General features: G+C 56.1%; 100 protein-coding genes and 2 tRNA genes. 68 read left to right on the top strand and 34 right to left on the bottom strand.

The genetic code is table 11. The features are described 5' to 3' along the window. Nucleotides 1-281: 281 nt before the first annotated feature. Together mltA and tcdA are read left to right on the top strand one after the other, a co-directional pair. On the top strand, nt 282-1379 hold the full coding sequence (mltA, locus tag AB6731_RS20110; RefSeq protein WP_025203349.1) for a murein transglycosylase A: 1098 nt from the start codon (nt 282-284) through the stop codon (nt 1377-1379). Between the two features lie 76 nt (nt 1380-1455). Beyond that, the gene (gene tcdA / locus AB6731_RS20105) at nt 1456-2262 is read left to right on the top strand and encodes a tRNA cyclic N6-threonylcarbamoyladenosine(37) synthase TcdA (protein WP_032678882.1); all 807 of its coding nucleotides are present in this window, start codon (nt 1456-1458) and stop codon (nt 2260-2262) included. On the opposite strand, the gene csdE is transcribed toward tcdA, so the two are convergent. Next, entirely contained in the window at nt 2253-2699 is a 447-nt protein-coding gene (csdE, locus tag AB6731_RS20100; protein WP_371006721.1) for a cysteine desulfurase sulfur acceptor subunit CsdE, read from the bottom strand. The genes tcdA and csdE overlap by 10 nt on opposite strands. After that, nucleotides 2699-3904 (bottom strand): cysteine desulfurase CsdA, encoded by a 1206-nt coding sequence (gene csdA / locus AB6731_RS20095; RefSeq protein ID WP_371006719.1) that lies wholly within the window; start codon nt 3902-3904, stop codon nt 2699-2701. Before csdA ends, csdE begins: the two co-directional genes overlap by 1 nt. A 202-nt stretch (nt 3905-4106) precedes the next feature. Between csdA and AB6731_RS20090 the strand changes: the two genes are divergently transcribed. From AB6731_RS20090 to rlmM, 4 genes are all read left to right on the top strand, one after another. Beyond that, a complete protein-coding gene (locus AB6731_RS20090) occupies nt 4107-4334 on the top strand; it encodes a YgdI/YgdR family lipoprotein (protein WP_003862759.1) in 228 nt (75 codons plus the stop codon). A 349-nt stretch (nt 4335-4683) separates the two neighbouring features. After that, nucleotides 4684-5601: a glycine cleavage system transcriptional regulator GcvA gene (gene gcvA, locus AB6731_RS20085; protein ID WP_014171433.1), complete on the top strand. Its 918-nt coding sequence runs from the start codon at nt 4684-4686 to the stop codon at nt 5599-5601. 39 nt (nt 5602-5640) lie between these two features. Continuing rightward, the gene (locus AB6731_RS20080; RefSeq protein WP_008499646.1) at nt 5641-6036 is read left to right on the top strand and encodes a DUF423 domain-containing protein; all 396 of its coding nucleotides are present in this window, start codon (nt 5641-5643) and stop codon (nt 6034-6036) included. After that, the gene (rlmM, locus tag AB6731_RS20075) at nt 6029-7129 is read left to right on the top strand and encodes a 23S rRNA (cytidine(2498)-2'-O)-methyltransferase RlmM (RefSeq protein ID WP_025203351.1); all 1101 of its coding nucleotides are present in this window, start codon (nt 6029-6031) and stop codon (nt 7127-7129) included. Before AB6731_RS20080 ends, rlmM begins: the two co-directional genes overlap by 8 nt. A 57-nt stretch (nt 7130-7186) precedes the next feature. Here the strand turns inward: rlmM and xni are convergent, their stop codons facing one another. The 5 genes from xni to queF all read right to left on the bottom strand — a co-directional run bounded on the left by xni (nt 7187) and on the right by queF (nt 13621). Beyond that, nucleotides 7187-7942, bottom strand: a complete 756-nt coding sequence (gene xni / locus AB6731_RS20070) for a flap endonuclease Xni (protein ID WP_014171431.1) — start codon at nt 7940-7942, stop codon at nt 7187-7189. Nucleotides 7943-8054: 112 nt separating this feature from the next. Then, nucleotides 8055-9422, bottom strand: coding sequence for an L-serine ammonia-lyase (locus AB6731_RS20065; protein ID WP_020883793.1), 1368 nt, complete (start codon nt 9420-9422; stop codon nt 8055-8057). A gap of 65 nt (nt 9423-9487) precedes the next feature. Beyond that, a complete protein-coding gene (locus tag AB6731_RS20060; protein WP_025203352.1) occupies nt 9488-10783 on the bottom strand; it encodes an HAAAP family serine/threonine permease in 1296 nt (431 codons plus the stop codon). A 514-nt stretch (nt 10784-11297) separates the two neighbouring features. After that, nucleotides 11298-12662, bottom strand: a complete 1365-nt coding sequence (ppnN, locus tag AB6731_RS20055) for a nucleotide 5'-monophosphate nucleosidase PpnN (protein WP_371006716.1) — start codon at nt 12660-12662, stop codon at nt 11298-11300. 116 nt (nt 12663-12778) lie between these two features. After that, nucleotides 12779-13621: an NADPH-dependent 7-cyano-7-deazaguanine reductase QueF gene (queF, locus tag AB6731_RS20050; protein WP_371006714.1), complete on the bottom strand. Its 843-nt coding sequence runs from the start codon at nt 13619-13621 to the stop codon at nt 12779-12781. 69 nt (nt 13622-13690) lie between these two features. Here queF and syd point away from each other — a divergent pair, with 69 nt between their 5' ends. From syd to AB6731_RS20010, 8 genes are all read left to right on the top strand, one after another. After that, nucleotides 13691-14236 (top strand): SecY-interacting protein, encoded by a 546-nt coding sequence (gene syd, locus AB6731_RS20045; RefSeq protein WP_040018897.1) that lies wholly within the window; start codon nt 13691-13693, stop codon nt 14234-14236. Between the two features lie 630 nt (nt 14237-14866). After that, entirely contained in the window at nt 14867-15196 is a 330-nt protein-coding gene (locus AB6731_RS20040) for a YqcC family protein (protein WP_032678877.1), read from the top strand. Then, entirely contained in the window at nt 15193-15978 is a 786-nt protein-coding gene (gene truC, locus AB6731_RS20035) for a tRNA pseudouridine(65) synthase TruC (RefSeq protein ID WP_040018898.1), read from the top strand. Before AB6731_RS20040 ends, truC begins: the two co-directional genes overlap by 4 nt. Nucleotides 15979-15993: 15 nt before the next feature. Continuing rightward, nucleotides 15994-16443, top strand: coding sequence for a flavodoxin (locus tag AB6731_RS20030; protein WP_014171421.1), 450 nt, complete (start codon nt 15994-15996; stop codon nt 16441-16443). A gap of 372 nt (nt 16444-16815) precedes the next feature. Next, nucleotides 16816-18171: an MFS transporter gene (locus tag AB6731_RS20025; RefSeq protein ID WP_040018899.1), complete on the top strand. Its 1356-nt coding sequence runs from the start codon at nt 16816-16818 to the stop codon at nt 18169-18171. Further along, nucleotides 18171-19511, top strand: a complete 1341-nt coding sequence (locus AB6731_RS20020) for an enolase C-terminal domain-like protein (protein WP_284942714.1) — start codon at nt 18171-18173, stop codon at nt 19509-19511. Before AB6731_RS20025 ends, AB6731_RS20020 begins: the two co-directional genes overlap by 1 nt. A 15-nt stretch (nt 19512-19526) precedes the next feature. After that, nucleotides 19527-20864, top strand: coding sequence for a glucarate dehydratase (gene gudD, locus AB6731_RS20015; RefSeq protein WP_371006711.1), 1338 nt, complete (start codon nt 19527-19529; stop codon nt 20862-20864). Nucleotides 20865-20941: 77 nt separating this feature from the next. Continuing rightward, nucleotides 20942-22087, top strand: coding sequence for a glycerate kinase (locus AB6731_RS20010; protein ID WP_025203356.1), 1146 nt, complete (start codon nt 20942-20944; stop codon nt 22085-22087). Nucleotides 22088-22133: 46 nt separating this feature from the next. On the opposite strand, the gene barA is transcribed toward AB6731_RS20010, so the two are convergent. After that, complete coding sequence (gene barA, locus AB6731_RS20005) at nt 22134-24893, bottom strand: two-component sensor histidine kinase BarA (protein ID WP_032678874.1); 2760 nt, start codon at nt 24891-24893, stop codon at nt 22134-22136. 57 nt (nt 24894-24950) lie between these two features. Here barA and rlmD point away from each other — a divergent pair, with 57 nt between their 5' ends. The 5 genes from rlmD (at nt 24951) to eno (ending at nt 32635) form a co-directional block, all read left to right on the top strand. Beyond that, complete coding sequence (rlmD, locus tag AB6731_RS20000) at nt 24951-26249, top strand: 23S rRNA (uracil(1939)-C(5))-methyltransferase RlmD (protein WP_121339782.1); 1299 nt, start codon at nt 24951-24953, stop codon at nt 26247-26249. A 51-nt stretch (nt 26250-26300) separates the two neighbouring features. Then, nucleotides 26301-28532 (top strand): GTP diphosphokinase, encoded by a 2232-nt coding sequence (gene relA / locus AB6731_RS19995; protein WP_014171414.1) that lies wholly within the window; start codon nt 26301-26303, stop codon nt 28530-28532. Between the two features lie 69 nt (nt 28533-28601). Then, on the top strand, nt 28602-29393 hold the full coding sequence (gene mazG, locus AB6731_RS19990) for a nucleoside triphosphate pyrophosphohydrolase (RefSeq protein WP_032680388.1): 792 nt from the start codon (nt 28602-28604) through the stop codon (nt 29391-29393). Between the two features lie 223 nt (nt 29394-29616). Beyond that, nucleotides 29617-31254, top strand: a complete 1638-nt coding sequence (gene pyrG, locus AB6731_RS19985) for a glutamine hydrolyzing CTP synthase (protein ID WP_014171412.1) — start codon at nt 29617-29619, stop codon at nt 31252-31254. A gap of 82 nt (nt 31255-31336) precedes the next feature. Continuing rightward, on the top strand, nt 31337-32635 hold the full coding sequence (gene eno / locus AB6731_RS19980) for a phosphopyruvate hydratase (RefSeq protein WP_014885045.1): 1299 nt from the start codon (nt 31337-31339) through the stop codon (nt 32633-32635). Between the two features lie 52 nt (nt 32636-32687). Here eno and AB6731_RS19975 read toward each other — a convergent pair whose 3' ends face one another. Together AB6731_RS19975 and AB6731_RS19970 are read right to left on the bottom strand one after the other, a co-directional pair. After that, nucleotides 32688-33797 (bottom strand): SDR family oxidoreductase, encoded by a 1110-nt coding sequence (locus tag AB6731_RS19975; protein WP_044857973.1) that lies wholly within the window; start codon nt 33795-33797, stop codon nt 32688-32690. Between the two features lie 359 nt (nt 33798-34156). After that, entirely contained in the window at nt 34157-34981 is an 825-nt protein-coding gene (locus AB6731_RS19970) for a MurR/RpiR family transcriptional regulator (RefSeq protein ID WP_371006709.1), read from the bottom strand. A 166-nt stretch (nt 34982-35147) separates the two neighbouring features. Here AB6731_RS19970 and AB6731_RS19965 point away from each other — a divergent pair, with 166 nt between their 5' ends. From AB6731_RS19965 to queE, 3 genes are read left to right on the top strand one after another with little or no spacing between them, the layout of a single operon-like run. Beyond that, nucleotides 35148-36707 carry a maltose/glucose-specific PTS transporter subunit IIC gene (locus AB6731_RS19965; RefSeq protein ID WP_371006707.1) on the top strand — a complete coding sequence of 520 codons (1560 nt, stop codon included), beginning with the start codon at nt 35148-35150 and terminating at the stop codon, nt 36705-36707. Beyond that, a complete protein-coding gene (locus AB6731_RS19960; RefSeq protein ID WP_047956033.1) occupies nt 36707-37414 on the top strand; it encodes an N-acetylmannosamine-6-phosphate 2-epimerase in 708 nt (235 codons plus the stop codon). Before AB6731_RS19965 ends, AB6731_RS19960 begins: the two co-directional genes overlap by 1 nt. Before the next feature lie 54 nt (nt 37415-37468). Further along, nucleotides 37469-38140: a 7-carboxy-7-deazaguanine synthase QueE gene (queE, locus tag AB6731_RS19955; protein WP_020883810.1), complete on the top strand. Its 672-nt coding sequence runs from the start codon at nt 37469-37471 to the stop codon at nt 38138-38140. A 28-nt stretch (nt 38141-38168) separates the two neighbouring features. On the opposite strand, the gene queD is transcribed toward queE, so the two are convergent. Next, on the bottom strand, nt 38169-38531 hold the full coding sequence (queD, locus tag AB6731_RS19950) for a 6-carboxytetrahydropterin synthase QueD (RefSeq protein WP_014171404.1): 363 nt from the start codon (nt 38529-38531) through the stop codon (nt 38169-38171). Between the two features lie 306 nt (nt 38532-38837). Between queD and cysJ the strand changes: the two genes are divergently transcribed. The 3 genes from cysJ to cysH are packed head-to-tail and all read left to right on the top strand — an operon-like array spanning nt 38838 to nt 43105. Then, nucleotides 38838-40643 (top strand): NADPH-dependent assimilatory sulfite reductase flavoprotein subunit, encoded by a 1806-nt coding sequence (gene cysJ / locus AB6731_RS19945; protein WP_371006705.1) that lies wholly within the window; start codon nt 38838-38840, stop codon nt 40641-40643. Continuing rightward, the gene (gene cysI, locus AB6731_RS19940) at nt 40643-42355 is read left to right on the top strand and encodes an assimilatory sulfite reductase (NADPH) hemoprotein subunit (protein WP_014171402.1); all 1713 of its coding nucleotides are present in this window, start codon (nt 40643-40645) and stop codon (nt 42353-42355) included. The genes cysJ and cysI overlap by 1 nt, the downstream gene beginning before the upstream one ends. Before the next feature lie 15 nt (nt 42356-42370). Continuing rightward, on the top strand, nt 42371-43105 hold the full coding sequence (cysH, locus tag AB6731_RS19935; protein ID WP_014171401.1) for a phosphoadenosine phosphosulfate reductase: 735 nt from the start codon (nt 42371-42373) through the stop codon (nt 43103-43105). 54 nt (nt 43106-43159) lie between these two features. Here the strand turns inward: cysH and AB6731_RS19930 are convergent, their stop codons facing one another. After that, nucleotides 43160-44203, bottom strand: a complete 1044-nt coding sequence (locus tag AB6731_RS19930; RefSeq protein ID WP_020883813.1) for an aminopeptidase — start codon at nt 44201-44203, stop codon at nt 43160-43162. 246 nt (nt 44204-44449) lie between these two features. Between AB6731_RS19930 and cysG the strand changes: the two genes are divergently transcribed. The 13 genes from cysG (at nt 44450) to rpoS (ending at nt 55529) form a co-directional block, all read left to right on the top strand. Then, the gene (gene cysG / locus AB6731_RS19925) at nt 44450-45799 is read left to right on the top strand and encodes a siroheme synthase CysG (RefSeq protein ID WP_371006724.1); all 1350 of its coding nucleotides are present in this window, start codon (nt 44450-44452) and stop codon (nt 45797-45799) included. A 9-nt stretch (nt 45800-45808) separates the two neighbouring features. Then, nucleotides 45809-46717 carry a sulfate adenylyltransferase subunit CysD gene (gene cysD, locus AB6731_RS19920; protein ID WP_006811770.1) on the top strand — a complete coding sequence of 303 codons (909 nt, stop codon included), beginning with the start codon at nt 45809-45811 and terminating at the stop codon, nt 46715-46717. Nucleotides 46718-46726: 9 nt separating this feature from the next. Next, on the top strand, nt 46727-48151 hold the full coding sequence (gene cysN, locus AB6731_RS19915) for a sulfate adenylyltransferase subunit CysN (protein WP_371006703.1): 1425 nt from the start codon (nt 46727-46729) through the stop codon (nt 48149-48151). Next, nucleotides 48151-48756, top strand: a complete 606-nt coding sequence (gene cysC / locus AB6731_RS19910; protein WP_014171397.1) for an adenylyl-sulfate kinase — start codon at nt 48151-48153, stop codon at nt 48754-48756. Before cysN ends, cysC begins: the two co-directional genes overlap by 1 nt. A 58-nt stretch (nt 48757-48814) precedes the next feature. Next, nucleotides 48815-49141, top strand: a complete 327-nt coding sequence (locus AB6731_RS19905) for a DUF3561 family protein (protein ID WP_014171396.1) — start codon at nt 48815-48817, stop codon at nt 49139-49141. A gap of 166 nt (nt 49142-49307) precedes the next feature. Continuing rightward, nucleotides 49308-49619 carry a cell division protein FtsB gene (gene ftsB, locus AB6731_RS19900; protein ID WP_008499609.1) on the top strand — a complete coding sequence of 104 codons (312 nt, stop codon included), beginning with the start codon at nt 49308-49310 and terminating at the stop codon, nt 49617-49619. 19 nt (nt 49620-49638) lie between these two features. Beyond that, entirely contained in the window at nt 49639-50349 is a 711-nt protein-coding gene (gene ispD, locus AB6731_RS19895) for a 2-C-methyl-D-erythritol 4-phosphate cytidylyltransferase (RefSeq protein WP_371006702.1), read from the top strand. Further along, a complete protein-coding gene (gene ispF / locus AB6731_RS19890; RefSeq protein WP_014171394.1) occupies nt 50349-50828 on the top strand; it encodes a 2-C-methyl-D-erythritol 2,4-cyclodiphosphate synthase in 480 nt (159 codons plus the stop codon). Before ispD ends, ispF begins: the two co-directional genes overlap by 1 nt. After that, a complete protein-coding gene (truD, locus tag AB6731_RS19885) occupies nt 50825-51874 on the top strand; it encodes a tRNA pseudouridine(13) synthase TruD (RefSeq protein WP_371006701.1) in 1050 nt (349 codons plus the stop codon). The genes ispF and truD overlap by 4 nt, the downstream gene beginning before the upstream one ends. Next, a complete protein-coding gene (surE, locus tag AB6731_RS19880) occupies nt 51855-52616 on the top strand; it encodes a 5'/3'-nucleotidase SurE (RefSeq protein ID WP_020883819.1) in 762 nt (253 codons plus the stop codon). The genes truD and surE overlap by 20 nt, the downstream gene beginning before the upstream one ends. Then, nucleotides 52610-53236 (top strand): protein-L-isoaspartate(D-aspartate) O-methyltransferase, encoded by a 627-nt coding sequence (locus AB6731_RS19875; RefSeq protein WP_020883820.1) that lies wholly within the window; start codon nt 52610-52612, stop codon nt 53234-53236. Before surE ends, AB6731_RS19875 begins: the two co-directional genes overlap by 7 nt. Before the next feature lie 116 nt (nt 53237-53352). Next, nucleotides 53353-54477: a murein hydrolase activator NlpD gene (nlpD, locus tag AB6731_RS19870; RefSeq protein ID WP_113657017.1), complete on the top strand. Its 1125-nt coding sequence runs from the start codon at nt 53353-53355 to the stop codon at nt 54475-54477. 59 nt (nt 54478-54536) lie between these two features. Then, on the top strand, nt 54537-55529 hold the full coding sequence (rpoS, locus tag AB6731_RS19865) for an RNA polymerase sigma factor RpoS (RefSeq protein ID WP_013098493.1): 993 nt from the start codon (nt 54537-54539) through the stop codon (nt 55527-55529). A gap of 52 nt (nt 55530-55581) precedes the next feature. On the opposite strand, the gene AB6731_RS19860 is transcribed toward rpoS, so the two are convergent. Together AB6731_RS19860 and AB6731_RS19855 are read right to left on the bottom strand one after the other, a co-directional pair. After that, a complete protein-coding gene (locus AB6731_RS19860; protein WP_014171387.1) occupies nt 55582-55959 on the bottom strand; it encodes a DUF4440 domain-containing protein in 378 nt (125 codons plus the stop codon). After that, nucleotides 55956-57164 (bottom strand): MFS transporter, encoded by a 1209-nt coding sequence (locus AB6731_RS19855; RefSeq protein WP_371006700.1) that lies wholly within the window; start codon nt 57162-57164, stop codon nt 55956-55958. The genes AB6731_RS19860 and AB6731_RS19855 overlap by 4 nt, the downstream gene beginning before the upstream one ends. Before the next feature lie 107 nt (nt 57165-57271). On the opposite strand from AB6731_RS19855, the gene AB6731_RS19850 reads away from it, so the two are divergent. Then, the gene (locus AB6731_RS19850) at nt 57272-58159 is read left to right on the top strand and encodes a LysR family transcriptional regulator (RefSeq protein WP_032680395.1); all 888 of its coding nucleotides are present in this window, start codon (nt 57272-57274) and stop codon (nt 58157-58159) included. Here the strand turns inward: AB6731_RS19850 and AB6731_RS19845 are convergent. Then, nucleotides 58156-58563 (bottom strand): MarR family winged helix-turn-helix transcriptional regulator, encoded by a 408-nt coding sequence (locus tag AB6731_RS19845; protein ID WP_020883824.1) that lies wholly within the window; start codon nt 58561-58563, stop codon nt 58156-58158. The two genes, AB6731_RS19850 and AB6731_RS19845, sit on opposite strands and share 4 nt — an antisense overlap. A 171-nt stretch (nt 58564-58734) precedes the next feature. Between AB6731_RS19845 and AB6731_RS19840 the strand changes: the two genes are divergently transcribed. The 3 genes from AB6731_RS19840 to AB6731_RS19830 are packed head-to-tail and all read left to right on the top strand — an operon-like array spanning nt 58735 to nt 61001. Continuing rightward, the gene (locus tag AB6731_RS19840; RefSeq protein ID WP_014171383.1) at nt 58735-59337 is read left to right on the top strand and encodes a non-oxidative hydroxyarylic acid decarboxylases subunit B; all 603 of its coding nucleotides are present in this window, start codon (nt 58735-58737) and stop codon (nt 59335-59337) included. Continuing rightward, nucleotides 59327-60754, top strand: coding sequence for a non-oxidative hydroxyarylic acid decarboxylases subunit C (locus AB6731_RS19835; RefSeq protein ID WP_371006699.1), 1428 nt, complete (start codon nt 59327-59329; stop codon nt 60752-60754). The genes AB6731_RS19840 and AB6731_RS19835 overlap by 11 nt, the downstream gene beginning before the upstream one ends. A 10-nt stretch (nt 60755-60764) precedes the next feature. Then, nucleotides 60765-61001 (top strand): non-oxidative hydroxyarylic acid decarboxylases subunit D, encoded by a 237-nt coding sequence (locus tag AB6731_RS19830; protein WP_014171381.1) that lies wholly within the window; start codon nt 60765-60767, stop codon nt 60999-61001. A 97-nt stretch (nt 61002-61098) separates the two neighbouring features. On the opposite strand, the gene mutS is transcribed toward AB6731_RS19830, so the two are convergent. Both mutS and AB6731_RS19820 read right to left on the bottom strand, forming a co-directional pair. Next, entirely contained in the window at nt 61099-63660 is a 2562-nt protein-coding gene (gene mutS, locus AB6731_RS19825; RefSeq protein WP_121339778.1) for a DNA mismatch repair protein MutS, read from the bottom strand. 113 nt (nt 63661-63773) lie between these two features. Continuing rightward, nucleotides 63774-64004: a SymE family type I addiction module toxin gene (locus tag AB6731_RS19820; protein ID WP_020883826.1), complete on the bottom strand. Its 231-nt coding sequence runs from the start codon at nt 64002-64004 to the stop codon at nt 63774-63776. Nucleotides 64005-64178: 174 nt separating this feature from the next. Between AB6731_RS19820 and AB6731_RS19815 the strand changes: the two genes are divergently transcribed. Then, on the top strand, nt 64179-64523 hold the full coding sequence (locus tag AB6731_RS19815; RefSeq protein WP_371006697.1) for a nitrous oxide-stimulated promoter family protein: 345 nt from the start codon (nt 64179-64181) through the stop codon (nt 64521-64523). Between the two features lie 66 nt (nt 64524-64589). On the opposite strand, the gene flhA is transcribed toward AB6731_RS19815, so the two are convergent. The 6 genes from flhA to hypA form a co-directional block, all read right to left on the bottom strand. Further along, nucleotides 64590-66662: a formate hydrogenlyase transcriptional activator FlhA gene (gene flhA, locus AB6731_RS19810; protein WP_020883827.1), complete on the bottom strand. Its 2073-nt coding sequence runs from the start codon at nt 66660-66662 to the stop codon at nt 64590-64592. A gap of 63 nt (nt 66663-66725) precedes the next feature. After that, nucleotides 66726-67736 carry a hydrogenase expression/formation protein HypE gene (hypE, locus tag AB6731_RS19805; RefSeq protein WP_044865615.1) on the bottom strand — a complete coding sequence of 337 codons (1011 nt, stop codon included), beginning with the start codon at nt 67734-67736 and terminating at the stop codon, nt 66726-66728. Further along, a complete protein-coding gene (gene hypD, locus AB6731_RS19800; RefSeq protein ID WP_063213987.1) occupies nt 67733-68854 on the bottom strand; it encodes a hydrogenase formation protein HypD in 1122 nt (373 codons plus the stop codon). Before hypD ends, hypE begins: the two co-directional genes overlap by 4 nt. A gap of 3 nt (nt 68855-68857) precedes the next feature. Continuing rightward, on the bottom strand, nt 68858-69130 hold the full coding sequence (locus AB6731_RS19795; RefSeq protein ID WP_014171373.1) for a HypC/HybG/HupF family hydrogenase formation chaperone: 273 nt from the start codon (nt 69128-69130) through the stop codon (nt 68858-68860). Then, nucleotides 69121-69984 (bottom strand): hydrogenase nickel incorporation protein HypB, encoded by an 864-nt coding sequence (gene hypB, locus AB6731_RS19790; RefSeq protein ID WP_279257793.1) that lies wholly within the window; start codon nt 69982-69984, stop codon nt 69121-69123. Before hypB ends, AB6731_RS19795 begins: the two co-directional genes overlap by 10 nt. 3 nt (nt 69985-69987) lie before the next feature. Next, nucleotides 69988-70338, bottom strand: coding sequence for a hydrogenase maturation nickel metallochaperone HypA (hypA, locus tag AB6731_RS19785; RefSeq protein WP_014171370.1), 351 nt, complete (start codon nt 70336-70338; stop codon nt 69988-69990). 210 nt (nt 70339-70548) lie between these two features. Between hypA and hycA the strand changes: the two genes are divergently transcribed. The 9 genes from hycA (at nt 70549) to hycI (ending at nt 78410) form a co-directional block, all read left to right on the top strand. Further along, a complete protein-coding gene (gene hycA / locus AB6731_RS19780; RefSeq protein ID WP_371006695.1) occupies nt 70549-71013 on the top strand; it encodes a formate hydrogenlyase regulator HycA in 465 nt (154 codons plus the stop codon). A 70-nt stretch (nt 71014-71083) separates the two neighbouring features. Next, complete coding sequence (locus AB6731_RS19775) at nt 71084-71692, top strand: 4Fe-4S dicluster domain-containing protein (protein WP_014171368.1); 609 nt, start codon at nt 71084-71086, stop codon at nt 71690-71692. Then, the gene (gene hycC, locus AB6731_RS19770) at nt 71689-73503 is read left to right on the top strand and encodes a formate hydrogenlyase subunit 3 (protein ID WP_371006694.1); all 1815 of its coding nucleotides are present in this window, start codon (nt 71689-71691) and stop codon (nt 73501-73503) included. Before AB6731_RS19775 ends, hycC begins: the two co-directional genes overlap by 4 nt. A 1-nt stretch (nt 73504) precedes the next feature. Continuing rightward, complete coding sequence (locus AB6731_RS19765) at nt 73505-74428, top strand: respiratory chain complex I subunit 1 family protein (RefSeq protein ID WP_371006693.1); 924 nt, start codon at nt 73505-73507, stop codon at nt 74426-74428. Between the two features lie 15 nt (nt 74429-74443). Beyond that, nucleotides 74444-76153 (top strand): formate hydrogenlyase subunit HycE, encoded by a 1710-nt coding sequence (hycE, locus tag AB6731_RS19760; protein ID WP_020883834.1) that lies wholly within the window; start codon nt 74444-74446, stop codon nt 76151-76153. 92 nt (nt 76154-76245) lie between these two features. Beyond that, entirely contained in the window at nt 76246-76788 is a 543-nt protein-coding gene (locus tag AB6731_RS19755) for a formate hydrogenlyase complex iron-sulfur subunit (RefSeq protein ID WP_014171363.1), read from the top strand. After that, complete coding sequence (locus AB6731_RS19750; RefSeq protein ID WP_014171362.1) at nt 76788-77555, top strand: NADH-quinone oxidoreductase subunit B family protein; 768 nt, start codon at nt 76788-76790, stop codon at nt 77553-77555. Before AB6731_RS19755 ends, AB6731_RS19750 begins: the two co-directional genes overlap by 1 nt. Next, nucleotides 77552-77962 carry a formate hydrogenlyase maturation HycH family protein gene (locus AB6731_RS19745; protein ID WP_047956020.1) on the top strand — a complete coding sequence of 137 codons (411 nt, stop codon included), beginning with the start codon at nt 77552-77554 and terminating at the stop codon, nt 77960-77962. Before AB6731_RS19750 ends, AB6731_RS19745 begins: the two co-directional genes overlap by 4 nt. After that, entirely contained in the window at nt 77955-78410 is a 456-nt protein-coding gene (gene hycI / locus AB6731_RS19740) for a hydrogenase maturation peptidase HycI (protein ID WP_014171360.1), read from the top strand. The genes AB6731_RS19745 and hycI overlap by 8 nt, the downstream gene beginning before the upstream one ends. A 93-nt stretch (nt 78411-78503) precedes the next feature. Here the strand turns inward: hycI and AB6731_RS19735 are convergent, their stop codons facing one another. Continuing rightward, nucleotides 78504-79928 carry a 6-phospho-beta-glucosidase gene (locus AB6731_RS19735; protein WP_020883838.1) on the bottom strand — a complete coding sequence of 475 codons (1425 nt, stop codon included), beginning with the start codon at nt 79926-79928 and terminating at the stop codon, nt 78504-78506. An 18-nt stretch (nt 79929-79946) separates the two neighbouring features. Continuing rightward, nucleotides 79947-81398: a PTS cellobiose/arbutin/salicin transporter subunit IIBC gene (gene ascF / locus AB6731_RS19730; RefSeq protein ID WP_032680409.1), complete on the bottom strand. Its 1452-nt coding sequence runs from the start codon at nt 81396-81398 to the stop codon at nt 79947-79949. Between the two features lie 214 nt (nt 81399-81612). Between ascF and AB6731_RS19725 the strand changes: the two genes are divergently transcribed. The 4 genes from AB6731_RS19725 to AB6731_RS19710 all read left to right on the top strand — a co-directional run bounded on the left by AB6731_RS19725 (nt 81613) and on the right by AB6731_RS19710 (nt 86559). After that, nucleotides 81613-82626: a LacI family DNA-binding transcriptional regulator gene (locus AB6731_RS19725; protein ID WP_047956018.1), complete on the top strand. Its 1014-nt coding sequence runs from the start codon at nt 81613-81615 to the stop codon at nt 82624-82626. A 134-nt stretch (nt 82627-82760) separates the two neighbouring features. Next, the gene (gene hydN, locus AB6731_RS19720; protein WP_023308960.1) at nt 82761-83306 is read left to right on the top strand and encodes an electron transport protein HydN; all 546 of its coding nucleotides are present in this window, start codon (nt 82761-82763) and stop codon (nt 83304-83306) included. A gap of 6 nt (nt 83307-83312) precedes the next feature. Next, nucleotides 83313-85535, top strand: coding sequence for a carbamoyltransferase HypF (gene hypF / locus AB6731_RS19715; RefSeq protein ID WP_371006692.1), 2223 nt, complete (start codon nt 83313-83315; stop codon nt 85533-85535). Between the two features lies 1 nt (nt 85536). After that, the gene (locus AB6731_RS19710) at nt 85537-86559 is read left to right on the top strand and encodes a HoxN/HupN/NixA family nickel/cobalt transporter (protein ID WP_371006691.1); all 1023 of its coding nucleotides are present in this window, start codon (nt 85537-85539) and stop codon (nt 86557-86559) included. 121 nt (nt 86560-86680) lie between these two features. Here AB6731_RS19710 and norW read toward each other — a convergent pair whose 3' ends face one another. Together norW and norV are read right to left on the bottom strand one after the other, a co-directional pair. After that, nucleotides 86681-87814: an NADH:flavorubredoxin reductase NorW gene (gene norW, locus AB6731_RS19705; protein ID WP_032680414.1), complete on the bottom strand. Its 1134-nt coding sequence runs from the start codon at nt 87812-87814 to the stop codon at nt 86681-86683. Then, nucleotides 87811-89238: an anaerobic nitric oxide reductase flavorubredoxin gene (norV, locus tag AB6731_RS19700; RefSeq protein ID WP_063925524.1), complete on the bottom strand. Its 1428-nt coding sequence runs from the start codon at nt 89236-89238 to the stop codon at nt 87811-87813. The genes norW and norV overlap by 4 nt, the downstream gene beginning before the upstream one ends. Nucleotides 89239-89425: 187 nt before the next feature. Between norV and norR the strand changes: the two genes are divergently transcribed. Next, nucleotides 89426-90940: a nitric oxide reductase transcriptional regulator NorR gene (gene norR / locus AB6731_RS19695; protein ID WP_333061475.1), complete on the top strand. Its 1515-nt coding sequence runs from the start codon at nt 89426-89428 to the stop codon at nt 90938-90940. Here the strand turns inward: norR and gutQ are convergent. From gutQ to srlA, 7 genes are all read right to left on the bottom strand, one after another. Continuing rightward, nucleotides 90937-91902 (bottom strand): arabinose-5-phosphate isomerase GutQ, encoded by a 966-nt coding sequence (gene gutQ, locus AB6731_RS19690; protein ID WP_020883846.1) that lies wholly within the window; start codon nt 91900-91902, stop codon nt 90937-90939. The two genes, norR and gutQ, sit on opposite strands and share 4 nt — an antisense overlap. Next, complete coding sequence (locus AB6731_RS19685; RefSeq protein ID WP_014171348.1) at nt 91895-92668, bottom strand: DNA-binding transcriptional repressor; 774 nt, start codon at nt 92666-92668, stop codon at nt 91895-91897. Before AB6731_RS19685 ends, gutQ begins: the two co-directional genes overlap by 8 nt. Nucleotides 92669-92731: 63 nt before the next feature. Beyond that, the gene (gene gutM, locus AB6731_RS19680) at nt 92732-93091 is read right to left on the bottom strand and encodes a transcriptional regulator GutM (protein WP_020883847.1); all 360 of its coding nucleotides are present in this window, start codon (nt 93089-93091) and stop codon (nt 92732-92734) included. A gap of 61 nt (nt 93092-93152) precedes the next feature. Then, complete coding sequence (gene srlD / locus AB6731_RS19675) at nt 93153-93932, bottom strand: sorbitol-6-phosphate dehydrogenase (RefSeq protein ID WP_014171346.1); 780 nt, start codon at nt 93930-93932, stop codon at nt 93153-93155. Nucleotides 93933-93947: 15 nt separating this feature from the next. Next, nucleotides 93948-94310, bottom strand: coding sequence for a PTS glucitol/sorbitol transporter subunit IIA (srlB, locus tag AB6731_RS19670; protein ID WP_020883848.1), 363 nt, complete (start codon nt 94308-94310; stop codon nt 93948-93950). A 12-nt stretch (nt 94311-94322) separates the two neighbouring features. Continuing rightward, nucleotides 94323-95282 (bottom strand): PTS glucitol/sorbitol transporter subunit IIB, encoded by a 960-nt coding sequence (locus AB6731_RS19665; protein WP_014171344.1) that lies wholly within the window; start codon nt 95280-95282, stop codon nt 94323-94325. Next, nucleotides 95279-95842, bottom strand: coding sequence for a PTS glucitol/sorbitol transporter subunit IIC (gene srlA, locus AB6731_RS19660; protein WP_014171343.1), 564 nt, complete (start codon nt 95840-95842; stop codon nt 95279-95281). The genes AB6731_RS19665 and srlA overlap by 4 nt, the downstream gene beginning before the upstream one ends. Before the next feature lie 274 nt (nt 95843-96116). Here srlA and mltB point away from each other — a divergent pair, with 274 nt between their 5' ends. From mltB to AB6731_RS19605, 11 genes are all read left to right on the top strand, one after another. Beyond that, nucleotides 96117-97217, top strand: coding sequence for a lytic murein transglycosylase B (mltB, locus tag AB6731_RS19655; RefSeq protein ID WP_025203388.1), 1101 nt, complete (start codon nt 96117-96119; stop codon nt 97215-97217). 248 nt (nt 97218-97465) lie between these two features. Then, nucleotides 97466-98119, top strand: a complete 654-nt coding sequence (locus AB6731_RS19650) for a metal ABC transporter ATP-binding protein (RefSeq protein ID WP_371006690.1) — start codon at nt 97466-97468, stop codon at nt 98117-98119. Further along, complete coding sequence (locus AB6731_RS19645) at nt 98116-98976, top strand: metal ABC transporter permease (RefSeq protein ID WP_371006689.1); 861 nt, start codon at nt 98116-98118, stop codon at nt 98974-98976. The genes AB6731_RS19650 and AB6731_RS19645 overlap by 4 nt, the downstream gene beginning before the upstream one ends. Before the next feature lie 14 nt (nt 98977-98990). Beyond that, a complete protein-coding gene (locus AB6731_RS19640) occupies nt 98991-99869 on the top strand; it encodes a metal ABC transporter substrate-binding protein (RefSeq protein ID WP_040018929.1) in 879 nt (292 codons plus the stop codon). 130 nt (nt 99870-99999) lie between these two features. Beyond that, a complete protein-coding gene (pncC, locus tag AB6731_RS19635; protein ID WP_020883854.1) occupies nt 100000-100497 on the top strand; it encodes a nicotinamide-nucleotide amidase in 498 nt (165 codons plus the stop codon). 89 nt (nt 100498-100586) lie between these two features. Continuing rightward, nucleotides 100587-101645 carry a recombinase RecA gene (recA, locus tag AB6731_RS19630; RefSeq protein WP_020883855.1) on the top strand — a complete coding sequence of 353 codons (1059 nt, stop codon included), beginning with the start codon at nt 100587-100589 and terminating at the stop codon, nt 101643-101645. Nucleotides 101646-101713: 68 nt separating this feature from the next. Further along, a complete protein-coding gene (gene recX, locus AB6731_RS19625; RefSeq protein ID WP_014171334.1) occupies nt 101714-102214 on the top strand; it encodes a recombination regulator RecX in 501 nt (166 codons plus the stop codon). A gap of 131 nt (nt 102215-102345) precedes the next feature. Beyond that, nucleotides 102346-104973, top strand: a complete 2628-nt coding sequence (gene alaS / locus AB6731_RS19620; protein WP_025203392.1) for an alanine--tRNA ligase — start codon at nt 102346-102348, stop codon at nt 104971-104973. A 241-nt stretch (nt 104974-105214) separates the two neighbouring features. Beyond that, nucleotides 105215-105400: a carbon storage regulator CsrA gene (csrA, locus tag AB6731_RS19615; protein WP_000906486.1), complete on the top strand. Its 186-nt coding sequence runs from the start codon at nt 105215-105217 to the stop codon at nt 105398-105400. 343 nt (nt 105401-105743) lie between these two features. After that, a tRNA-Ser gene (locus AB6731_RS19610) sits at nt 105744-105836 on the top strand. A 4-nt stretch (nt 105837-105840) separates the two neighbouring features. Next, nucleotides 105841-105917, top strand: a tRNA-Arg gene (locus tag AB6731_RS19605). The last annotated feature ends 1 nt before the right edge of the window (nt 105918 follow it).

The following is a 105918-nucleotide window of genomic DNA, read 5'->3' as shown; positions in this document are numbered from 1 at the left end:
GCGGGGGCCGGATTTGAACCGACGACCTTCGGGTTATGAGCCCGACGAGCTACCAGGCTGCTCCACCCCGCGTCCGTGGAAGCGCACTATACTCGGTTAGGTTTGTGATGCAACCCCTTTTTCACATAAATCATTAACTTTGTATGTAAATTGAACGGCGTTGCGATATTTGGACTATTTTTTGCTCAGAATTTGCCAAAGGGCATGTGATTCCGTTTCTTTAGAACAGTGGGTTTGTTATCTTCATCACGCGGTAATGGGCAACTTTAAGACGAGATATAATGAAAGGACGTTGGGCGAAGTATCTAATGACAGGGGCAATGGTAGCCATTCTTGCGGCCTGCTCTTCTAAACCGACCGATCGCGGTCAACAGTATAAAGACGGGAAGCTATCCCAGCCTTTCTCTTTAGTTAATCAACCTGATGCCGTTGGCGCACCGATCAACGCCGGAGACTTTTCCGAGCAGGTTTACCAGATCCGCAACGCGTCGCCACGTCTGTATGGCTCACAGAGCAGCGTTTATAACGCGGTACAGGACTGGCTACGCGCGGGCGGTGATACGCGCAATATGCGCCAGTTTGGTATCGACGCCTGGCAGATGGAAGGGGCGGATAACTATGGTAACGTCCAGTTTACCGGTTACTACACCCCGGTTATCCAGGCGCGACACACGCGTCAGGGCGAGTTCCAGTATCCCATTTACCGAATGCCGCCTAAACGCGGTCGTCTGCCGTCCCGCGCTGAGATCTACTCCGGTGCGCTGAGCGAAAACTACGTTCTGGCCTACAGCAACTCGCTGATGGACAACTTCATCATGGATGTTCAGGGCAGCGGCTATATCGACTTTGGCGATGGCTCCCCCCTGAACTTCTTTAGTTATTCCGGTAAAAACGGTCATGCCTATCGCAGCATTGGTAAAGTGCTGATCGACAGAGGCGAAGTGAAAAAAGAAGACATGTCGATGCAGGCGATCCGCGAGTGGGGTGAAAAACACAGCGAAGCCGAAGTGCGTGAGCTGCTGGAACAGAACCCGTCGTTTGTCTTCTTTAAACCGCAAAACTTTGCGCCAGTGAAAGGGGCGAGTGCCGTTCCACTGATTGGCCGCGCCTCGGTAGCTTCGGATCGTTCTATTATTCCTGCGGGCACCACGCTGCTGGCGGAAGTGCCTCTGCTGGATAACAACGGCAAATTTAACGGTCAGTACGAGCTACGTCTGATGGTCGCGCTGGATGTCGGCGGTGCGATTAAAGGTCAGCACTTCGATATTTATCAGGGCATTGGCCCGGATGCGGGGCACCGTGCAGGCTGGTATAACCACTATGGGCGCGTATGGGTGCTCAAGGCAGCCCCTGGCAGCGGTAACGTATTCAGCGGCTGATTGTGGTATTCTGAGTCGTACTGAATTAACAGAGAAGGGTGAGGAATAACCTCACCCTTTTGACATCTGAGGTTTTATGTCTGTAGTAATCAGCGATGCCTGGCGTCAGCGTTTTGGCGGCACGGCACGTCTATATGGTGAAAAAGCCCTGCAGCTGTTTGCGGATGCGCATGTCTGCGTCGTGGGGATTGGCGGTGTTGGCTCCTGGGCGGCGGAAGCGCTGGCGAGAACCGGCATTGGCGCGATCACGCTGATTGATATGGATGACGTTTGCGTCACCAACACCAACCGTCAAATCCATGCCCTGCGCGATAACGTCGGGCTGGCGAAATCTGAGGTGATGGCGGAGCGTATTCGCCTGATTAACCCGGAATGCCGCGTGACGGTGATCGATGACTTTGTGACGGCAGATAACGTCGCCGAATACATGAGTAAAGGCTACAGCTATGTCATCGACGCTATCGACAGCGTGCGTCCAAAAGCGGCGTTGATTGCCTACTGTCGACGTTACAAGGTTCCTCTGGTTACCACCGGGGGGGCTGGCGGGCAAATCGATCCCACGCAGATTCAGGTGGCCGATTTGGCAAAGACGATTCAGGACCCGCTGGCGGCCAAGCTGCGCGAGCGCTTAAAAAGCGATTTTAACGTCGTGAAAAACAGCAAAGGCAAGCTGGGCATTGACTGCGTCTTTTCGACGGAAGCCCTGGTCTACCCGCAGGCTGACGGTTCGGTGTGTGCGATGAAAAGCACGGCGGAAGGGCCAAAAAGGATGGATTGTGCCTCAGGCTTTGGCGCGGCCACCATGGTGACCGCCTCTTTCGGCTTTGTAGCCGTCTCTCACGCCCTGAAGAAAATGATGGCGAAGGCGGAACGTCAGGCCTGAGCCTGACGCGCGGCATCCTGTACCGCCTCACTGAGTGCGACCAGGCCCTGACCGCGCGAGGCGCTGAGCTGCGCCCGTAGCCCCAGTTCATCGAACAATGCCAGCGGCGAGTGCGTCAGCAGCTCCGCCGCGCTTTTCCCTTCCACGGCGGTTAACAGTACCGCCAGCAGCCCGCGAACGATACGTCCTTCGCTGTCGCCAAAGAAATGCAGTTTTTCACCGGATACCGTGCATCCCAGCCAGACGCGGTTCTCGCAGCCGGAAATCTCTTTCGCCTGCGCTTTGCGTTCGTCTGACAGCGCCGGCAACTGCTTGCCGAGCAGGATCAGCTGGCGATATTTGTCTTCCCATTGCAATAGCGGGGCGAAAGTCTGTTTTAAGGTCTCTTCTATGATAACCGTGCCAAACGGATGTTCGGCTAACGCTGAACTCGTCATTAATCCACCAGTATTTCAAGGGCGCGGTCAACGGCATCAACCAGCGCATCCACATCGCTTTGCGTATTATACGGCGCAAACGATGCACGCAGCGTACCGCTAACACCCAGTGCGGCCAGTAATGGTTGCGCGCAGTGCTGGCCGGCACGCAGGGCAATGCCATACCCGGCAAGCAGCGTAACCATATCGCTATGATGAACGCCGGCAAAATCAAAGGCCAGCAGGCTTGAGTCCTGCACGCGGAACGATCGAAAACCCGGACGTTTCTGCAGCGCTTCTTCTGCAAGCGTCGCCAGACCCCGGCTCCAGCGTTCTGCCTGAGCGATATCCGTTTCAGCCAGCCATTCAAGCGCGGCACTCAGGCCGATGACGCCTGCGACGTTCGGCGTTCCGGCTTCCAGACGGTAAGGGACATCCTGAGTTTTAAAGCCCTCAAAGGTCACCTCGGTGATCATTTTGCCTCCCCCAAGCCACGGCGTCATTTGCGCCAGCAGGGTCGGTTTTCCGTACAGCACCCCGATCCCGGTTGGGCTATACAGCTTATGTCCTGAGAAGGCATAAAAATCAATATCCAGCTTTTGTACATCAGCGGGGAAATGCACCACGCCCTGGGCACCGTCGACCATCACCACCATGTCGTTAGCGTGGGCCACGTCGATGGCCAGAGCCAGATCCGGGCAACCCCCTGTGACGTTCGACATTTGTCCAAGTGCCAGAATGCGGCTGCGGGGGGTAATGAACTCAGATAAGCGTGCTACGTCTGGCAGAAGATCTGCACCCAGCGGCAGTTTCACAATGCGCGCGCCCGTTTGCTCAGCCACCATCAGCCATGGAACCAGGTTGGCGTGATGTTCTGCCTCGCTGACAATAATTTCATCGCCGGGCTTTAGCCGCGGGCGCGCATAGCACTGGGCCACCATGTTAATGGCTTCAGTTGTGCCTCGCGTCCAGACGATGTTTTTCCCGCTTTCGGCGTTGATCAGGCGTGCGACCTGATCGCGTGCGGCTTCATAGCGCGCGGTTAATCGCTGTGCTTCGGCAAACTGGCTACGGTGCACGTTCCCGGCGCTCAGGCTGTAGAACTGCTGCGTCGCTTCAATGACTGCCTGAGGCTTAAGGGCGGTGGCAGCGCTATCAAGGTAAATACCGGCATCGGCCAGCGCCGGGAACTGTGCGCGAAACTGCGCGGGACTGAAAGCGTTCATGGAATTCCTCATCTCAATAGTGAGATCGTCGCGCAATTTCATCGGCAGGGCAAGGAGGTTGATATCTATCAGATTTGTCTGCTAATCCTTACTTATCCTGGCGACTCTGAAAAAGCAGGTTATGCTAAATAAGGTTAGGTGAATGTTTAAGCCTGTTATAAATCGATGTTTGAATAGCATTAATTGCTAAAGGAGAATAAGCATGAAAAAGACAGCCGCCATTATCTCTGCCTGTGCGTTGACCTTTGCCCTGAGCGCCTGTTCCGGTAACAACTACGTAATGCATACTAACGATGGCCGTTCTATCGTCTCTGAAGGGAAACCGACAACCGATAACGACACCGGTATGATTTCGTATAAAGATGCGAACGGGAATAAGCAGCAGATTAATCGCACTGACGTGAAGGAAATGAAAGAAATCGAGCATTAATCGATCGCAGGCGAAAAAAAAGCACCGCAAATTGGCGGTGCTACATTAATCACTATGGACAGACAGGGTAAATGTACAGGAAGTGAAAAATTGGTAGCGTTGCTACCGTGGTCTGAATCGCAGACCAATTGCAAACACAACAACACAACATCACAACCGTAAGCCAAAAGCCCTTCAGAACACGCATTCCGAAAAAAGCTCTTCGTTCCGGCTCAGGAAGTGCCGCCACTATAGGTATTTGCTGGTAGTTCCTCAACGGACAAATTATAATGGCTCAGATAAAAAAAACTAATAGGTTAAACATTGTTTCCTGTTTGTTAAATCTCGTTAACATCTAAGCCAGATAACCATGTCGAAGCGATTGCCACCCCTAAATGCATTACGTGTTTTTGATGCAGCAGCACGTCACCTGAGTTTCACGCGCGCAGCCGATGAGCTTTTTGTGACACAGGCCGCAGTAAGTCACCAAATCAAGTCTCTGGAGGATTTCCTGGGCCTTAAGCTGTTCCGTCGGCGCAACCGTTCATTACTGTTGACCGAAGAGGGGCAGAGCTATTTTCAGGATATTAAAGAGATTTTTTCCCAGCTCACGGAAGCCACGCGCAAGCTGCAGGCCCGCAGTGCAAAAGGCGCGCTGACGGTAAGTTTATTACCCAGTTTTGCCATTCAGTGGCTGGTGCCAAGACTCACAAGCTTTAACTCAGCTTATCCGGGAATCGACGTTCGAATCCAGGCGGTGGACCGTCAGGAAGACAAGCTGGCCGATGATGTGGACGTCGCCATTTTTTATGGCCGCGGTAACTGGCCAGGCTTGCGTGTGGAAAAATTATACGCAGAATATCTGCTGCCGGTCTGTTCACCGCTGCTCTTAACGGGCGAAAAGGCGCTGAAGACCCCCGCTGACCTGGCGCGACATACGCTTTTACATGATGCTTCTCGCCGTGACTGGCAAACTTATACCCGTCAATTAGGTCTTAATCATATAAACGTGCAGCAGGGCCCCATTTTTAGCCACAGCGCAATGGTGTTACAGGCTGCCATTCACGGGCAAGGCGTGGCGTTGGCGAATAACGTCATGGCGCAGTCCGAAATTGAGGCAGGCCGTCTGGTTTGTCCATTTAATGATGTGCTGGTCAGCAAGAACGCGTTTTATCTGGTTTGTCATGACAGTCAGGCAGAACTGGGTAAAATAGCCGCTTTCCGACAGTGGATTCTGGCGAAAGCGGCGAGTGAGCAAGAAAAATTCCGCTTCAGGTATGAACAGTAACTTTTGTGTGCCGGGCACGCATCACTTTAGGATTTAAACATGACCAGCCGATTCATGCTGATTTTTGCCGCGGTGAGTGGCTTTATTTTTGTTGCACTGGGCGCCTTTGGCGCACATGTATTAAGCAAGTCGTTGGGGGCGGTAGAAATGGGCTGGATCCAGACCGGCCTTGAATACCAGGCATTCCACACGCTGGCGATTTTTGGGCTGGCGGTGGCAATGCAGCGCCGCATCAGCATCTGGTTTTACTGGAGCAGCGTATTCCTGGCGTTAGGCACCGTGTTGTTCAGCGGTAGTCTGTACTGCCTGGCGCTTTCGCATTTACGCCTGTGGGCGTTTGTTACACCTGTCGGCGGCGTCAGCTTCCTGGCAGGTTGGGTATTAATGTTTATCGGAGCTATCCGTCTGAAACGCAAGGGCGTTGTTCATGAATAAGGTTGTTTTATATTGTCGCCCGGGGTTTGAGAAAGAGTGCGCCGCGGAAATTACTGATAAAGCGGCGAAGCGCGAAGTCTTTGGCTTTGCACGCGTTAAAGATAATGCCGGCTACGTCGTATTCGAGTGCTATCAGCCTGAGGATGCGGATAAACTCGCGCGTGAGTTGCCGTTCAGCTCACTGATCTTCGCTCGCCAGATGTTTGTCGCCGGTGAACTGTTAAAAGATCTTCCGCCGGAAGACCGCATCACGCCGGTTGTGGGTATGCTGCAGGGCGTCGTGGAAAAGGGTGGCGAGCTGCGTGTTGAAGTCGCGGACACCAACGAAAGCAAAGAGCTGATGAAGTTCTGCCGTAAGTTCACCGTACCGCTGCGCGCTGCACTGCGTGACGCAGGCGTGCTGACAAACTACGAAACGCCAAAACGTCCGGTGGTGCATATATTCTTTATCGCCCCCGGCTGCTGTTACACGGGTTACTCCTACACCAATAACAACTCTCCCTTCTTCATGGGCATTCCGCGGCTGAAATTCCCTTCAGATGCGCCAAGCCGTTCGACCCTGAAGCTGGAAGAGGCGTTCCACGTGTTTATCCCGGCGGATGAGTGGGATGAGCGTCTGGCGAACGGCATGTACGCGGTCGATCTCGGCGCGTGTCCGGGCGGCTGGACCTATCAACTGGTGAAACGCAACATGTGGGTCTCTTCGGTTGATAACGGCCCGATGGCCCAGAGCCTGATGGATACCGGACAGGTCACCTGGCTGCGTGAAGATGGTTTCCGCTATCGTCCCACCCGCAACAACATCTCCTGGATGGTGTGCGATATGGTTGAGAAGCCAGCAAAAGTGGCCGCGCTGATGGCCTCCTGGCTGGTGAACGGCTGGTGCCGTGAGACTATCTTTAACCTCAAGCTACCGATGAAAAAGCGCTATGAGGAAGTCTCGCAAAACCTGGCCTATATCCAGGCGCAAATGGATGAGCACGGCATTAACGTGGAGATTCAGGCGCGCCAGCTGTATCACGACCGCGAAGAAGTGACGGTGCACATTCGTCGCTGGTGGGCTGCTGTTGGCGGACGTCGCGACGAGCGATAATACGCGTTACATTGCCCGGTGGCGTTTTGCTTGCCGGGCGATTCATCTGAAAACGATTTAACGTTCTAAGCGCAACTGCTGCAAGTTCCCGTCCAGCTGTAAATCCGTCTGTAACGTCGCCACATCCCGGCAGATAAAGGCCATCTCTTTATGCGCCTCCAGCTTCTTGCGCCATTTTTCCGGGACCTCGTCCAGCCTGGCGTAAATCCCTTCCAGACTCTGAAAATCCGTCAGCAGTTGGGCGGCACTCTTCGGCCCGATGCCTGCCACTCCCGGAACCTTCGAGCTGCTTATTCCGGCCAGTCCCCAGTAGTCAGGAAGTTGTTCCGGCGAGACGCCAAACTCACTGGCGATAAAAGGGGCATCAAGCCAGCGCTTCTGGAAGTAATCGCGGATGCGGACGGTGGGTGAAAGCAGCTGGCAGTAGCCTTTATCGGTTGAGACGATGGTGGCCTGATGTCCGGCGCTCGCGACCTTGACGGCTAACGTGGCGGCCAGATCATCGGCTTCATTGCCATGGGCTCCCCAGCAGGGAACGCCGCGCTGTTCAAAGGCGGCGCGAATGGCCGGCATTTCGGCATGCAGATCGTCAGGCATTGGTGCGCGCCCGGCCTTATAGTCGGGAAGGCGCTGGTGTCGCCAGCCGCTGTTACGCGCTTCGTCATCAAAAACGGCAACCACATGGGTCGGTTCGCTATGGCGGATAAGTTGCTCCAGCGCGTGCAGACACGTGTCCTTACAGGGCGTACCTTGCACCGCATGGATCCGGCGAATGAGGTTGAGCGCATCGACGATAAGCAAATGAACAGCCACAGATAATCTCCCTTCTGTTTAATGGGGGAAGGGTAACATTGTCAGCGGTGGGAAACTATGTGCGGTGGGGAAAACAGGAAGAAGCCTCGCAAAACGAGGCTTCCTGAAAGGCTTAATCGCAGGTCACGATCTTCATCGCCAGGCCGCCGCGAGATGTTTCGCGGTATTTGGCGTTCATATCTTTACCTGTTTCGTACATGGTTTCGATAACTTTATCGAGGCAAACGCGCGGTTCACTGGTCCGACGCAGCGCCATACGTGCGGCGTTGACCGCCTTCACGGAGGCGATGGCGTTACGCTCGATGCAAGGCACCTGTACCTGTCCGGCAACCGGGTCGCAGGTCAGTCCCAGGTTATGTTCCATGCCGATTTCAGCCGCAATACAGACCTGTGTCGGGCTTGCGCCCAGCAGTTCTGCCAGACCCGCCGCAGCCATGGAGCAGGCGACCCCAACTTCACCCTGACAGCCTACTTCTGCACCGGAAATGGAGGCGTTCATCTTGTACAGTGAACCAATCGCACTGGCGACCAGCAGGTAGCGTGCCAGCGAGTTCGCGTTCACTTCGCGGATAAACTTGTCGTAGTACGCCAGTACCGCCGGAACGATACCGCAGGCGCCGTTAGTCGGTGCTGTCACCACGCGGCCACCCGCAGCGTTCTCTTCGTTTACCGCCAGCGCGAACATATTGATCCAGTCAACGACCGCCATAGGGTCCGTGGTCGTTTTGTCGGTGCTCACGAGCATCCGACGCAGCGCTGCCGCACGGCGTGGTACGCGAAGCTTACCGGGCAGAACGCCTTCGGTAGTGATCCCGCGTTCGATACCGCCGCGCATGACTTCCCAGACGCTGGTGAAGTGCTGCTCCAGTTCCGCTTTGCTGTGCAGGGCCAGCTCGTTTTTCATCATCAGGCCGGAAAGGGAGAGACCCGTTTCCTGGCAGTGACGCTGAAGATCCGCCGCGGTTTTGTACGGATAAGGCACGTCAACTGAAGATGTGCTGGTTTCACCAAAGTGGTCTTCGTCGACGATAAACCCGCCGCCGATAGAGTAGTAAGTCTGGCTGTATACCGCTTTGTCGCCTGCCAGTGCGGTAATACGCATTCCGTTTTCGTGCAGTGACAGGTTGTCTGCATGGAAATTCATGCAATGATCAACCGGGAATTCCACTTCATGTTCGCCATTTGCCAGCAGCAGGCGACCGTGGGTATTGACGTCCTGGATGAAACCAGGGATCGCATCAATATCAACGGTATCCGGCAGGTTTCCTGCCAGGCCCATGATAATGGCGATATCGGTATGGTGGCCCTTACCTGTCAGGGAGAGAGAGCCGTACACATCGACAACCACGCGGGTTACGTCGTGCAAAATGCCGCGCGCAATCAAGTCATCCGTGAACTGCTTACCGGCTTTCATTGGTCCGACGGTGTGAGAGCTGGAAGGACCAATACCGATTTTGAAAATATCGAATACGCTAATCATGATGCGTCCATTGCTTTCAGTCAGAGGGGGAGGAGTGCGCCGTCCTGAGACGGCGCGGGTGATAATCAGAACATGGTGTACAGGGAGTAGAAGATTGCGGAGATAGCGATAAGCCCCATGATAACCACGAAGATATTGCTCATCTGACCGCTGTACTTGCGCATGGCAGGTACTTTCTGAATCGCGTACATCGGCATCAGGAACAGAATCATCGCGATAACCGGGCCGCCCAGGGTTTCAATCATGCCCAGGATGCTTGGGTTCAGCGTGGCAACTGCCCAGGTGGTGACCAGCATGAACAGCGCGGTCATCTTGTTCAGTTTGTTGACTTCAATGCTCTTGCCTTTACCGCGCAGAGATTTAATCACCATACCGTTGAAGCCTTCACGTGCGCCCAGGTAGTGGCCGAGGAAGGATTTGGTAATGGCGATGATCGCGATGATAGGTGCCATCCACGCGATGACCGGTGCGTTAAAGTGGTTCGCCAGGTAAGACAGAATGGTGATGTTCTGCTCTTTCGCTGCCGCCAGATCCGCCGGGGAGAGGCTCAGTACACAGCTGAAGACGAAGAACATAACGGTCAGCACCATCATGATGTGCGCACGCGCCAGGATGCTGGAGCACTTCTTCTCTGCACCGTCGCCGTACTCTTCACGCTTCGCCACGGCGAAGGAGGAGATGATCGGTGAGTGGTTAAAGGAGAATACCATCACCGGGATCGCCAGCCACAGGGTCATCAGCAGGCCGTTACCGGTCGCAGATGCGCTGCTCAGGGAGAGCGTTTCCAGCGCGGCACCGTGCCACTGTGGAATCAGATACAGCGCCAGTACCATCAGTGCAGCCACAAACGGGAACACCAGGATGCTCATCGCTTTCACGATCATCTGCTCACCGAAACGGACAATGGTCATCATGCCCACAATCAGGATCAGAGACAGAATGGCACGCGGTGGTGGCGTCATGTGCAGCTGGTGCAGCATGAAGCTTTCAACGGTGTTAGTGATTGCAACGCTGTAAACCAGCAAAATAGGGTAAATCGCGAAGAAGTAGAGCAGGGTAATCAGTTTACCTGCGCCCACGCCGAAATGTTCTTCAACGACTTCAGTAATGTCTTCGCCAGGATTTTTACCGGACAGCACGAAGCGGGTCAGGCCGCGGTGCGCAAAGTAGGTCATCGGGAAGGCAATGATAGCCATGATGATCAGCGGAATCAGACCGCCGACGCCTGCGTTAATAGGAAGGAACAATACACCAGCGCCGATAGCTGTGCCGTAAAGGCCAAGCATCCACATGGTATCTGATTTGCGCCAACCACTTCGGGATTCAATCGAAGCAACGGTGCTGGTTTGAGTGGTTTCCATCTGTATCTCCTGGAGGAAGCAAATTGTCAGGTTTGTAGTCAAATCCGATGAAAAAGTGCCTGACGGTAATATGAAATTCGTTCAGTGACGGTTTTTTAATAATTTTCGCCCGTAACTATTGGCGGGCGGAAAGATACATTCTCGTTATGAATCTATCAGTGATCCCGATCCCAATTGCAATAATCCACTTTTGATGTGGGCATCTTTAGACCATTTATCTATTAAAAAAACATCGAATAGGATTTACGGGCGCGAAGGCTACCATCAACAACATGTGAGCTAAAAGAGCACCCGCGAAGATAGGTGTCTTACGCTGTAAAGAAATGGGTTTTTAGGATTTTCTGGCAGGTAATTTAGTTTAAAGCTGATAATTTACGGTTGTAAAAACGAGGTAATCGTTTGCGTGGCGTCAGAGTTTGTAAAAGGTATAAGCAATATCTATGAGTTGTTTCGGTAATAAAAAAGCCGGGCCCCACAGCATCGTGGCCCGACTTTTATCAGGAGAGTGAAAATGTTACGTGGAGATTTCGTAGCAAGGAATGTACGCTGACCCGGGTAGCTTCATGCGGTGCTGGGCAACAAAGCCCTGCAGCATGTCATCCATGCGGCGCATCATTTCGCGATCGCCATGAATCTTATACGGACCATACTTCTCGATAGCTCGGATGCCCATCTCTTTCACGTTACCCGCCACGATGCCGGAGAAGGCGCGTCGCAGGTCGGCAGCCAGGACTTCTACCGGCTGGTCCGGGTACAGTTTCAGGTTGGCCATGTTTTCGTGCGAGGGTTCGAACGGGATCTGCAGGTCCGGCGCGATGCGGATTGACCAGTTAAAGCTGTAGGCATCTCCGGTGTCGCGACGGTTCTCTTTAACCAGCGGCATCGCTTTTTTCATCTGACGCGCCACTTCTGCCGCATCGTCAATGATGATGCGATAGTGACGACGCGCGGTTTCCCCCAGCGTATGCACGATAAACTCGTCCAGTACGCGGAAGTAGTCAGCGCTCTCTTTCGGCCCGGTCAGGATCAACGGCAGAACCTGATCTTTGTTAGCCGGGTTCATCAGAATACCCAGCAGGTAGAGCAGCTCTTCTGCGGTTCCCACGCCGCCCGGGAAGATGATTATCCCGTGGGCGATACGGACAAACGCCTCAAGGCGTTTCTCGATATCCGGCATAATAATCAGTTCGTTAACCAGCGGGTTAGGTGGCTCAGCGGCGATGATCGACGGCTCGGTCATGCCGATAAAGCGCCCTTCCTTATAACGCTGCTGAGCGTGTCCCACTGCCGCGCCTTTCATTGGCGCTTCCATCGCCCCGGGACCACAGCCGGTACAGATATTCAGCTCACGCAGGCCGAGCTGGTTTCCTACCCGACGGGCATAGAGATATTCGGTTTCGTTAATCGAGTGACCACCCCAGCAGACGACCATATTAGGGGCTTCGCCCACGTGCAGGGCGCGTGCGTTACGTAAAATGGAGAACACCAGATTGGTGATATGTACCGAGCTTTCCAGGTCGAGATGCTGGAAGCGGCCTGCGTTGTGGATCTGCCCGTTAACAAACAGGATGTCACGCAGCACGGCAAACAGGTTGGCCTGAAGGGAGCGAATGATGCGCCCGTCCACAAAGGCCTCTTCCGGCGGGTTGATCACTTCAAGTTTCACGCCACGCTCGCGGCGCAGCACGTTGATATCAAAGCTTTCGAAGCGGGACAGCAGCTCTTTACTGTTGTCGGTCAGGCTTCCGGAGTTCAGTACGGCAAGTGAACAGTTACGAAACAATTGATAAAGATCGCTGCTGGCCGTGCGTTTAAGCATGTCCACTTCCAGCTGCGACAACATATCCATTGAGCCAAGAGGGCTAATATGTGTAATCAAGTGAGCTCCTTACGGGACGATTATCGTCTTTCCCTGCTGATTACAATAGCCCTGGCTTACGACGTTTCACAACCTAAAGCGCGGAATAGACCGCGCATATTGCGAAAATATTTAGGTTACTGGCGTACAAGACGGCCGGTGGCAGGCACAAAGTCCGTGTTGGTGCGCCATGGATTGATATCCAGACCACCACGGCGGGTGTAGCGCGCATAAACGCTTAACGTTTCGGGATGACAGAAACGCTGAATATCATTAAAGATGCGCTCCACGCACTGCTCGTGGAATTCGTTGTGATGGCGGAACGACACCAGGTAGCGCAGCAGTTTTTCCCGGTCAATCTTCGGACCGCGATACTGGATCTGCACGGAGCCCCAGTCCGGCTGATGGGTGATCAGGCAGTTGGATTTCAGTAAATGACTTACCAGCGTCTCTTCAACGGTCTTTCCGCTTGCCGCATTTTCGAGGTAATCGGTACTGAATTCGTAATTATCCACTGCGATATCCTGATCGTCGATGCAGGTGCCGTTGAAGTGGACAACCGGCTGCCCTTCCAGCTCATTCAGACGATAGAGTGACACGCTCACCTTGCCCTGTGCACAGGCGCTTAAATCCCGCTCCAGGGTATGCTGAACCTCTTCCTGACTGTCGAATTTGGTCTGGTTAAAGCTGTTGAGATAGAGCTTAAAGCTTTTGGATTCCACCAGGTTCTGGCTGGCATAATCCAGTTCAACATGGCCCACTGCGACCTGCGGCAGACCGCGGGCGTTGAGCCAGGAAAGCTCGTAGAGCGTCCAGATATCACCGCCAACAAACGGCAGCGCGTCAGCGCGCAGGCCCAGAGGATCGCGATTCAGACTGCGCGGTACGCCCTGCAGCAGGCTTGCATCGTAGGTGTCGCGGTAATCGGTCGATTTACCCAGCGTTAAGCCCGTTAACGCCTGATGATTTTCGTAAGACATGTTTCATAGCCACTTTACAGGTACACTTATGGGCTGAGTTTATCCTGTCTTACAAGAAGAGAGAAATCGGTGGACATCGAAACTGCAAATGCCCTCACTGCCTTCACGACCCGCTATTGCGATGCATGGCATGAAACGCACGGCACATGGCCGCAAAGCACTGACTTATATGGTGTACCTTCGCCGTGTATTATCTCTTCTCCGGATGATTACGTTATCTGGCAACCGCAATCCCCGACGGGTGAGCAAAATGTAAATGCGGTTGAACGGGCAATGGACATTGTGGTACAACCAGCGGTTCACGCGTTTTATACCACGCAATTTGCAGGGGATATGCCTGCGCGATTTGCTGATATCACGCTGACGCTGTTGCAGACCTGGAGTGAAGACGATCTGCAGCGTGTTCAGGAAAACCTGATTGGTCATCTGGTCACGCAAAAACGCCTTAAGCTTTCTCCGACGCTCTTTATTGCCACGCTGGACAGTGAACTGGACGTTATCTCAGTCTGCAACCTGTCTGGTGAAGTGGTTAAAGAGACCATCGGTACCCGCAATCGCGAGACTCTCGCCCCCTCACTTGCGGAATTCCTCACCCGACTTGAGCCACTTCTGTAATCCACGATGCTATCGCACGTGTGAGAGATCTCTTACAGAGTTGTGAGAGATCGCTGGATCATTCAGTATTGCCTTATTTAATTAAGATTAACATTACTCTATTTTTCAATATGTTAATGAGGTGTCGCCGCGTCCAGGGGGGCACGGGACGGCTTACAGCGCTGCCAGCATGGGTTGTAAGACGAAGCAGAATAGCGGATTCTAGTTGTGTCGACAGGATGCCGACACGAGAAACGAACATCAGGATGATGGCGTTTCTCACCAGGAACACGTCAGGATGACGCTGCAGGAAGGCTTCAGGATGAAGCAAAAGGATCGCGCAGGATGCGTAAGGGACACCTCCAGGAAGGGAGAATGAGAGCCGGTCAGGATGGTCGGTGGGTCAGGATGGCCAGGACGTTTCAGGATGAAACAAACACATCAGGACGATGTGAGCAGGATGCATAAGGTGAAGGATGACCAGGCCTTCGGGCTTCAGGAAAAGTTGTCACGGATGAGCAGGGAGCACGAATTGTAGCTGGATTGCTGCGGAACGAACCGGGAGCACTGTTTTTACAGTGCTCCCTTTTTTTATTTCTGCCTCCTGCAATGCTATGCTTCGCGCCGTTCACTTTTTCAGTTGAGGTTACTATGACGCAACACGATAGCGTTCGTGCCCGGTTGCACGCCATCGAGGCATTATTGCGCCAACATCAGCTGTGGCAGGAGACCGCGCCGCAGCCAGAAGCCTTCGCAAGCACTCAGCCGTTCTGTCTGGATACGCTGGCACCGTTCGAATGGCTCCAGTGGGTATTAATTCCGCGCATGCACGCGCTGCTCGACGGCGGCCACCCGCTGCCGCAGGCGTTCGCTGTTGCGCCTTATTATGAAATGGCGCTGGACGCGACCCACCCTGCGCGCGATGTCATGCTGATTGAGCTGGAAAAGCTGGATGCTGTGTTTGCCGGTGAAGATGCATGACGCTTGAGATCCTCTATCAGGATGAGTGGCTGGTCGCGGTAAACAAACCGTCTGGCTGGCTGGTGCACCGAAGCTGGCTGGACCGCGATGAAAAAGTGGTGGTGATGCAAACCGTGCGCGACCAGATTGGTCAGCACGTCTTTACGGCTCATCGTCTCGACAGGCCAACCTCCGGTGTGTTGCTGATGGGGCTTTCCAGCGAAGCGGGCCGCCTGCTGTCGCAGCAGTTTGAACAGCACCAGATCCAGAAACGCTACCACGCGATCGTTCGTGGCTGGCTGACGGAGAGCGCCACGCTCGATTATCCGCTGGTGGAAGAGCTGGACAAGATTGCCGATAAATTTGCCCGCGATGACAAAGGCCCGCAGCCTGCCGTGACGGATTACCGCGGCATGGCGACCACGGAAATGCCGGTGGCAACCAGCAAGTTTCCGACCACCCGCTACAGTCTGGTTGAGCTGTTGCCCAAAACCGGGCGCAAACACCAGCTCCGCCGTCACCTGAAACACCTGCGTCATCCGATTATCGGTGACAGCAAGCACGGCGATTTGCGCCAGAACCGCAGTGCTGCCGAACATTTTGGCTGCGACCGCCTGATGCTGCATGCCAGTGAACTGAGCCTGACGCACCCGTTTACCGGCGAACCGCTGACTCTCCATGCGGGGCTGGACAACGTCTGGATGCAGGCGCTGTCACAGTTTGGCTGGCTGGGGCAACTCCCCGAAAATGAAAGGGTTGAGTTTGTATCGGGCAACGTTCAGGATGAACAGCACGCGCAATAATCAAGGAAATACATCATGGCTGAAGTGGGCATTTTTGTCGGCACAATGTACGGCAACTCGCTGCTGGTAGCAGAAGAGGCTGAGGCGATACTCGCAGGTCAGGGCCATAAAGCCACGGTCTATGAAGACCCGGAACTGGCAGACTGGGAAAAGTACAAAGATAAATACATTCTGGTGGTTACCTCCACTACCGGGCAGGGCGATCTGCCGGACAGCATCGTGCCGCTTTTCCAGGCAATCAAGGATCAGCTTGGCTATCAGCCGGATGTTCACTACGGCATCATTGCTCTGGGCGACAGTTCTTACGCCAATTTCTGCGGCGGTGGTAAGCAGTTCGATGCGCTTTTGCAGGAACAGAGCGCGCAACGCGTCGGTGAGATGCTGCTGATTGATGCCGGTGAACACCCTGAGCCAGAGAGTGAATCGAACCCGTGGGTTGAACACTGGGCAACGCTGCTTAAATAACCCTCTGGCCGGGCAGCCCTTCGCATACCCGGGCCCCCGCGCCCACGTGGCGCGAGCGCAAACACAAAACGGTAACGTCGGTTACCGTTTTGCTTTTCTCCCGCCTTCCGGCGAATTCCGTGAACTACCTTCCACTGCTTTGGGCTTATGCCCCAAACAACTTCTCATTGACCCCTCAATGTTGTGTTCATGCACGGTGAGGGACAGAGGCACTTCTCCCTATACTTTTCCGGTCAGTCATCAAAAAGGCAGTGCGCACTATAAAACGGCATCAAGCCGTACCAAAACTGCCAAATACTAACCCTCATTCTGGTTACCCTACCGGTGCTGTACAGAATGAACTGGCGAGAGCCTGGATTCAGGAGTGCAACAATGAGTACATTAAGCCACGCGGCGAGCAGCGCTGAGAAGCGCACAAATGCGCGCTACTGGATAGTGGTGATGCTGTTTATCGTCACATCCTTTAACTATGGTGACCGTGCCACGCTGTCGATTGCCGGTTCTGAAATGGCAAAAGACATCGGTCTTGATCCGGTTGGCATGGGCTACGTTTTCTCCGCATTTTCATGGGCCTACGTTATCGGCCAAATTCCTGGCGGCTGGCTGCTTGATCGTTTTGGCTCCAAACGCGTCTATTTCTGGTCCATCTTCATCTGGTCGGCATTTACCCTGTTGCAGGGCTTCGTCGATGTGTTCAACGGATTTGGCATCATTGTTGCGCTCTTCACCCTGCGCTTCCTGGTGGGCTTAGCCGAAGCACCTTCCTTCCCCGGTAACAGCCGTATTGTGGCTGCGTGGTTCCCGGCGCAGGAGAGGGGAACGGCGGTAGCAATTTTTAACTCTGCGCAATACTTTGCGACGGTGATCTTTGCCCCCATTATGGGCTGGCTGACGCATGAAGTGGGCTGGTCACATGTCTTCTTCTTTATGGGTGGTCTTGGGATCATCATTAGCTTCGTCTGGCTGAAAGTGATCCACGAACCGAACCAGCATCCCGGCGTGAATAAAAAAGAGCTGGAGTACATTGCTGAAGGCGGGGCGCTGATCAACATGGATCTGAAATCGGCAAAAGCAAAAGTGCCGTTCAGTCAGAAATGGGCGCAGATCAAACAGCTCGTCGGCTCGCGCATGATGATCGGCATCTATCTGGGCCAGTATTGCATTAACGCCTTAACCTACTTCTTCATCACCTGGTTCCCGGTTTACCTGGTGCAGGCGCGCGGGATGTCGATCCTGAAAGCGGGCTTTGTGGCGTCAGTCCCGGCTATCTGCGGTTTTGTAGGAGGCGTGCTGGGGGGCGTGATTTCCGACTGGCTGATGCGTCGTACAGGCTCTTTGAATATCGCGCGTAAAACGCCGATTGTGCTCGGCATGCTGCTCTCCATGACCATGGTGTTCTGTAACTACGTCAGCGCTGAGTGGATGATTATTGGCTTTATGGCGATGGCCTTCTTCGGTAAAGGGATCGGTGCCCTCGGCTGGGCGGTCATGGCGGATACCGCACCGAAAGAGATCAGCGGCCTGAGCGGTGGACTGTTCAACATGTTTGGCAACATCTCCGGGATTGTGACCCCCATTGCCATCGGCTACATCGTGGGAACCACCGGCTCCTTCAACGGCGCGCTGATTTACGTTGGCGTACACGCGCTGGTGGCGGTCCTGAGCTACCTGGTTCTGGTGGGTGATATCAAGCGCGTGGAACTTAAACCTGTAGTGGAGCGCGGCTGATGACGACTCAATCAAGCCCGGTGATTACCGACATGAAGGTCATACCGGTGGCCGGACAGGACAGTATGCTGCTCAACATCGGTGGCGCACATAACGCCTGGTTTACCCGTAATATCGTGGTGCTGACGGACTCCGCGGGCCACACCGGCGTTGGGGAAGCGCCGGGTGGCGAGGTTATCCACCAGACGCTGGTAGACGCCATTCCGCTGGTCGTCGGGAAGGAGGTCGCTCGCCTCAATAACGTGGTGCAGCGGGTGCATAAGGGCAATCAGTCGGCAGACTTTGACACGTTCGGTAAAGGCGCCTGGACGTTCGAACTGCGCGTCAACGCTGTCGCCGCGCTGGAGGCTGCGCTGCTTGATTTACTGGGTAAGGCGCTGAAGGTCCCGGTCTGCGAACTGCTGGGGCCAGGAAAACAGCGCGACGCGGTGACGGTGCTCGGTTATCTGTTTTACGTTGGCGATCGCAACAAAACCGACCTGCCTTATCTGGCGCATTCCCCTGGCGACCACGAGTGGTATCACCTGCGTCACCAGGAGGCGCTTTCCGGTGAGGCGGTGGTTCGGCTGGCGGAAGCCGCGCAGGATCGCTACGGATTTAAAGATTTCAAGCTGAAAGGCGGCGTATTGCCCGGCGAGCAGGAGATTGAAACTGCCCGCGTGCTCAAAAAACGCTTCCCGGATGCGCGCATCACGGTGGATCCGAACGGTGCATGGCTACTGGATGAGGCCATTGCCTTATGCAAAGGGCTGGACGACGTGTTGACCTACGCGGAGGACCCATGCGGGGCCGAGCAGGGCTTCTCCGGTCGTGAAGTGATGGCGGAATTCCGGCGTGCCACCGGTCTACCGGTAGCCACCAATATGATCGCCACCAACTGGCGTGAAATGGGCCACGCGGTGATGCTGAACGCGGTCGATATTCCGCTGGCGGACCCGCATTTCTGGACACTCTCAGGTGCCGTTCGCGTCGCACAGCTCTGCGACGACTGGGGACTGACCTGGGGTTGTCACTCCAACAACCATTTCGACATTTCGCTGGCGATGTTTACGCACGTTGGCGCGGCGGCTCCGGGCAACCCGACCGCCATTGATACCCACTGGATTTGGCAGGAGGGAGAAGCCCGCCTGACGAAAGAACCGCTGGTAATCAAAAATGGCAAGATTGCCGTACCAGATGCACCGGGGCTGGGCGTTGAGCTTGACTGGGATCAGGTTCATCACGCACATGAGGCGTATAAAAAACTGCCAGGCGGCGCGCGTAACGACGCGGGGCCGATGCAGTACCTGATCCCCGGCTGGACATTTGATCGTAAGCGCCCTGTTTTTGGACGTCACTGATAAAAGGATTGAACGATGAGTACTTTTACTACCCCTGTAGTCACTTCCATGCAGATCATTCCGGTCGCCGGCCATGACAGCATGTTGATGAACTTGAGCGGAGCGCATGCGCCGTTTTTCACCCGCAATATTGTCATTATCAACGATAACTCCGGGCATACCGGCGTGGGTGAAATCCCCGGTGGTGAGAAGATCCGCAAAACGCTGGAAGAGGCCGCTCCGCTGGTGGTGGGAAAAACGCTGGGCGAATATAAAAATATCCTCAATACCGTGAGAAGCACCTTCGCTGACCGTGATGCCGGCGGTCGTGGCCTGCAAACCTTCGACCTGCGAACCACCATTCACGTGGTCACCGGTATCGAAGCCGCGATGCTGGATCTGCTGGGCCAACACCTGGGCGTTAACGTTGCGTCGCTGCTGGGCGAAGGCCAGCAGCACAGTGAAGTGGAAATGCTGGGCTATCTGTTCTTCGTTGGCGACCGCACGCTGACGCCGCTGCCGTACCAGAACCAGGCGGATGAAAAATGTGACTGGTACCGACTCCGCCACGAAGACGCGATGACCCCGGATGCGGTGGTGCGCCTGGCGGAAGCCGCGTACGAAAAATATGGCTTTAACGATTTCAAACTGAAGGGCGGCGTGCTTGCGGGTGAACAGGAGGCGGAAGCCATTACCGCACTGGCAAAACGTTTCCCGCAGGCGCGCGTCACGCTCGACCCGAACGGTGCCTGGTCTCTGGATGAAGCTATCCGCATTGGTAAACAACTGAAAGGCGTGCTGGCGTACGCGGAAGATCCGTGCGGGGCTGAGCAGGGCTTCTCGGGCCGTGAAGTGATGGCGGAATTCCGTCGCGCCACCGGTTTACCCACCGCGACCAATATGATTGCCACCGACTGGCGTCAGATGGGGCACACCCTGTCGTTACAGTCTGTCGATATTCCGCTGGCAGACCCCCACTTCTGGACGATGCAGGGGTCGGTGCGTGTGGCACAGATGTGTCATGAATTTGGCCTGACCTGGGGCTCGCACTCCAATAACCACTTTGATGTCTCGCTGGCGATGTTCACCCACGTGGCCGCTGCCGCACCGGGCACGATCACCGCTATCGATACCCACTGGATCTGGCAGGAAGGAAATCAGCGTCTGACCAGAGAGCCGTTTGAGATCAAAGGAGGCATGGTGCAGGTGCCAACCACGCCGGGTCTGGGCATTGAGCTGGATATGGATCAGGTGATGAAAGCCCACGAGCTGTATCAAAAACATGGTCTGGGGGCACGCGACGATGCGATGGCCATGCAATATTTGATACCTGACTGGAAATTCGACAATAAACGTCCGTGCATGGTACGATAAACGCATTGGGACCGCTCCCATGAGCGGTCGTTTACGTGGTGTATGCTTAACGTAATGACTATGCGTAAGGATGGCTTATGAAGATTGTTATCGCACCGGATTCGTATAAGGAAAGCCTGAGTGCCCTTGAGGTAGCCACCGCGATTGAGCAGGGTTTTCGCGAGATTTTCCCCGCGGCTGACTTTGTGAAATTGCCGGTCGCCGATGGTGGAGAAGGTACCGTAGAAGCTATGGTGGCGGCGACGCAGGGGCGCATTGTCCATGCCTCTGTCTCAGGCCCGCTGGGTGAGCCTGTGGACGGGTTCTATGGCATCTCCGGTGACGAACAGAGCGCGTTTATTGAAATGGCGGCGGCAAGCGGTCTGGAGCTGGTCGCGCCTTCGCAACGCAATCCCCTTCTTACCACCTCCTGGGGGACCGGCGAGCTTATCCGGCACGCGCTGGATGCGGGCGTTAAGCATATTATTATTGGTATTGGCGGCAGTGCCACCAATGACGGCGGTGCCGGCATGGTGCAGGCGCTGGGGGTAAAGCTGCTGGATACCAACGAGCAGCCCCTTGGACAGGGGGGCGGCGAGCTGGCAAAACTGGCCCGTATCGACCTGAGCGGGCTGGATAACCGTCTGGCGGAGTGCCGGATTGAAGTCGCCTGTGACGTCACTAATCCGCTCACCGGCGACGAAGGGGCATCCGCGGTCTTTGGCCCGCAAAAAGGCGCCACGCCGGAGATGATTGTGACCCTGGATAATGCCCTGGCGCATTACGCGCAGGTCATTGCCCGGGATCTGGATATCGACGTCATCAACCTTGCCGGCGGCGGTGCGGCGGGTGGGATGGGGGCGGCACTCTACGCTTTCTGCGGTGCGCAGCTTCGTCAGGGGATTGAGATTGTCACCGATGCGCTGCATCTGGCAGAACAGGTGGCTAACGCCGATCTGGTGATTACGGGAGAAGGGCGCATCGACAGTCAGACGATCCACGGCAAAGTGCCGGTGGGCGTCGCGAAGGTGGCTAAACGCTTTAATAAACCGGTCATCGGTATTGCGGGTAGCCTGACGGCGGATGTCGGGGTGGTACATAATCACGGCATCGACGCGGTATTCAGCGTGATTTATACCATCTGTTCGCTGGAGGACGCGCTGGAAAATGCCAGCGACAATGTGCGGATGGCCGCACGCAATATCGCTGCAGTGCTGAAAGTGGGGCAGGCGTTCAGGCTCTGAACGGCGGGCAATCCTGTTTGCCCTCTCCCGGCGGGAGAGGGCAACGCTAGTTACCTAACACCTTCATGGCTTCCCGCGTCACATTATCCATCTCGTCCAGCAGCTCCAGAAATTCCGGTTCAAGATCTGTTTCCGGCGTGCCCGCGCGAAGCTGTTGCTCAAGCAGCTGGCAGAGATTCTTCAGCCGCGGCACACCGCTGTAGCCGCAGCTACCGTGCAGCTTATGAATGGCTTCCAGCAGATCTTCCGGGTTTTCACCCACCAGCTGCTCTTCGACCTTATTACGAATTTCCGGCAGAAACGCGACCAGCATTTGCAGCATGTCGCGGGCCAAATCAGGCTTACCCGCCGCCTGGCGCAGCGCAAGCTGCCAGTCAAAGGTGGCGTTTTGATTGACGCTGATTTCCACCGGTTCGGACGATACCGTGTACGTTCCGCCGATATGCCCCGGCTTATAGCGTAACAGCAGGCTATGCAGCTTCTCTTCGTCGATAGGTTTGGCCAGATAATCATTCATTCCGGCGCTCAGCAGCTTCTCTTTCTGACCGGCCATCGCGTGGGCGGTGACCGCAATCACTGGCGTTTGCTGCTGATGCGGGAGCTGACGGATCAGCTCGCAGGCACGAATGCCATCCATGCCGGGCATCTGAATATCCATCAGAATTAAATCGAACTGCATCTGTTTCGCATGCTCAACCGCCTGCGCACCGCTGGTACACAGCTCTACGTGCTGAACCTGATCTTCAAGCAACACGCCAATCAGCTTCAGGTTGGCCGGATTATCATCCACCGCCATTACGCTCATCGGCAATTTTTGTTCATCGTCAATCAGCGGCAGGGCGTGCTGGCTCAGACGACAGTATTCCGTCAGTGCTGGCAGCAGGCGGGTCGCGGTAAGTGGCTTAAGCAGGCAGGCGGCGGCCCCGTCATTTTTTAACTCTTCTGCATTGATCTGGGCATGACACGGCAGGGCCAGCAGCAGGTAGTCGGTCATCGATGCGGCTTTCGCCAGCCGTTCCTGTTGCATGGTGAGCTCGCCGGTAAAGGTGACCGGGACCCCCAACAGCAGGATGTCGTAATGCTCCACGGCAAGCGCTGAGAAGGTAGGGCTGTAGATCACCTCCAGCGGCGTGGTGCTTAAGATATCAAGCGTACACTGCGCCGCTGCGGCGTTCGGCTCAACGTAGGCAAGGCGCATTCCTTTCAGGCAATTGGTTACCGGACCGTCGGTCAACACGTTCGGGTTAAGGTCCAGATTGATATGGAACCAGAACGTGGAGCCCCGGTTTGGCTGGCTGTGGAAAGAGATATCTCCCCCCATCTCCTTAACCAGTTTCTGTGTGATAACCAGACCCAGCCCCGTGCCGCCATGACGTCTGGAAATACTTGCATCGGCCTGACGAAACGCCTGGAACAGACGGGACTGATCCCGCTCCGGAATACCGATGCCGGTATCGCGGATCTGAACTTCAATCTGAACCTTGTTATTACTGATGGAGCGCTTTTCCACCAGAATATCAATGTTGCCGCTTTCGGTGAATTTGATGGCGTTACCGACAAGGTTTGTAATCACCTGCTGCAGGCGCAGCGGGTCGCCAATGACGTTATCCGGCACGTCATTTTTAATGTTGAGCGTCAGCTCCAGGCCTTTATCGTGCGACGAGTGTGCGAGCAGCGTCACCACTTCATCGAGCGTGCTGCGCAGCGGGAATGGGATGCTCTCCAGGATCAGCTTACCGGCCTCCAGCTTGGAGAAGTCCAGCACGTCGTTAATGATCGCCAGCAGGTTGTTGGCCGAGCGCTCAATGGTGTGCAGATGATCGCGCTGGGTTGGGTTCAGCTCGCTTTTTAGCGTCAGACGGGTAAAGCCAATCACGCCATTGAGCGGCGTACGCAGCTCGTGGGACATATTCGCGAGGAACTCGGATTTGATACGTGCGGCTTCTTGCGCGCGTTTTTTCGCCAGATCCAGCTCAACGTTCTGAATCTCCATCTGCTCCAGGGTTTCGCGCAGGTCAGAGGTCGCCTGGTCGACGTTGTGCTGCATCTCTTCGTGATACGCTGCCAGCGACATCGCCATCGAGTTAATGCCGTTTTTGAGCATATCGAGCTCGCCCAGCATAAACCCTTCCACCCGGCTGTCGAGCTGGCCCCGGCGAATGCGGTCGACGGTGTTAACCATGTTGCGAATGGGCCCCGTCACGTCACGCATCAGGCGCCAGCCGAAGATAAGTGCAATCCCGATACAGAACAGCATCATAACGCCGGAGATGAAAATTTCTTTGTACTGCTGCAGACGCACCGACTTGAGATCCAGCTCCAGCGCCACATATCCGAGCATATTGTCGCTGGATTTGGCGTCAGACTGGGCGGATTCATCGGGTGAATAGCTTTCCGAAATAATCGGGGTGCGCAGGATCATGATATCGCCGCGTCGCAGCACGGTGAGGTGGCGCGGGAAGGGCGTACCGTCAGGAATTTTCAGGGCCGCTGGATCCAGATGAAAATTCGAGGTGACAAAGAGGCGGTTATGCTCGTCGTAAACGGAGATGGCACGCACGATATCCGAATGACGGCGGTGCAGCACGCTGATTAACTGACCTATCGATTCGCGGTTTTGCAGGTTCATCCCATACTCACTGGAGACGGCCAGCGGTTCGATAATGCTGGCACCGGCATCTTCCAGTTGCCGCTGCAAATCGTTATAGCGGTGCACCACAAAAAAGATACTCAGCAGCAAACCGATGAGAACGGTGGGGGCGAGGATCAAAATCATCATGCGCGCGCGCAGGCTGTAGTTGGTCATGGCGTTCCGTTATGGGACAATTAGGATAATTATGTTTATGTGAGAAAAATCTCGGCGATGGCGCAATTCTACTCTGCAAAGCGACGCGTGACGACGCGTCAGATCATAACTGTTGAAGCCACTGACCTCGATCCCTTTGGCCAGGGGGTTGCGCGTCATAATGGTAAGACACTGTTTATAACAGGTTTACTGCCAACAGAACGAGCAGAAATTACGCTGACGGAAGATAAACGCCAGTTTGCACGCGGGCAGGTTAAGCAGCGTCATAACGATAGCCCGGACCGCGTGAAGCCTCGCTGCCCGCATTTTGGCGTCTGCGGTGGCTGCCAGCAACAGCATGTCAGCACAGAATTACAGCAAAAAAGTAAAAGCAGCGCCCTGGCCCGCCTGCTTAAGCACGACGTCAACGAGATCATCGCCGACCAGCCCTGGGGCTATCGTCGTCGCGCGCGTTTGAGCCTGAACTATCAGCCAAAAACTGAGCGGCTGGAGATGGGGTTTCGCAAAGCCAGCTCCAGCGATATCGTCGATATCAGGCAGTGCCCCATTTTGGTGCCCCGTCTTGAAGCATTGCTTCCTGACGTGCACGCCTGCCTCTGCGGACTGGACGGCGTTCGTCACCTCGGGCACGTCGAACTGGTCATGGCCAACAATGGCCCGCTGATGGTGCTGCGCCACACCGCGCCGCTGTCGACAAAAGATCGCGAAAAACTGGAACGCTTTTCGCATTCCCACGAGCTGGCGCTTTTCCTTGCCCCCCAAAGCGAGATACTTGAGCAACTGACAGGCGAAGCGCCCTGGTATGCGTCAAACGGGCTACGCTTAACGTTCAGCCCGCGCGATTTCATTCAGGTAAATGATGGCGTCAATCAGCAAATGATTGAGAAAGCGCTGATATGGCTGGATGTGCAGAAGAGCGATCGGGTACTTGACCTGTTCTGCGGAATGGGCAATTTCACGCTGCCTTTGGCCCGGCAGGCGGCAAGCGTTGTGGGTGTCGAAGGCGTTGAGGCGCTGGTGGCTAAAGGGCAGGAGAACGCACGACAGAACGGCTTGCAAAATGTGACATTCTTTCACCAAAATCTTGAGGAAGATGTGACACAGCAGCCGTGGGCGACGCAGGGGTTTGACAAAATTCTTCTCGACCCGGCGCGCGCAGGTGCGCCGGGTGTAATGCAACATATAATTAAACTCGCGCCCAGGCGCGTGGTCTATGTTTCCTGTAACCCGGCAACGCTTGCCCGAGACAGTGAGGCATTAATCCGTGCGGGTTACCAGATTCAGCGTCTGGCAATGCTGGACATGTTCCCGCACACTGGGCATCTGGAATCGATGGTGTTGTTTGAGCACATCTAATTAGTTTGGCTTGTCGACTTCGACAGGCCCTGGTCCCTAAAGGAGAGGACAATGGTTGCGGTAAGAAGTGCACATCTTAATAAAGCTGGGGAGTTTGACCCACAAAAATGGATAGCAAGTCTGGGGATTTCCAGCCAGCAGTCGTGTGAACGCTTAACCGAAACCTGGGCCTACTGTCAGCGCACCACTCTGGGGCATCCTGACGCCGAACTGTTATTGTGGCGCGGCGTGGAGATGGTTGAAATCTTATCCATGCTGAACATGGATATCGAAACGCTGCAGGCCGCGCTTTTGTTCCCTCTTGCCGATGCGGATGTCGTCACTGAAGACGTGCTGCGCGACAGCGTCGGGCAATCCGTCGTGGCGTTGATCCACGGCGTACGGGATATGGCGGCAATCCGCCAGCTCAAAGCCGCACATACCGATTCCGTTTCCTCTGAGCAAGTTGATAACGTTCGCCGGATGCTGCTGGCCATGGTGGACGATTTCCGCTGCGTGGTCATCAAGCTCGCTGAACGCGTTGCCCACCTGCGCGAAGTAAAAGATGCGCCGGAAGACGAGCGCGTACTGGCCGCGAAAGAGTGTACGAACATCTATGCACCGCTGGCGAACCGCTTAGGGATTGGTCAACTGAAATGGGAGCTGGAGGATTACTGCTTCCGTTACCTGCACCCGGCAGAATATAAGCGGATTGCAAAACTCCTGCACGAGCGCCGCATTGACCGCGAGCACTATATTGAGGAGTTCGTCAGCGGATTGCGCCAGTCGATGAAAGAAGAGAATGTGCGGGCCGAAGTCTATGGTCGACCTAAGCACATCTACAGCATCTGGCGCAAAATGCAGAAGAAACATCTCGCCTTTGATGAGCTGTTTGACGTGCGCGCCGTGCGCATCGTTGCGGAGCGTCTGCAGGATTGCTACGCCGCGTTAGGGATAGTACATACTCACTTCCGCCATCTTCCGGATGAATTCGATGACTATGTCGCGAACCCGAAACCTAACGGCTATCAGTCTATTCATACCGTGGTGCTGGGGCCTGGCGGCAAAACGGTCGAGATTCAAATTCGTACCAAACAGATGCACGAGGACGCTGAGCTTGGCGTCGCGGCGCACTGGAAATACAAAGAGGGGACGTCAGGTGGCGTGCGCTCTGGTCATGAAGACCGCATTGCCTGGCTGCGTAAGCTGATTGCGTGGCAGGAAGAGATGGCGGATTCCGGCGAAATGCTGGATGAAGTGCGAAGCCAGGTCTTTGACGACCGGGTCTACGTCTTTACGCCGAAAGGTGACGTGGTCGACCTGCCAGCAGGCTCCACGCCGCTGGACTTTGCCTATCACATCCACAGTGATGTGGGGCACCGCTGTATCGGGGCGAAAATCGGCGGGCGTATCGTACCGTTTACCTATCAGCTGCAGATGGGCGACCAGATTGAAATCATCACGCAGAAGCAGCCTAACCCGAGCCGTGACTGGCTTAACCCGAACCTGGGTTATGTCACCACCAGCCGCGGGCGCTCAAAAATTCACGCCTGGTTCCGTAAGCAGGATCGTGACAAGAACATTCTTGCCGGTCGCCAGATCCTCGACGACGAGCTGGAACATATCGGCATAAGCCTGAAAGAGGCCGAGAAATTCCTGCTGCCGCGCTACAACTTCAACGAGCTGGATGAACTGCTGGCGGCGATTGGCGGCGGTGATATCCGTCTTAATCAGATGGTGAACTTCCTGCAGGCGCAGTTCAACAAGCCAAGCGCGGCGGAGCAGGATGCGGCGGCGCTGAAGCAGCTGCAGCAGAAAACCTATGCGCCACAGCAGCGCAGCAAAGACAATGGCCGCGTTGTGGTGGAAGGGGTGGGTAATCTGATGCATCACATTGCCCGCTGCTGCCAGCCAATCCCGGGTGATGATATCGTTGGCTTTATCACTCAGGGACGCGGGATTTCCATTCACCGTTCAGACTGCGACCAGCTTGCCGAGCTGCAGTCGCATGCACCGGAACGTATTGTGGAAGCGGTCTGGGGCGAGAGCTACTCGGCGGGGTACTCGCTGGTGGTTCGCGTCACCGCAAACGACCGCAGCGGCCTGCTGCGTGATATTACGACCATTCTCGCGAACGAGAAGGTTAACGTGCTGGGCGTGGCCAGCCGCAGCGATACGCGCGAGCAGCTTGCCACCATCGATATGACCATCGAAATCTACAACCTGCAGGTGCTGGGCCGCGTGCTTGGCAAACTGAACCAGGTCCCGGATGTGATTGACGCACGTCGTCTGCACGGCGGGTAAGCCCACCTTTCTGTAAGCCGGGTAAGGCGTAGCCTTTACCCGGCATTTATTTTTAATCAGGACAGAATTATGACCCAAATTGACCGCCTGCTTGGCATCATGAAACGCCTGCGCGATCCGGAAAACGGCTGCCCGTGGGACAAAGAGCAGACTTTCGCCACCATCGCCCCGTACACCCTCGAAGAGACCTATGAAGTGCTGGACGCCATTTCACGCGAGGATTTTGACGACCTGCGTGGTGAGCTGGGTGACCTGCTGTTCCAGGTGGTGTTCTATGCGCAAATGGCGCAGGAAGAGGGGCGTTTTAACTTCGACGACATCTGCGCTGCCATCAGCGACAAACTGGAACGCCGTCATCCGCATATCTTTAGCGATGCCACCGCAGGCGATAGCGCGGAAGTGCTGGCGCGCTGGGAACAGATTAAAAGCGCCGAGCGCGCGGAGAAATCCCAGCACTCGGCACTGGATGACATTCCCCTGAACCTGCCTGCGCTGATGCGGGCGCATAAAATTCAGAAACGCTGCTCCGCGGTTGGCTTTGACTGGACGTCTCTTGGCCCGGTGCTGGAAAAAGTGCATGAAGAGATCGACGAAGTGATGCACGAAGCGCAACAGGCTGTGGTAGATGAAGCAAAGCTTGAAGAAGAAATGGGCGATTTGCTGTTCGCGACCGTCAACCTTTCTCGCCATCTGGGTGTAAAAGCGGAAACCGCCCTGCAAAAAGCCAACATTAAGTTCGAACGACGCTTTCGCGAAGTTGAGCGGATTGTGGCCTCGCGCGGCCTGGAAATGAGCGGAATTGACCTCGATGCGATGGAAGAAGTCTGGCAAGAAGTAAAACGCCAGGAAACTGATCTCTAACGAAATTTTGCGATCAAGCGCAATTTGTGTGATTTTTTAAATGACAAGCGCTTGATTTGCGTCAAAAACATTTACCCAAAAGGGGCTATTTTCTCACTCCTTATGTTTGTCATTGGCTGGACAGGAGACGGAGAATGAAAGTTTGTGGCGCTCGCCGTGTTCGGGTATACTACTTTCCCGTCCTGGTTATTCCATCGTTTCACCCTAACTTCTCAGGTTCAGCATGACAACGAACTATATTTTTGTGACCGGCGGGGTCGTATCCTCTCTGGGTAAAGGCATTGCCGCAGCCTCCCTCGCAGCCATTCTTGAAGCCCGTGGCCTCAATGTGACCATGATGAAACTGGATCCGTACATCAACGTCGATCCGGGTACCATGAGTCCAATCCAACACGGGGAAGTGTTCGTTACTGAAGACGGCGCTGAAACCGATCTGGATCTTGGCCACTACGAGCGTTTCATCCGCACTAAAATGACCCGTCGTAACAACTTCACGACAGGCCGTATCTACTCCGACGTTCTGCGTAAAGAGCGCCGTGGTGATTATCTTGGTGCTACCGTTCAGGTTATCCCACACATCACTAACGCTATCAAAGAACGCATTATTGCGGGCGGCGAAGGCCACGACGTGGTGCTGGTTGAAATCGGCGGTACCGTGGGTGATATCGAATCCCTGCCATTCCTGGAAGCGATTCGTCAGCTGGCGGTTGATATTGGCCGTGAAAACGCGCTGTTCATGCACCTGACGCTGGTGCCTTATATGGCAGCCGCAGGTGAAGTGAAAACCAAACCTACTCAGCACTCCGTTAAAGAGTTGCTCTCCATCGGTATTCAGCCAGACATCCTGGTTTGCCGTTCCGATCGCGCGGTTCCGGCGAACGAACGCGCGAAAATTGCATTGTTCTGTAACGTGCCGGAAAAAGCCGTTATTTCAATGAAAGATGTCGATTCCATTTATAAAATCCCGGGCCTGTTGAAATCACAGGGCCTGGACGATTATATTTGTAAACGATTCAGCTTGAACTGTCCGGAAGCTAACCTGTCTGAATGGGAACAGGTTATTTACGAAGAAGCGAATCCGGCTGGCGAAGTGACTATCGGCATGGTTGGCAAGTACATTGAACTGCCAGATGCCTATAAGTCAGTTATCGAAGCGCTGAAACACGGTGGTCTGAAGAACCGCGTCTCCGTTAACATCAAGCTGATTGATTCGCAGGATGTTGAAACGCGTGGCGTTGAAATTCTGAAAGATCTGGATGCAATCCTTATCCCTGGCGGCTTCGGCTACCGTGGTGTAGAAGGCAAGATCGCCACCGCACGCTATGCGCGTGAAAACAATATTCCATACCTCGGTATCTGCCTGGGTATGCAGGTTGCGCTGATCGAATTTGCGCGCAACGTAGCGGGAATGGAAAACGCGAACTCTACGGAATTTGTGCCAGACTGTAAGTACCCTGTCGTGGCGCTTATCACTGAATGGCGCGACGAAGAAGGTAACGTCGAAGTCCGTACCGAGAAGAGCGACCTGGGTGGCACGATGCGTCTTGGCGCACAGGCCTGCCAGCTGTCTGACGATAGCGTCGTTCGCAAGCTGTATGGCGAGCCGGTTATCACCGAACGTCATCGTCACCGCTATGAAGTCAACAACATGTTGTTGAAACAAATTGAAGCTGCGGGTCTGCGTGTTGCGGGCCGCTCCGGGGATGATCAGTTAGTCGAGATCATCGAAGTGCCAAACCATCCGTGGTTTGTCGCCTGCCAGTTCCACCCGGAATTTACTTCAACGCCACGTGACGGGCATCCGCTGTTTGCAGGCTTTGTGAAAGCCGCCAGCGATTACCAGAAGCGTCAGGCGAAGTAAAAAAAGTTAGAACGGCAACGCGTACCCCTGGTACGCGTTGTTTGTCTGGAGTTTTAGTTTAACTTGTACTGAGGAAAATCTAATGTCCAAAATCGTTAAAGTCATCGGTCGTGAAATCATCGACTCCCGTGGTAACCCGACCGTTGAAGCCGAAGTTCACCTGGAAGGTGGTTTCGTCGGTATGGCAGCTGCTCCGTCAGGTGCTTCTACTGGTTCCCGCGAAGCGCTGGAACTGCGCGATGGCGACAAATCCCGTTTCATGGGCAAAGGCGTACTGAAAGCTGTTGGCGCCGTAAACGGCCCTATTGCTCAGGCAATCATTGGCAAAGACGCTAAAGACCAGGCTGGCATCGACAAGATCATGATCGATCTGGACGGTACTGAAAACAAATCTAACTTCGGTGCTAACGCAATCCTGGCCGTTTCCCTGGCGAACGCCAAAGCTGCAGCGGCTGCTAAAGGTATGCCACTGTTCGAACACATCGCTGAACTGAACGGCACTCCAGGCAAATACTCCATGCCTGTACCGATGATGAACATCATCAACGGTGGTGAGCACGCAGACAACAACGTTGATATTCAGGAATTTATGATTCAGCCAGTTGGCGCGAAATCCCTGAAAGAAGCAGTACGTATGGGTTCTGAAGTGTTCCACAACCTGGCTAAAGTTCTGAAAGCTAAAGGTATGAACACGGCTGTTGGTGACGAAGGTGGCTATGCGCCAAACCTGGGTTCTAACGCAGAAGCACTGGCTGTTATCGCTGAAGCGGTTAAAGCAGCAGGCTACGAGCTGGGCAAAGACATCACTCTGGCGATGGACTGTGCAGCGTCTGAATTCTACAAAGACGGTAAATACGTTCTGGCTGGCGAAGGCAACAAAGCGTTCACCTCTGAAGAGTTCACTCACTTCCTGGAAGACCTGACCAAACAGTACCCAATCGTTTCTATCGAAGACGGTCTGGACGAGTCTGACTGGGATGGCTTCGCATACCAGACTAAAGTACTGGGCGACAAAATCCAGCTGGTGGGTGACGACCTGTTCGTAACCAACACCAAGATCCTGAAAGAAGGCATCGAGAAAGGCATCGTTAACTCCATCCTGATCAAATTCAACCAGATCGGTTCTCTGACCGAAACGCTGGCTGCGATCAAAATGGCGAAAGACGCTGGCTACACCGCTGTTATCTCTCACCGTTCTGGCGAAACTGAAGACGCTACCATCGCTGACCTGGCTGTTGGTACCGCGGCTGGCCAGATCAAGACCGGTTCTATGAGCCGTTCTGACCGTGTTGCTAAATACAACCAGCTGATTCGTATCGAAGAAGCACTGGGCGAAAAAGCACCATACAACGGTCGTAAAGAGATCAAAGGCCAGGCATAATCGCTAAGCCTTAAAATGAAAATGCCAGTCGTAAGACTGGCATTTTTTTTGGCTATTTAAAATCGACCGCCATTTGTTCCGGAATGGTCAGCCCCTGAGTGGTTTGCACGCAGCGGGCAATATAGTCCGTAAAGCGGGGTGGCTTAGGCATGCCCATGCTAAGCAGCTTATCATTGCTGAAGCGCACGTTGAGTGTGGCAAAAGCACCGTATAAACGCATTGCTTTCAGCATCAGGCGCTCGTTGCACGGCCCAAAAATATCCTTCAGTTCGCGGCGCATTCTGACCAGCGTTTCGTAACTTACCTGAGCGTATCGATCTCCGACAGGGGCTTTCTCCAGCGCCTGCGCCATTGCCTTATCAATATCAGCAAAGCGAACGCTGTTCTCTTCCCCGGCAGAAATATGTACCACTTCCCCTGAACGTGCATCACTGGTAAGCAGCATTAACAGCGCGTCGGCACAATAGTCCACCGGAACGACATCGATTTTGTCTTCCATCGAACACATGAATTTTTGCAGCATTAACCCCATGCTAAAGACCCAGAAAATACTGCTTGAAGGTGTGCAGCCGTGACGGGTATGGCCGACGACGATAGACGGGCGGGCGATGAGCAGCGGCAGGTCAGGACAGTGCTGGCGCATCAGCTGTTCAATGGTGGATTTCGAATAGGTATATTCCACCAGATGCTCGGCGTTCTCTCTGAATTCTGCACTTTCGGCGACCAGCGAATCCTGCTCCGGCGTGCAGGACATCGCCGTGCCAACGTGCAGGAAGCGCTGTAGGGTCGACACCCGTTCCATGCGGCGCGCCAGCGCCAGGGTTCCCTCGACGTTCACCTTCCAGATAAGCGGATTGTTACCAAATGACGCGACGGCCGCGCAGTTAACGACATGCGTCACCTGTTCAAGACGCGGATCGTTCAGGAAGGCTTCCGGCTGGCTGAGATCGCCAATGAGGATATTCTCCACGCTCAGCGAGGCCAGTGCATGCTCAGGCACGTTGAACTTACGCATATTCTCCTGCACTCGCGCCAGCCCACCTTGCGGGTCGCTGGCGCGCGCAAGCAGAAGTAAATTTACGGCGCTCTCGCCGGTCAGGATTTTTTCAAGTACTGCACCACCCAGAAATCCGGTCACGCCTGTAATCAGTAAGGTTTTCATTGATACCGTCTCATTATGATTGATGAGGCGGATTGTAGGCGGGCGAAAGTAAACGGCGTTTAAATAAAAAAATGGCCAGCCTAACCGTTTCTTAAGCTTATTTTAAGGTAAGGAATTCAGGGGATGAGATTGGACATTGCAGGAGGGAAGAAAATTCAATTTATCAAGATATTTATTTTAAATTGCTGATTTATATATTATAAATGTGCTTCCTATGTCGTGGAAATATTAAGTCAAAATGTAATAATAAAAATACTTTGTAACATCATTCATTGATGCGGTAAATAATTTAACGGATGCTTAAGTACACTTAAAATAACGAACTCGCAGGCTATTGATATATAGCCTGCGAAGGTTTTTTACAGCAACAGCGGAAGCGTTGCGCTGGCGGTTTGTTGGCTGACCTCGCCGTAATGACCGTCTATTGCAATAAGGGAGTGGGTAAGCAACTCGACCAGCAGCATAACGCCCACTTTGGCATTGAGTGCGCCTGCGCTAAGCGGCCCCTCGGGTTTGGCTGCAACCAGTAGCATATCGCTAAGGGACGCCAGCGGGCTACGCGGCGTATTGCTGAGCGCCAGCACGGGGACGCCACGTTTGCGCGCAAGTTTTACGACGTGAAGTAAATCCCGCGTTGAGCCTGAACTGGAGATGGCTACCACCAGCGACGCTTTAGAGAGGGTGGTCGCATTCATGGCTGCACGGTGCATATCGCTGAAGAGCTGCACAGGTTTGCCCAGGCGCAACAGCTTATAATGCAGATACTCGCCGAGGATCGCACTGGCAGCGACCCCATAAATCTGGACTGACTGCGCCTGATGCAGCGCCTGCGCCGCCGTTTCCAGCAGCGCTCTGTCGAGCAGTCTGGCGGTATCCTGCATAGCCTGTACAGACTCTTCCACTACGCTATCAATTTCATCCCCGGCCTGACGCTCTGGCTGACCCTGCTGAATGTCCAGCGCAAGCGCCATTTTGAATTCCGTGTACCCCTTACAGCCCAGCGTGCGGCAAAGACGCGTCACGCTGGCCTCGCTGGTATGACTTTCGCGCGCCAGCTCAGTGATCGTCAGGTAAAGCACCCGGGCAGGATCGTTGAGGACAAACTCACCCAGTTTTCGTTGCGTTGGGCTGTATCCGGAAGCCTCCTGGCGTAGCTTCAGCAGCAGGTTTTCATGGTCTGACATGCGAGATCCTTAATGCATTCTTCTGTCGACTAGTGTGGCGGAAAGCGGGGGAAAGATGCCAGTCATTTCGAAAAAGTATGATCGTCATCCTGGTTATTGATGATAATTTTCACTATTAATAATTAATGTGGTAAAAATTTTCATCTATACACGAGGGGATGAAAAAATGATGCAAATGTTCAGTGGGGCTTCTTCTGGCGGATGGTTTGAGAAAGCGCAGCGCTTTGGCAAATCATTTATGTTGCCCATCGCCGTCTTGCCCGCGGCGGGTTTGTTGCTGGGGATTGGAGGCGCGTTATCAAATCCCAATACCCTCACGGCCTACCCGTTTTTAGATGTTGCGTGGCTGCAGGCCATCTTTACCATTATGAGCAGTGCCGGTTCGATTGTGTTCGCCAACCTCTCGGTGCTGTTTGCTGTCGGGGTCGCCGTCGGGCTGGCAAAAAATGATAAAGGAACCGCGGGGCTGGCGGCATTGCTCGCTTTTCTGGTGATGAATGCCACCATCAATGCGCTGCTGATCCTGACCGGAAAACTGGCGCTTGAGAACCCGGGTGCCGTAGGGCAGGGAATGACGCTGGGGATCCAGACGCTGGAAACCGGCGTATTTGGTGGGGTCGTCATCGGGCTTGTGACCTGTGCGCTACATCATCGGTTCAATAAGCTCGCGCTTCCGCAGTTCCTGGGTTTCTTTGGCGGCTCACGTTTTGTACCGATCGTCAGCTCGCTGGCGGCAATACTTGTCGGGGCATTAATGACCGTCATCTGGCCGCATTTCCAGAAGCTGATCTTCGGTCTGGGCGGGCTTGTGGATGCCACCGGTTATCTGGGAACGATGCTGTACGGTTTCATTTTGCGCATGCTCGGGCCGTTTGGTTTACACCACATCTTCTATCTTCCCTTCTGGACGACCGCGCTTGGCGGCAGCGAGATCGTTAACGGTCAGCTGGTAGAAGGTACGCAGCGGATCTTCTTCGCCCAGCTTGCTGACCCGACAACACGCCAGTTTTATGAAGGCACGTCGCGTTTCATGTCCGGACGCTTCATCACGATGATGTTTGGTCTGCTGGGTGCCTGCCTCGCGATGTACCACACGGCAAAGCCGGAGAACAAAAAACGCGTCGCGGGGCTGTTACTTTCGGCGGCATTGACCTCGTTCCTGACGGGGATTACTGAACCTATTGAGTTCTCATTCCTTTTTGTTGCTCCAGTGCTGTACGTCATTCACGCCCTGTTTGACGGGCTGGCGTTTATGCTCGCCCATATTTTACACATCACTATCGGGCAAACCTTCTCAGGCGGTTTTATCGACTTCGTGCTGTTCGGCATTCTCCAGGGCGAGGCCAAAACCCACTGGATGTTCGTACCGCTGGTAGGGGTGCCGTGGTTCTTCCTTTATTACTTTACGTTCCGTTATCTGATTAATCGCTTTGATTTTGCCACGCCGGGGCGTGAGAAAGAGGCGATGGCGGATGAAGTGACCTTTTCGCAGAGCGAGCGTGCCGTTGCGGTTATCGCCGGGTTAGGTGGCAAAGACAATCTCGAAGAGGTGGACTGCTGCGCGACGCGTCTTCGCGTCACGGTGAAGGATGGCAGCAAAGTGAATGAATCGGCGCTGAAAGCGACCGGCGCGCGCGGCGTTATCGTCCGCGGCAACGGTGTTCAGGTCATTTATGGGCCGCATGTCACGATTATTAAAAACGAAGTGGAAGAGATCTTATCGTAATGAAAACTGTACTGGATAACCTGAAGGGAAAACTGGTCGTCTCCTGCCAGGCGCTGGAGAATGAGCCTCTGCATAGCGCGTTTATTATGTCACGAATGGCGCTGGCCGCCGCGCAGGGTGGGGCGGCAGCGATCCGTGCCAATAGCGTGGTGGACATCGAAGCCATCAAGCAGCAGGTGGCTCTGCCGGTTATCGGCATCATCAAACGCGATTATCCGGATAGTGAGGTGTTTATCACCGCCACGATGAAAGAGGTGGATGAGCTGATGACGGTTTCTCCGGAAATCATTGCCCTGGATGCGACTGCGCGACAGCGCCCTGGCGGCGAAGACCTGGCGACGCTGGTCGCGCATATCCGCACGCGGTATCCGTCGGTATGCCTGATGGCGGATATTTCCACAACAGAAGAGGCCGTGACGGCGCAGGCGCTGGGTTTTGATTGTGTGGGGACCACGCTTTACGGTTATACGGCAGAAACCGCAGGCCATGCGCTACCGGACAATGACTGCGCATTTCTGAAAGAGGTACTGGCTGCCGTCGACATTCCCGTGGTGGCCGAAGGCAACGTTGATACACCTGAACGGGCGGCGAGGTGTCTGGAACTTGGTGCCTTTATGGTCGTTGTCGGCGGGGCCATCACCCGTCCACAGCAAATTACTGCGCGGTTTATGGCAGCGATTGGCGCTCAAAGCACCGATGGAGCATGACCATCTGACGGGGATCTGCGATACTTATCGTTTATCCCCTTAACTGAGATGACTATGCAGTACCCGATTAACGAGATGTTCCAGACCCTGCAAGGCGAGGGTTACTTTACCGGCGTTCCCGCCATCTTTATTCGATTACAGGGATGCCCGGTTGGCTGTGCCTGGTGTGATACCAAACATACGTGGGATAAACTCGCAGATCGGGAAGTGTCGCTGTTTAGCATTCTGGCTAAAACCAAAGAGAGCGATAAGTGGGGCGCGGGAAGTGCAGAAGATCTGCTGGCGATCATTGGCCGTCAGGGCTGGACGGCGCGCCACGTGGTGATTACCGGGGGTGAACCCTGCATCCACGACCTGACGCCGCTGACCGAGCTGCTCGAAAAGAACGGCTACAGCTGTCAGATTGAAACCAGCGGCACGCATGAAGTGCGCTGTTCTCACACCACCTGGGTGACGGTTTCGCCGAAAGTTAACATGCGCGGCGGCTACGATGTTCTCTCTCAGGCGCTGGAGCGTGCTGATGAGATCAAACACCCGGTTGGCCGCGTGCGTGATATCGAAGCGCTGGATGAACTGCTCGCCACGCTGACGGATGAAAAGCAGCGGATCATCGCGCTGCAGCCTATCAGCCAGAAAGAGGATGCCACGCGCCTGTGTATTGAAACCTGTATTGCCCGCAACTGGCGGCTGTCGATGCAGACGCACAAGTACCTGAACATCGCCTAAAAAAAAGCCCGGATATTCCGGGCTTTTTTTACTCACCGCGATAGATACAGCCCGCGGTGCAGGTCTCTTTGATCATCACCGCGCTCAGCAGAGGCACCTGCGGTTTCATCTGATCCCAAATCCATTTAGCCAGCACTTCACTGGTCGGGTTTTCAAGGCCCGGGATATCATTCAGATAGTAGTGATCCAGACGATCGTAGGTCGGCTTGAATGCCGCCTTCAGCTCGGCAAAGTCCATGATCCAACCGGTATGCGGATCGACGTCACCGGTTATCTCAAGACGCACCATAAACGAGTGCCCGTGCAGACGGCCACATTTATGCCCTTCAGGAACATGCGGAAGGTGGTGGGCGGCTTCGAAGGTGAAATCTTTAAACAGTGTGGTGGACATTATTGCTCTCAGTAATGCGGAAAAAACCGCCGCATAGTACCGGAAAGCACAATTTTTATCATTAACTAAAACGGCTCTGTTGCCGCAACGTAGTGCATACGAGAAAGGACTACTGTTTTATGATTAAATTTCAATGGGTTAGTTAATCGTTTTTATCGCTAAGAACGATAACTAAAACAGGTTAGTCCATTTGGTTATTTATTATTTCCATCCCTTCTTTAATTGTTATTATCCTCGCCGTTAACCTTATCTTCAGTTTGGATTTATTCGCTTAAAGTCCGCTTGGCTACTGGAACATAACGACGCATGACAACACAGGCCCCACCTTCAAATTTGCTTCCCCTGAACCCGGAGCAACTGGCGCGCCTTCAGGCTGCCACTTCTGATTTTTCTCCCACCCAGCTTGCCTGGGTCTCCGGCTATTTCTGGGGAATGCTTAACCAGCAACCGGGCGCTGTGGCTGCTGCACCTGCAACTGCGGTAGAAATTCCGGCGATTACGCTGATTTCTGCCTCGCAGACGGGCAATGCTCGCCGTGTGGCCGAAGCGCTGCGCGACGACCTGCTGGCCGCCAAACTGAACGTGAACCTGGTGAACGCCGGGGACTATAAATTCAAACAGATCGCGTCCGAAAAACTGCTGGTGGTGGTTGCCTCAACCCAGGGTGAGGGTGAGCCGGCTGAAGAAGCGGTGGCCCTGCATAAGTTCCTGTTCTCGAAAAAAGCCCCAAAACTGAACGGGACGGCGTTCGCCGTGTTTGGCCTGGGCGACACCTCCTACGAATTTTTCTGCCAGTCCGGTAAAGATTTCGACAGCAAACTGGCGGAACTGGGCGCTGAGCGCCTGCTGGACCGCGTTGATGCGGATGTGGAATACCAGACTGCAGCCGCTGAATGGCGTGCGCGCATCGTTGACGTGCTGAAAGCGCGCGTGCCGAAAGAGACCCCAACGCAGGCTGCCGTCACCGCGGCGGGTGCAGTCAATGATATTCACACCAGCCCGTATACCAAAGAGGCACCGCTGGCAGCGAGCCTGGCGGTTAATCAGAAAATTACCGGTCGCGCCTCTGAGAAAGACGTGCGGCATATTGAAATCGATCTCGGTGATTCCGGTCTGCGTTACCAGCCGGGCGATGCACTTGGGATCTGGTACCAGAACGATCCGGCGCTGGTTAAAGAGCTGGTCGAACTGCTGTGGCTGAAAGGCGATGAGCCTGTCACCGTCGACGGTAACACGCAGCCGCTTTCTGAGGCGCTGCAGTGGCATTTCGAGCTGACGGTCAACACGCCAAACATCGTTGAAAATTACGCCACTTTAACGCGCAGTGAATCGCTGCTGCCCCTGGTGGGGGATAAGGCGAAGCTGCAGCATTACGCCGCGACGACGCCGATTGTCGATATGGTGCGTTTCTCTCCGGCACAGCTGGATGCGGATGCGCTAATCGGCCTGCTGCGTCCGCTGACGCCGCGCCTCTACTCCATTGCCTCTTCCCAGGCCGAAGTGGAGAGCGAAGTGCATATCACCGTGGGCGTGGTGCGTTATGACATCGAAGGCCGTGCCCGTGCGGGCGGGGCATCAAGCTTCCTGGCCGATCGCGTGGAGGAAGACGGTGAAGTGCGCGTGTTTATCGAGCACAACGACAACTTCCGTCTGCCTGCGAACCCGGAAACACCGGTCATCATGATTGGGCCGGGTACCGGTATTGCGCCATTCCGCGCCTTTATGCAGCAGCGCGCTGCAGATGAGGCGCCGGGTAAAAACTGGTTGTTCTTCGGCAACCCGCACTTTACGGAAGATTTCCTCTACCAGGTTGAGTGGCAGCGTTACGTCAAAGAAGGCGTCCTGACGCGCATCGACCTGGCCTGGTCCCGCGATCAGCAAGAAAAAGTATACGTACAAGACAAACTGCGCGAACAGGGCGCAGAGCTGTGGCGCTGGATCAATGACGGTGCCCACATTTATGTCTGCGGCGACGCCAATCGCATGGCGAAAGACGTTGAGCAGGCATTGCTGGAAGTGATTGCCGAATTCGGCGGTATGGATGCCGAAACGGCGGATGAATTTTTAAGTGAGCTGCGCGTTGAGCGCCGTTATCAGCGAGATGTCTACTAATGAGCGAAAAACATCCAGGGCCACTGGTGGTCGAAGGTAAACTGACAGACGCCGAGCGCATGAAGCTGGAAAGCAACTATCTGCGCGGCACCATTGCTGAAGATCTGAATGACGGTCTCACCGGCGGCTTTAAAGGCGACAACTTTCTGCTGATCCGTTTCCACGGTATGTATCAGCAGGACGACCGTGATATCCGCGCCGAACGTGCAGAACAGAAGCTGGAGCCGCGTCATGCGATGCTGCTGCGCTGCCGTCTTCCGGGCGGGGTGATCACCACGAAACAATGGCAGGCGATCGATAAGTTTGCGGGTGAAAATACCCTTTATGGCAGCATCCGTCTGACCAACCGTCAGACCTTCCAGTTCCACGGCATTCTGAAGAAGAACGTGAAGCCGGTACACCAGATGCTGCACTCTGTCGGGCTGGACGCGCTGGCCACGGCCAACGACATGAACCGTAACGTGCTCTGCACCTCGAACCCGTATGAGTCCGAGCTGCACGCCGAAGCCTATGAGTGGGCGAAGAAGATCTCTGAGCACCTGCTGCCACGCACTCGTGCCTATGCGGAGATCTGGCTCGATCAGGAAAAAGTGGCCACCACCGACGAAGAACCGATCCTCGGCCAGACCTATCTGCCGCGTAAGTTCAAAACCACCGTGGTGATCCCGCCGCAGAACGATATCGATCTGCACGCCAACGACATGAACTTCGTGGCGATTGCCGAAAATGGCAAGCTGGTGGGCTTTAACCTGCTGGTGGGCGGCGGTCTCTCCATCGAACACGGTAACAAGAAAACCTATGCCCGCACCGCAAGCGAGTTTGGTTTCCTGCCGCTGGAGCACACGCTGGCCGTGGCTGAAGCGGTTGTCACCACGCAGCGCGACTGGGGTAACCGTACGGACCGTAAAAACGCGAAAACCAAATACACCCTGGAGCGCGTGGGCGTAGAGACGTTCAAAGCGGAAGTGGAGCGTCGCGCGGGGATTAAGTTTGAGCCGATCCGTCCGTATGAATTTACGGGGCGTGGCGATCGTATTGGCTGGGTTAAAGGCATCGACAATAAATGGCACCTGACGCTGTTTATTGAAAACGGCCGTATTCTTGATTATCCGGGCCGCCCGCTGAAAACCGGTCTGCTGGAAATTGCGAAGATCCATAAAGGTGAATTCCGTATCACCGCTAACCAGAACCTGATCGTTGCCGGCGTGCCGGAAAGCCAGAAAGCGAAGATTGAGAAACTGGCGCGCGACCATGGGTTGATGGACGCGGTGAAGCCTCAGCGTGAAAACTCAATGGCCTGCGTGTCGTTCCCGACCTGCCCGCTGGCGATGGCGGAAGCAGAGCGTTTCCTGCCGTCATTCACCGATAAGGTGGAAGCGATTCTGGAAAAACACGGTATTCCGGACGAGCATATTGTTATGCGTGTCACCGGCTGCCCGAACGGCTGTGGCCGTGCGATGCTGGCCGAGCTGGGTCTGGTGGGTAAAGCGCCGGGTCGCTATAACCTGCACCTCGGCGGCAACCGTATCGGAACGCGTATTCCGCGCATGTTCCGTGAGAACATCACCGAGCCGGAAATTCTTGATTCTATCGACGAGCTTGTCGGGCGCTGGGCGAAAGAGCGCGAAGCGGGTGAAGGCTTCGGCGACTTTACGGTGCGTGCGGGCATTATTCGCCCGGTGCTCGATCCCGCAAGGGATTTCTGGGAGTAAACACGAGAGGTAATTATGTCCGTACTCGATCTAAACGCCCTAAATGAACTGCCAAAAGTCGATCGCATTCTGGCGCTGGCAGAAACCAATGCGCAGCTTGAAAAGCTCGACGCCGAAGGCCGCGTGGCATGGGCCCTGGAAAACCTGCCAGGTGATTATGTGCTCTCGTCGAGTTTTGGTATCCAGGCAGCGGTGAGTTTGCATCTGGTGAACCAGATTCGTCCGGACATTCCGGTGATCCTGACCGATACCGGCTACCTGTTCCCGGAAACCTACCAGTTTATCGATGAGCTGACGGACAAGCTCGGGCTGAACCTGAAAGTCTACCGCGCGGAGCAAAGCGCGGCCTGGCAGGAGGCGCGGTATGGCAAGCTGTGGGAACAGGGCGTTGAGGGCATTGAGAAATACAATGAGATCAACAAGGTCGAGCCGATGAACCGGGCGCTGAAAGAGCTTAACGCGCAGACCTGGTTTGCGGGGTTACGCCGCGAGCAGTCCGGAAGCCGCGCCACGCTCCCGGTGCTGGCGGTTCAGCGCGGGGTGTTTAAAGTGCTGCCGATCATCGACTGGGATAACCGTACGGTTTACCAGTACCTGCAAAAACACGGACTGAAATACCACCCGCTCTGGGACCAGGGTTATCTGTCAGTGGGCGATACCCATACCACGCGTAAATGGGAACCGGGCATGGCGGAAGAAGAGACGCGATTCTTTGGACTCAAGCGCGAGTGCGGATTGCACGAAGGGTAAATTCTGTTCCCTTTTCCCTCGCCCTCTTACAAAGGGTGAGGGAAATGTTCTGTTCTAGGCTTTCCCAGCTTTTGCCAGCTCTTTCACCAACGGCAGCATCACTTTAACCACATCCCGACTGCGGTGTTCAACTCGCTGCGGCAGTGCGCTATCAATATGCTGCTGATTATCCAGCAGCACGTTATGCCAGCTCGTCCCGTCCGGGAAAGCCTTCGATTTCACCCGCTGCTGATAACCGTCTTTCTTACCCAGCATCCAGTTAGTGGCTTCCACGTACAGAACAGGAATGCCCGCTTTATCGAACACTTCACCATCATTACAGCAGCCGGTTCCGCGAGGATAATCGGGATTCCCGCCCGGGTTGCTGGTGGCATACACCCCATGGCTGCGGGCAATCGCCAGCGCGCGGTCGCGCGTCAGTTTACGCACGGTACCCGGCGTACTCTGTCCGCTGTTGAAATAGAGCTTATCGCCGACGATCAGGTTATCGAGGTTAATCACCAGCAGCGTATTTTTCCTCTCCTCGGCACTCATGCGTTTCAGGAGATTCTCCGCGCCAAGTTTTCCCTCTTCTTCACCGCTGGTGGCAACGAAACGGATCCCGTATTGGGTTGGAATGTCTTTCATTCGCTCTGCCAGTTCGAGCATCACACCCAGACCCGCCGCGTTATCGTCCAGCCCCTGTAACGTCAGCCCGCCGAGATTATTGTCGGTATCGGCGTCGCTCATTGGCGCGTAGGTGTCCAGGTGCGCCATGATAATGATCTGTTCCGCCGCGCTACCTTCATGGGCCGCAATGACCGTACTGCCGGTCACGTTATGCCAGTTTTTTGTTTTATTGCGCGAGGTATAGACGTAGCGGCTGTGAAACGATCGGATATCGCTCTGGTAACCCATGTCAGCAAATTGCTGGCGAATATAATCGGCGGAAAGCATTTCCGCTGGCGTGCCGGTCATACGACCCGGAAAGACGGTCGCAATATGCCGCGCCTGCATATTCGCGATTTCACCATAGGGCTGATTTTTTGCCTGGGCCGGAAGGATAAAGCAAACGCCGAGCGCCAGGGCAGCGATACGGTGGCGCGTTGCGGAAAACATAGTGAGTCCTTAAAAACAGAGCAAAATTTTAACCCGCCTAGTATGAAACTGTGATCGACCATACACAATTTGAATTGCTCTTAAATGCCCGAAAATTCGCGTGTTAAGCACTTTTTGATCTTTGCTTTTCCACGGCGTTATTCCATTGAGTAACTACTCATTCCAATTCGTAATTTCATTCGATCTAAGCCGCCCCCTATAGTCCCACTATTCCTTGTTGTTAGTGAGTTGTAGCTTGTGGACTATCTGCCCCTTTTTGCCGCGATAAAAGACAGACCTGTGCTGGTAGTCGGCACCGGTGAGGTTGCCGATCGCAAAATCGCGTTTCTGCAGCGAGCGGGGGCGCAGGTACGGGTAGTCGACGAGGCGGATTTCGACGAGTCGCAAATCGACACCGTGGTGCTGGTGATTGCGGCAACCGACAACCGCGAGCTCAACCGCCGTATTTCAGAGGCGGCTCAGGCCCGTCACCGTCTGGTGAACGTGGTGGACGATCGGCCGCTGTGTTCGTTTATCTTCCCGTCGATTGTTGACCGTTCGCCATTGCTGGTGGCCATCTCCTCCGGCGGGACCGCGCCGGTGCTGGCACGCGTGCTGCGGGAAAAAATCGAAGCACTTTTGCCTACCAGCCTTGGGCGGATGGCGGAGAAAGCGAGCTTCTGGCGTAACCATCTGAAAACGCGCCTGACCAGCGTGACGGAACGCCGTCGCTTTTGGGAACGCGTGTTCCGCGGTCGTTTTGCCAGCCTGATGCATGCCGGGAATGAAACGGCGGCGCAGCAGATCCTCGAAGATGAGCTGGATAACCCTGGCAGTAGCGGCGGCGAGATCATTCTGGTCGGTGCGGGGCCGGGTGATGCCGGGCTGCTGACCCTGCGCGGCCTGCAGGTGCTTCAGGATGCCGATGTGGTGTTCTACGACCATCTGGTCACCGACGGGGTGCGCGAATTGATTCGCCGTGACGCAGAACAAATCTGCGTTGGCAAACGGGCGGCCGAGCACTCTGTACCGCAGCATGACACCAACCAGATGCTGGTGGCGGCGGCAAAAGCGGGCAAAACGGTGGTACGGCTTAAAGGTGGCGACCCGTTTATCTTTGGTCGCGGCGGGGAAGAGCTGCAGGCGGCGGCTGAAGCGGGCGTGCCGTTCCAGGTCGTCCCGGGTATCACGGCGGCTTCCGCAGTGACGGCCTACGCCGGTATACCGCTTACTCACCGCGATTACGCCCAGAGCGTGACCTTTGTCACGGGCCATTACAAGGCGGACAGCACCCCGTTTGACTGGTCGCATCTGGCCCAGAGTCGTCAGACGCTGGCTATCTATATGGGCACGATGAAGGCGGCGGACATCAGTGAACAACTTATTCAACACGGTCGAGAGGCAACCACGCCGGTCGCCGTGATTTCTCGCGGCACGCGCGTCGATCAGCATGTGGCTATCGGTACGCTACAGGATCTTGCCACCCTGGCGAAAGAGGCCCCTATGCCCGCGCTTATCGTGGTAGGGGAAGTGGTGCACCTGCACAGCACACTCGCCTGGTTTCAACATACAACAGACTCAGAGGGGTTTGGCTCCTCTGTGGTGAATCTGGCTTAAGGAACGGTTATGGACCAAAAACGACTTACTCACCTGCGGCAGCTCGAAGCGGAAAGTATCCATATTATCCGCGAAGTGGCAGCCGAATTCTCTAACCCGGTGATGATGTATTCCATCGGTAAAGATTCCAGCGTGATGCTACACCTGGCGCGTAAAGCGTTTTACCCGGGTACGCTGCCGTTCCCGCTGCTGCACGTTGATACCGGCTGGAAATTCCGTGAAATGTATGAATTCCGCGACCGTACGGCAAAAGCCTACGGCTGCGAACTGCTGGTGCATAAAAACCCGGAAGGGGTGGCGATGGGCATTAACCCGTTCGTGCACGGTAGCGCCAAACACACTGACATCATGAAAACCGAAGGGCTGAAGCAGGCGCTGAACAAATACGGTTTTGACGCGGCCTTCGGCGGCGCACGTCGTGACGAAGAAAAATCCCGTGCGAAAGAGCGTATCTACTCTTTCCGCGACCGCTTCCACCGCTGGGACCCAAAAAACCAGCGCCCGGAGCTGTGGCATAACTACAACGGTCAGATCAACAAGGGCGAAAGCATTCGCGTGTTCCCGCTCTCCAACTGGACCGAGCTGGATATCTGGCAGTACATCTATCTGGAAAATATCGAGATCGTGCCGCTGTACCTGGCCGCTGAACGTCCGGTGCTGGAGCGTGACGGCATGCTGATGATGATCGATGACGATCGCATCGACCTGCAGCCAGGCGAAGTGATCAAAAAACAGATGGTGCGTTTCCGTACCCTCGGCTGCTGGCCATTGACCGGTGCCGTGGAGTCCAGTGCGCAGACGCTGCCGGAGATCATTGAAGAGATGCTGGTGTCGACCACCAGTGAGCGACAGGGCCGCGTGATTGACCGCGACCAGGCAGGCTCCATGGAGCTGAAGAAACGTCAGGGTTATTTCTAAGGAGCCGCCATGAACACGACCATTGCTCAACAAATTGCCAATGAAGGCGGCGTAGAAGCTTATCTGCACGCGCAACAACACAAAAGCCTGCTGCGCTTTCTGACCTGCGGCAGCGTCGATGACGGGAAAAGCACGCTGATCGGCCGTCTGCTGCACGATACGCGTCAGATTTACGAAGATCAGCTCTCGTCCCTGCACAACGACAGTAAACGTCATGGTACCCAGGGCGAGAAACTCGACCTGGCGCTGCTGGTGGACGGCCTGCAGGCCGAGCGCGAGCAGGGCATCACCATTGATGTGGCGTATCGCTATTTCTCCACCGAGAAGCGCAAATTTATTATTGCTGACACCCCGGGGCACGAGCAGTACACCCGTAACATGGCGACCGGTGCGTCTACCTGTGAACTGGCGATCCTGCTGATTGACGCCCGTAAAGGGGTACTGGATCAGACTCGTCGCCACAGCTTTATCTCCACGTTGCTGGGGATCAAACACCTGGTGGTGGCGGTCAACAAAATGGATCTGGTGAACTTCAGCGAAGAGAAGTTTGATGAGATCCGCCAGAGTTACCTGACGTTTGCTGAACAGCTGCCGGGTAACCTGGATATTCGCTTTGTGCCGCTCTCTGCGCTGGAAGGCGACAACGTGGCTTCCCAGAGCGCGAACATGCCGTGGTATAGCGGCCCGACGCTGCTCGAAGTGCTTGAAACCGTGGAGATCCAGCGCGTGGTCGACACCCAGCCGATGCGCTTCCCGGTTCAGTACGTTAACCGTCCCAACCTCGATTTCCGCGGTTTCTCCGGCACTATCGCGTCGGGCACCGTGGCGGTCGGCCAGCGCGTTAAAGTTCTGCCGTCTGGTGTGGAATCCACCATCAGCCGTATCGTCACCTTTGATGGCGATCTGCCGCAAGCCGGCGCGGGTGAAGCGGTCACGCTGGTATTGAAAGATGAAATTGATATCAGCCGCGGCGATCTGCTGGTGGACGCTCAGGAGACGCTGGCAGCGGTGCAGGGGGCTTCCGTTGATGTGGTGTGGATGGCTGAACAACCGCTGACCGCCGGTCAGAGCTACGACATTAAAATCGCGGGTAAGAAAACCCGTGCCCGCGTGGACGGTATCCAGTTCCAGGTGGACATCAATAACCTGACCCAGCGCGACGTCACCGAGCTGCCGCTGAACGGCATTGGTCTGGTCGACGTGACCTTTGACGAGCCGCTGGTGCTGGATCCCTACCAGCAGAACCCGGTAACGGGTGGGCTGATCTTTATCGATCGCCTCTCCAACGTGACCGTGGGTGCCGGTATGGTGCGTGAGCCAAATGAACAGGCTACGGTAGCCTCTGAGTTCAGCGCTTTTGAGCTGGAGCTGAATGCGCTGGTGCGTAAGCACTTCCCGCACTGGGGTGTGCGCGATCTGCTGGGAGGCAAGTAATGGCCGCCCATGATGAGAACGTCGTCTGGCATCCTCATCCGGTCACCGTCGCGCAGCGCGAGAAACTTCACGGTCATCGTGGCGTGGTACTGTGGTTTACCGGGCTATCCGGCTCTGGTAAATCCACGGTAGCGGGCGCGCTGGAAGAGGCGCTACACCAGCAGGGGGTTAGTACCTACCTGCTGGATGGCGACAATGTGCGCCACGGCCTGTGCAGCGATTTGGGCTTCAGCGACGACGATCGTAAAGAGAATATTCGCAGGGTGGGGGAAGTGGCCAGCCTGATGGCGGATGCCGGGTTAGTGGTACTGACCGCGTTTATCTCACCGCATCGTGCCGAACGCCAGATGGTGCGCGAGCGCGTCGGGCAGGATCGCTTTATCGAAGTGTTTGTTGATACGCCGCTGGAAATTTGCGAAGCGCGCGATCCCAAAGGGCTGTATAAGAAAGCGCGTGCGGGAGAGCTGCGAAACTTCACCGGCATTGACTCGGTGTACGAAGCGCCTGAATCGCCTGAAATTCACCTGGAAGGTCAACAATTGGTAACAAATTTAGTAAGCCAATTATTAGACCTGCTCAGACGGGACGATATTATCAGATCCTGAGACGGTATCGTTCGGGAGCTGTCTTCCCGAACGATGAGTCACGGTCACAGGATCAGCTATGCGCAACAGTGAGAACTACATTATTACCACCGGGTCGGAGCCGTTAGCGACCGACGACGAGACGACCTGGTCCTTTCCTGGGGCCATAGTCGGCTTCGTCTCGTGGTTGCTGGCCCTGGGCATCCCTTTTCTTATCTACGGCGGTAATACGCTGTTCTTCTTTCTCTATACCTGGCCTTTCTTCCTGGCGCTGATGCCTGTGGCGGTTGTCGTCGGTATTGCGCTGCACTCGCTGCTTAATGGCAAACTCCTTTACAGTACCGTGGTCACGATTGTGACGGTGGTTCTGATGTTTGGTCTGTTATTTTTGTGGCTCATGGGCTAACTTCAGCCATAATTCAAACCGTAAACAACTGTGTGACGATATTGAGCAAGGCGATTCTGCGGAAAAAATGTGGTACATTTGCCCGCGATGTTGCGGCATCTCTGTTACCCCGGCAAAGAGATCTGGGGGCGTTTTGGGATGATGATGCCGTTTTTCAGGGGGCAGGATGGGTAAACTAACGCTGCTGTTGCTGGCTTTGCTGATCTGGCTGCAATATTCGCTGTGGTTCGGTAAAAACGGACTGCACGACTATAGCCGGGTAAGCGATGACGTCGCGGCTCAGCAGGCAACAAACGCCAAACTTAAGGCGCGAAACGATCAACTCTTTGCTGAAATTGATGACCTCAATGGCGGGCAAGAGGCGATTGAGGAACGCGCACGCAATGAACTCAGTATGACTAAGCCGGGCGAAACTTTTTATCGTCTGGTTCCGGATGCGTCTAAACGCAATCAGGGCTCAGCACAAAACAATCGATAATCAGGCCCAGGATTACGACATGGCAGTAACTTTTTCGGACGTATGCGCCGTGGTGCCGGCTGCGGGTTTTGGCCGGCGCATGCAGACAGAATGTCCCAAGCAATACCTCTCTATTGGCGATAAAACGATCCTCGAACACTCCGTGGCGGCGCTGCTGGCGCATCCGCGGGTGACGCGCGTGATTATCGCTATCAGCCCGGGTGATGCGCGTTTCGCGCAGTTACCGCTGGCAAATCATCCGCAGATTACCGTTGTTGACGGCGGCGCCGAGCGTGCCGATTCCGTGCTGGCGGGCATTCAGGCCGCCGGTGAGGCACCATGGGTTCTGGTCCATGACGCTGCCCGTCCGTGCCTGCATCAGGATGACCTTGCGCGCCTGCTGGCGCTTAGCGAAACCAGCCGGGTAGGTGGTATTCTTGCCGCCCCGGTACGCGACACCATGAAGCGCGCTGAGCCGGGCAAGCAGGCTATCGCACACACCGTTGAGCGCTTCGATTTATGGCACGCGCTGACCCCCCAATTTTTCCCCCGCGAATTACTCCACGACTGCTTAACGCGTGCGCTTAAAGAAAGTGCGACCATCACGGACGAAGCCTCGGCGCTGGAGTATTGCGGTTTCCATCCTGAGCTGGTTGAAGGACGCGCTGATAATATAAAAGTGACGCGTCCGGAAGATTTACAGCTCGCGGAATTTTATCTTACCCGTTCGACCCATCAGGAGAAGGCATAATGCGAATTGGACACGGTTTTGATGTACACGCCTTTGGCGGAGAAGGCCCAATTATCATTGGCGGCGTACGCATTCCTTATGAAAAAGGGCTGCTTGCGCATTCTGATGGCGACGTAGCATTACATGCCCTGACCGATGCATTGCTGGGTGCTGCGGCACTGGGCGATATCGGTAAGCTGTTCCCGGACACTGACCCGGCCTTCAAAGGCGCGGACAGCCGTGCGCTGCTGCGTGAAGCCTGGCGTCGTATTCAGGCGAAAGGCTACACCCTCGGCAACGTGGATGTGACGATCATCGCTCAGGCCCCCAAAATGCTGCCGCATATCCCGCAAATGCGGGTGTTCATTGCAGAAGATCTCGGTTGCCACATGGATGATGTTAACGTCAAAGCGACGACGACAGAGAAACTGGGCTTTACCGGTCGTGGTGAAGGGATTGCCTGTGAGGCCGTGGCGCTGCTGGTGAAGGCAAGCCAATGACGGACTTCGACAACCTGACCTGGCTGCACGGTAAACCGCAGGGGAACGGGCTGCTGAAAGCCAGCCCTGAAGATTTTGTTGTGGTGGAAGACCTGGGATTCGCACCGGATGGCGAAGGCGAACATATCCTGGTACGCATTCTGAAAAATGGCTGCAATACCCGTTTTGTGGCCGATGCGCTGGCAAAATTCCTCAAAATTCATGCCCGCGAAGTGAGCTTTGCCGGGCAGAAAGATAAACACGCCGTCACCGAACAGTGGCTCTGCGCGCGCGTGCCGGGTAATACGATGCCTGATTTAAGCAAATTTGAGCTTGAGGGCTGTAAGGTACTGGAATACGCGCGCCATAAGCGCAAACTGCGTCTGGGCGCGTTGAAGGGCAACCATTTTACGCTGGTACTGCGCGAGATTTCGGACCGTGATGATGTGGAAAAACGCCTGAACGCTATCAACGCGTGCGGCGTACCAAACTATTTTGGCGCACAGCGCTTTGGTATCGGCGGCAGCAACCTGCTCGGCGTACTGCGCTGGGCGCAAAGCGATGCCCCGGTCCGCGACAGGAATAAACGCAGTTTTTGGTTGTCGGCGGCCCGCAGTGCGTTGTTTAATCAGATTGTGAGCGAACGGCTGAAAAAACCGGACGCGAATCAAGTTGTTGTCGGCGATGCGCTACAATTAGCGGGACGCGGGAGCTGGTTTGTGGCAACGGCTGAAGAAATGGCCGATGTGCAGTCGCGCGTGGATACTCAAACGCTGATGATTACCGCAGCCTTGCCCGGCACGGGCGACTGGGGTACGCAGGGCGATGCGCTGGCTGCTGAGCAGTCTGCCGTCGCTGATATGCAGGCATTACAAACATTGCTGGTGCGGGAAAAAGTCGAGGCGGCACGCCGTGCGATGCTGCTCTATCCGCAACAGTTGAGCTGGAACTGGTGGGACGATGTAACCGTCGAGTTACGCTTCTGGCTGCCGGCAGGTAGCTTTGCCACCAGTGTTGTCAGGGAACTTATCAACACGTCGGGTGATTATGCGAATATTGCTGAGTAACGATGACGGGATCCATGCGCCGGGTATACAGACCCTGGCGAAACACCTTCGCGAATTTGCGGAAGTGCAGGTCGTGGCACCCGATCGTAACCGCAGTGGAGCGTCTAACTCTCTGACGCTGGAGTCGTCGCTTCGCACCTTTACCTTCGAAAATGGTGATATCGCCGTCCAGATGGGCACGCCGACCGACTGCGTTTTTCTGGGCGTGAACGCGCTGATGCGCCCGCGCCCGGACATCGTCGTCTCCGGTATTAACGCCGGGCCCAATCTTGGCGACGATGTGATTTACTCCGGAACCGTGGCCGCCGCCATGGAAGGGCGCCATCTGGGGTTCCCTGCACTGGCCGTTTCGTTAAACGGCCACACGCACTACGACACGGCGGCAGCGGTGACCTGTTCTCTCCTGCGGGCGCTCAATCGCGAGCCGCTGCGTACCGGGCGCATCCTCAATATTAACGTGCCGGATCTGCCGCTGAGTGAAATCAAAGGCATTCGCGTAACGCGTTGCGGAAGCCGACACCCGGCTGACCAGGTGATCCCGCAGCAGGATCCGCGCGGCAATACGCTTTACTGGATTGGTCCTCCTGGCGACAAGTGTGACGCCGGACCGGATACCGACTTTGCCGCCGTTGATGAAGGATATGTCTCGGTTACGCCACTGCATGTAGATTTAACCGCGTATAGTGCGCATGATGTGGTGTCGGGTTGGCTGGATCGCGCAGGAGTGAACGCGCAATGGTAAGCAAACGTGTACAAACTCTTCTGGAACAGCTACGCGCTCAGGGGATCCGCGACGAGCATGTGCTCGACGCGCTCGCCCAGGTGCCGCGTGAGAAATTTGTAGACGAGGCGTTTGAACACAAAGCGTGGGAAAACGTGGCGCTGCCTATCGGGCAGGGTCAGACGATTTCACAGCCTTACATGGTGGCGCGTATGACGGAGCTGCTGGAGCTCACGCCCCATTCGCGCGTGCTGGAAATTGGCACCGGGTCGGGGTACCAAACCGCGATCCTGGCGCATCTGGTGCACCATGTTTGCTCCGTTGAGCGTATTAAAGGTTTGCAGTGGCAGGCGCGTCGTCGCCTGAAACAACTTGATTTACATAACGTTTCGACACGACACGGTGATGGATGGCAGGGTTGGCAGGCACGCGCCCCGTTTGACGCGATCATCGTGACGGCTGCTCCACCTGAAATTCCCGCTGCTCTGTTATCGCAGCTGGATGAAGGCGGCATTCTTGTTCTGCCTGTCGGGGACGAGCAACAGCTCCTGAAGCGCGTTCGTCGGCGTGGCGGCGAGTTTATTATCGATACCGTGGAAGCCGTGCGCTTTGTTCCTCTGGTAAAGGGGGAGTTGGCCTGAGACTCAGAATTATCCAGGGTTATTAAGGCAAATTCAGCGTATGGTGTGGCGCGAAAGATTCGTGTCATCACGGTAAATTTTAAGTCACTGGTAGTTAACACATTCCTGGGGGATAAATGAGCGCGGGAAGCCCTAAATTCACCATCAGCCGTGTTGCGGCATTATCACTGGTTTCGCTCTGGCTGGCAGGCTGTACAAGTTCTAATAATGCACCTGCGCCCGTCAGTTCCGTGGGAGGATCCAGCAGCTCGGGTAACACGTCCAGCGGAATGTTGATCACGCCTCCGCCTAAAATGGGCACTGCTGCGGCACAACAAAATCCGCCCATTCAGCCAATGCAGCCTCCTGTTACGCAGTCAACACAGGTTCAGCCAGTGGAACACCCTGTGCAGACTCAAAATGGCCGCATAGTGTATAACCGCCAGTATGGGAACATTCCGAAAGGTAGCTATACCGGTGGGAGCACCTATACCGTAAAACGCGGCGACACGCTGTTCTATATTGCGTGGATCACCGGGAACGATTTCCGTGACCTGGCGCAGCGTAATAACGTCCAGGCCCCGTATGGTCTGGAAGTCGGCCAGACGCTCCAGGTGGGCAATGCGACGGGTACGCCGCTCACGCCTGGCAACACCGTTTCAGCGGCCGATGTCACTGCGCAAAATAACAGCGTTAAGCCTGCACAAAAATCCACCACGGTGGTTGCTTCACAACCGGTAATTACGTATTCTGAGGATTCAGGTGATCAGACTGCTAACAAAATGTTGCCGAATAATAAAGGGACTGCGACTGTTGTCACAGCACCGACTACGGCACCTGTGGTTAGCTCTACTGAACCGACTGCCAGCAGTATGACCTCCAGTTCGCCAATTTCTGCATGGCGCTGGCCAACTGACGGCAAGGTTATCGAAAACTTCTCTTCCTCTGAGGGAGGAAATAAAGGGATCGATATCGCAGGGAATAAGGGACAGGCTATTATCGCGACCGCAGACGGTCGTGTTGTATATGCCGGTAACGCTCTGCGCGGTTACGGTAATCTTATTATCATCAAACATAACGATGATTACCTGAGTGCCTACGCCCATAACGACACAATGCTGGTCCGGGAACAACAAGAAGTTAAGGCGGGGCAAAAAATCGCTACCATGGGTAGCACCGGCACCAGTTCTACACGCTTGCATTTTGAAATTCGTTACAAGGGGAAATCCGTAAACCCGCTGCAGTATTTGCCGCAGCGATAAGTTGACGGGGCATGCCAGCCAGGGTGTCTCGTTCAGGGATCACGGGTAGGAGCCACCTTATGAGTCAGAATACGCTGAAAGTTCATGATTTAAATGAAGATGCGGAATTTGATGAGAACGGAGCAGAGGCTTTTGATGAAAAAGCCTTAGTAGAAGAGGAACCCAGTGATAACGATTTGGCTGAAGAAGAGCTGTTATCGCAGGGCGCCACACAGCGTGTACTGGACGCGACTCAGCTTTACCTTGGGGAGATTGGTTACTCCCCACTGTTAACGGCCGAAGAAGAAGTCTATTTCGCACGTCGTGCTTTGCGTGGTGATGTTGCCTCGCGCCGTCGCATGATTGAAAGTAACTTGCGTCTGGTCGTGAAAATTGCCCGTCGTTACGGCAATCGAGGTCTGGCTCTGCTGGACCTGATTGAAGAGGGCAACTTAGGTCTCATCCGCGCAGTTGAGAAGTTTGACCCGGAACGCGGGTTCCGTTTCTCAACCTACGCGACCTGGTGGATTCGTCAGACCATCGAACGGGCGATTATGAACCAAACCCGTACGATTCGCCTGCCGATTCACATCGTCAAAGAGTTGAACGTCTATCTGCGTACTGCGCGCGAGTTGTCCCATAAACTGGACCACGAGCCAAGCGCGGAAGAGATCGCCGAACAACTTGATAAACCGGTTGATGACGTAAGCCGTATGCTGCGTCTCAACGAGCGCATTACCTCCGTTGACACCCCGTTGGGTGGCGACTCCGAAAAAGCGCTGCTGGACATCCTGGCCGATGAAAAAGACAACGGTCCGGAAGACACCACGCAGGACGATGACATGAAACAGAGCATCGTCAAATGGCTGTTCGAACTGAACGCCAAACAGCGTGAAGTGCTGGCACGTCGTTTCGGTTTACTGGGGTATGAAGCTGCAACACTGGAAGACGTCGGCCGCGAAATTGGCCTGACCCGTGAACGTGTTCGTCAGATTCAGGTTGAAGGTCTGCGTCGCCTGCGTGAAATCCTGCAGGGACAAGGTCTGAATATCGAAGCGCTGTTCCGCGAATAAGCAATCTTTCATCAAAAAAGGCCCGTCGTGAGACGGGCCTTTTTCTTTTGCGTTACGGTTGTGCCGTTTCGTGCAGCAAACGCCATGTTATCTTGCCATCCTTCTGATTGAGCACGGCGGTTGACCAGCGCACATTGACGGGCTGATCCGGGCGAGTTTGCGTTTCCCGGTAGTGAAGCACTGCGCCGTTGGCCCACGTCTGTAGCGTCGTTATCTCATCAAGAACAATCTCCAGACCAGGACGGCTGCCGCGCTGAAGGTCCAGGAAACCGACAAGCGCGTTATAGTCAAAATGGACGCCACCTGGGGTGAGCATCATAAAATCCGGCTGAAAGTGGGCAAGCAGGGCGTCAACATCCCCTTCGCCCTTACCCAACCAGTTCTCCAGCATAACGTGAACGTCGATAATGTCCTGTTCGAAATGGGTCATGGTTTCTCCTGTTGCACCTCTGAAAGCACCTGCGTGTTGTTAAGACGAAAGACGTACACGACGGGCAGTAATGTGATGGCCGCAGCAACACTAAACATCCAGTGCCATGCGGCGAGCGGCGTGAAAAACGCCAGTGTCAGGTTCAGCACCTGCGAGAGCAGGAATGCCCCGGCAAAAAAACTGATCTGACGATTAAGATTCCATAGCGCGCTGGCGTCAGGCATCTCGTCGCGCGCCGTCGTTAAAAATGCGCTGCTTTGCGCCGTACTGCTGCAAAGACTGCCGCCCGCGCCCATTAACGTAAACGCGACGCCAGGTAACAACACTGTGGTAGTCGGGCTGACGTTAAGCAACAGTAAAACGCCCAGCGCCTGTAACAGGCAACCCACGACAATGAGAGGCCGGGGACCCACGCGGTTAAAATAACGTCCGGTCGCGGTGATCGCCATAAACGAGGCCAGAGACCATGGCAGCATCAGCATCCCCGTTGCGGCAGGTGTCATGTGCGCCTCGCTCTGAAGATAATACATCCCCGTGACGTTCACCCCAATAAACATGCCGGGTACGCACAAATAGACAAGCATGGAAAAACGCAGCAGCGGGTCGGCCAGCAGGGGCAGGTTTAACAGCTTGCTCGCTTTCACGGGGGGCCTCTCATTCTTAAGCCACACGCAGGCCAGGAAAAACGTCACGGCGGCGACAGGCGTTGTGGCAAAAAATATCCATCGCCAGCTGAGTGCCTGAACCAGCACTCCCCCCACGGCGGGTGAGCATGCAGGCGCAAGCAATGCAACCAGCATTACCGCTGAGGAGAGCCTGGCACGCTCATGGGGTTTAAACTGTTGCCAGGTCAGCGCCTGTCCGACCGGGATCAGTAAACCCCCTCCCATGCCCTGCAGCACTCGCCAGGCAATCAGGCTCTCAAGTGAGGACGACAAACCTGCCGCAACGGAGGCGGCGCTAAAGAGAAAAAGCGAAAGCAGAATGACATGCTTCGGCCCGAGCCTGCGTGTCAGAAGGGTGCTGAAGGGAATGACGAGTGTCAGACCGGCAATATAGCCGTTACTGACCCAGGCAAGCGATGAGGGCGTGGCGTTGAACGCCTGAGCCATTGCCGGGAAAGCGACGCTGGCGATAAACATATTAATTAAATCAAGAAAAAAGCCCAGCAGATAGACAACGGCGACTTTGCTGCGATACGACATGGCGGCACCTCCAGTGAGGGGCGTATCGTATCGGGCAGGGAGGTACGGATAAACGTTATAAAGCGCGATATACTGTCAAAAAATTTTTGACAGTAATAGGGCTGACAATGATTAATTTGCAGCGTACCGCGATGTTTGTCGCCGTCGCGGATAGCGGCAGTTTCACCGCCGCAGCAGAGGCAATGGGGCTGACAAAAGCGGTGGTCAGCTTCAATATCCGCCAGCTGGAAGATGAACTGGGTGTCACGCTGTTGCTGCGTTCCACCCGTCGACTGACGTTAACCGAGGCAGGGAGGCTTTTCCATCAACGGAGCGTCGCGCTTTTAAAGGACGCGGAACGCCTGAAGGACGACGTCCGTGCAAACCATGCAGGTCTCACGGGGGAGTTGCGGATCACCACCACACCGGAGTACGGCTCGCAGGTTGTGGTCCCGTTACTGGCTGAGTTTAGCCAGCAACACCCGGACCTTCGCGTGCGTCACGTTTCGTCTTCACTGCATGCCGATCTGATTTCAGAGCGCTTTGATGTCGCCATCCGGCTGGGAACCCTTGCAGATTCACGCTATCACGCGGCATTGATAACGCAGTTCACTATTTTCCCCGTAGCGACGCCCGGCTGGCTGCGTAACCATCCTGTAGAATCGCTTGAACAGCTGGCGAAAGCTGACTGGATTATTCATGAGCGCTTAGCCTCGCCGCTGCGCTGGCAGGTGAACGATGCCAGCGGTGAGCCTGCCACGCTGGAAATTAAAAAAGCACCGCGTTTGTTTGCGGACAGTGCTCAGGCGCTGATGGCCTTTGCGCTCGCGGGATGTGGCGTGGCGCTGTTGCCGGCGTGGCTGGTGCGCCATGCGCTTGATGACGGCACGCTGGTGTCGGTTTTACCGGAATATACCTTTGCGCGGCAGGGCATCTATGCGGTTTATCCCGATGCCCCGCATGTGCCTGCGAAAGTGCGCACCTTTATCGACTTTATGCGCACCCGGGTTAACTAGTCGCGCATCATTTTTTTGACGAGTGCGGAGAATTGCGCCCGCTCGTCGTTGCTCAGCCGCCCTAAAAACGCCTCATCCACGTCATTGCCGAGCGGTTTACAGCTGGCAAGCAGCGCTTCACCTTCCGGCGTCAGAAAGACGAAACGACGGCGCTTGTCCGCCGGATCGTGCTCGCGTTTTACCAGTCCACGCGCCTCCATGCGGCTCAGCATCTCCGCGAGCGTCGCCTTTGTGCTGACCGCCACTTCTGTCAGAGCAACTTGCTCAATCCCCGGATTTTCGGCAATAGACCGCAATACCGCGTACTGCGGTTTGGTCAGTTCCGGCAATGCATGTTGCCAACGGGCAGTATGCTGTTGAAAAAGCTGGCGTAACAGGTGAAACGCCTCTTGTCTCAGTTCCATGAACACTCCGACGAAAAATTCTCTCCCTATGATAGCCGCTCTTGCCCAGGATTTTAACGCGGCAATTTTTAGCAATTAATGTGATCGTGTACGAACAATATTGTCAGAAACAGGATCCGGGAGTAACGTATTTAATATGTTCGTATGCGAACGAATTAATTGAGGTGCTGAATGAGATTGATAGTTGGAATGACGGGCGCAACGGGCGCGCCGCTGGGCGTAGCGTTGCTGCAGGCATTACGTGACATGCCGGAGGTGGAGACCCATCTGGTCATGTCGAAATGGGCAAAAACCACCATTGAGCTGGAGACACCCTACACCGCACAGGATGTGGCTGCGCTGGCCGATGTTGTCCATAGCCCGGCCGATCAGGCTGCCACTATCTCATCCGGCTCGTTTCGCACCGACGGCATGATCGTCATTCCCTGCAGTATGAAAACCCTGGCAGGCATTCGCGCAGGCTACGCCGAAGGACTGGTGGGCCGTGCGGCAGATGTGGTGCTGAAAGAGGGGCGCAAACTGGTGCTGGTTCCTCGTGAAACCCCGCTCAGCACCATTCATCTCGAGAATATGCTCGCACTGTCCCGTATGGGCGTGGCAATGGTGCCGCCGATGCCCGCGTATTACAACCACCCGCAGACCGCCGACGATATCACCCATCACATTGTGACCCGCGTGCTCGACCAGTTTGGTCTGGAGCACAAAAAAGCGCGCCGCTGGAACGGGTTGCGGGAAGCAAAACATTTTTCACAGGAGAATAAAGATGGCATTTGATGATTTGAGAAGCTTCCTGCAGGCGCTCGATGAGCAAGGGCAACTGCTGAAAATTGAAGAAGAGGTGAATGCAGAACCGGACCTGGCCGCGGCAGCCAATGCCACAGGCCGTATTGGTGACGGCGCACCGGCGCTGTGGTTCGATAATATTCGCGGGTTTACCGATGCCCGGGTGGTAATGAACACCATTGGTTCATGGCAGAATCACGCCATTTCTATGGGACTGCCCGCGAACTCCCCCGTCAAAAAACAGATTGATGAGTTTATTCGCCGCTGGGATAAATTCCCCGTCACGCCAGAGCGCCGTGCAGATCCCGCCTGGGCTCAAAATACGGTGGAGGGTGAAGACATTAACCTTTTCGACATCCTGCCGCTGTTCCGTCTGAACGACGGTGACGGCGGTTTTTACCTCGACAAAGCGTGCGTCGTTTCGCGCGATCCGCTTGATGCGGATAACTTCGGCAAGCAGAACGTCGGTATCTATCGCATGGAAGTGAAGGGAAAACGCAAGCTGGGTCTGCAACCGGTTCCGATGCACGATATCGCCCTGCATTTGCATAAAGCGGAAGAGCGCGGTGAAGATCTGCCGGTCGCGATTACGCTTGGCAATGATCCGATTATTACACTTATGGGCGCGACGCCGCTGAAATACGATCAATCTGAGTATGAGATGGCCGGTGCGCTGCGCGAAAGCCCCTATCCCATTGCGACGGCACCGCTGACCGGCTTTGATGTACCGTGGGGATCTGAAGTCATTCTGGAAGGGGTGATTGAAGGCCGCAAGCGCGAAATCGAAGGACCCTTTGGTGAGTTTACCGGGCACTACTCTGGTGGCCGTAACATGACGGTGGTGCGTATTGATAAAGTGTCTTACCGCACAAAACCCATTTTTGAATCCCTCTACCTCGGCATGCCGTGGACCGAAATTGACTACCTGATGGGCCCGGCTACCTGTGTACCGCTCTACCAGCAGCTGAAAGCAGAATTTCCGGAAGTGCAGGCGGTCAATGCCATGTATACCCACGGTTTGCTGGCGATTATCTCCACCAAAAAACGCTACGGTGGCTTTGCCCGCGCAGTCGGCTTACGTGCTATGACCACGCCGCACGGCCTGGGCTACGTGAAGATGGTGATTATGGTGGATGAAGACGTTGACCCGTTCAACCTGCCGCAGGTGATGTGGGCGCTGTCCTCGAAGGTGAACCCGGCGGGCGATCTGGTGCAGTTGTCGAATATGTCGGTGCTTGAACTGGACCCGGGCTCCAGCCCGGCAGGCATTACCGACAAACTGATTATTGATGCCACCACGCCTGTTGCACCCGACAACCGGGGCCACTTCAGCCAGCCGGTACAGGATTTACCTGAAACCAAAGCCTGGGCCGAAAAACTGACTGCGATGCTGGCTGCACGCCAATAAGGAGGAAAAGATGATATGTCCACGTTGTGCTGATGAGCATATTGAGGTGATGGCAACATCACCGGTGAAAGGGGTCTGGACTGTCTATCAGTGCCAGCATTGTCTGTATACCTGGCGAGACACGGAACCGCTACGCCGGACCCACCGCGATCATTATCCGCAAGCGTTTCGCATGACGCAGAAGGATATCGATGACGCACCACAGGTGCCGACGATCCCGCCGTTACTGGCCGACGATAAGCGCTAAAAAAAGCCGGGAGGCGGTTTCGCCTTACCCGGCCTGTATGTTTAAGATACCGCTACTTCCCGGCAGGCCCGGTAAGCATTGCGCCACCGGGTGCAGACTACACCAGGCTTTTCAGGCGATAAATCCACTCCAGCGCCTGACGCGGTGTGAGCGAGTCCGGATCGAGATTTTCCAGCGCCTCAACGGCCGGTGACGTCTCTTCTGCCGGGGCTAGCAACGACATTTGCGTGCCATCAATCTGCGTGGCCGCGGCATTCGGTGACAGGCTCTCCAGCTCACGCAATTTCTGGCGCGCACGTTTGATCACCTCTTTTGGAACCCCCGCCAGCGCGGCCACGGCCAGGCCATAGCTCTTGCTCGCGGCACCATCCTGTACGGTGTGCATAAAGGCGATGGTATCGCCGTGTTCCAGCGCATCGAGGTGGACGTTTGCCACGCCTTCCATCTTTTCTGGCAACTGTGTCAGCTCGAAATAGTGGGTTGCGAACAGCGTCATTGCCTTGATCTTATTGGCAAGGTTTTCAGCGCAGGCCCATGCCAGTGACAGACCATCATAGGTTGATGTTCCGCGCCCGACTTCATCCATCAATACCAGGCTGTATTCGGTCGCGTTATGCAGAATATTGGCGGTTTCGGTCATCTCCACCATAAAGGTTGAGCGGCCGCTGGCCAGATCGTCCGCTGCCCCGACACGGGTAAAGATACGGTCGATAGGGCCAATCTCCACTTTTTGCGCAGGAACGTAGCTGCCGATATAGGCGAGCAGGGCAATAAGCGCTGTCTGGCGCATATAGGTACTTTTACCGCCCATGTTTGGACCGGTAATGATCAGCATTCTTCTCTGCGGCGACAGGCTTAGCGGGTTGGCGATGAACGGTTCGTTCAGCACCCGTTCCACAACCGGATGACGGCCTTCGGTGATGCGAATACCGGGTTTATCGGTAAAGGTCGGGCAGGTGTAGTTCAGCGTTTCAGCGCGTTCTGCCAGGTTGACCAGCACGTCCAGCTCTGCCAGCGCACTGGCGCTTGACTGCAGGTCTGCAAGGTGCGGCATCAGCATGTCGAACAGCTCTTCATACAGCTGTTTCTCCAGCGCCAGCGCCTTGCCTTTCGAGGTGAGAACTTTGTCCTCATACTCTTTCAGTTCAGGGATAATGTAACGCTCAGCGTTTTTCAGCGTCTGGCGGCGCACGTAGTGGATGGGGGCCAGATGGCTTTGTCCACGGCTGATCTGAATGTAGTAACCGTGAACCGCGTTATAGCCCACTTTGAGGGTATCGAGCCCAAGGCGTTCGCGCTCGCGAATTTCCAGCTTATCCAGGTAGTCCGTGGCACCGTCGGCCAGCGCACGCCATTCATCCAGCTCTTCGTTGTAGCCCGGGGCAATTACGCCGCCGTCACGCACCAGAACCGGAGGGGCGTCAATAATGGCGCGTTCGAGCAGCTCGCGCAGCTCGCTAAATTCACCCATGGTTTCACGCAGTTTCTGCACCGGCGCGCTATCCACATCGGCGAGCAGGCTGCGCAATTCTGGCAACTGCTGGAAGGCATGACGCATGCGGGCGAGGTCGCGCGGACGTGCCGTACGCAGCGCCAGACGCGCAAGAATACGCTCCAGATCGCCGACCTGACGCAGCACGGGCTGCAGTTCACTGTAGCGATCCTGCAACGCGGCAATCGTCTGCTGACGACAGGTAAGCGTGCCGGTATCGCGAATGGGCATATGCAGCCAGCGTTTTAACATACGGCTGCCCATCGGTGTCACCGTGCTGTCGAGGACGGAAGCGAGGGTGTTTTCCACGCCTCCGGCCAGATTCTGGGTGATCTCCAGATTTCGCCGCGTCGCGGCATCCATAATGATGCTGTCCTGCTGACGCTCCATCGTGATCGAGCGGATATGCGGCAGGGTGGTGCGCTGAGTATCTTTGACGTACTGCAGAAGGCAACCCGCGGCACACAGTCCGCGCGGGGCGTTTTCCACACCAAAGCCAATCAGATCGCGGGTGCCAAACTGCAGATTCAACTGCTGGCGCGCGGTATCAATTTCGAACTCCCACAGCGGACGACGGCGCAGACCGCGGCGGCCTTCAATCAGCGCCATCTCGGCAAAATCTTCGGCATAGAGCAGTTCTGCCGGGTTCGTGCGCTGCAATTCAGCCGCCATCGTTTCACGATCTGCCGGTTCACTCAGACGAAAACGTCCGGAGCTGATATCCAGCGTCGCATAACCGAAACCTTTGCCGTCCTGCCACAGTGCCGCAAGCAGGTTATCCTGGCGCTCCTGCAGCAGGGCTTCGTCGCTGATCGTACCAGGCGTGACGATACGCACGACTTTGCGCTCAACCGGCCCTTTTGAGGTTGCCGGATCGCCGATCTGTTCGCAGATGGCGACTGACTCACCCTGATTCACCAGTTTCGCAAGGTAGTTTTCTACCGCGTGATGCGGAATACCGGCCATGGGAATGGGCTCGCCTGCAGATGCGCCACGCCGGGTCAGCGAAATGTCGAGCAGCTGCGACGCACGTCTGGCATCGTCATAAAATAGCTCGTAAAAATCGCCCATACGGTAGAACAGCAAGATTTCCGGATGCTGTGCTTTCAGCTTCAGGTACTGCTGCATCATTGGCGTATGTGCGTCGAAATTGTCGATTGTGCTCATGGAGTTATGATGTCCATTTCTTTGAAAATAATACGCTTTGGGCGGCTCAGTGGCCGTTAGTTCCTTCTATTGTCGCATGAAAAAAAGGTACGGCGCAGAAAAATGTCGCGGCTTTACGAGGTGCCTTCCTGCACTAACTCAATGACAATTTTTCCATGCTCAACCCCCACTCTGACCTGCGAATGGGTGGTAAACCCCGCTTTTTCAAGCCAGTCGCCCTTTAAGCTCAGCGCCGCATGCACGCTGTAGCGTTTGGGTATCTTGGTGTTACGGTCTTCATGACGCTTTCTGAAATACCCCACTTTCAAATGACGATAGGATTTGGTGATAGCGATCTCGTGCATACGGCCTCCGGACAACGTGGACAAGGGTCATTCCTGATGCTGTATAAAATACCAGTGATTTACTGCAGGCGTGGGCTTAATACTGGAATCAGCCTTCAGAAAACAGAATGCAACGCCTGAAATCAGTAGCTGAAAGGCGTATTATAAATGCACTTTATTGTCTGGTGAGCCGTTATGTCCGGAAAACGCATTGCACGTGAGAAAGCGACGATCGCGAAAATGATCGCGCTGTATGAAACACAGTGTCCCCAGGCTTCGCAGGAAGAGGGGCATTATCAGGCGCTGAAAGCGTATGCCAATAAGCGCCTGGATAAATGCGTTTTTGGTGAGGAAAAACCCGCCTGTAAACAGTGCCCCGTTCACTGCTATCAGCCTGCCAGGCGCGAAGAGATGAAGCAGGTGATGTGCTGGGCTGGCCCACGTATGTTATGGCGTCATCCCATCCTGACGGTACGCCACCTGATGGATGACCGTCGCCCGGTACCGGAATTACCGGAAAAGTATCGCCCGAAAAAGTAACCGTTCAGGCGCTTCGCTGACAACCGTATCCCAACGCCTGCATGCGGGATCTCAGCCAGAATGACGCTACACCAGGCTCTCTTTATCAATCCCGAGACGTTTCATGCGCGAGAGCAGCGTGGTGCGTTTTAGCCCCAGTCGCTGGGCGGCACCTTTCGGTCCGGCCACGACACCGTTAGTCTCTTTCAGCACGCGCATGATCAGCTGATATTCGTCTTCACCTTCCTGCGCCACGTCGGTGGCTGTAACCGGGGTTTCGGGCAGGGAAACTTCGGGCAGGGAGAGTTGCAGTACGTTACCGCGCGTCAGCAATACCGCGCGCTCAATGACGTTTTCCAGTTCACGGACGTTACCCGGCCACTCCATCGAGGAGAGGGTACGTAGCGTCTCGGCGGGGATACTGTCGATGTTGCGGCCCATCCGGCGGGCTATTTTGGCGGTAAACGCTTTGACCAGCAGAGGGATATCTTCCGGCCGTTCACGCAGGGGCGGCAGGCAGATTGGGAAGACGTTCAGGCGATAATAGAGGTCGCTTCGAAACTCGCGGTCGGCGACCATTTTTTTCAGATCGCGGTTGGTGGCGGCAATGAGCCGCACGTCTGTCTGGATAAGTTTGTTACTGCCAAGACGTTCAAACTCCTGCTCCTGCAGGACGCGAAGCAGTTTGGGCTGCAGCTCCAGAGGCATGTCGCCCACTTCATCAAGGAACAACGAGCTTTTGTCCGCCAGCTCGAAACGGCCCAGACGCTGGCTGCTGGCACCGGTAAACGCGCCGCGTTCGTGGCCAAAGAGATCGCTTTCCAGCAGGCCTGCGGGCATAGCGGCGCAGTTCATCTTCACCATGCGGCGGCTGTTACGGTTGCTGAGGTTGTGGATCGCACGGGCAATCAGCTCTTTACCGGTGCCGGTTTCACCGAGGATCAGCACCGTACTGTCACTTTGCGCCACCATCTCCACCTGTTTCAGCACGCTGTACATGGCATCGCTGCGGCCGATGATTTCGCCAAACTCGCTGTCCACGTTGTTGAGCTGTTCCGTCAGCGCCAGGTTTTCATCCACCAGCCGTTCTTTCAGACGGTGGATCTCCTGATAGGCCAGCGCGTTATCCAGTGCGATGGAGATACGCTCGGCAATCTGGCGCAGCAGTTTCAGGTTGGCGGTGGTAAAGACGCCCTCTTCACACTGCGCCAGCTTCAGAACACCAAGCATAGTATTGCCGGACATCAGCGGCAGCAGGCACAGCGTCTGGATTTTATTCCCCCAGGTGTTAAACAGCATCCGCTCATAAGGCGCGAGCGCATCCTGCTCGTTGAGGTTGAGCAGCAGGATCTCTTTGCTTTTAAATACCCGCTCAGAGAGCGTGCCCGCCTCATCCACTTCACTCTGTTCGTGGGCGGGGTTTGCCTCATCAAGATAGTGGGTGGAGTAGATGTTCAGCTTGCCTTTCCGGTGCCCCCGGAGCGCAATACTGATGGCGTCGATTTTGAAATAGTGGTGGATCTCTTTTGAGACTTCGCTGACCAGCTCATCCATATCGAGGCGCGAAAGCACTGCGTTGGTGATGGCCACCAGGATCCGGAAATTGTCACGTTCGCGGCTCAGCAGGTCGTAATCCACATTATTGGTGACGCGGCTTTGAATTTGCTCTGCGACCACGGCCACAATCTGGGTGAAGGTGTGCAGACGCTCGTATTCCGCCTCGCTCCACGGCTGGTCGGTGTGACGAATAAACTCGCAGCCGCCGAAGATATGCCCTTCCACCGCCAGTGGCAGCAGGCTGTAGTGGCCGAAAGGCGGGTATAACTGACTCTGCGCCAGCATCGGCCACGCTTCGCGGAATTCCTCAAAATTGCAGTGCAGCGCCTCCGGGCGGGAAAGAATACGCCGGACAGGACCATGAGCGAGGTAGGTTTCATCCTCGTACTCAAACGCTTTGCCATTGTCGCGCGTTGAATAGTAGCTCGCGCGATGGCTTGCGCTATGCCAGAGCACAATTGCGGCGCTGTCTGCCAGCGCTGATTGCCTGACCAGCCGCGTCAGGGCATCGCTCAGCGCGCCAAGATCGGGCTGCTGTAAAAGTGTGCGCGTAATGTCAAACAGGCCCTGCTGTCCAAGATCGCTCATCGGTGTATACGGCATATTGCTTTCCAATAGAAACTGGCAAAAAAGAGAAAGTCAGTGCTGACCGCTTTTGGCGCGGTTCTAGCAAATGCGGGGTAAAGGTTCCGCATGCGGCAGATCCAGCGTCCGCTTGACGCCATACAGCCCGGTCAGGCGTACCCCTTTGCGCTCAACCACTTCACCAATCAGCGCGGCCTCTTTCCCGAAAGGATGTGCCCGCAGCTGTTCGAGTACGGATTCGGCCGCCGCGCGCTCCACGCCAATGACCAGCTTGCCTTCATTTGCAAAGTTTAGCGGGTCGAGCCCGAGGAGTTCGCACAAGCCGCGAACGGCAGGCTTAACGGGCAGCGCGCGTTCAGTGAGTTCAATACCCAGACCACAGCGTGCCGCGAACTCATGTACCACGGCGTTAACCCCGCCGCGTGTCGCATCGCGCAGGGCTTTCACGCCTGGAAGGGAACGCAGGGTCTGGATAAGCGGGGTCAGCACCGCGCAATCACTGCGTAATTCTCCGTCCAGCCCCAGGCCTTCACGCAGGTTCAGGATCGTCGCCCCGTGGCAGCCCAGCGATCCGCTGACGATCAGCACGTCGCCGACGGCAAGCTGCTGCGCGCCCCAGTGAATGTCGGCAGGGATCGCCCCCATGCCGGCGGTATTGATGAACAGTTTGTCGGCTGCGCCACGCTGGACCACTTTGGTGTCGCCGGTGACGATGGCGATACCCGCCTCGCGTGCCGTGTGCGCCATGCTGCTGACGACCGCAGAGAGCGTCTCCATCGGCAGCCCCTCTTCAAGGATAAAGCCGCAGGAGAGAAAGCGCGGAACAGCGCCGCTGACGGCCACGTCGTTTGCCGTGCCGCAGACCGCGAGCTTGCCGATATCGCCGCCCGGGAAGAACAGCGGGTCAATCACGTAGCTGTCGGTGGAAAAGGCCAGCCTGTCGCCCTGCGCGGTCAGGGTGGAGAGGTCAATGCGGGCCTGATCCTCCTGTTCCGCCAGCCAGGGGTTATCAAACGCGTCCATAAACAGACGGTTAATCAGCTGCTGCATCGCCAGGCCGCCGCTGCCGTGTGCCATTTCAACCGTATTCATGCTTCAGACTCCTGATTGCGATACTGATACCACGCGGCACACGCCCCTTCGGAAGAGACCATCAGCGCGCCAAAAGCCGTTTGCGGGTTACAGGTGTTGCCAAATAACGGGCAGTGATGGGGTTTGCATTTGCCGGTGAGCACTTCGCCACAGCGGGCCCGCGGGTCGTCACACACCTGTTGCGGCTGCGGGCGGAAGTGGTCTTCGGCGTCGAACGACCGGTAGGCTGGCGTCAGGCGCACGCCGGACTCTGCAATCAGCCCCAGACCACGCCATTCGCTGTCGCCCTCGACGCTAAATACCTCGGCTATCGCCTGCTGGGCCACCACATTTCCACTGTCGGGGACGACACGGCGGTACTGATTTTCTACTTCACTCTGGGCTGCTATTTTCTGCTCAACCAGCATGGTCACGCCTTGCAGTAGATCAAGAGGTTCGAAACCAGCCACCACTAAAGGCCGTTCGAACTGTTCAGCGATAAAGCCGTAGGCCGCCGTCCCGATAACCATGCTGACATGGCCCGGCGCCAGAAAAGCGTCAATTCCGTTGTCCGGCTCTTCAAGCAGGCTGCGTAACGTCGGGATGAGCGTAATGTGCTGGCAAAAAAAGAAAAAGTTATCAATGTTGCGGGCTTTGGCCTGCTGCAGCGTGATGGCCGTGGCGGGCATGGTGGTTTCAAAACCAAGCCCGAAAAAGACGACCTTGCGACCGGGGTTATGGGTGGCCAGCGTCAGGGCGTCCATCGGCGAGTACACGATCCTGATATCCGCGCCCCGGGCTTTTGCCTGCAGCAGCGAGCCGTTTTTGCCCGGCACGCGCATCGCATCGCCAAAGGTACAGAAAATCACGTCAGGCTGGTGGGCTATCTCAAGGCAGGCGTCGATGCGTCCCATCGGCAGGACGCACACCGGGCAGCCGGGGCCATGGATAAACTCGATGTTTTCCGGCAGAAGCTGGTCGAGGCCAAATTTAAAGATGGCATGCGTATGCCCGCCGCAGACTTCCATAATACGCAGCGGCTTTTCGACGGTATAGCTCAGCCGTGCCGCCCGTGTTTTCAGATGTTCAATCAGCTGCATCACCTGCTCAGGCGCGCGATATTCATCAACGTAGCGCATGGTTTACCGCTCCTCGCCGTACAGCAATGCCCCGACGTCCGGCTCCACGTCGAACATATTCTGAAGGGCATCGAGCGTGTCGCGGGCCTCCGCTTCGTTGATGATGCTCATGGCAAACCCCACGTGCACCAGCACCCACTGACCGAGGCGTGAGGCGCCGGTTTCGTCGGTGCTGCCGACGAGCGTCAGGTCGACGTCGCGCAATATGCCACACACCTCAACGCGGGCCTGATTCCCGTCAATGGCGTGAATTTGTCCGGGGACGCCTATGCACATCGTTCGCTCTCCAGCCAGTTCAGCCAGGCGTCCATCCCGTCACCGCGGGTTGCGGACACCAGCATGATGTCAATCTCCGGGTTCACTTCACGGGCATAGGCCATGCATTTATCCACGTCGAAATTCAGGTACGGCAGCAGGTCAACTTTGTTCAGCAACATCAGCGAAGCGGCGGCAAACATATGCGGATATTTAAGCGGCTTGTCTTCACCTTCGGTCACCGAGAGCACCGCGACCTTATGTCGCTCACCGAGATCGAAGCTGGCCGGACAGACCAGGTTGCCCACGTTCTCAATAAACAGGATGCCGTTGTCCGCCAGCGGCAAGCGAGGCGTGGCGTCGGCAATCATTTGTGCATCCAGATGGCAGCCTTTACCCGTATTAACCTGAATGGCGGGCGTGCCGGTTTCGCGTATACGCGCGGCGTCGTTCACCGTCTGCTGATCGCCTTCGATCACCGCACAGGAGATGCGTCCGTTCAGGCGGTAGAGCGTTTGCGTAAGCAGCGTGGTTTTGCCGGAGCCGGGGCTGGAGACCAGGTTCAGGACCAGCTGTTTACGCGTGGCAAAGCGGGCGCGGTTGCGTGCTGCAATCTGGTTGTTTTTATCCAGAACGTTGATTTCCACCTCCAGCATCTGACGCTGGCTGATCCCCGGCGCGTGGGTACCGGCGACGCCATGCCCGTAATGCAGGTCGCCCGCAGCGGAGTGTTGGGGGGCGAAGGTGATACCGGTTAATGCCGCTGCAGGACGAGGGGCAGGTGAAAAGGGTGCGGAGCGAAACGCGGCGTGAGGACGGTGTTCATCCCCTTCTATATACAGGTTGCCTTCAGCGCAACCGCAGGTACTACACATATTTTACTCCTTCTCGATTTCGAGACGTTGGATCTGCATGCCGTCATCCGCCACGATGCGAAGCTCGCTGCTCTGGCACTGCGGACAGCGCTGAACCTTCGATGAAAGCAGAGTGACGTATTGCTGACACTGCGCGCACCAGCACTCCGCCTGCTGTTCTTCAATATGAAGTTCACAACCTTCCGCCAGCGTGCCGCGGCACACCAGCTCAAAGCAGAAGGTCAGGGCGCTGGTTTCAACGCAGGAAAAGGCCCCGACCTGTAGCCAGACGCCGGTGACGCGTTTTGCATTGTTTGCCCGCGCCTGCTGTTCAATTAACTCGACGGCCCGCTGGCAGAGGGTGATTTCGTGCATGACGCCTCCTCAATGAATTGCCCCGATAATGCAATAACGGTGCCAGCTTGATTTTTGTTAAGGCGTGACGATGTCAATGCTGTCGAAATGACACGTCGACACGGCGCGATTGACACGCTTCTTTTGATTAAAATACTTAAAAATCAATGCATTAAAAACTGGCATGGAATCTGCTTAACAGCCGCTATCTCCATTAACCGGATACCTTTTATGACTATTTGGGAAATTAGCGAAAAAGCGGATTACATTGCGCAGCGCCATCAGCAGTTACAGGAGCAGTGGCACCTTTACTGCAACTCTCTGGTTCAGGGCATCACCCTGTCAAAAGCCCGTCTTCACCACGCCATGAGCTGTGCAGCGCAGGGGGATATGCGCTTTGTGCTCTTTGGCCATTTCACGATAAACGTCACCCTGGCCGACACCTTCAACAGCCACACCATCGAGTACTACGTCGAAACAAAAGAAGGTGAAAAACAGTGTATTGCGAAGGCGCAGCTGATGGTCGACGGAATGGTCGATGGTCACGTCAGTAACCGCGATCGCCAGCAGGTGCTGGAGCACTATCTGGAAAAAATCGCGCCGGTTTATAACGGCCTGTACGCCGCTGTTGAACACGATCTCCCGGTCAACCTGAAACAGCTGATGGATGGAAATATCTCAGCGAACGTGGCCTGACCATTGCGTGTCGAGAAGTGTCGACAAGACAGTTTTTCGTCAAAAATGACTATCACCAGAGGATGACCCGGTGAACCGTTTTGTAATTGCTGACTCGACGGTCTGTATTGGCTGTCGAACCTGTGAGGCGGCCTGTTCGGAAACGCACCGTCAGCACGGGCTACAGTCCATGCCGCGCCTGCGCGTCATGCGTAATGAAAAAGAGTCTGCGCCGCAGCTCTGCCACCACTGTGAAGATGCCCCCTGCGCGGGAGTCTGTCCTGTTAATGCCATCACCCGTGTCGAGGGGGCGGTGCAGCTGAATGAAAGTCTGTGCGTGAGCTGCAAACTGTGCGGCATTGCCTGTCCGTTCGGCGCGATTGAATTTTCCGGCAGCCGTCCGCTGCATATCCCGGCGAATGCCAACTCCCCGAAAGCGCCGCCAGCGCCACCTGCGCCGGCGAAGGTGAGCACGCTGCTTGACTGGGTTCCCGGCGTGCGTGCCGTTGCGGTCAAATGCGACCTGTGCAGCTTTGATGAACAAGGGCCAGCCTGTGTGCGCACCTGCCCGACGAAGGCGCTGATTCTGGTCAATATTCGCGACATCGTTCGCACCAGTAAACGTAAGCGTGAGCTGACCATTAACAGTGATTTCGGCGATCTTTCTCTGCTTCAGGCGCTGAACGAGGGGGCGAAATGAACGCGGTGATGATGATTACCAGCGCGGTGGCCTATTTTGCCGCCGCCGCTGTGTTGGCCTTGATCTTCTCTTTCCATAAAACCCTGAGCGGCTGGATAGCCGGTATCGGCGGGGCGGTTGGCAGCGTGATGACGCTGGTGGCCGGTGGCCTCGTGTTAACAGGCGGACAATCTGTCGAAGCGGTGATGCCGCTGATACGGCACACCGTTGAAATTACGCCGCTGAATGCCATCTGGCTGGTGACCTTTGGTCTGTGCGGCGTGTTTATCAGCCTGTTTAATATTGACTGGCACCGCCATCAGCACACCCAGCCCAACGGTCTGCTGGTCAATCTGCTGATGGCCGCGGCGGTCTGTACCGTGACTGCCAGCAACCTCGGCGCGCTGGTGGTGATGGCCGAGATCATGGCGCTGTGCGGCGTATTCCTTACGGGCTGTAGCACCTCCGGCAAACTGTGGTTTGCGCTGGGGCGTCTTGGCACGTTGCTGCTGGCACTGGCCTGCTGGCTGGTGTGGCAGCGCTTCGGCACGCTGGACTTCTCCGCCCTTAACGGCCAGTCGCTCGGGAATGATGTCTGGCTCCTTGGCGTGATCGGCTTTGGCCTGCTGGCCGGGATTATCCCGCTGCACGGCTGGGTGCCACAGGCACATGCACATGCCTCCGCGCCTGCCGCAGCGCTCTTCTCGACGGTTGTCATGAAGGTTGGTCTGTTCGGCATTCTGACGATAACGCTCACCGGTGGGCAGCCACCGCTGTGGTGGGGCGTTGTGCTGCTGGTCGCCGGGATGATCACCGCCTTCGTCGGCGGCCTGTACGCCCTGATGGAGCACAATATCCAGCGTCTGCTGGCGTACCACACCCTTGAGAACATCGGCATTATTCTGCTGGGTATTGGCGCAGGCGTTACCGGGCTGGCGCTCAATCAACCGGCGCTGATTGCGGCCGGCTTTATCGGCGGCCTGTATCACCTGATCAACCACAGCCTGTTTAAAAGCACTCTGTTCCTCGGGGCCGGTAGCGTCTGGTTCCGCACCGGTCATCGCGATATCGAAAAACTCGGCGGCATCGGCAAAAAAATGCCCGTTATCTCTCTGTGCATGCTGGTGGGGCTGATGGCAATGGCTGCGCTGCCGCCGCTGAACGGCTTTGCCGGCGAGTGGGTTATCTATCAGTCTTTCTTCGCACTCGGTCAGAGCGAGGTGTTTATCGCCCGGTTGCTCGGCCCGCTGCTGGCGGTTGGGCTGGCGATAACCGGTGCGCTGGCGGTGATGTGTATGGCTAAAGTTTACGGCGTGACCTTCCTGGGTGCACCGCGCACGCGTGAGGCCGAAAACGCCTGCTGTGCGCCGGCATTAATGGGGGCGAGCGTTGTCGCGCTGGCGCTGTGCTGCATCGCGGGCGGGGTAGCTGCCCCGTGGCTTCTTCCGCTGTTGGGTAACGCCATTCCTCTGCCGCTCACCACGGCGCATACCACGGTGTCCCAGCCGATGATTGCGCTGCTGCTGATTGCCGCGCCGCTGCTGCCGTTCGTGCTGATGCTGTTCTTCAGACGCGACCGCCTCTCCGCCCGCGCACGCGGTACCGCCTGGGCTTGCGGTTACGCACACGAGCAATCCATGGTGATCACAGCGCACGGCTTTGCCATGCCGGTCAAAGAGAACTTTGCCGCGGTGCTGAAACTGCGGGACTGGCTTAACCCGGTGGGGTGGGTGCCGGGCTGGCAGAGCGCTGCCGTGCCCGTGCTGTTCCGCCGACTGGCGTTGATCGAGCTGGCGGTACTGGTTGTGATTGTGATTTCACGAGGAGCCTGACATGAGTCTGTTACTGGCAATACTTCAGGCGCTGGTGCTATTTGCCATGGCGCCGTTGCTCTCCGGGGTGAGCCGCGTGGCGCGTGCCCGGATGCATAACCGTCGCGGGCCTGGTGTACTCCAGGAGTACCGTGATTTGTTCAAGCTGATGGGACGTCAGAGCGTTTCCCCGGATGCGGCAGGATGGGTCTTTCGCCTGACACCGTTTGTGCTGGCTGGCGTCATGCTCACCATCGCCACGGCGTTACCGGTCGTCACCGTCGGGTCGCCGCTGCCGGTGCTGGGCGATCTCATTACGCTTATCTACCTCTTCGCCATCGCGCGTTTCTTCTTCGCGATTGCCAGCCTCGATACCGGCAGCCCGTTTACCGGGATTGGTGCCAGCCGCGAGGCCATGCTCGGCGTGCTGGTTGAGCCGATCCTGCTGCTCGGCCTGTGGGTCGCTGCGCAGGTCGCGGGGTCAACCCATATCAGCTTTATCACTCATACCGTGTATCACTGGCCCGTGGATCGTTCCCTTCCGTTGCTTTTGGCGCTCTGCGCCTGCGCATTCGCCACGTTTATCGAGATGGGCAAACTGCCATTCGACCTCGCGGAAGCGGAGCAGGAGCTGCAGGAAGGTCCGTTGACCGAGTACAGCGGTTACGGCTTTGCGGTGCTGAAATGGGGCATCAGCCTCAAACAGCTGGTGGTGCTGCAGATGTTTGTCGGTGTCTTCTTCCCGTGGGGGCAGATGACGCACTTTTCCGCGGCCGGTCTGGTGCTGGCGGTGGTCGTTGCCGTGCTCAAGCTACTTGTCGGCGTGCTGGTGATTACCCTGTTTGAGAACAGCATGGCGCGTCTGCGTTTTGTGGCGACGTCGCGCATCACCTGGGCCGGTTTTGGTTTTGCATTTTTAGCGTTCGTCTCCTTGCTGGTGGCGTGATTAAAGAGAGTTTTTATGTCTGAAGAAAAGAAAGGTCAGCAGTATCTCGCCGCGTTGCACCAGGCCTTCCCGGGCGTGGTGCTGGAGGAGTCCTGGCAAACCAAAGACCAGATAACGGTGACCGTGAAAGTGAACTACCTGCCGGAAGTGGTGGAGTTTCTCTACTACCAGCAGGGTGGCTGGCTGTCGGTGTTGTTCGGCAACGACGAGCGTCAGCTGTGCGGAAACTATGCGGTTTACTACGTGATGTCGATGGAGCAGGGTGAGAAGTGCTGGCTCACCGTGCGTGTCGAAGTGGATCCCAACAAACCGGAATACCCGTCTGTCACCCCGCGCGTGCCCGCCGCCGTCTGGGGCGAGCGCGAAGTACGCGATATGTATGGTCTGGTCCCGGTTGGGCTTCCGGATGAGCGCCGTCTGGTACTGCCGGACGACTGGCCAGACGAACTCTATCCCCTGCGCAAAGACAGCATGGATTACCGTCAGCGTCCGGCCCCGACCACCGACAGCGAGACTTACGCGTTCATCAATGAACTCGGCAGCAAAAAGAACAACGTGGTGCCGATAGGCCCGCTGCACGTCACGTCTGACGAGCCGGGCCACTTCCGCCTGTTTGTCGACGGCGAGAATATTATTGATGCCGACTACCGCCTGTTCTACGTCCATCGCGGGATGGAAAAGCTGGCGGAAACCCGGATGGGATATAACGAAGTGACGTTCCTCTCTGACCGCGTGTGCGGCATCTGCGGGTTTGCCCACAGTACCGCCTACACCACCTCGGTGGAAAACGGCATGGGGATTGTGGTGCCGGAACGCGCGCAGATGATCCGCGCCATCCTGCTGGAAGTGGAGCGTCTGCACTCGCACCTGCTGAACCTCGGTCTGGCCTGTCACTTTGTCGGTTTTGACTCCGGCTTTATGCAGTTTTTCCGCGTACGTGAAGCCTCCATGAAGATGGCGGAGATCCTGACCGGGGCGCGTAAAACATACGGTCTGAACCTGATCGGCGGGATTCGTCGCGATCTGCTGAAAGATGACATGATCCAGACCCGCCAGCTGGCGCAGCAGATGCGTCGCGACGTTCAGGAGCTGGTGGATATGCTGCTCAGCACGCCGAACATTGAGCAGCGTACCGTCGGTATTGGCCGGCTGGATCCGCAAATCGCCCGCGATTTCAGTAACGTTGGCCCCATGGTTCGTGCCAGCGGCCACGCCCGCGATACCCGCGCCGATCATCCGTTCGTCGGCTACGGCCTGCTGCCTATGACCGTGCACAGCGAGCAGGGCTGCGACGTTATTTCGCGTCTGAAGGTGCGTATCAACGAGGTCTTCACCGCGCTGAACATGATCGACTTCGGTCTGGATAATCTGCCGGGCGGTCCGCTGATGGTCGAGGGCTTCACCTACATTCCAAACCGCTTCGCGCTGGGGTTTGCCGAAGCCCCGCGTGGAGACGATATCCACTGGAGCATGACCGGTGACAACCAGAAGCTCTACCGCTGGCGCTGCCGTGCGGCAACCTACGCCAACTGGCCAACCCTGCGCTACATGCTGCGCGGCAATACGGTATCCGATGCGCCGCTGATCATTGGCAGCCTCGATCCGTGCTACTCCTGCACCGACCGCATGACGGTGGTGGATGTGCGCAAGAAGAAAAGCCAGGTGGTGCCGTACAAAGAGCTGGAGCGCTACAGCATCGAGCGTAAGAACTCGCCGCTGAAATAGGGGATTTTGTGCAGGCTGATGCCCTCACCCTGACCCTCTTTTGATGAGAGATCCGGGTGCGGAGCACAGGCAGCACATAAGCAGGAGTCAACATGTTTACCTTCATCAAAAAAGTGATCAAAACCGGGACGGTGACCAGCCGCTATCCGCTGGAGCCGATGCCGGTCGATAAAAACTTTCGCGGCAAGCCGGAGCACAACCCGCAACAGTGCATCGGCTGTGCTGCCTGCGTTAACGCCTGCCCGTCAAATGCCCTGACGGTGGAAACCGATCTGAAAACGGGCGAGCTGGCCTGGCAGTTCAACCTCGGGCGCTGCATTTTCTGCGGCCGCTGCGAGGAAGTTTGCCCGACGGTGGCGATCCGTCTTTCGCAGGAGTACGAACTGGCGGTCTGGAAGAAAGAGGATTTTCTGCAGCAGTCGCGTTTCGCGCTGTGCAACTGCCGTGTCTGCAAACGCCCGTTTGCCGTACAAAAAGAGATCGACTACGCCATCGCGCTGTTGCAGCACAACGGCGATGCCCGCGCGGAGCATCATCGCGAAAGCTTTGAAACCTGCCCGGACTGCAAACGGCAGAAATGCCTGCTGCCGTCGGACCGCATCGATATTACCCGTCATATGAGAGAGGCCAGCTGATGGAAAACCTGATCGGCCCACGCGACGCTAACGGCATTCCGGTGCCGATGACGGTGGAGGAATCCATCGCCAGCATGAAGGCCTCGCTGCTTAAAAACATTAAACGTTCGGCCTATGTGTACCGCGTGGACTGCGGCGGCTGCAACGGCTGTGAGATTGAGATCTTTGCCACGCTGTCGCCCCTGTTCGACGCCGAACGCTTCGGTATTAAAGTGGTGCCTTCACCGCGTCATGCGGACATTTTGCTGTTTACCGGTGCCGTTACCCGTGCCATGAGATCGCCAGCATTGCGTGCCTGGCAGTCCGCACCGGATCCAAAAATCTGTATCTCTTACGGTGCCTGCGGCAACAGCGGCGGCATCTTCCATGACCTGTACTGCGTCTGGGGCGGCACCGATAAAATTGTTCCGGTGGATGTCTACATTCCCGGTTGTCCGCCAACGCCTGCGGCCACGCTGTACGGTTTTGCCATGGCGCTCGGGCTGCTGGAGCAGAAAATACATGCCCGTGAACCGGGTGAACGCGACAACCAGGCTGCCGCAATTCTGCACCCGGATATGGTGCAGCCGCTGCGCGTGAAGGTCGATCGCACGGCGCGCCGGCTCGCGGGGTATCGCTATGGTCGCCAGATTGCCGACGATTATCTGCGTCTGCTGAGCCAGGGCGATCATCAGGTCACGCGCTGGCTGGAGGCGGAAAACGATCCTCGTCTTAATGAGATCGTCGCGAACCTGAATCAGGTGGTGGAAGAGGCGCGTATCCGATGAGTGAAACGGTGGTGTTCAGTCAGCTGAGCCGTAAGTTTATTGATGAGAACGATGCCACGCCGGATGCGGCGCAGCAGGTGGTCTATTACAGCCTGGCCATTGGGCATCACCTCGGGGTGATAGATTGTCTCGAAACGGCATTAAGCTGCCCGTGGCCTGACTATCTGGCGTGGATCGCCACGCTGGCGGAGGGCAGTACGGCGCGCCGCAAAATGGAAGGCGTGCCGAAGTACGGTGAGATCGTTATCGACGCCAACCACATTGCGATGCTCGCCAGTGCTTTCGACGCCGCGCTGAGCGTGCAAACCCCGCAGCAGCAGGCCTGGAGCAAAATTTTGCTCAGCATGCTGCATGATATTCATCAGGAGAGTGCCATCTACCTGATGGTGAGGAGATTACGTGACTGATGTTTTACTGTGTGTCGGCAACAGCATGATGGGCGACGACGGCGCGGGCCCGCTGCTTGCACAAATGTGTGCCGCGCATCCGCAGGGCGAATGGGTGGTTATTGACGGCGGCAGCGCACCGGAAAACGATGTGGTGGCGATCCGTGAGCTGCACCCGGACAGGCTGCTGATTGTGGATGCAACCGATATGGGACTTAATCCGGGGGAAACCCGCCTGATTGATCCGGATGACATCGCCGAGATGTTTATGATGACCACCCACAATATGCCGCTGAACTATCTGGTCGATCAGATTAAAGACGACGTGGGTGAGGTATTGTTTCTGGGCATTCAGCCGGACATCGTTGGGTTTTATTATCCGATGACGCCGCCGGTGAAAGAGGCCGTCGAAGAGGTTTACTCCCGGCTTGCCGGATGGCGTGGGGACGGCGGTTTTTCCCGACTGTGAGCAGTGCCGGGTGGTGGTAGCTTCCACCCGGCCTGGACACCTCCTCGCCCGCATCCTGTGGGAGAGGGAGAGGGAGGGGGAGAGAGCAACAGGCTACGCCAGATCCGCGCCGTTACTTGCAATGACCTTCTTATACCACCAGAACGATTTCTTACGCGTTCTGTCCAGCGTACCGTTGCCCGCGTCATCGCGGTCAACATAGACAAACCCGTAGCGTTTGCTCATCTCGCCCGTGGATGCGGCCACCAGGTCAATGCAGCCCCAGGTGGTGTAGCCCATCAGCGGCACACCGTCTTCTATGGCATCGCCCATCGCACGAATATGTTCGCGCAGGTAGCTGATACGGTAGTCGTCATTAATCTCACCGTGTTCATCCATGACGTCTTTCGCACCGAGGCCGTTTTCCACCAGGAACAGCGGTTTCTGATAGCGGTCGTACATCATGTTCATGGTGATGCGCAGCCCCAGTGGGTCGATCCCCCAGCCCCATTCGCTGACCTGGATGTGCGGGTTGCGCAGGGATTTCACGATATTCGCCGCATTGGTATTACTGGCGTTCATGTCCGCCGACGCGCAGCGCGAGGCGTAATAGCTGAACGACACAAAATCGACGGTGTTTTTCAGCAGTTCATCGTCGCCAGGGTCTTTGACAATCACTACCCCTTTTTCGCGGAACACGCGGGCAGAATAGGCCGGGTAGCTGCCGCGCGCCTGCACGTCGATAAAGAACAGGTTTTCGCGGTCTTTCTCCAGCGCCATCCACACGTCTTCCGGTTTGCAGGAGTAGGGGTAGAAGTTGCCGCCGGCCAGCATACAGCCGACCTGGTTTTCCGGGTTCACCTCATGGGCGATTTTGGTCGCCAGGGCGCTTGCCACCAGTTCGTGATGCGCGGCCTGATATTTTACCTGATCTTCGTTCTCACCCTCTTCAAACACCAGCCCCGCGCCGGAGAACGGGCTGTGTAGCATGATGTTGATTTCGTTGAAGGTGAGCCAGTATTTCACCAGACCGTTAAATTCTTCGAAACAGGTACGGGCATAGCGGGCAAAGAAATCGACCATCTTGCGGTTGCGCCAGGATCCATACTCCGTGACCAGGTGCATCGGTACGTCGAAATGACACAGGGTGACCAACGGTTCGATGTTGTATTTTTTGCACTCTTCGAACACTGCGCGGTAGAAGGCAATCCCCTCTTTATTGGGCAGCGGCTCATCGCCGTTCGGGTAGAGGCGGCTCCAGGCAATCGAGGTACGAAATACCGTAAAGCCCATCTCCGCCATCAGGGCGATGTCTTCTTTGTAGCGATGGTAAAAATCAATCGCCTCGTGGCTCGGGTAAAACTCGTCGTCACGCAACGTAAAACGTTTTTCCTTACCGACCTTCACCGCCAGACGATTCGCGCCGTGGGGGATCATATCGACCGTCGTCAGTCCTTTGCCGCCTTCACGGTAAGCCCCTTCACTCTGGTTGGCGGCAAGCGCGCCGCCCCATAAAAATCCTTGTGGAAAAACAGACATCTTTACCTCGCTATAAATTTAGACTTGTGCTGCTTTGGCCTGAACCGGAGCGCTCTGCAGGGCGCGTGCTTTCTCAGCCTCGTCTTCGACCGGGATATCTTCAAAACCTAAAATCAGGGTCAGAACAAACGAGAGCACAACCGCCAGCGCCATGACCCCGAATACCCAGACGATGGTCATTGGGTTGGCCGGATCAAAGAACTGTACGCTGGTAAACAGCCCCGGCGCCGCCATTGAGTGGCTGGCAAGACCGGCTATGCCAGCCACTGCCCCGCAGATGAAGCCGCTGATAAGGCTCGCAATCAGCGGGCGTTTCAGACGTACCGCCACACCATAGAGGGCAGGTTCTGAAATGCCTGCCATGATGGCAGAAGCCGCTGCCGCCAGCGCCGTCTGGCGCAGTTCCGGGTTTTTCGTTTTCCACGCCACCGCCAGCGATGAACCGCCGAGCGACAGGTTGGCTCCGATTTCCGACGGCATAACCATTCCCTCTTTGCCCGTCTCGGCAATGGTCTGAATGATCGTCGGCGTAAATACGCGGTGCATCCCGGTCATCACCAGCAGCGGCCAGAGGGCACCCATAATGGCCACGGAGAGCCAGCCCAGATAGCCGTGAATAGTGTAGACCAGCGCTGAAATCGCGCTCCCGATCCAGATCCCGAGCGGCCCTATCAGCACGATGGCGAGCGGGGCGGCAATCAGAACGATCAGCATCGGTTTAAGGAAGTTTTTCGTGACCGCCGGCGTAATACGATCAACCCAGCGTTCGATGTACGACAGGCACCAGGTCATCACCAGCGCCGGGATGACCGTGTAGGTGTATTTCACTGCCGTCACCGGAATAAAGGCGAATTCAACGTGCTCGCCCTGTGCGGCTTTCGCCATCAGTTCGATAAAGCCCGGATGTACCAGCACGCCCGCGATGGCAATCGCCAGCGACATGTTGGTTTTGAATTTCACTGCGGCAGAGGCGGCGACCATCAGCGGCAGGAAGAAGAACGCGCCATCGCCAATCAGCGTCAGAAGGGTGAGCGTCGGTGCCCCTTTTTCCAGGGCGCCGGTCATCTCCAGGATCATTGCCAGCAGTTTGACCATTGAACCGCCGATGATCGCCGGGATCAGCGGTGACATGGTGCCGATCAGCGCATCGAGGATCCCGGCACCGATGCGGCGCAGGGTCATTTTCTGCGGGCCTTCCGGTACGGCAGGCTGCAGGTCGGTGGGCAGCAGGCTTACCACTTCGCGGTAGGCCTGAGACACGGTGTTGCCAATGATCACCTGGCACTGGTTGTCGTTGCGGACCACGCCGAGCACGCCGTTAATGCTTTTCAGGCGCGGGGCATCGGTGAGGCTTTCGTCTTTGAGGACGAAACGCAGTCGCGTCATGCAGTGGGTGACGGCGACGATGTTGTCTCTGCCGCCGAGCGCGCTGACAACGTCATTCGCCAGCGCAGCGTAATTTTTGGCCATCGGATGTAATCCTGTTATCGTTGTGAGAAATGTAGGAAACCGGTTCCACATAATCATCAATAGTTTCTTTGAATGAAACAAGATCACATTTTGTACATTTTTTCATTTCGTGACGATGATCACCTGGAGGGGTAAAAAGCGTGATATCGCCGCTGCGACAATTTTTCTGCAGTGCAGTACACTGCGCGCTGGTAGTTTCAAACGGAAGATTACGATGACCACGATGCTTGAAGTCGCGAAGCGGGCAGGCGTTTCGAAAGCGACGGTTTCCAGGGTATTGTCGGGCAATGGCTACGTCAGCCAGGAGACCAAAGACCGGGTGTTTCAGGCGATTGAAGAGAGCGGCTATCGCCCGAATTTGCTGGCACGAAATCTGGCGACCAAACGTACCCAGACGCTGGGTCTGGTGGTCACCAACACCCTTTATCACGGCGTCTATTTTAGCGAACTGCTCTTTCACGCCGCCCGCATGACGGAAGAGAAAGGGCGGCAGCTGATCCTGGCGGACGGTAAGCACAGTGCGGATGAAGAGCGCGAGGCCATTCAGTATTTGCTCGATATGCGCTGTGACGCGGTGATCATTTACCCGCGTTTCCTGAGCGTGGATGAGATGGACGACATCGTTGAGAAATGCGAACAGCCGATTATGGTCCTCAACCGCCGCTTACGGAAAAACAGCAGTCACAGCGTCTGGTCAGATCATAAAGCCTCCTGCCAGGACGCCGTGTCGCAGCTGATTCAGAAAGGGCACCGGGAGATTGCGTTTATCACCGGTTCGCTGGATTCCCCCACGGGCGTTGAGCGTCTCTCGGGCTACAAAGACGCCCTGGCACAACACCAGATCCCGCTGCGCCCGTCGCTGATTGCGCAGGGGAAATGGAACCCGGCCAGCGGTGCGGCAGCAGTGTCTGAGCTGCTTTCGCGCGGTGAAACCTTTTCGGCGCTGGTGGCGAGTAATGACGATATGGCGATTGGTGCCATGAAACAACTGCACGAGTGCGGGATCGCCACCCCGGATGCCGTGTCGGTGATTGGCTTTGACGATGTGGCCATCGCCCCCTACATCGTCCCCTCGCTCTCCAGCGTGCGCATTCCGGTGACGGAGATGATCAAAGAGACCATTAGCCGCCTGATCTTCCTGCTGGATGGCGGTGAGTTTAAGTACCAGCAAACCTTCTCCGGCGAGCTTATCCTGCGTGACTCGGTCATTGACGGGCCTCACCGCTGATGTCGACAGCTGTCATCGTCAGAAGTGACGATGACAGCCCTGCTGTCATTTTATAAACTGCATAAAATCAACAGGTTAATAATTGGCACGGTTTATGTATATCTCCGCGCAGGACTGTAATGCTGGAGAAGCAGATGAACCGTTTTATTATGGCCGATGCCAGTAAATGCATTGGCTGCCGTACCTGTGAAGTGGCGTGTGTGGTTTCCCATCAGGCGGAGCAGGATTGCGCATCGCTCACCCCTGATACCTTTTTACCGCGGATCCACGTCATTAAAGGCGTGAATATCTCCACGGCCGCTATTTGTCGCCAGTGTGAGGATGCGCCGTGCGCTAACGTCTGCCCAAACGGGGCCATCAAACGTGAGAAAGGATTCGTGCATGTGATGCAGGAGCGCTGCATCGGCTGCAAAACCTGTGTGGTTGCCTGCCCGTACGGTGCGATGGAAGTCGTGGTGCGTCCGGTTGTGCGCAACAGCGGCATGGGGCTGAGCGTGCGCGCGGAAAAGGCGGAAGCCAATAAATGCGATCTCTGCTACCACCGTGACGCCGGCCCGGCCTGTATGGAAGCCTGCCCGACGCACGCCCTGGTCTGCGTGGATCGCGACAAGCTTGAGCAGATGAGCGCGGAAAAACGTCGTCGTGCCGCGTTCGACACGTCATCGTCACTGCTGTTTTAAGTCGCGATGGGCGATAACGGCGTACAGTTGCGGGTGCGCGGCAAGGTGCAGGGGGTAGGGTTTCGTCCCTTCGTCTGGCAACTGGCGCATCAGCTACAGCTGACGGGTGACGTTTGTAATGACGGAGAGGGCGTGCTGGTGCGTCTCGCGGGTAATGGGGGGGCCTTTACCGCGAGGCTGCATCAGGACTGCCCACCGCTGGCACGTATCGATGCTGTCGACAGCCAGCCATTCACCTGGGCAACGGTGCCGCAGGCGTTCACCATTCGCCATAGCGCGGGCGGAGCGATGGACACCCAGATTGTGCCGGATGCCGCTACCTGCCCGGCGTGCCTGGCTGAAATGCGCGATCCCCGAGCGCGGCGTTATCGCTATCCGTTTATCAACTGTACCCATTGCGGTCCACGTTTTACCATCATTCGCGCCATGCCCTATGACCGCCCGGCCACGTCAATGGCGGCATTTCCCCTCTGTGAGCCGTGTGAAACCGAGTACCGCAATCCCGCTGACCGCCGTTTTCACGCGCAGCCGGTAGCCTGTCCGGATTGTGGACCCGAGCTGGAATGGCGCGCGGGCGAGACCGTTGCCACCCGCGAGTCTGCGCTGAGTGCGGCGGTCCACATGCTCAAAAATGGCGGGATTGTCGCCATCAAAGGGCTGGGCGGTTTTCACCTTGCCTGTGACGCATCCAACGCGCAGGCGGTGGCAACCCTGCGGGCGCGCAAACAGCGCCCGATGAAGCCACTGGCGGTCATGATCCCGCAGGCGGAGGGAGTGCCGGAATCAGTGCAAACGCTGCTGCGCTCGCCTGCAGCGCCCATCGTGCTCACGCCAAAAGCATGGTGTCCTCCGCTTCCTGACGCGATTGCGCCAGGGCTGGACACCGTTGGCCTGATGCTGCCCGCTAACCCACTACAGCATGTGCTGATGATGGACTGCCAGCGCCCGCTGGTGATGACCTCCGGCAACCTCAGCGGGCGTCCGCCGGCCATCACCTGCCAGCAGGCACTGGATGAACTGGGCGACATCGCTGACGGATTCCTGCTGCACAACCGCGACATCCTGCAGCGTATGGATGATTCCGTGATGGATCAGGACGGTATGATGCTGCGTCGCGCGCGCGGTTTTGTGCCGGATGCCATCACGCTGCCCGCCGGTTTCAGCGCTGTCCCGGCGATGGTGTGCACCGGTGCTGATATGAAAAATACCTTCTGTCTGGTGCGCGGTAACCAGGCGGTACTGAGTCAGCACTTTGGCGATCTGAGTGACGACGGTGTCGAGGCCCAGTGGCGTTCTGCGCTGTCGATGATGCAGCAGATCTATGCGTTTCAGCCGCAGCGCGTGGTATGCGATGCCCATCCGGGCTATCACGCCCGACAGTGGGCGCAAGCCCAGGCTTTGCCGATCGACACCGTGCTTCACCACCACGCTCACGCGGCGGCATGCATGGCAGAAAACGGCTGGCCGCTTGAGGGCGGAGATGTCATTGCCCTGACGCTGGATGGGATCGGCATGGGCGAAAACGGCGCGCTGTGGGGCGGAGAGTGCCTGCGGGTAAACTATCTCGACTGCGAACGTCTGGGCGGTCTGCCTGCGGTTGCGCTGCCGGGCGGAGACAGGGCTGCCATGCAGCCGTGGCGCAATTTACTTGCCCACTGCCTGGCGTTTGTGCCGGACTGGCAGCAGTACCCGGAAACGCGTGACGTTCAGCGGCAAAACTGGCCGCTACTGGCTACGGCCATTCAGCGCGGTTTAAACGCGCCGCTGGCCTCATCCTGCGGCCGTTTGTTCGACGCGGTGGCCTGCGCGCTCGGAATCACGTCAGAAACCCAGAGCTATGAAGGTGAGGCCGCCTGCCGGCTTGAAGCGCTGGCCGCGCAGTGCCACGACGTTCAACATCCGGTTACGCTTCAGGCTGATAACCTTACGCGCTTCTGGCAACAGTGGCTGAACTGGCAGGCGGAACCCTGCGAGCGGGCATGGGCGTTTCACGATGCGCTGGCGAAAGGGCTGGCGGAGCTTGTCACCTCCCATACCCGGCGACTGGGGCTTTCCACCGTATGCTTCAGCGGCGGCGTGTTACATAACCGTCTGCTGCTCGCGCGACTGCGCCATTACCTCTCAGACTTCACGCTGCTTTTTCCTCATCATCTGCCGTCAGGTGACGGCGCTATCTCCTTCGGGCAGGCGGTGGTTGCTGCCGCCCGGTCATGTTCACAAAGGATGTAAAATGTTACGACTCTTACGCAATGAACCCCGCGCGGCGTTTCTGCTGCTGGCTCTGGTAATGGCTAATCTTCTGGCATGGGGCTGGGCATGGCAAACCTTCAGCGGCAATACGGCGCTGATGGCCGCCAGCCTGCTGGCCTGGTGTTATGGACTCCGTCATGCGGTGGATGCCGACCACATTGCAGCCATTGATACCGTCACGCGTAAGATGATGCAGCAGGGTAAACGCCCTTCCGGCGTGGGGGCGTGGTTCTCTCTGGGACACTCCACCATTGTGGTGCTGGCCTCCATTGCCATTGCGGCCACCGCCACGGCGTTTCAGAAGAATATGGCATGGTTTCATGAAACCGGCAGCCTGATTGGCACCGCCGTTTCTGCAACGTTTCTGCTGGCGATGGCGCTGGTCAATCTGGTGATTTTGCGCGGCGTGTGGCGTAATTTTCAGGCGCTGAAGAACGGTCAGGTCACGCGTGACGACATCACGCTTCCGGCATCAGGCGGAGTCATGAACTGGCTGTTTGGCGCAACGTTCCGCCTGGTGAACAAGAGCTGGCAGATGTACCTGGTCGGTTTCCTGTTTGGTCTGGGGTTTGATACCGCGACGGAAATCGGTGTGCTTGGGATTTCAGCCGCCAGCGCGTCAAACGGGATGTCAGTCTGGTCCATCATGATCTTCCCGGCGCTGTTTGCCAGCGGTATGGCGCTGGTCGATACCCTCGACAATCTGCTGATGGTCGGCGCTTACGGCTGGGCGTTTAACAAGCCGCAGCGCAAGCTTTACTACAACATGACCATCACCGGTACCTCCGTGGTGGTGGCGCTGTTTATCGGCGGGCTGGAAGCTCTGGGTCTGTTGATGGATAAATTTGCCCTCAGCGGAGGCTTCTGGGATCGCATTGGCGCAGTTAATGACAACCTCGGTAACGCCGGGTTCGTGGTGGTCGGGCTGTTCGTTGCCTGCTGGCTGATTTCCATGATCAATTATCGCTGGCGCGGCTACGATGCGCTTGTCGTGCGTTCCTGACGCGGCGTCTGAACATCATTGTCGTTATCTGGCTAAACGACGTTGAAAAAAAAGCCCCGGGACATCGGGGCTGTGGACCATAAAATCCAAAGGTTACGTTAGCGTGGCAGGCGAATCAGCGTTAAGCGGGTAATGATTTCAGCAGAGCGAAAGCCTCTTTCATCCGGTCTTCGCTCACCACAAAGGCGCGCATCTGTCCTTCGCTGTCGCACCCACGAGCCACCATTCCCTGAGGTTCAATGGTTAGTTGCCAGTGCAGGTCCGGACGCTCGGTTTCGCCTGCCAGGTGCAGCGGGAGCGCCGGCGTTTTTACTTTTACCAGCATGGCGGGTAATTTCAGTGGCGCACTGCCGCCAGACAGGTTTTTCGCCAGGTACATGGCGCTCAGTTGAATGGGCTGCAGGAAGGGCAGGACCTGTCCGTTAATTTCAGCGCAGTCACCCAGGGCGTAAATATCGGGCTGCGTGGTTTGTAGGTAGCTGTCTACCTTCACGCCACGGCCTGTTTCCGCGCCGGCGCGATGCGCCAGCGCCGTTTCCGGACGCAGGCCCGTGGCGGCAACCACCACATCCACCTCAACGCTGCGGCTGCGGTCGAGCGTTGCATGAATACCACTCCCGGTTTTCTTCAGGCTTTGCAGCTGGGATTTCAGCAGCAGATGTACGCCCATATCGGTCAGACGATGCTGTAAGCGACTACTTACTTCTGCTGGCATCAGCGCCGACAAAATGCTTGCCGCATGGTCGACCAGGGTGACGGATTTACCCGCCCGGCTAAAATCCATCGCCAGCTCTGTGCCAATCAACCCTGCGCCGACAATCATCACCCGCTTCGCGTCACGCAGCAGGGTTTCACTGGCCTGATACGCCTGCTGGCTGTTGAGGGTGATCATCAGTTCCCGGCCTTCCACCGGAGGTACAAAAGCAGACGCCCCTGTCGCCAGTACCAGCTTGTCGTATTGCCAGGTTTTGTCTTTTGCTTTCACCACATGGGCGGCGGCGTCGATGTCGGTTATCCAGGTGTGCGGAAATAACCGCAGACTAAACTGTTCCGCGAACGCCCCCGCGGTCTGGCGGGTGAGGTCTTCGGCTCGCTGATTCTGGCTGATAACGTGGCTTAAATCAGGCTTGTTGTACTCGTCCATGCTGTCGGCGGCAATGAGCGTCAACGGCACGCTGGCGTCTTGTTTGCGAATGTTTTTCACCAGCTGGCGGGCGGCAAAGCCCGAGCCGATGATAACGATACCGTGGTTCATTGTGCCTCCGTCGCCAGTTCGTCAAAGACCTCTTTTCCCAGGGAACATTCCGGGCAGAGGAAATTGTCCGGCACGTCGCACCAGGGGGTACCGGGGGCAACATCCTGCAGCGGCTCGCCCTGTGCCGGGTCGTAAATCCACTGGCAGACGCTGCACTGCATGCGAGGGCCACCGTCAGCGACCGCTGCGGCGGGCGCGGGGTTTTTAGCGTTCATGTCGGGGAGCGGCGCGAGCGCCCACTGACGCGCAATGTCACGGCCATGCTGGCGGCACAATTCAAGCGCGTCGATGTCCGGACGCCATTTCGCCTTCAGGCTCATGGACATCTCAAAACCGGCATCCTGCAAACGCGTGGAGAGCCGGTCTACTGCGCCGCCGCTCCAGCCGTGGGAGCCAAATGCGCTGGCCCGTTTATTACGAAAGCGCAGGCCGGTCATCTCTTCTACAAGGCCCGCAATTTTCGGCATCATCACGTTGTTCATCGTGGAGGTGCCCACCAGCACGCCCTTGGAGCGGAAGACGTTGGTCAGGATCTCGTTTTTATCGCTACGCGCCACGTTGAAGATTTTCACCGCCACGTTCGGGTCGACTTCGTTAATACCCTGCGCAATGGCGTCCGCCATCATGCGGGTGTTATTAGACATGGTGTCGTAGAAAAGCGTGATACGGTCTTCCTGATAATCCGCGGCCCATTTGAGGTACAGCTCCACGATCTGGGTGGGGTTTTCGCGCCACACCACGCCGTGAGAGGTGGCAATCATATCCACGGGCAGGTTAAAGCCGAGGATTTCGGTGATTTTTGGCGTCACCAGACGGCTGAACGGCGTCAGGATATTGGCGTAGTAGCGCTGACATTGTTCGAACAGCTCGGTTTGATCCACTTCGTCGTTAAACAGGCGCTCGTCACAATAGTGCTGGCCGAAGGCATCGTTGCTGAACAGCACCGCATCGCCGGTCATGTAGGTCATCATACTGTCGGGCCAGTGCAACATCGGGGTTTCAACGAAGATCAGCTGTTTGCCGTTGCCGATATCCAGCGTGTCGCCGGTTTTGACGGTGTGGAAATTCCACTCCGGGTGGTGGTGATGGCCGTTAATCGAGTCGATGGCGTTGGTGGTGCAGTAAATCGGGGTGTCGGGAATGCAGGACATTAACTCGGTCAGCGCCCCGGCATGATCCTCTTCCGCATGGTTAATGATGATGTAGTCGATATCCGCAAGATCGATTTCACTGCGCAGATTTTGCACGAACTCCCGGCTGAATTTGTGATCGACGGTATCGATGAGCACGTTTTTGCCTTCACGGATGAGATAGCTGTTGTAGCTGCTGCCGCGCAGCGTTTTGTACTCCGTTCCGTGGAAGTCACGCACTTCCCAGTCACGTTGGCCAACCCAATGAATGTTATTTTTAACCAGAATAGACATAGCAACCTCAATTAATACGGCGTTTTTCAAATAAGATGACTAGCCTTTATCAAGTTGCGTGCCAGTTTTTCATGTTGCTGTTTTTTATGGTTTTTAAATTTTATTACTCGTAATGGGTAGTCAATATGACTATCTGATTTATGGTCATTGTGACAATATGCATGGTCAAAATGACAGTGAGGCGCAGATGAGCTTTTCCGTAGACGTACTGGCAAAAATTGCCATTGAACTGCAAACCGGTATCGGTCATCAGGACCGTTTTCAGCGGCTGATTTCGACGCTGCGCCAGGTGCTGGCGTGCGATGCGTCGGCACTGCTGCGCTACGACGCCCGGCAGTTTATTCCGCTGGCTATCGACGGGCTGGCGCAGGACGTTCTTGGGCGACGCTTCTCCCTGGAAGGCCATCCGCGTCTGGAAACCATCGCGCGGGCCGGTGACGTGGTGCGCTTTCCGGCGGACAGTGATTTGCCCGACCCTTACGACGGGCTGATCCCGGGGCAGGAGAGCCTGAAAGTTCATGCCTGTATCGGTCTGCCGCTGTTTGCCGGACAAAACCTGATTGGGGCATTAACCCTCGACGGCCTGTCGCCGGATCAGTTCGACACCTTTAGCGATGAAGAGCTGCGGCTGATTGCCGCGCTGGCCGCCGGTGCGCTGAATAACGCGCTGCTGATCGAACAGCTGGAGAGCCAGAACATCCTTCCCGGCAGCCCGTCGGCGTTTGAACCGGTGGCACACACGGAGATGATTGGGCTGTCACCGGGGATGGTGCAGCTTAAAAAAGAGATCGATATCGTGGCGGCCTCGGATTTAAACGTGCTGATTTTCGGGGAAACCGGCACCGGTAAAGAGCTGGTGGCGAAGGGCATCCACGAAGCCTCGCCGCGCGCGGTCAACCCGCTGGTGTACCTCAACTGCGCCGCGCTGCCGGAAAGCGTGGCGGAAAGTGAGCTGTTTGGTCACGTCAAAGGGGCGTTTACCGGGGCGATCAGCAACCGCAGCGGCAAATTCGAAATGGCGGATAACGGCACGTTGTTCCTCGATGAAATTGGCGAACTGTCGCTGTCGCTTCAGGCCAAACTGCTGCGCGTCCTGCAGTACGGCGATATTCAGCGCGTCGGCGACGATCGCAGCCTGAGAGTCAACGTGCGTGTGCTGGCGGCAACCAACCGCGACCTGCGCGAAGAGGTGTTGGCCGGGAATTTCCGCGCTGACCTGTACCATCGTCTGAGCGTGTTTCCGCTTACCGTGCCGCCGCTACGCGAGCGCGGTGACGATGTGGTGCTGCTGGCGGGGTTTTTCTGCGAGCAATGTCGGTTACGAATGGGGCTTTCCCGCGCGGTATTAAGCCCCGGTGCGCGAGCCCATCTGATGCGATACGGCTGGCCGGGTAACGTACGCGAACTGGAACATGCGATTCACCGCGCCGTGGTGCTGGCGCGGGCGACACGTTCGGGAGATGAGGTGGTGATCCACGCGCGGCATTTCGCATTGCACGATGATACCGCTTCGTTCGTTACGCCTGCCGCGCCGGAAATGGCCCATGAGAACCTGCGGGAAGCAACAGAAGCGTTTCAGCGTCAGACGATCGCCCGCGCGCTGGAGCAGAATAACCGCAGCTGGGCGGCGTGCGCGCGAGCGCTGGAAATGGACGTCGCCAACCTGCACCGGCTGGCGAAACGTCTGGGACTCAAAGGTTAAATAATCCCGGCCTGGTAGAAATCCTGCAGGTTGATGGCGCCGCACAGCTTGCCGTGCTCATCCACCACCGGCGCGGCGGTGATTTTGCGTTTCATCAGCACCTCTTTGGCTTCGATGGCGCGGCTCTCGGCGTTCAGGGTCAGCCCGCCCCGGGTCATCGCTTCCGAAACCTGGGATTCCAGCTTGCCGCCGCCCACCAGCCAGCGGCGCAGGTCGCCGTCGGTAAACACGCCTTTAACGCTACCGGTTTCATCGCACACCGCTACCAGACCCAGCCCGGTGCGGCTCAGTTCCAGCATCGCATCCATTACGCTGGTGTTGAGTTTGACCTGCGGAATGGCCTCGTCGGTCCGCATCAGATGATGAACTTTATTGAGCAGTCGCGCACCGAGCGCGCCCGCCGGGTGCGAGCGGGCAAAATCTTCTTCGTTAAAGCCGCGTGCCTGCATTACCGCCATTGCCAGCGCGTCGCCCATCATCAGCGTATTCACGGTGCTGGAGGTGGGGGCGAGGTGCATCGGGCAGGCTTCGCGCTCAACGGAGATATCAAGCGTGGCCTTTGCCGCCAGTGCCAGCGGTGAGCGGGATTTACCGGTCATCGCCAGCAGCGCGACCGATTTTTCCTGCAGACGCGGGATGATGAGATCCAGCTCTTTGGCCGAACCGGAGTAGGAGATAAACAGCATCACGTCGCGGCTTTCAATCATCCCCAGATCGCCGTGCAGCGCTTCGGCCGGATGCACGAAGAATGCCGGTGTGCCGGTGCTGGCAAGCGTAGCGGCAATCTTTTTGCCGATATGACCGGACTTGCCGATCCCGGAGACCACCACTTTACCTTCGCACTGGATAATGGTGTTTGCCGCGCGCACAAAATCCTCGCCCAGACGTTCCGGCAGGCGGCTGGCTTCCTGCAGCTCCAGCATCAGGGTCTGGCGGCCTGCGTTTAACAGAAAATCACTCATCTCTCTCTCCGGTTACAATCACGTCGATCCCTTTCTCTTCCAGCGCTTTTTTGAACGCCGGGTCGATACCTGCGTCGGTAATGAGCTTATCGACGCTTTCAAGGCTGCAGACAATGTTGGGACTTTTACGGCCAAACTTCGACGAGTCTGCCATCAAAATCACTTCGCGCGCGGCGTTGCACATCGCTTTGCTGACGCTGAACACCTCGTTAAAGGTCGTCACGCCGGCGTTCAAATCGATACCGTCCGTGCCCATAAAGAGTTTATCAAAGCTGAAGTGTTCAAAGGCGTTTTCCGCCAGTTGACCGTGAAACGACGCAGATTTTTTACGGAACGTCCCGCCGGGCATCAGAATGGTTTGCTCGCTGTCGAACTCCGACAGGGCGTTGACGATGTGCAGACTGTTGGTCATCACCGTGATGTTGTTAAAGCGGCTGAGCATCGGGATCATCTGCAGCACGGTGCTGCCTGCATCAAGGATAATGGAGTCGCCATCATGGATAAATTTTACGGCGGCCTCGGCAATCAGCGCTTTCTGGTGAGTATTGATCAGCGTTTTGTGATCGATAGGCGGGTCGGCTTCATCTTTGTTGAGCATCACGCCGCCGTAGGTTCGGATGACTGCACCAGAGTTTTCGAGCAATACCAGATCCTTTCGTATTGTCGTGCCGGTGGTGTCAAAGTAGTGGGCCAGTTCTTCTACCGAGCATTTTCCCTGCTTTTGCAGATGCTCCAGAATGGCCGCCTGACGCTGACGTGGTTTCATAGGCGCTCAATTCCTTAGGTTGCGAAATGATAATTTCGCAAGCTTATCGCGTTCACAACGAAATTATCCATGTTTCAGATTAAGCGCTAATGATAGAGCATTCTGACAGAGCGAATCATGGGGAAAGATCACATCGGGTTGTAATTCCTGCAGCGATATCCCGTTAATCGCCTGGATTTTCGCCGGGCGGGCAAAAACGGTCATCCCGCGCATGATGAGGGAATCGCAGACCCTATTGTGTTCGTCCAGCGCAATGGCAACCACCACGCGCGGTTTGAAACGCCCGCCGGAACGCCCGACGCCCACGCGCCCTTTCTGACACAGGGCATCAAACGCGCGGTTAAACTGGCGGATTTGCCAGCCGCCAAAGATCAGCTGGCACATCCAGGCGATGGCGGCAACGGTAATGAGTGCGGTAACCATACGAGCTCCTAGTTGTTCCCTCTCCCGAAGGAGAGGGGGATACGGGCATCAGCGTGTTCGATCAGAACATCACCTGCCCGCCGGTGACATTAATGGACTGCCCGGTGCAGTAAGAGGCTTTGGGGCTGGCATAAAACAGCAGCATGTTCAGCACGTCCTGATAATCGCAGCCGCGCTTCAGCGGCACTTTGTCGATGTAATACTGCTCCACTTCCTCCTCTTTCAGCCCGAGCTTGGTGGCATATTGCGGCAGCAGGGACTGGAACATCGGCGATTTCAGCAGGTTGCCCAGCATCAGCGAGTGAACGGTAATGCCATATTCGGCCAGATCGAGGGCCAGAGATTGCGTCAGCCCTACGCCGCCAAATTTCGCCGCGCTGTAACCGGAGTTGTGTTTGCTGCCCACTTTGCCCGATTTCGAGTTGATCTGGATGATGCGCCCCTGAATGCCATCGCGGATCATCAGACGGGAAAACTCGCGTGCGCAGAGGAAATAGCCCACCAGGTTAACCTGCAGGGAGCGGTCGAAGTCCCCCAGTTCGAAATCGCTGATAAAGGCCGCTTTGGCTATCCCTGCGCTGTATACCAGCAGGTCGGTACGGCCAAAAATCTCGTCCACGCCGCGGGCCAGCGCCATCACGCTCTGCTCGCTGGTGGCATCAGCACCAAATCCGTAGGCCATCCCTTCACCCAATTCGGTGTTGATGGTGTCCGCCACGCGTGCGGCTTTTTCACTCTGAATATCCACTACCGCCACGCGGTAACCCTCTGCAGCAAGCCCACGGCAGAGGAACTCGCCTAAGGTTTGTCCCCCACCAATGACAACGGCAACCTGACTCATATCTTTCTCCTTAAATTACGCAACAAACTTCAACGTGCAGCCTGGGGTGACAGCCTGCGGAACCGGGCCATCCACATGAACCGTGCCGGGATATTCCGCCTGCGGCTGGCCATCAAAACGCAGGGTGATATGGCCGAGCTCCCGCAGGTTTTGTCCGGCCACGTCGCCGACGGCGGTCACGGCGTAGCGCGCGTCGCCCAACTCGAGCTGGCTCCCGGCCTTCAGCTCACCGTTCATCTCGCCGTGACAGTGGATAAAGCAAAACTCTTCGATATCCGCGGGCGCACCTTCGCGGAAGGTAATCAGCATCTTGTCGCTGAGCGCATCGGCCGCGCTCTGGCCAATGCGGGTGATGGTGGTCTGGTAAATTACGGTCATCACAGGAACCTCTTATTGGTAAATAAAGCCGGAGACAAACCAGGCAATCAGCACCGTCGGTGCGCCGGTCAGGAAACGGCTGACCAGTACAGACGGCACGCCAACGCGCACGGTGTCCTGGCGCGCTTCTGCCAGCGACAGCCCGACAGGAATGAAATCACACGCCGCCTGGGCGTTAATGGCAAACAGGGCGGGCAGAGCCAGATGCGGGGGAATGTTGCCAAGGCCAATCTGCACGCCAATCAGCACGCCGATAACCTGCGCAATGACCGCGCCTGGGCCGAGAAACGGCGACAGCAGCGGGAAGGAGCAGATCAGCGCCAGCGTCACCAACCCGAGCGGGTGGCTCGCCAGCGGGGCGAGGCCGTGGGCAATCCAGTCGCCCAGACCCGAGGCCATGATGATGCCGATCAGCGCCGAAACGAATGCCATAAACGGCAGAATGGTTTTCAGCACCGTGTCGATGGTGTCGCGCCCGGACTGGAACAGCACGGCCACGGCAGAGCCCATCCCCATTCCGACTTTTGCCAGCAGGCCGTCACTCTGTTCGGTGATTTTTTTACTCGTGTCGTAATCACGCGGGGCCGCTTTCTGAGGAGCAGCAGACCCTTGTGCCAGGTGAATGTTTTCCTCCTTCACGCCGGAGACATAAATGTCCTCCAGGATGTACTGCGCCAGCGGACCTGATTTACCGGTGGAATGGATATTCACGGTAGGAATACGCCGCTTGGGGTAGATGCCGCAGCGCAGCGTGCCGCCGCAGTCGATCACCGCCACGCCAATTTCCGCTTCAGGCGGTTCGCCCTCTTTGAAGCCGTCGACCGCTTCCCAGCCGGTCAGCTCACGCAGTTTGTCGACAATGGCCGGACGTGTGCCTGCGGTGATATAGACGATTTTTTTGCCTTCAGTGGCGTCGAATTCCAGCGGGCCGCCCCAGCCACCCGTTCCTTTTTCAATGCGAATACGGCTCATGCTGCGGCTCCTGAAAGATGGACTTTCTGTTCAAGCTGGATACCCATTTTCTTCTCGAAAATGGCGGTGGTGAGGTCCGTGACCCAGCCGCGGAAAAAGTTGGTGACCAGACCGACCAGCAGATAACTCACCGCCAGCGGACCGAGCGGCAGGCCAAGCGTGGTCAGGCCGCTGGCAATGCCCAGATAGACAAACAGCTCGCCGGGGTTGATATGCGGGAACAGGCCATTCATGGAGTGGCAGCTGTAGGAGGCTGCGGCGTAATAGCTTGGTTTGTACTTTTCAGGCATAAAGCGGCCGAGGCTCAGCGTCATCGGGTTGCAAAAAACAAACGTACCGATGAAGGGCAGAACCAGGTAACGGGACAGCGGATTGCCGGCGCAGCGCTGGGCAAAGCGTTCAATGCGTTGCTGGCCGATAAAGTTAATCAGCGCGTTCATGATGACCAGCAGGCTAATCAGCAGGGGCAGGATCCCGGTCACCATGCCGGTGAACACTTCTCCGCCTTTCTGAAACAGCCCGATGAACCACTCGGCGCCGTGGGTGATGGTTTCTATCATTCTTCTCTCCTGTGGGGCTTTTTTGTTTTTGTATAACTGAGGCTAATAATAATCACTTTGAAAGGTTTTAAAGTGTTAATTAGATCTCACAATGAAAGAAAAATGGATTATTTTGAAAGTTAATTGCCGACGGAAGTCTTGGGTGGACGAAAATTGCACAGATTTGCGATGGGGAGCGTAAAGATTTGGTGGGGGAGGTGCGTACCACTTCCTTGAGGTGTTGCGGATGCTTTACCATACTGGGTTCTTATCGAACCCGTTAAATGGATGTCACATGTTCAAGCGTCGTTATGCAGCGTTGTTACCTGCGCTTATTCTGCTGTCTGCCTGTAGTAGCAAACCCAAGACCGAAGCCGTGCAGCAAACGGCTGGCGCGCCTTCCGGAGGATTCCTGCTGGAGCCGCAGCATAATATGATGCAGATGGGCGGCGACTTTGCGAATAACCCGGCGGCCGAGCAGTTCATCGATAAAATGGTGAGCAAACACGGTTTTGACCGCCAGCAACTGCATGAAATTCTGTCGCAGGCGAAGCGACTGGATTATGTTCTGCGTTTGATGGATCGCCAGGCACCGACGGCTCAGGTACCGACCGGGCCAAATGGCGCATGGCTGCGTTATCGCAAACAGTTTATTACGCCGGATAACGTGCAAAATGGCGTGGTCTTCTGGAACCAATATGAAGATGCGCTGAACCGTGCGTGGCAGGTGTATGGCGTACCGCCTGAAATCATCGTCGGGATTATCGGCGTGGAAACCCGCTGGGGCCGCGTGATGGGCAAAACCCGTATCCTCGATGCGCTGGCGACGCTCTCCTTTAACTACCCGCGTCGCGCTGAATATTTCTCGTCTGAACTGGAAACCTTCCTGCTGATGGCGCGCAATGAACAAGATGACCCGTTAGATCTCAAAGGCTCGTTTGCCGGTGCGATGGGCTACGGCCAGTTTATGCCGTCCTCTTATAAGCAATATGCCGTCGACTTTAACGGAGATGGTCATATCAACCTGTGGGATCCGGTGGATGCCATCGGCAGCGTGGCAAACTACTTTAAAGCGCACGGCTGGGTGCCGGGCGGTCAGGTGGCGGTGCAGGCTAACGGCCAGGCACCAGGGCTTGAGAACGGCTTTAAAACCAACTACAGCGTTTCGCAGCTGGCCGCTGCAGGCTTAACGCCAACGCAGCCGCTGGGAAATACGCAACAGGCGAGCCTGCTGCGTCTGGATGTCGGTACGGGTTATCAGTACTGGTACGGGCTGCCTAACTTCTACACCATCACCCGCTATAATCACAGCACTCACTATGCGATGGCCGTATGGCAGCTGGGGCTGGCGGTGTCACAGGCGCGCGTGCCTGCCGCGTCGCCGTTCAGTCAGTAACGCTTGATGTTCAACCCTCTTCCGCCGGGAGAGGGTTGGGCTGATATCCAGAAACATTTCGCCACACTCCCGTTAATCTTCGCTCATTTACATCCGCATTATCTTTCATTATTGTTATGTTATAACATTAGATGTGGTGATGAGATGTCTACTTCCTTTTTTTCTCTGTCTGCGCCGGTCCGGCTTCTGATGGCGCTGGCGCTGATTGTCTTTATCGGACTGGCCCTGTGCTGGGCGGTGGCATTGCCATGATTGTGATGAATCAACTCACGGCGGGTTACGACCGCGAGCCGGTCACGCGTCCTCTGTCCGGGGTGATTGAATGCGGGAGCATGACCGCCATCCTCGGGGCCAACGGCTGCGGTAAATCAACGCTTCTGAAAACCCTCGCCGGGTTTATCCCGCCGGTAAGCGGCAGTTTTCACTGGCAGAAAAAACGCCCGGTAATGGGCTGGCTGGCACAGCGTCATGCCCTGGAGGCGCAATTTCCGCTAACCGTGCAGGATGTGGTCAACATGGGCTGCTGGCCTGAAGCGTCGCTTTTTTCTGGCCTTCGCCGTGAAATGCGGCTGCGCATTGCCGGTGCGCTTGAGCGGGTGGGGCTTGGAACGATGGCGCTAACGACCATTGATGAACTCTCCGGCGGTCAGTTTCAGCGCATGCTGTTCGCGCGGGTATTAGTGCAGCAGGCACCGCTGGTCATGCTCGATGAGCCCTTTACCGGCGTTGATGAAGCTACCTGTAATGTGCTGATGGACCTGATGCTGGAAATGTATATGCAGGGGCAAACGGTGCTTGCGGTGCTGCACGACAGCGAGCGTGTATCGCGCCACTTCCCGCAGACGTTACGGCTGGACGCTGACATTCCCCAGTGGAAAACCGAGCGGGTGAGGGTGGCATGATCTGGCATATCTTTTTTCAGCCTTTTATTGAGTATGGCTTTATGCGCCGCGCGCTGGTGGTTTGCCTGGCGTTGTCCGTCAGTACCACTGCTCTGGGCGTTTTCCTTCAGCTGCGCCGGATGAGTCTGATGGGCGATGCCCTCTCTCACGCCATTTTGCCCGGTGTCGCGGTGGGGTATTTGCTCAGCGGTATGTCGCTGCTGGCCATGAGCGTGGGAGGCTTTATTGCCGGTATTACCGTGGCGCTGGTGGCCGGGCTGGTCAGCCGTCGAACGCCGCTTAAAGAGGACGCCAGTTTTGCCGGGTTCTATCTTGGCTCGCTGGCGCTGGGCGTCACGCTGGTATCACTGCGCGGTTCGAACGTCGATCTTCTGCACCTGTTGTTTGGCTCCATCCTGGCGGTGGATAACGATGCCGCGCTGTTTGTGGCAGGCGTTTGCATGTTCACCCTTATCACGCTGGCGATTTTCTACCGTGGGCTGGTGATCGAGGCCTTTGACACCGCCTGGCTGCAGGTAAACGCCCGCCATGTTCCCGGCTTATTACACGGCCTGTTTCTGGCACTGCTGGTGCTTAACCTCGTTGCCGGTTTTCAGGTGCTTGGCACGTTGATGGCGGTCGGGCTGATGATGCTCCCTGCGGTAGCGGCACGCTGCTGGGCACGCACCTTACCCGGACTGCTATTGATGGCGGGTATCAGCGGTATTTTCTGCGCGTGGCTCGGACTCAGTCTCTCCTGGGCCGCCAGCCTGCCCGCTGGGCCGTCCATCGTGCTTACCGCCAGCGCGCTGTTCTTTATTTCCATTTTATTTGGCACGCGCAGCAGGCTGGCTGGCAGCCTGCGTGCGCTTTTTTAACGGAAGGGGAAACGATGAAACGTACGGGATTAGTAGTAGCGCTCGCGCTGGGGATGATGTCGCAAACGGTGATGGCGAAAACGCTCAATGTGGTGACCAGCTTTTCCATACTGGGGGATATGACCCGGGAGGTGGGCGGTGACCATGTGAACGTCACGACGCTGGTGGGTCCGGACGGCGATCCGCATACCTTCGAGCCCTCGCCAAAAGATAGCGCGGCGCTAAGCAAGGCAGATGTTGTGGTGGTCAATGGTCTGGGACTGGAAGGGTGGCTGGATCGCCTGGTGAAAGCCTCCGGGTTCAAAGGCCAGCTGGTGGTGGCGTCGCGTGGTGTGCAGACGCATACCCTCGAAGAAGAGGGCAAAACCGTCACTGACCCGCACGCCTGGAACAGCGCGGCGAACGGGGCGCTGTACGCGCAAAATATTCTCAACGGGCTGGTGAAAGCCGACCCAGAAGATAAAACCGCGCTGGAAGCGACCGGAAAACCGTACATCGCGCAGCTTAAGCAGCTGGATAGCTGGGCCAAAACGCGTTTTAGCCAGATCCCGCTGGTGAAACGTAAAGTGTTGACCAGCCATGACGCGTTCGGCTATTTCAGCCGCGCCTACGGGGTGACGTTTATGGCGCCCCAGGGGTTGTCGTCAGAGAGCGAGGCCAGCGCGGCACAGGTCGCTGAGATCATTAATCAGATTAAAGCGGACGGCGTGAAAACCTGGTTTATGGAAAACCAGCTCGATCCGCGGCTGGTTAAACAGATTGCTACAGCCACCGGCGCGCAGCCGGGAGGCGAGCTTTACCCGGAAGCGCTCTCGGCAAAAGGAGGCGTGGCAGAGACCTACGTTAAGGCGTTCCGCCACAATGTGGATACCCTCGCTGACAGCATGAAATAATCCTCTCCACCGCCGGTGCGCTCGCATCGGCTTTTTTCTGAATCCCCCTCGTAAATCCTGCAGCGCATCCCCATATCTGACGAGAAAGTGCTATCTTGTGCTGCATGTTTTTCTAAGGCCTGGAGCGAGAATGACTGACCATGAATTGATGCAGCTTAGCGAAGTGGTAGGGCTGGCGCTTAAGCAACGCGGGGCGACCCTCACCACCGCGGAGTCCTGCACCGGCGGCTGGGTGGCGAAAGCGATTACCGATATTGCCGGCAGTTCCGCCTGGTTTGAACGTGGTTTTGTGACCTACAGTAATGAAGCTAAAGCGCAAATGATCGGCGTGCGGGAATCTACGCTCGAACAGCATGGCGCGGTCAGCGAGCCGGTGGTGATTGAGATGGCTATTGGTGCGCTCAAAGAGGCGCGCGCGGATTATGCAATATCGATTAGCGGCATCGCGGGCCCGGACGGGGGCAGTGACGTGAAGCCTGTCGGCACCGTCTGGTTTGGTTTTGCTACCGCCAGAGGAGAAGGGATCACCCGCCGGGAGTGCTTTAGCGGCGATCGCGAAAGCGTGCGTCGTCAGGCAACCGTTTATGCGTTAAAAACGCTCTGGCAACAATTTCTACAAAATACTTGATACTGTATGACCATACAGTATAATTGCACCAACAGAACAGAAATCCACGGTGAAGCACAGTCGCTTCTCCCGGCATGACAGGAGTAATAATGGCTATCGACGAAAACAAACAGAAAGCGTTGGCGGCAGCACTGGGCCAGATCGAAAAGCAATTCGGTAAAGGCTCCATCATGCGCCTGGGTGAAGACCGTTCCATGGATGTGGAAACTATCTCCACCGGTTCGCTTTCTCTGGATATCGCGCTGGGCGCTGGCGGCCTGCCAATGGGCCGTATCGTAGAAATCTACGGGCCCGAGTCCTCAGGTAAAACAACCCTGACGCTGCAGGTTATCGCTGCGGCACAGCGTGAAGGTAAAACCTGTGCGTTTATCGATGCCGAGCACGCGCTGGACCCTGTTTATGCTCGTAAGCTGGGCGTTGATATTGACAACCTGCTGTGTTCTCAGCCAGACACCGGTGAGCAGGCGCTGGAAATTTGTGACGCGCTGGCCCGTTCCGGTGCGGTTGACGTTATCGTGGTCGACTCCGTTGCCGCTCTGACGCCAAAAGCTGAAATCGAAGGCGAAATTGGTGACTCTCACATGGGCCTCGCGGCACGTATGATGAGCCAGGCAATGCGTAAGCTGGCCGGTAACCTGAAGCAGTCCAACACGCTGCTGATCTTCATCAACCAGATCCGTATGAAAATTGGTGTGATGTTCGGTAACCCGGAAACCACTACCGGTGGTAACGCGCTGAAATTCTACGCTTCTGTCCGTCTGGATATCCGCCGTATCGGCGCGGTGAAAGAGGGTGAAAACGTGGTGGGTAGCGAAACCCGCGTGAAGGTTGTGAAGAACAAAATCGCAGCGCCGTTCAAACAGGCTGAATTCCAGATCCTCTACGGTGAAGGTATCAACTTCTACGGCGAACTGGTTGACCTCGGCGTGAAAGAGAAGCTGATTGAAAAAGCGGGCGCATGGTACAGCTACAACGGCGACAAGATTGGTCAGGGTAAAGCAAATGCAATCTCCTGGCTGAAAGAGAACCCGGCTGCGGCGAAAGAAATTGAGAAGAAAGTGCGTGAGCTTCTGCTGAACAACCAGGACGGTACGCCTGATTTCGTGGTGGATAACGCGGGTGCTGAAGAAACCAACGAAGATTTCTAATTCTCTCGTTTAAAGATGAAGGGCTGCTAATGCGGCCCTTTTTGCATTTCTGAATCAGCAGGTTTTTTATGAGTGAATCGACTTCACGCCGCCCTGCCTATGCACGCTTACTGGACCGTGCGGTGCGCATTCTTGCCGTCCGTGACCACAGCGAACAGGAGTTGCGGCGAAAACTGTCGGCCCCCGTCATGAGTAAAAACGGGCCGGAAGAGATTGATGCGACTGCGGAAGATTACGACCGCGTCATTGCCTGGTGCTATGAGCACCGCTATCTGGATGACGAGCGTTTCGCTTCCCGGTTTCTTGCCAGCCGTGGCCGCAAAGGATATGGCCCCGCGCGTATCCGCCAGGAGCTGAACCAGAAAGGGGTCGCCCGTGAAACCATTGAAAAGGCTATGCGAGAATGCGACACAGACTGGTGCGCGCTGGCAAAAGAACAGGCCATTCGCAAGTACGGCGAACCCTTGCCACGTGAATTTTCAGAAAAAGTTAAAATCCAGCGCTTTTTGCTCTACCGCGGCTTTCTGATGGAAGATATTCAGGATATCTGGCGTAATTTTGCGGATTGAACGCATGCGGGATTTTACTTCCCACTAAAGAAAACTTATCTTATTCCCACTTTTTCCAGTAGCTGGTCTGTCCAACGTTTTACCGATACAGGCTTGCTACGACATTTCGTTAGCTTGATTTCAGGATAATTATGAGCAAGAGCACCGCTGAGATCCGTCAGGCGTTTCTCGATTTTTTCCATAGTAAGGGACATCAGGTAGTTGCCAGCAGCTCCCTGGTACCGAACAACGATCCGACTCTGCTGTTTACCAACGCCGGGATGAACCAGTTCAAGGATGTGTTCCTTGGTCTCGACAAACGTAATTATTCCCGCGCCACAACCTCACAGCGTTGCGTGCGTGCGGGCGGTAAACACAACGACCTGGAAAACGTCGGTTACACCGCGCGTCACCACACGTTCTTCGAAATGCTGGGTAACTTCAGCTTCGGCGACTATTTCAAACACGATGCCATTCAATATGCGTGGGAACTGCTGACCGGTGAAAACTGGTTCAACCTGCCGAAAGATCGTCTGTGGGTTACCGTCTATGAAACCGATGACGAAGCCTACGAAATCTGGGAAAAAGAGGTTGGTATCCCGCGCGAGCGTATTATTCGCATCGGTGATAACAAAGGCGCACCTTATGCGTCTGACAACTTCTGGCAGATGGGCGATACCGGTCCTTGCGGTCCGTGCACCGAGATCTTCTACGATCACGGCGACCATATCTGGGGTGGTCCTCCAGGCAGCCCGGAAGAAGACGGCGATCGCTACATTGAGATCTGGAACATCGTCTTCATGCAGTTCAACCGTCAGGCTGACGGTACGATGGAGCCGCTGCCGAAACCGTCCGTTGATACCGGTATGGGTCTGGAGCGTATTGCGGCTGTTCTGCAGCACGTTAACTCCAACTACGAAATTGACCTGTTCAGCACTCTGATTAAAGCCGTTGCGCAAGTGACGGGTGCAACCGATCTGAACAACAAATCGCTGCGCGTTATTGCAGACCATATCCGTTCCTGCGCGTTCCTGATTGCCGACGGCGTGATCCCGTCGAATGAAAACCGTGGCTATGTGCTGCGTCGTATCATTCGTCGTGCTATCCGTCACGGCAACATGCTGGGCGCGAAGGACACCTTCTTCTATAAACTCGTTGGGCCACTGATTGGCGTGATGGGCGCAGCCGGTGATGAGCTGAAACGTCAGCAGGCGCAGGTTGAGCAGGTTCTGAAAACGGAAGAAGAGCAGTTTGCTCGTACTCTGGAGCGCGGACTGGCGCTGCTGGATGAAGAGCTGGCGAAACTTCAGGGCGATACGCTGGACGGCGAAACCGCTTTCCGCCTGTATGACACCTACGGTTTCCCGGTTGACCTGACGGCGGACGTTTGCCGTGAGCGCAACATTAAAGTGGACGAAGCAGGCTTTGAAGCCGCAATGGAAGAGCAGCGCCGCCGTGCGCGCGAGTCCAGCGGTTTTGGTGCTGACTACAACGCGATGATCCGCGTTGATGGCGCATCAGAATTCAAAGGCTACGAAAATCTGGAACTGACTGGCAAAGTGACCGCCCTGTTTGTTGACGGTAAAGCCGTAGACAGCATCAACGCGGGTCAGGATGCGGTTGTCATTCTGGACAAAACGCCGTTCTACGCAGAATCCGGCGGCCAGGTTGGCGATAAAGGCGAACTGAAAGGCAACGGTTTCAGCTTCAGCGTAAGCGACACCCAGAAATACGGTCAGGCGATTGGCCATCAGGGCAAACTGACTGCCGGTTCTCTGAAAGTGGGCGAGGGTGTTCAGGCGAACGTTGATGAAGCTCGTCGTGCGCGCATTCGTCTGAACCACTCAGCTACGCACCTGATGCACGCTGCCCTGCGTGAAGTTCTGGGTACGCACGTTGCACAGAAAGGTTCTCTGGTTAACGATAAAGTGCTGCGCTTCGACTTCTCTCATTTTGAAGCGATGAAGCCGTCAGAAATCCGCGCGGTGGAAGATCTGGTGAATGCGCAGATCCGTCGTAACCTGCCAATCGAAACCCATATCATGGATCTCGAGGCGGCGAAGAAGAAAGGCGCGATGGCACTGTTCGGCGAGAAATACGACGACCGCGTTCGCGTGCTGAGCATGGGCGACTTCTCGACTGAACTCTGCGGCGGGACGCATGCCTCCCGTACCGGCGACATTGGTCTGTTCCGCATTGTTTCCGAATCAGGAACGGCGGCGGGCGTGCGTCGTATTGAAGCGGTAACCGGTGAGGGCGCAATTGCCAGCCTGCATGCGCAGAGCGATCAGCTGCACGACATCGCGCAGTTGTTGAAAGGTGATAGCCAGAACCTGGGCGAGAAAGTGCGCGTTGCGCTGGATCGTACGCGTCAGCTGGAAAAAGAGCTGCAGCAGCTGAAAGAGCAGGCTGCGGCGCAGGAGAGTGCAAACCTCTCCAGCAAAGCTGTAGACATTAAGGGTGTCAAACTGCTGGTCAGCGATCTGGCGGGCGTTGAGCCTAAGATGCTGCGTACTATGGTCGACGATCTGAAGAACCAGCTCGGTTCCACAGTTATCGTGCTGGCGACAGTGGCAGAAGGTAAGGTTTCTCTGATTGCGGGCGTCTCTAAGGATGTGACCGACCGCGTAAAAGCAGGGGAACTGATTGGTATGGTCGCCCAGCAGGTGGGCGGTAAGGGTGGCGGTCGTCCGGACATGGCGCAAGCCGGTGGTACGGATGCGGCGGCACTTCCTGCGGCATTGGCCAGTGTTGAAAGCTGGGTGAGCGCGAAACTGTAATAACTACAAAGCACAAGCAGACGCCATAGCGGTAACGTTATGGCGTCTTGTTCACTGCGCTATCGATAACGATAAAGTCAGGTTGAGTTTGTGTATATCGGCTAAACTTACGTTTAACAGAATGTGATGCCGTGACTGCTTACACTTTACGTGTTTGTCATCGCTTACTTTTTGGCGTTATATGATGGATAATGCCGGGATACAAGAGACCCGACTCTTTTAATCTTTCAAGGAGCAAAGAATGCTGATTCTGACTCGTCGAGTTGGTGAGACCCTCATGATTGGGGATGAGGTCACCGTGACAGTTTTAGGGGTAAAGGGTAACCAGGTACGTATTGGTGTAAACGCTCCTAAAGAAGTATCTGTCCACCGTGAAGAGATCTACCAGCGTATCCAGGCTGAAAAATCCCAGCAGTCCAGTTACTGATATTGTCGCGTCTCGCTGTCGGGCGAGACGCAACCTCTCCCGCCATTTTTCCTGCTTAAAGTTACCGTTTAATTTCAATCGCTCTGTTTTTAACCACTCTCTTACCCTTAACTCGCCTCAACATCACTATTCTGTCATCAGTTTTCTGAGAAGATGCCTGCAAAATCCGCTTATAAAACACCCTCTTTGCAGCTTTTGCATGCGAATTGCGTGTGATTTGTGCAAACGATAAAAGCTTTTGGAAAATTGTTTGACTTATAAGTCCCAGAAAGTAATATATGCGCCACGCAGCGACGAGAAGCTCTTAACGAGTTACTCGAAGCACTCGAAAGAGGCGTTGTGTGGTGAGGTGGCCGAGAGGCTGAAGGCGCTCCCCTGCTAAGGGAGTATGCGGTCAAAAGCTGCATCCGGGGTTCGAATCCCCGCCTCACCGCCATTTTGCATCCGTAGCTCAGCTGGATAGAGTACTCGGCTACGAACCGAGCGGTCGGAGGTTCGAATCCTCCCGGATGCACCAT

The sequence above is a fragment of the Enterobacter sp. RCC_40 genome (assembly GCF_041360735.1).
Classification (GTDB): Bacteria; Pseudomonadota; Gammaproteobacteria; order Enterobacterales; family Enterobacteriaceae; genus Enterobacter; species Enterobacter ludwigii.
Note: the sequence above shows the minus strand (reverse complement) of the source record. Positions and strands in the feature narration are given on the sequence as shown.

Bases quoted from the DNA above. Each gene is read 5' to 3' on its own strand.
- mltA (WP_025203349.1), top strand. From the start codon at position 282: ATGAAAGGACGTTGGGCGAAGTATCTAATGACAGGGGCAATGGTAGCC.
- tcdA (WP_032678882.1), top strand. From the start codon at position 1,456: ATGTCTGTAGTAATCAGCGATGCCTGGCGTCAGCGTTTTGGCGGCACG.
- csdE (WP_371006721.1), bottom strand. From the start codon at position 2,699: ATGACGAGTTCAGCGTTAGCCGAACATCCGTTTGGCACGGTTATCATA.
- csdA (WP_371006719.1), bottom strand. From the start codon at position 3,904: ATGAACGCTTTCAGTCCCGCGCAGTTTCGCGCACAGTTCCCGGCGCTG.
- AB6731_RS20090 (WP_003862759.1), top strand. From the start codon at position 4,107: ATGAAAAAGACAGCCGCCATTATCTCTGCCTGTGCGTTGACCTTTGCC.
- gcvA (WP_014171433.1), top strand. From the start codon at position 4,684: ATGTCGAAGCGATTGCCACCCCTAAATGCATTACGTGTTTTTGATGCA.
- AB6731_RS20080 (WP_008499646.1), top strand. From the start codon at position 5,641: ATGACCAGCCGATTCATGCTGATTTTTGCCGCGGTGAGTGGCTTTATT.
- rlmM (WP_025203351.1), top strand. From the start codon at position 6,029: ATGAATAAGGTTGTTTTATATTGTCGCCCGGGGTTTGAGAAAGAGTGC.
- AB6731_RS20065 (WP_020883793.1), bottom strand. From the start codon at position 9,422: ATGATTAGCGTATTCGATATTTTCAAAATCGGTATTGGTCCTTCCAGC.
- AB6731_RS20060 (WP_025203352.1), bottom strand. From the start codon at position 10,783: ATGGAAACCACTCAAACCAGCACCGTTGCTTCGATTGAATCCCGAAGT.
- queF (WP_371006714.1), bottom strand. From the start codon at position 13,621: ATGTCTTACGAAAATCATCAGGCGTTAACGGGCTTAACGCTGGGTAAA.
- AB6731_RS20040 (WP_032678877.1), top strand. From the start codon at position 14,867: ATGACGCAACACGATAGCGTTCGTGCCCGGTTGCACGCCATCGAGGCA.
- truC (WP_040018898.1), top strand. From the start codon at position 15,193: ATGACGCTTGAGATCCTCTATCAGGATGAGTGGCTGGTCGCGGTAAAC.
- AB6731_RS20030 (WP_014171421.1), top strand. From the start codon at position 15,994: ATGGCTGAAGTGGGCATTTTTGTCGGCACAATGTACGGCAACTCGCTG.
- AB6731_RS20025 (WP_040018899.1), top strand. From the start codon at position 16,816: ATGAGTACATTAAGCCACGCGGCGAGCAGCGCTGAGAAGCGCACAAAT.
- AB6731_RS20020 (WP_284942714.1), top strand. From the start codon at position 18,171: ATGACGACTCAATCAAGCCCGGTGATTACCGACATGAAGGTCATACCG.
- gudD (WP_371006711.1), top strand. From the start codon at position 19,527: ATGAGTACTTTTACTACCCCTGTAGTCACTTCCATGCAGATCATTCCG.
- AB6731_RS20010 (WP_025203356.1), top strand. From the start codon at position 20,942: ATGAAGATTGTTATCGCACCGGATTCGTATAAGGAAAGCCTGAGTGCC.
- barA (WP_032678874.1), bottom strand. From the start codon at position 24,893: ATGACCAACTACAGCCTGCGCGCGCGCATGATGATTTTGATCCTCGCC.
- rlmD (WP_121339782.1), top strand. From the start codon at position 24,951: ATGGCGCAATTCTACTCTGCAAAGCGACGCGTGACGACGCGTCAGATC.
- relA (WP_014171414.1), top strand. From the start codon at position 26,301: ATGGTTGCGGTAAGAAGTGCACATCTTAATAAAGCTGGGGAGTTTGAC.
- mazG (WP_032680388.1), top strand. From the start codon at position 28,602: ATGACCCAAATTGACCGCCTGCTTGGCATCATGAAACGCCTGCGCGAT.
- pyrG (WP_014171412.1), top strand. From the start codon at position 29,617: ATGACAACGAACTATATTTTTGTGACCGGCGGGGTCGTATCCTCTCTG.
- eno (WP_014885045.1), top strand. From the start codon at position 31,337: ATGTCCAAAATCGTTAAAGTCATCGGTCGTGAAATCATCGACTCCCGT.
- AB6731_RS19975 (WP_044857973.1), bottom strand. From the start codon at position 33,797: ATGAAAACCTTACTGATTACAGGCGTGACCGGATTTCTGGGTGGTGCA.
- AB6731_RS19970 (WP_371006709.1), bottom strand. From the start codon at position 34,981: ATGTCAGACCATGAAAACCTGCTGCTGAAGCTACGCCAGGAGGCTTCC.
- AB6731_RS19965 (WP_371006707.1), top strand. From the start codon at position 35,148: ATGATGCAAATGTTCAGTGGGGCTTCTTCTGGCGGATGGTTTGAGAAA.
- AB6731_RS19960 (WP_047956033.1), top strand. From the start codon at position 36,707: ATGAAAACTGTACTGGATAACCTGAAGGGAAAACTGGTCGTCTCCTGC.
- queE (WP_020883810.1), top strand. From the start codon at position 37,469: ATGCAGTACCCGATTAACGAGATGTTCCAGACCCTGCAAGGCGAGGGT.
- queD (WP_014171404.1), bottom strand. From the start codon at position 38,531: ATGTCCACCACACTGTTTAAAGATTTCACCTTCGAAGCCGCCCACCAC.
- cysJ (WP_371006705.1), top strand. From the start codon at position 38,838: ATGACAACACAGGCCCCACCTTCAAATTTGCTTCCCCTGAACCCGGAG.
- cysI (WP_014171402.1), top strand. From the start codon at position 40,643: ATGAGCGAAAAACATCCAGGGCCACTGGTGGTCGAAGGTAAACTGACA.
- cysH (WP_014171401.1), top strand. From the start codon at position 42,371: ATGTCCGTACTCGATCTAAACGCCCTAAATGAACTGCCAAAAGTCGAT.
- AB6731_RS19930 (WP_020883813.1), bottom strand. From the start codon at position 44,203: ATGTTTTCCGCAACGCGCCACCGTATCGCTGCCCTGGCGCTCGGCGTT.
- cysD (WP_006811770.1), top strand. From the start codon at position 45,809: ATGGACCAAAAACGACTTACTCACCTGCGGCAGCTCGAAGCGGAAAGT.
- cysN (WP_371006703.1), top strand. From the start codon at position 46,727: ATGAACACGACCATTGCTCAACAAATTGCCAATGAAGGCGGCGTAGAA.
- cysC (WP_014171397.1), top strand. From the start codon at position 48,151: ATGGCCGCCCATGATGAGAACGTCGTCTGGCATCCTCATCCGGTCACC.
- AB6731_RS19905 (WP_014171396.1), top strand. From the start codon at position 48,815: ATGCGCAACAGTGAGAACTACATTATTACCACCGGGTCGGAGCCGTTA.
- ftsB (WP_008499609.1), top strand. From the start codon at position 49,308: ATGGGTAAACTAACGCTGCTGTTGCTGGCTTTGCTGATCTGGCTGCAA.
- ispD (WP_371006702.1), top strand. From the start codon at position 49,639: ATGGCAGTAACTTTTTCGGACGTATGCGCCGTGGTGCCGGCTGCGGGT.
- ispF (WP_014171394.1), top strand. From the start codon at position 50,349: ATGCGAATTGGACACGGTTTTGATGTACACGCCTTTGGCGGAGAAGGC.
- truD (WP_371006701.1), top strand. From the start codon at position 50,825: ATGACGGACTTCGACAACCTGACCTGGCTGCACGGTAAACCGCAGGGG.
- surE (WP_020883819.1), top strand. From the start codon at position 51,855: ATGCGAATATTGCTGAGTAACGATGACGGGATCCATGCGCCGGGTATA.
- AB6731_RS19875 (WP_020883820.1), top strand. From the start codon at position 52,610: ATGGTAAGCAAACGTGTACAAACTCTTCTGGAACAGCTACGCGCTCAG.
- nlpD (WP_113657017.1), top strand. From the start codon at position 53,353: ATGAGCGCGGGAAGCCCTAAATTCACCATCAGCCGTGTTGCGGCATTA.
- rpoS (WP_013098493.1), top strand. From the start codon at position 54,537: ATGAGTCAGAATACGCTGAAAGTTCATGATTTAAATGAAGATGCGGAA.
- AB6731_RS19860 (WP_014171387.1), bottom strand. From the start codon at position 55,959: ATGACCCATTTCGAACAGGACATTATCGACGTTCACGTTATGCTGGAG.
- AB6731_RS19855 (WP_371006700.1), bottom strand. From the start codon at position 57,164: ATGTCGTATCGCAGCAAAGTCGCCGTTGTCTATCTGCTGGGCTTTTTT.
- AB6731_RS19850 (WP_032680395.1), top strand. From the start codon at position 57,272: ATGATTAATTTGCAGCGTACCGCGATGTTTGTCGCCGTCGCGGATAGC.
- AB6731_RS19845 (WP_020883824.1), bottom strand. From the start codon at position 58,563: ATGGAACTGAGACAAGAGGCGTTTCACCTGTTACGCCAGCTTTTTCAA.
- AB6731_RS19840 (WP_014171383.1), top strand. From the start codon at position 58,735: ATGAGATTGATAGTTGGAATGACGGGCGCAACGGGCGCGCCGCTGGGC.
- AB6731_RS19835 (WP_371006699.1), top strand. From the start codon at position 59,327: ATGGCATTTGATGATTTGAGAAGCTTCCTGCAGGCGCTCGATGAGCAA.
- AB6731_RS19830 (WP_014171381.1), top strand. From the start codon at position 60,765: ATGATATGTCCACGTTGTGCTGATGAGCATATTGAGGTGATGGCAACA.
- mutS (WP_121339778.1), bottom strand. From the start codon at position 63,660: ATGAGCACAATCGACAATTTCGACGCACATACGCCAATGATGCAGCAG.
- AB6731_RS19820 (WP_020883826.1), bottom strand. From the start codon at position 64,004: ATGCACGAGATCGCTATCACCAAATCCTATCGTCATTTGAAAGTGGGG.
- AB6731_RS19815 (WP_371006697.1), top strand. From the start codon at position 64,179: ATGTCCGGAAAACGCATTGCACGTGAGAAAGCGACGATCGCGAAAATG.
- flhA (WP_020883827.1), bottom strand. From the start codon at position 66,662: ATGCCGTATACACCGATGAGCGATCTTGGACAGCAGGGCCTGTTTGAC.
- hypE (WP_044865615.1), bottom strand. From the start codon at position 67,736: ATGAATACGGTTGAAATGGCACACGGCAGCGGCGGCCTGGCGATGCAG.
- hypD (WP_063213987.1), bottom strand. From the start codon at position 68,854: ATGCGCTACGTTGATGAATATCGCGCGCCTGAGCAGGTGATGCAGCTG.
- AB6731_RS19795 (WP_014171373.1), bottom strand. From the start codon at position 69,130: ATGTGCATAGGCGTCCCCGGACAAATTCACGCCATTGACGGGAATCAG.
- hypB (WP_279257793.1), bottom strand. From the start codon at position 69,984: ATGTGTAGTACCTGCGGTTGCGCTGAAGGCAACCTGTATATAGAAGGG.
- hypA (WP_014171370.1), bottom strand. From the start codon at position 70,338: ATGCACGAAATCACCCTCTGCCAGCGGGCCGTCGAGTTAATTGAACAG.
- hycA (WP_371006695.1), top strand. From the start codon at position 70,549: ATGACTATTTGGGAAATTAGCGAAAAAGCGGATTACATTGCGCAGCGC.
- hycC (WP_371006694.1), top strand. From the start codon at position 71,689: ATGAACGCGGTGATGATGATTACCAGCGCGGTGGCCTATTTTGCCGCC.
- AB6731_RS19765 (WP_371006693.1), top strand. From the start codon at position 73,505: ATGAGTCTGTTACTGGCAATACTTCAGGCGCTGGTGCTATTTGCCATG.
- hycE (WP_020883834.1), top strand. From the start codon at position 74,444: ATGTCTGAAGAAAAGAAAGGTCAGCAGTATCTCGCCGCGTTGCACCAG.
- AB6731_RS19755 (WP_014171363.1), top strand. From the start codon at position 76,246: ATGTTTACCTTCATCAAAAAAGTGATCAAAACCGGGACGGTGACCAGC.
- AB6731_RS19750 (WP_014171362.1), top strand. From the start codon at position 76,788: ATGGAAAACCTGATCGGCCCACGCGACGCTAACGGCATTCCGGTGCCG.
- AB6731_RS19745 (WP_047956020.1), top strand. From the start codon at position 77,552: ATGAGTGAAACGGTGGTGTTCAGTCAGCTGAGCCGTAAGTTTATTGAT.
- AB6731_RS19735 (WP_020883838.1), bottom strand. From the start codon at position 79,928: ATGTCTGTTTTTCCACAAGGATTTTTATGGGGCGGCGCGCTTGCCGCC.
- ascF (WP_032680409.1), bottom strand. From the start codon at position 81,398: ATGGCCAAAAATTACGCTGCGCTGGCGAATGACGTTGTCAGCGCGCTC.
- AB6731_RS19725 (WP_047956018.1), top strand. From the start codon at position 81,613: ATGACCACGATGCTTGAAGTCGCGAAGCGGGCAGGCGTTTCGAAAGCG.
- hydN (WP_023308960.1), top strand. From the start codon at position 82,761: ATGAACCGTTTTATTATGGCCGATGCCAGTAAATGCATTGGCTGCCGT.
- hypF (WP_371006692.1), top strand. From the start codon at position 83,313: ATGGGCGATAACGGCGTACAGTTGCGGGTGCGCGGCAAGGTGCAGGGG.
- AB6731_RS19710 (WP_371006691.1), top strand. From the start codon at position 85,537: ATGTTACGACTCTTACGCAATGAACCCCGCGCGGCGTTTCTGCTGCTG.
- norW (WP_032680414.1), bottom strand. From the start codon at position 87,814: ATGAACCACGGTATCGTTATCATCGGCTCGGGCTTTGCCGCCCGCCAG.
- norV (WP_063925524.1), bottom strand. From the start codon at position 89,238: ATGTCTATTCTGGTTAAAAATAACATTCATTGGGTTGGCCAACGTGAC.
- norR (WP_333061475.1), top strand. From the start codon at position 89,426: ATGAGCTTTTCCGTAGACGTACTGGCAAAAATTGCCATTGAACTGCAA.
- gutQ (WP_020883846.1), bottom strand. From the start codon at position 91,902: ATGAGTGATTTTCTGTTAAACGCAGGCCGCCAGACCCTGATGCTGGAG.
- AB6731_RS19685 (WP_014171348.1), bottom strand. From the start codon at position 92,668: ATGAAACCACGTCAGCGTCAGGCGGCCATTCTGGAGCATCTGCAAAAG.
- gutM (WP_020883847.1), bottom strand. From the start codon at position 93,091: ATGGTTACCGCACTCATTACCGTTGCCGCCATCGCCTGGATGTGCCAG.
- srlD (WP_014171346.1), bottom strand. From the start codon at position 93,932: ATGAGTCAGGTTGCCGTTGTCATTGGTGGGGGACAAACCTTAGGCGAG.
- srlB (WP_020883848.1), bottom strand. From the start codon at position 94,310: ATGACCGTAATTTACCAGACCACCATCACCCGCATTGGCCAGAGCGCG.
- AB6731_RS19665 (WP_014171344.1), bottom strand. From the start codon at position 95,282: ATGAGCCGTATTCGCATTGAAAAAGGAACGGGTGGCTGGGGCGGCCCG.
- srlA (WP_014171343.1), bottom strand. From the start codon at position 95,842: ATGATAGAAACCATCACCCACGGCGCCGAGTGGTTCATCGGGCTGTTT.
- mltB (WP_025203388.1), top strand. From the start codon at position 96,117: ATGTTCAAGCGTCGTTATGCAGCGTTGTTACCTGCGCTTATTCTGCTG.
- AB6731_RS19650 (WP_371006690.1), top strand. From the start codon at position 97,466: ATGATTGTGATGAATCAACTCACGGCGGGTTACGACCGCGAGCCGGTC.
- AB6731_RS19645 (WP_371006689.1), top strand. From the start codon at position 98,116: ATGATCTGGCATATCTTTTTTCAGCCTTTTATTGAGTATGGCTTTATG.
- AB6731_RS19640 (WP_040018929.1), top strand. From the start codon at position 98,991: ATGAAACGTACGGGATTAGTAGTAGCGCTCGCGCTGGGGATGATGTCG.
- pncC (WP_020883854.1), top strand. From the start codon at position 100,000: ATGACTGACCATGAATTGATGCAGCTTAGCGAAGTGGTAGGGCTGGCG.
- recA (WP_020883855.1), top strand. From the start codon at position 100,587: ATGGCTATCGACGAAAACAAACAGAAAGCGTTGGCGGCAGCACTGGGC.
- recX (WP_014171334.1), top strand. From the start codon at position 101,714: ATGAGTGAATCGACTTCACGCCGCCCTGCCTATGCACGCTTACTGGAC.
- alaS (WP_025203392.1), top strand. From the start codon at position 102,346: ATGAGCAAGAGCACCGCTGAGATCCGTCAGGCGTTTCTCGATTTTTTC.
- csrA (WP_000906486.1), top strand. From the start codon at position 105,215: ATGCTGATTCTGACTCGTCGAGTTGGTGAGACCCTCATGATTGGGGAT.